The sequence below is a fragment of the Seleniivibrio woodruffii genome (assembly GCF_004339245.1).
GTDB lineage: Bacteria > Chrysiogenota > Deferribacteres > Deferribacterales > Geovibrionaceae > Seleniivibrio > Seleniivibrio woodruffii.
In genome coordinates this window covers 801,845-917,187 of record NZ_SMGG01000003.1, presented here as the reverse complement: position 1 = coordinate 917,187, position 115,343 = coordinate 801,845, and the positions used below count along the sequence as shown (strand labels likewise).

Sequence of the window (115,343 nt, the reverse complement as noted above, 5' to 3'; positions counted from 1 at the left end):
AATGAAAAATTCGATAAGGTGTGCAACCTGGCCGCTCAGGCCGGTGTGCGCTACAGCATCGAAAACCCTTACGCATACATAGACTCAAACATCACAGGGTTCATAAACATCATCGAGGGATGCAGAAACTTTGGCGCAAATCATCTGATTTATGCCAGCAGTTCCTCTGTGTACGGCAAAAATTCGGTTCAGCCCTTCTCAACAGCGCACAACGTCGACCATCCCATGAGCCTCTACGCTGCAACAAAAAAAGCGAACGAGCTCATCGCCCATACATACAGCCATCTTTATAAGATAGGAACCACCGGCCTCAGATTTTTCACGGTATACGGCCCCTGGGGCAGACCTGACATGGCAATGTTCAAATTTGCCGATCTGATGCGTCAGGGCAAACCCATCGACGTATATAACTTCGGTGAGATGGAAAGGGATTTCACATACGTTGACGACATAGTTGAAGGCGTATGCAGAGTGATTTACAAAGACCAGCAGGGCAACCCGCTCTGGGACAGCTCCGCACCCGATCCCGGTTCATCCTCAGACCCTTACAAAGTATACAACATAGGCAATAACAAACCCGTTCAGCTTCTCTACATGATAGAGACACTGGAAAAGGAACTGGGCATTAAAGCCGTTAAAAACCTTATGCCCCTCCAGCCCGGCGATGTACATAAAACTTTTGCCGACGTTGATGATCTGATACGGGATCACGGATATAAACCCTCCACAAGCATCGAGGAGGGAATATCAAAATTTGTGCACTGGTATAAAAATTACTACAATTTATAATTTTCCGGAGTTTCTGATGTCATACAAAATTGCTGTTATCGGACTTGGCTATGTCGGACTGCCCCTCGCAGTTGAATTTGCGAAAAAATACGAAGTGACGGGATTCGATGTCAAGCCCGCCAGAATAGAAGAACTCAAAAACTTTGAAGACAGCACACTGGAGCTCTCCTCCGAGCAGCTTCGTGAGGTTGTGGGCAAAGGACTCTCAATAACAAGCAGTCTTGAAGACTTAAAACAGTGCAATTTCTTCATTGTCACTGTCCCTACACCCATAGATTCCCACAAAAGACCCGACCTGACACCTCTCATCAAAGCCAGCGAAACTGTGGGTAAGGTTCTGAAAAAAGGGGATATTGTCGTTTACGAAAGTACTGTCTACCCGGGTGCAACCGAGGAGGACTGCGTTCCTGTTCTCGAAAAATTCTCCGGTCTGAAATTCAATAAAGACTTTTTCTGCGGATACTCACCCGAGCGCATAAACCCCGGAGACAAGGAACACACTGTCTCCAAAATAATGAAAGTTACCAGCGGAAGCACTCCTGAAGCAGCCGAAGCTGTTGACGGCGTTTACAGAAGCATCATTACCGCCGGAACCTACAAGGCCGACAGCATAAAAGTTGCGGAAGCGGCAAAGGTTATAGAGAACACCCAGAGGGATGTGAACATAGCTTTTGTGAACGAACTCGCAATTATTTTCAATAAAATGGGAATAGACACATCTGCTGTTCTCAGAGCCGCCGCCACCAAGTGGAATTTCCTGCCCTTTAAACCGGGTCTCGTGGGCGGACACTGCATAGGCGTTGACCCCTACTATCTTTCACACAAGGCACAGGAATTGGGCTATAACCCCGAAATAATCCTTGCCGGAAGACGCCTGAACGACAATATGGGAATTTATATAGCAAATCAGGTAATCAAACTTATGATAAAGAACGGCCATCGTATCGATGGCTCAAAGGTTCTTGTTATGGGCATCACCTTTAAAGAGAACTGCCCCGACATAAGAAACAGCAAAGTTATTGACGTTATCAAGGAGCTTCAGGATTTCGGATGCTCTGTGGACGTTGTTGACCCGTGGGCAGACAAAGACGAGGTTATGCACGAATACGGACTGGAGTGTTCAGCTGAAATAACTGACCTCAGCGGCTATTCAGCTGTGGTTCTGGCTGTTGCCCACAAAGAATTTAAAGAGCTTGAACCGGGAATAGTTGATATGAGAAACAGCTCCGATATATCAACAGTCATATATGACGTAAAAAGTGTTATCGAGAACAGCGATGGGAGACTTTAGGTAATTATTAACGCCTAAAAGCATTATCCAGTTTCTCATATTTCTTTCAGCTCTGGTTCAAACCATACTTATCCATGGACTTCAGAGCAATGGAACCACAGTTGTCGCCTTCTTTTTAAAGATATATTGTGCGCCGTATGAAGTCAGATGGCTGTTATCCGCATAGAACGAACGCATTTCGGAATCGGCAAATTCACATTTATTCTCTTTGCACAGAACATCATCAGGGTATATGAAACGGACATTGTCAATATTCTTAATATATTTAAAAATATCCTCAACCGATCTTCTTGTTTCAACGTTATTTTCATATGAAGGTGCAATATCGGGAACTTTATATAATTTCGGATATTGTTCAGCAATATATTGTGATTTTACAATGCTGTCAGGGATATTGACTTTACTTTCAGGCAAATTTCCTATCACAAGCACATTCTTATTTTTTGATCTCAAAAGCTCAACAGTTTTTTTAAGCTCTTCAGCAATAAGCTCCTTTCTGTCCTTTAAGTCGACTGGGCTCATTTTACCGTTGCTATCTGTAGAATATATCTCCCACAGATTAAGATAGCCCTGCCAGCGGGCAGCTATAATAACTGTTTTAATATTCTCATCCCCATTTATAATTTCAAATACACGCCTGAGAAATTTTTCAGGATTAGTAGCTTTATTAATGGCATATACATCCAGAACAGGCAGTGTTGCAGCATTTGAAAAGAGATAACCGGATTTTCCTGATTCAGATGCCAGCATCCCTATTCCGGGAGCAACAGAATGCGCTATTGAATCACCCAGCAAAACGAAAGACGGACGAGTATTTTTATCGCCAAGAATGTAGAATCTGTTTTTATCAAGGTGCTCCAATCCGTTCTTCCTATTGTATTCTTCCATGCTGATCATGTCTTTTCCTGCCGCAGACAAATCTGCAATCCTGTCGGAAAATCTATCCGGAAATCCTTTTTGAGTCCATATAACCAAAGCAACTATCCCGGCGACAGCCATAACCTGAAAAGCACCGGCAAAAACCATTTTTCTATTTTCCCATTTTATATCTCTGAATGGTTTTTCGATTACAAAATAAGAAACGAAAGCTAACACCAGAGACAGAACGATAAGAAAAGGTGTAGATAAAAAGAACATGTCTCTGAGAACGCCATGATAATAATTTTTGAAAGCAAATAATGCCCAGTGCCAGAGATACCATGAATATGAAACAAGTCCTATAATTACAAACAATTTAAAAGAAAGAAGACGATTAATGAAAGGTTTTTGTGAGTCCGAAATGCCGGAATATATTATCAAAGCTGTCCCGCCGCAAGGAAGCAATGCAGCAATACCGGGAAACAGAGTGGACTGGTCATAAGCGAACACTCCGATTAAGACCATCGTAATTCCACACAATGAAGCAATGTTCAGTAATTTGAAGTTGTTCGTCTGCGGCAAAACGTTTAAAGCAAGAAGAGCACCTAACATAAGTTCCCAGGCTCTTGTGGGTAAAAGATAAAAAGATGCTGATGCAGCTTTTGGGGTAGCAAAAATACTCAGCATGAAAGAAAGAATAAAAACAACGATAACAGCACCTGAATAGCGTTTTTTAAAGTATTTAGCCAGAATCAGAAGCATTACCGGGTAAAAAATATAGAACTGCTCTTCCACCGAAAGAGACCAAGTATGCAGAAGCGGTTTCATCTCAGATGACGTATCAAAATATCCGCTCTCTCGCCAGAATACAATATTTGATATGAAGAATACCGAACCGAAGAGGCTTTTTCCGTAGGCTCTAAAATCTTCCGGGAGATAGAAGAAAAAACAAAATAAGGTTGTAACTGTCAGAAAAAAATATAGTGCAGGAAAAATACGCTTGATTCGTCTGAAATAAAACTGCGATATGGAGAACTTATCTTTTTCAATATCATTCAGAATAATAGATGTTATAAGATATCCGGATATAACGAAGAAAACATCAACACCTATAAAGCCGCCAGAAAACATATTCATTCCAGCATGGTAAAGAACAACTGGAATTATAGCTACTGAACGCAATCCGTCAATATCTGCCCTATATCTCATTGAAGTCTCCATAATATCAGTTTAGTCAACACTGCATCATGATTATCCGTATTTTGTTACCAAGTAATACTTCTATGTCTATATATTAACGCCTCAGAAGACGATAAACAAACTTAAGAACACAAGACGGCATTAATCGAACTGGAACTCTTATCAAAGTATTAATAAGGGCTTCTAAATAACTTAAGTAACCTATATCCAAAAATTCTTTTTGTAGTCGATATTCGTTGATTGCATATTTAAGGCCTTTCCTTCTTGAAACCATATTCAATCCAGCCCGGACATTTACAAGCTCCTCAGGAATATTTGCCAATCTGGCTCCACTCATGATCACCCTAACCCATAAGTTATAATCCTCCAAACACATAAAATGCTTATAGTTACCAGCATTTAAAACGGACTGCTTTCTAAAAACAACCGTCATATGGTTAAAAGGATTACGTTTTTTAGCAAAAACAACTAAATCATCATGTTCACATGGAAGCCGCCTCAAAGCATATATATTTTCAGGTTTACCATCAAATTCACTTATCCAGCTACCAACAATATCTATGTCTATGTGTTCACTCAAGAATTTTATCTGTTTTTCAAATCTATCAGAACGACAAATATCATCGGTATCCATTCGTGCAATGATATCATAACTGCACATTTCAACACCTAAACGAAGGGCATTTCCTAAACCACCATTTTTTTCCAATGCAACTACCTTAATAGGTAACTTACCAGAAAAATCATCAACTACGCTATCAAGCTCTGTAGTCAAAACCCCATCTTTAACAATAATAATCTCGTCTGCTTTAGTAGTCTGGTTTACCAAACTTTCAAGAGCTAATCTAAAAAATTCCGGTTGTTCTTTGTAATAAACTGACATTAATACAGAAAATTTCATGTTTATAGCCCCATCATATATAGCTGTCTACGCCCTGTAAAAATAGAATCAAAAAATACTGACCTGTATTCATGATTATATCGAGGGTGAAGATCACAACGTGACTCATTACTATAGCTAACACCGTGGAAAAATTCTCCAAGACATTCATAATCATTGTTATCAAAAGAATAGCGGAGTAGATACTGAATTCGTCCTTTATCTGGATAAGTATCAGTAATAAATCCACTTTTATTACATGAGGGATGGCCATCACCATATTGTCTAATATTTAAGTCTTTAAATTTCATGATGGCACCATCATTAACATTTATACTATAATATCCATTTCCTTCTGGACCTGCCATGTACCCGAAAAGGACATCATTAGTCACCCATGAATAATGACTTACCATCCCATAATCAGCCAACAATCTAGTATTACCTTTCAAATCAGATAAAAAAAGACGATCATATTTTTTGTTATTGCAGAACCATCTGTGCATAAAAACAAACTTATCTCCATCTGGAGAAATCATCACATGGTTTATTTTATGAAGAACACCAGAAAGAGATTCTTCATTCATATCTATGATATCATTAAATTTTATCAAGAGGTTTGATTTGCCCGTACGCATGTCTACATACCATACACCATCATTATCTAGCGACTGCAGTTCCTTTTTGGACATACCTGGTAAATTATAATATCCGTAATCAGGTCGTAGAGTTCTCAGCCTACGGTAATTTAAAGATAAAAAGTAAATATCTTTATAACTATCCTGAACAGGTTTATCGTATTGCATTATTTTTCTATTTTGCTTGATATCAAAAACAATAGCTTGATAAGAGTTTTCAACAAAATCATTATAAATAAATTTATTAGTGTCAATCCAATGTGCTCTACAACCCTGTTGCCAATTATAACTCATTGTTGTCGTAGCAATTCTCGCAGTAGAATCTATTGTGTCATATATACAAATTTTTAATGGAACATTAGGAGAAGGAAGCTCAGATGTTTTAAGTGGAGTACTATAAAATAGTATATTATTATTTTGCTGAGGAAACTTATCATAATAGCCAAAAAAAGACTCTTCATCATTTAATGATATTTTTATAAAATCATGTTGGCTTTTTTGGCGATAGCTTTTACCATATTTTATGTATTTGAGATATAGATAAATAGTCTTAATTTTATCCTTTATCCATGGAAAATGATTGAGGATTTTCTTCATTTTGACTCCTGAATAAACCTAAAAAGAGGTTCAAATCTTTTTTCCCACCTGTTATTTTCAGCCACACCAAGCATATGCTCACGTATTATCTGAAATCCTTGCATATCGAAACTATTTACTTTACACCTAAAGTCATCAAAATTTTCATAAGTAAATACAAAGTCATTAATATCTTTTGCCTTCACCCAAAGCATATCAGGAGCAAATACAGGAAGCCCTAATGAGAAGCATTCATATATTTTTGCTGGCAAAACATGCTGGTTTCTGTCACCAATTAAGTATGGCAGTATTATAGCATCATATTGCATGAATATTTCATACGCATTCTCAAAATCTGTAGGATCGTATCTTTTTGATTCAGGAAGATTACTTGCAAGATTAAAGTCATATTCATAGCCCAAAAAATCAATACGAAAGCCATCAGAAAAGGCTTTATTTATAAAGTCCCAATCAAGATAGTTTGCAATAGTACCGAAATAAATTAACTTTCGTATCTCATTTTTTTCATACTTAGTATCTTTTGATTTCTTTAAAACAGATGTTGGACATGCAGGTGCGAGCGTTATAACACGTTCGGATACAGATTTACCTGAAAGTTTTTCAAAAAGAGAATAGGAATCTGTAGAGAAGAGATCTGCTCTCTTAATAATTGCCTGTTCGGTTTTCATTACTTCTTTACACACGCTGGTCATATTTTCATAATCATGTACAGAAATATAAATAAATTTAGTTGGTTTAAGTCTCTCAACTAGTTCTAGTAGTTCAGGAAAGGGCTGGTATGATATAATGACTATTTCATCTGCAACTAAATTCAAGGCTGCAATTTTTCTAAAAAACTTTTTTTTAAGAAAATGATTAAGTATTTTGAACTGATACGGTATCAATCCATAATTAACAATAGAAATTTTATCATGCTTCTTACGCTCTATGCTAACTTTTCTCGATAGCAACTTACTAAATAACATTTTAATAAAATCACTTATCTTAAGTTTTCGAACTGCCACTTTTGATAAGAAATAAACACATTCAACAGATTCCTGATCAGCCAAATATTCTGCTAAATGGTGTCTTTGATATTTTAAAGGAGAGTCCCAATTATTTGGTGAGAATAGTAGAATTTTTTTCATCGTTACGCCCCCTACATGAAATAGTCATAGTACATAGAAGTATAGCAACAAATACATAGTGATACTTAAAGAAATAGAAACCGCTGCCAAAAAGGCTTTGAATAAAAAATGCAATAAGATAAAACTTAAACCACTTATCTTTTATATTAAAAAAAATAAAAACAATCATACCGAGGACAACTAACGCATTAAACAATCCGAGATCAAGAGATAAGGACAAGAATGAGTTATGCGTCACCGCTTCTCTGTTAATTCTATCTTTCATGATAAATGTCTCAGAACCCAAGCCATAACCCATTTTATTTTCTTGAATAGCACTCAGTGCAGCGATATACTGTGTATCTCTATGAGCCATAAATCTATAAGAGTCTAATCCTTGCAGATAATTAACTACTGAGAAACCAATATATAAACAAATAATGATAAGAGTAGGGTAAAGAATAATTTTTGTTCTTGTATTCCTTGAAATAAAAAATACACTTATTAATGCGAATATAATACCAACAATATCTCTTCTGATAATCAATATGAAAGGTATAAGTAGAAAGAAACATGCTGCGTATCTATACATAGACTTCTTTGTAAGAGAGAATAGATAGTATGAAGCAAAAGAGCCAAAAACCATAAGAGCTCCATAGCTATTTGGGTTAAAACTTGAAATACCCCTTAAAGATTCTTTGAATACATACATATTTCTTATAGTAAAACCTATATTTACAAGATGCATAAGCAAGACAGATAGAATTACTATCGCAGACAATAATGAGCCAGCAAAAGCTCCTTTGCAGAGACTTTTAACCTCTTCTTGCTTCATATAAAATGCAAAGACGAAGAAATACATTGTAATTCCAACAATTCTGGTTAGAGGATAATTCTCATAGTTAAAATCAAAGAAAGGACGCAGAGAAAGGCCATAAACAATAAAAAGAACAAATATGGTAGAGAAAACAAGAATGGATTTTGAAAATAATTTTTTATTATATATAAAAGCAAAAAATAAAAGCAGCAAAACAGCAATATCCTCAAAACGGATATTACTACTACCAATAGGAATATATAAAAATGGAAAACAAAGAAAAAAGCCTATGTAAAAAAAAATGGTTTCAACTTTAATCATTATACTGTAAACCAATTTTATTTAACTCTGAGTCTGTAAAATTAAGCCTAGAAACATATCCTGTATTTTTTAGTAGCTGTAGAGCAATGAAGTCTTTATATTGATGACCCCTATATCCTGATAAATAACTATACCCACCTGTTACCATACCTATACCGCTAACAACAACCTCCGCTATATCTTTCTCTTTTAAAGCATAGAAAATACTAAAAAAACCAGTAGAAAGATGCACCCTTCCCCTCAGATATGACCTTGCTGTATTAATTTTTTCCTTACAGCTAAAGTTTTTATTAAATATATTGATCAAAAAAGTTTTCCAATATTGAACATGTGAGAAAAAAAGAAATTTCTGCTCAAATTCTTCCGGAGAATATAGCGTAATTCTATTGTAAGTATAGTTTAGTTCTAGCAATCTTTTACTTATATCTTCAATACTTTTTTTATCAGGGAAGTAGGTAATAACAACGGCCTCATCAACACTCTTATTGCGAAAACAATCAACCGTTTTTTCTATAAGCAATGACTCACCAAACAATATTGATGAAGACATAATATGGACCACTTGCCGACTGGTTATTTTATCATTTTTTAAGTGAATACTACCGTTTACGAAAACTACAGTATCGTAATCTTTCTTTGGAATAATTGGATCAGGTTTAGAACCCAAAATTAATATTGATTTTTTGTCCATTGTACTCTCATTGATTTGACTTAATTCTAAAAAACCAAGGCATTGGATAAACTTTATTACTAACATACCAAATAGATATGAATGTCAAAAAATAAGATATCAAAGTTGAATAGGCAGCACCTATCGACCCGTAGAGCTTAGTAAATGTATAAGTCATAGCAACATGAAGTAGAGAAGTTGTAAAGGTAACATAAGAGATGAGATTTGTTTTTTTCGCATAAAACATATAGTTAGCAACCATACAATACATTCCTTGAAAGGCAAATGCCATACTGAAATAAACCAGATATTTCATGGAAGACGCAAATCTTTCTCCAAGAAAGAATGGAATAAGATATTTTCCAGATAGAGAAAATAAAAGTGCGATTACAACTATTGCCGCCATGTATATGTAGGTAAAATTAACCAGCTTTAACTTGGTCTCAATTTTAGGTTCTTCTGAAAGCACTCTATACAGATATGGACTCCAAGCCTTGTTAAATGCCGCCACAAGAACACTAATCACTGTACCTATCTGATAACTGACAGAGTAAATGCCTGTTTCTGCGCTTCCTACCAAAGACATCAGGATTACCCTGTCAGAGCCAGTTTTGAGCCACATTGATAGTTGGTGAGGAATAAGAGGAATACCAAATTTTAAAGCGTCAGAAATGTACTCACGGTTCATTTTAAATCTTAGGTAACCTCTTTTTATGATAAAAAGAAAGCTGAAACCCGCAAAAAGGATGGTGCCTATACTTTGTGCAATTAACTGGCCCTTCCAGTCCATTTTCAAAGCAACGATGAACGTCAGCGAAAGAGTAGCGAACAATAGGGTCTGAGAAAGCTGATATATCGTGTATTGTTTAGGCTTTTGTTCTGCTGTCCAGAGCACAAGATTGATTGTTGTAAGAAATTGAGCAAATGCAAGAATAACTGCAATCAAGATCCATTCAGTGGGAAGCTTAAGTTTTTCACCGATTATAGGGCTCACTACAAAAGTAATTGCAAAAATTACCAAAGTTGAAACATTGAGAATAATTATAGTATTCCCTATGTATTCCTTAAGCTCTTCTTTTCCTATCCTGAAAAAATTAACATTAACAGCTCCATGTACGCTGAGACCGGAGCAAACAGCAAAAGCAGAAACAAGTGCTGAAAAAGAGGCAATCGTTCCGTAGTCTTCAGGAGTGAGATATCTAGTAAGCACTGGAAGCATAAAAAATGGTATCGACTTGTTTAAGACATCCCCTAATACATAGATGAATGAGTTTTTAAGTAGTTTATTGAACATGGTTTCCGTTTTTAAAAATCTTGTCAGCAATAATTTTATTACTGTACTCACTCAAGTAAATATTGTGTTCAAGCAGAATATCGCTTCCGTATTGACAAATATCTATGCATATAGCTTTATTTGGAGTTTCGTCGTAGATATTTCCATTATATTCTCTGATATAATCCTCTTCAGAGTTAACTAACTTATCTTTTTTGGTCTCAGAAATATCTGTAGTGCTTTGGCTGAATGCCAAAGCCTGAAGATGCCTGCTCCCAAGCTGGCCAGCACCAATCAATGCAACTTTAATACTATCCATTATGCACCTGCAAGCTCATAAAGCATACTATATACTGAAACCATCATCAACGATAATATTCTGTCCGTTAATATACTGACTCATTTCGCTAAGCAAAAATACAAGTGCCCCGCTGATATCGGTTTTGTCAAGCATCCCTTTATTAAGGCATACATTCTTATAAGCACTCAAAAAAGACTCTGGCTGTCCATCCTGTATTCCGCCAGGACTGAGGGCGTTGACACGAATATTCATTCCTCTGAAATATTTTGCCATATACTGGGTCAGCATTAGAAGACCAGATTTTATCGCTGCATACTCAACAGGCATTGTCATTGGTGTGTTATCGTAAATCTCAAATTTTGGAGCAATAACTCCATAGATTGACGATATGTTAACAATATTACCATATCCCTGCTTTTTAAAGTATTGCGAAAATTTCTGGCAGGCAAGAAAATATCCACCAAGATTCATGGAAACATTCTCACAGAAATCACTGTATTCAACATCAAAAAAATGCCTGCCGTAATTCTTATTTCTTGGATAGGCACTGTTAACAAGTCCATCTATGCGTTTAAACTTGCTATCAACACTGTCTATCAATTTTTCAAGAGATTCGACAGAACTTATATCGAGGTTTACGAAAAAGATACGATCGATATTATATTTCTCTGCAATTGAAGATACAGCCGCATTTCCAACCTCATCGTTCACGTCCGCAATAACTGCATATCCTCCGTTTTCAATAACGGCTGAAGCGAATTCTATGCCTAGTCTGCCTGCACCGCCAGTTATAACAATTACCTTATCTTTAAGCATTTTTCTTCCTCAGCAAAAATTCGACAAACTCAAAATCTAAGTGAGTATCAATATCTATGGATCTTTCCTCAGGCATAACATACAGTCCGGTATTACCCAGAAACAAAGTAGTGCTGTTCAGCAACACATCTCTTTTCCATATATAGATGGATGCGTTCATATCAAAGCACTCAGGAGCATCCTGCCTCCTGACAACATGAGAATCTGTTCTGTTTACAAGTACCGCACTGCCATTTTCATCAAGTTTCACCATGTTGAAATATGGGGACCTACGGGCTGGCATTGCAGTTATAAGATTCAAATTACCATTGCTGGCAAAACTATCGAATGCATTCTTAATGTCTTCAACATCTCTAAGGGGGGAAGTGCAATCCAAATCTACAACAATGTCATAAACCGTGTTGTGCCGATTTTCCATTTCATTTACGGTATATATTATGGCAGGCAGCTTCGCACTGGTATCAGTTGCCAACTCAGATGGCCTAATCACGGTGTCTATTCCATTTATCTCTGAAGCAACATTAAGAATTTCTTCTGAATCACTATTGACCACAATATGGGTAAACAACCCTGAAGCAATCGCCTGTTCTATCGTATAGTGAATAAGAGGTTTGCCGAGAATAGATTTAATATTCTTGTTTTTTACGCCTTTGGAGCCTCCGCGAGCAAGAATAGTACACAATATTTTCATTGCCATACCTGTTTAAGATTATTTTTTCTGACATTATCGAATATCGATGCAATATCTAATCCATCTGCGTAATCCGCACAATGGTTGTCCTTTTTTTCAATTATTGACTCATGCATCGCAGTATAAGTTGTATTTCTATCGATTTCAGGGAAATGCATAATTTCAGTTTCACCGCTTCTTGTAGTCAAGGTTATTGTTTTGCCTATGATGTCCGCCACAATGGTTGCTTCTTCGGTATTAATCTCGATTACTCTGGCTGCTTTTTTTGATATATAATCCATATTCAGTGAAAAAAGCACTCCACCTTCCGTCCTCCCTATCATTGAAAAATAATCGTCCGAAGTAATTTCAAGATCTGATATTTTGTCGTTGTAAGCGTTGAAAGAAACGATACGTCCGAAAAGAAACCTGATAATATCAATATCGTGACTGCAATCCATCATTATGCCGCCACCTTCCTCTTTTTTAGCACTGTAAGAGTCACGGTAGTCGGTTCCCGGACGCCATGAAGGTAAATACTGACCAACATAACTGCGTACAAACAAAACTTTCCCGTATATGCCCAGTAATTCCCTGCACTTCATCACAACCGGATGAAAACGCAGATTATAACCGACATACACGTGATTTTTAAGGCTTACCATACTCCTTGATCTTTCAAACAGTGGTTTCTCGCAGAGAATGATTTTATCTTCAACTGAGTTATTGATATGACAGAGATCTTCAAAATGTTCGCAGGTTTTTGATGCTATAACAAAATAACCGTATTCATTTATATCGGTGACTTCCGCTAAAGATCCGTATGATTTATCAAGGCCAGTTTCCCTTCTGCTGACAACTCCGACATTCCCGCTGCCGATAAGACCGCAAAGGATATCATAATGTCTTTTTCCAATGGAACCGAAACCGATAATAAGCGCTTTCAAAAGTCCTCCCATAAGTTGTATCCGGCTGTTAAAGCTGGATTTTTGAAACTGCCTTGCGATATTCAGCCCATTCGCCGATATCGGTCCATGATTCTTCACTTATGGGATAAATTCCGACCTTAAATCCGCTCTCTTTCACTTTGTCAAGAAACTGAGTTGCATCAAAATATGTATCTTCCGGAATAAGTTCGAGCATCTCTTTATTTATAACATACATACCGGTGTTAACCAGAAAATCATATTCCGGCTTTTCTTTCATACGCACCAGTTCACCATTCTGTATCTCACATACGCCGTAAGGAATTTTATACTGTTTCAGAGATGCAACCATGGTCACATGGTTTCCGAGCTGTCTGTGGCTCGCAAGTATATCGTGATAATCAGCGTCTATCAGTATATCGCAGTTGGTGAGAATGAGTTCCTTTTCAATCTTTCCAGCTAGCTGCCGAACAGCACCTATTGTTCCTAGGGGCTTATTCTCAGTAATATATGTAATGGTATACGGCGGATTGAGCTCTTCAAAATATGCTTTTATTATAACTGCCTTATGGTTTATAGACATATAAAAACTACAAACATTAAAATCCAGAAACTTATCAATGATATGCTCAAGAATCGTCTTATCGTTCACAGGTATCAGAGGTTTAGGAAGCACCTTTGTGAACGGTTCAAGTCTCGTTCCTTTTCCACCGGCCATGATGACAACATCGGCATCAAGTTTATCATTAACATTTCTCTTCATATTAGCGAAGAGCTTATCCCAGATAAGAAACTCTTTGATCTCTTTTGTTTTTGATACAACCGGAACATATAATATTTTTCTTCGGTATATCTCGTCTTTTACGTCTTCAATATTATAAGGCACTGTAGCAAAGAAAGTTTCTTTAAAACAAACCTCGCCGACCGTCGCACTGAGCTGTCCGTCTCGCAGTATCCAGCGACGTATATCGCCGTCACTCAAAGAACCGAGCAACACATTCCCGTTTTCAACGACAAAAAGTATCTTCAAAGATGTTTCATCAAGTTTTCTCATCGCATCTTTTACAGTTGCAGAAGAGTCAATGATCAGTTTTGCAAAATCATTAAGCATAAGTTTTCCTTGAATATCCTCAACTAAATCCTATAACCTTTTTTAAGATAATAACATCTCTCCGATATTGAACTCAAGATCATAAAACTTTTTTGCAAGGATACTACTTAAATCAGTTTTCTTTATTATATTGATTATATTCCGACTCGCGCATTCTTCACCATAAGGATTGGCAACATTCTTCAATTTAAGCTGAAACTCTTCTGAATAAAGAGTATTTATAGCATTCAGTATGTCGTGTTTTTCAGATTTACAGTCTAACACGCTCTCCGCTTTTATGCGTCCTCTCTGCCTGTCGCCTATATTAATTGTACCTATTTTAAATGAAGGAGCTTCGATTAAACCACTTGAACTGTTGCCCACCACAGCATCAACAAACTGCAATGCACTAAGATATCTGAGTTGCCCTAAAGAGTTAAAAGCAACCGATATATCACTGTGCTTAGCTGTGTATTCATCGATCAGCCAGTTAATTATCCTTCCATCGGTATCGCTGTTTGCTTTTGTAAATATGGTATGTGTGTTTTCCAGGCAGCTGATTGCCTCAAGAAGTTCAAGAAATTGGTTTTCAGCCGTGGACTGTTCCAGAGTCACCGGATGGAACGTAACAAGCAAGTTTTTGTCTGTCAGCCTGAAATCTATCGACTTTTCAAACTCTTCTTTTGAAAGCAGTTTAAGTCGCTTGATGTTTTCGATGCCCATTCCGCCGACACAAAACACCCTTTCAGGAGATTCACCAAGTTGAATAACTCTTTTTCTGTAGGCCTCTGTAGCCGTAAAATGCAAGTGACTCATCTTTGTTATGCTGTGTCTGATAGCCTCATCAATGACACCTTCGGTAGATTCGCCTCCATGCAGATGGGCTATAGGGATTCTGGCAGGGACAGCTGCTGCTGCCGCACTGAAAATTTCAAACCTGTCTCCCAATACGATAAGGATATCCGGTCTGAGTTCTTCATATGCCTCACAAAAGGAAACCATTGCCAAGCCCATAGATTTCGAGATCCCAACAGGTGTATCAGAAGACAGAAGAATTTCTATCTTCTTGTTAATTTTAAATTCTTTTTCAACATCCATATATGTGAGACCAAACTCAGGACTCATATGCATGCCTGTCACAATAACCTGAAGCTCAAGTTCAGGGTCTTCCACTATTCCTTTCATGAGCCAGTAGAGAAGACCATATTCAGCTCTTGTGCCTGTGACCACACAGACTTTTTTCCGACTCATATCAGCTCGTCCTGCATATAGTCTTTACCGGCCTCAGAACCGATGACTTCGTCCCATCTCATAGGGCTGATGCCCCCTCCGGGACGCTTAACAGTCACATTATCATACGACAGAGTATCACCTTTTTTTATATTGCATGATGCAACAATACTCTTTCTTGCAACCAATTTATTCTTTATCTCGCTCCGGCTGGGTCTCTTTATTCCATCCCCAATGGCGAGTTCAATATTCCGTATCGCCTTAACCATCGCACAAAGTTCGTCCGGTTCAAGGCTGGCTTTATGGTCAGGTCCTTCCATCATTCTATCCAGAGTAAAGTGCTTTTCTATGACATCTGCTCCAAGTGCTGCGGCAGCAACAGGAATTTCAATCCCTTTCGTGTGATCCGAATAACCAATGCTGACATTGAACGCATTCTTTATCGTCAGCATAGCTCTGAGGTTGACCTCATCAAGAGGGCACGGGTATTCAGTGGTGGCATGTAAAACAGTTATATTATCTTTTTCAGTTCCGGCATCTATAAGAATATTGAGAGCATCCTCTATCTCGCCGAGATCAGCCATTCCTGTGGAGAGAATTACTTTTTTCTTCAGGCTACCTATGTGTCTTAAATAGGGTAAATTTGTGATCTCCCCGCTGGGTACCTTGAATATTTCAAGCCCCATCCCACTGAGCAATTCTATACTGTCATGATCAAAAGGAGTTGAAAGAAACATAATATTTCTGTTAACGCAATGCTCCATAAGCTTAAAATGCGATTCCTTATCAAGTTCCAGTTTTTTGATCATATCATACTGTGATTCATCCGAGCCAGTTGCCGCTTTCTGATAATCAGCTTTATCGGCAGTTCTGCTTACAATCTTTTCAGCTTTAAAAGTCTGAAATTTAACCGCATCAGCCCCGGCTTCCACGGCAGCATCAATAAGTTTTTTTGCTGTCTCAATATCGCCGTTATGGTTTACACCCGCTTCAGCAATTATAAATATGCTCATTTAAAAACACTCCCTGTCTGAACAAAGGCTCCAGAAGGTATTACAAAACTCTTCCGGACTTCACCCGAGCCTCGCACTGCTCGGAATATTGACGACCCTCTCTTCAAGATATTCGGAATTCTTAAGATCGGCGGAAAAACAGTCGGAAAACATGCTGAGTTTATTCATAAGCCGCCATATTGGGCGTGTCATCACACCATTTGAGTTAGAATATTCAAGAAAATTGTCACGCTCTTTTAATCCTGATAAAATCACTGCATTCAGCCAGTAATTAGAATTCGCACAATCAGGTTCTTTAAAAAACTCAATATTTGAAGTCTCAAAGAACCTTCTGTATATATCTGCAAGTTCCCGCTTATTTTTGAGAAAGCCATCAACCTGTTCAAGCTGTGCACACAACAGAGCAGCATTCAAATTAGGCATACGATAGTTAAATCCGACCTCATCGTGAACATATTCCCACTTATGAGGCTGTTTTGCAGTTGTTGTTATATGCTTAGCACGTCTTGCCAGGAGCTCGTCATCAGTAACGATCACCCCGCCCCCGCCGGACGTAATGATTTTATTGCCGTTAAAGCTGAAAACACCTAAGATGCCGAATGTGCCGGTGTGCCTGCCTTTATATGTGCTCCCAAGGCTTTCCGCAGCATCTTCTATGACAGGGATATGCCACTCAGCGCAGATCTCACATATCTTATCTATCCTGCAAGGATGACCAAAAGTATGCATAGGCACACAAGCTTTTATAACTTTGCCTGTCGCACTGTTAACACATTTACCACCGACAAGGCTGCAATTTGCATTAAGAAAATCTGAAAGCGACTCAGGACTCATTCCAAGAGTATCTAAATCCACATCAATAAAAACCGGTGATGCTCCGCAATAGCTTATAGCATTTGCCGTAGCTATGAAAGTTAACGGCTGTGTAAGCACTTCATCTCCGGAGTTTACTCCAACAACTTTTAAAGCAGTATGAAGAGCACATGTCCCGTTAACTGCGGCCACAGAATAGCCGGAACCGGTGTATTCCGCAAAATCCTTTTCAAGCCTGTCGACATATTTCCCGACACTTGAAACAAACGTGGAATCAATGCAGTCATTCAGATATTTTTTCTCATTCCCGCTGAATCTGGGTTCATGCAGAGGAACAAAACTGTCACCAAAAAGATTTTTTATAAAGTTTGTTATCTCAGCAAAATCAGCCATTACATTTTCCCGTCTAAATACTTTTCGGTCTCAATGTGTTTAAATTCGGGAATGGTTTTATTGAATAAATCAACAATCTCTCTTTTTGTCCAGCTTCCACGTGCAAGCATTGAGTTTATTGAATTCCTAAAATTGTCAATGACCGCCTCATCGTAAATACAGTCATTCTTAATAATACCTAGGTTATTAAACCGCTCCATATCAAGAATTTCATTATCTGTATAAAATTCTTCAAAATCTTTTTCTCCGGAGGTGTCGCTGGTGGTAAACAAACACGGCCATTTCTTTTTATCTATCAACTCCAGAACTTTCGATCTGGCCTCCTCCTCGGTTGAGCACAGATATGGTTCGTAACCTATCATTGAAAGGTACTTAACCGCTATTTCAGCAAAAGTTATCAGATGGAGTTTTTCACTAAGTTTAGGAAAGAAGATATCTCTGTTCTCTCCAAGCAGGCAGCTCATAAGGCAAAGTTCGCCCGATTCTTTAGGCGTTACAAAATACCTTTTAATATCATTTGGAGCAGCGATGGGCTGACGCTTCTGAATCCTTTGATTAAAAGCAAACATCAGGGAGCCGTCTGAAAATGCAACATTGGCAAATCTGGCAGTGGAAATGGGAATTTCAGTGCTGAGCCTCATCAGGAACATCTCCATTATCCTTTTGGAAGCACCCATCATATTAACAGGATTAGCAGCCTTATCCGTTGAAACGCAAAAATACTTCTTAGAACCGTTGTTAACTGAATCCATCACGGTCTTCTCCGTATTGGATACGTTAGTGCGTATAAGCCTCATTAGGGTATATGGGTCTTTTTCGCTTCTGACGTGTTTCAGGGCAGATAGGTTAAGAACATAGTCATATTTGCCGTCGCTCCTGATAAAAGCATCATATTCCGCAGCACCTGCGTCTAAAGCAAAAGTGCGAAAATCACCGTTTATATATCCGAAAGAGCTTCTTATATCCCGAACCAGCTCCGCAAGATTATTCTCACTTATATCCACGACATGAAGTTTTAAAGGATTGCGTTTGAATATCTCTTTAACTACAGCCTGACCGATTGAGCCTGCGCCTCCAATTACAAGAAACGTAGAATTAGCGACGATTTCTTGCAACTCATTTTCAAACCGAGATATATCGTCTGTAAAAAGTTCTTCTTTTCTTCCTATCAGTTCAAGTATCTGTTCTGACATCTTTTGAATACTCCACGGAAAGCCTTCTCGCCATCCTTTATGCTTTCGATTTTCTCAGCGTCTCATACCAGACAACGCCGACAATGGACAAAACCATGCTGGCAAAAAATGCTATTATACATATCTGCGCTCTTTTTGGTCCAACCTTATCTAAAGCATCAGGAAGGGACGGCGCAGAAATTATGCTGAAGCCATAGTATTTGTCTGCATTTGCTAATACTTTGCTTTGAATGAGATTTGCAACAAGGTCACTGAGCTTTGATTTTAAAGTTATATCCTTCGTAAGGTCTATTTCTGATTTATAGTTTGCGATCCTTTCGTCAACATTTTCAAGCTGTTTTAACCGGAGAACTTCGCTGGCATCTTTCAGAAGAAGGGAAAGAACATTGTTAGCAATGGCAGGATTTTTATTCTGAAATGAAATAGTAATATACTTTGTTGTCTGATCTTCAAACAAACTCGTATTCTTTTTCATCAGATTTGACAGGTAAAATTTTTCATTTGATTTAAACTCTTCCGTATCCAGAAATGCAGTCTCCTCGATCAGTTTTTTTGTAAGGTTATTCTTTTTAATAAAACCTGCCAAAAAATCTCTGTCGTTAAGCAGAACACTGAGATCTCCGAAGACAGAACCACCGGAGCTGACACTGACGCCGGCAATACTTGCCAAAGTGCCTAAACCGTTTAATGAGGGAGAAGAGGCACTCTCCACAGGCTTTAAAACTGCAGTGGAGGCATACATATTGTCCTGAGTGACGACATATATAACTGTCGCCAGAGAAACGAGAAAAACAAGTCCGGCAATAAGAAATTTACGTTTCCAGATTATGGATACCAATGTTAACATATCTATCTCATTCTCTTCAATTCTGCTATTTTCTGTGTTCATCACTCGCACCGCCAATTCATTGTGATAATAATTCCAATAATATCAGTTGTCAATAAAAGGGACACCGCAATGTTCAATTTACCTTTTATGCATAAATACTTTATGCAACTGCAACAATACAGAAGGCAAGATAGACTTAAAACTGTTATGCCTCAAAAAAGTCCATATCTGCACTTATTCTATCAATATTTAGCTTAATCAGATAACTGAATGACAATTATCCTGTAATTCAAGTAAAAGCTGAGTTATCGGCACATACGGTGTGACTGCTGAAAGATGGGATTTCCTGCACATAATGCGCCTTGCGGAAAATGATTTAACAATATCCCGTACAAACTGAAGTCATGAAAACCCATTTACAAAACTACCTTTGCAGGGGGATCTGTCCATTCCCATTATAATTTGAAATATCAGACTGCTGATTTACCATGGGTAAATTTTGGCTCTGTGCCGGAAAAGTTCCGGGCATCTGTTCTTTATTTTTTTCGTTTTTAAACGAATTAATCCTTGAATATATAATACCCTGCCTGCAACTCTCAAAGAGTTCATCATCGTTACAATAGGTAACTTCCAACTGCCCGACAATAGAGTCACGGTCTCTGTTGTCGCCTGTAACATTTGCAAAATATTTAACACAGCCGTTAGACTGATTACCAGTGAAAACATCCATAATGTAATTCACATTATTAACCTTTTTATATACGCTGATAATTGGAGGACAGGTATTGCTGGACAAACGGAGACTGATATTGTCAAAGATATTATATCTGGATTCCTTAACACTTTCAGAAAAATACAGCAGAACAGATTCTTTTCCTGCGCCTCTCTCTTTAAGTCCAAGAGAAATACAGCCGGAATACGAATCACAGCTCATGGCTGAGCTCGTATTATTTTCAGCTTCGCTGTTCCCATTCTGAGCATATCCAATCCCAAAAAGACCAAAAAATGCTATTGCAACAAATGTTAATATTAAGAATGTATGATTCATTTTCATAAAACACCTTATAGATTCGTCAGAACGCCGGCTGTAACGGCAATCTGCATCATGATCTGCGTTATATCCTTGATATTTCTCATCCATGGAACTCTATTGTAGTTATCGGGAACCATTATGATATCCCCGGGATCAAGGGGGTTGGTTTTGCTGAAGAATGAGAACTCCCACCTGTCGTTCTGAGGCGACCACGCAAGAGTTTCGCTGTTGGCTTTCTGCGCAGTTCCGTCGGACTTCATTATGAAGATATTCTTTTTATCCGCCTGAGAGAGCAGTCCGCCCGTCAGCTTGATATAATCTTCCCAGTCCATTTTAGAGTTATAAACAAATGCGCCGGGGCTGAGCACCGAACCTGAAACAACCACAGTTGAAGGCGCTTTGGGAATATAAAGCTCATCACCGTTCTCAAGATCCAGATCGTTTGAGCTTCCTTTCAGCAGTCTGGGGTGGGAAAGTTTAAGAACAACCCTTCCGTCGGCCTTCAGATTCCTCATTGATTTTATGAACTCATCTTTTGTCTTAAGCATGAGCTCGGAAGAGTCGATGCTTGTGGTTGTGCTGGCAGTCATGGCCTCTACATTGGCATTAACAAGTATCTCTCTTTCAAGATTCCTGATCATTTTATCCAGCATTTTCTGTTTTTCCACCCTGACACGGACTCTACTGAACGCCGCACCCTTCAGATAGGCAAAATCAGTGAATCCGCCCGCTCTCTCTATGATGGATGAAAGCTTCTCGCCCTTTTTGATGGGGTATCTGCCGGGAAATTTGACCTCTCCGCTGAGAGTTACATAGTCCATTTTGTTATATTCCGAGATGTCTCTTACAACCAGTCTGTCACCGGCCATAAGGCTGAATTTGGCTATTTCGTCTTTATTGACGGAGATGAACTCCTGCTCAACTCCGCCATCTGCTATTTCTTTTCTGATCAGTTCAATGGCATCGTAATATGCACTGTCTTTGAGTCCGCCGGCCATAGTAATAAGCTGTCCGGCAGTGAGGTTGTCCGCATACTGATAAGTTCCGGGATCAAAAACTGCACCCTCAATGTTTACATATCTTTTAACCTCTTTAGTCACCTGTTTGACTATAACTTTGTCACCCTGCTTGAGAGTATAAGCAACTTTCGGATCGGAAAGGTTTTTGAGATCGAGGCTGAAGACTTCGCTTCCTGAGGTGTCAGTGTTCTTCCTGTAAATAAGAATTGAGTAGCGGATGTTTTTCTTATCCGGACTTACGGCTTTATCCAGAAGTTCCCTGAGGGACATCCCCTTGTGGAAGAAAAACTCGCCCGGGTTCATAATATCGCCGCTTATTTCGATATAGTTCAGCATAGCCGACTCATATATTCCGTGAACAACTATGAATCCCTGAAGAGGAGCTTTGGCAGACATCGATTTGTTGATGTCCATATATTCGGAAGAGTAACTTCCGTTAAGATAACTTATTATTTCTATAGCACTTTTATCAGAGTTGGCTGTAAGCCCCCCTGCTTTAACAATCATTTCATAGACTGTTGCATTGTTCTTGGCTGCATAGTCTCCGGGAGAAACCACCTCGCCTGAAACATCAATATGAATATTCTCCATTGCGGTATATTTGCCCACAACGACTATTTCATCATAGGCCTGCAGTGCGATGTCGTAGGCCGAATGTTTGCTCTCCATTATTCTGTCCAGACTGAAAGGCACAATGACAGTTTCGCTGGTTTTAACATCTTTTCTGACGATGTATGATGCGGACATTTCAGTATCCGGAAGAAGGTAGCTGACACTCTTAATGATATCTGAAATTCTCATACCTTTCCTGAACTCATAGTTTCCGGGATATACAACATTTCCTGTGAGTTTAACGGAATTAAGATTTTTATCGTTAAGACCGTAGATGGTAATTTTATCGCCGTCCTCAACTCTGAATGAGGCATCACGTCCTTTGCTGATATCAAGGCTTTTAACGGTATATTTCAGATCGGTCTTGTTGACTCTGGTAACAACAACGTTGTTGGAAACCGCATTTGAGGCAAGCCCTCCTGCGAGGCGTATAACGTCGTTTACGGTGTTTTCGTTTCTTATGTCGTAATAGGCTTCATTCTTTATCGCACCTTCAACCAGCACCCTTTTTGTGGTCCTGGGGACGAATATTACGTCATTGGGCATCAGCTTCTGAATTTTCGGCCTGTAGGATCCTTTATTGATAAGTTCGTAGTAGTCTATGGTTTCTACAGTTCTGCCGTTTCTTATGATGGCCACCCTGCGGATGTCGGCAAAATCCTTAACTCCGCCTGCGTTCACAATGGCCTGAGTAACGTTTCCGAATACGTTCATGATGTAGTATCCGGGTTTGTTCACCCCGCCTGAAACGAGAACTTTGACCGTCTTTGTATTGCTTATAACAAGGCTGGCGGAAACTCCCTCCATGCCCTGCACCATTTTTTCAACTATTGTTTTCGCCTGTCCGTATGTTTGGCCGCCGAGAACTATCTTCCCGAGTGTTTCCGAGAAAGCCTCGCCGGAACGGTCGAGAACAAGCTCCTCTGTCTTAGCAGTCCTTCCCCAGAACTGGAGCCTGACAGTATCGCCCGAACCCAGAACATAGTCGTCGGGCACGTTTACATTCTGATCCGCAACAAACTGATTTGAACTGCCGGAAGCAGTATCAGATGTTCCGAACATATCGTGTCCGTATATTAAAACCTCTTTAGGCTGTTTGATAACATTAGGGGTGGTGTTGCCCGTCTGAACATTCTGAAGATTGTTCTGAGGGGTATTTCCTGTCTGACCGGTGTTCTGAAGATTCCTGTCCTGAACGTTCGACTGTCTGTCGGTAATCCCCAGTTTATCTTTCTGCGCATTGATTATCTGGTTGAAAAGAGCTTCGTCTGCTAGTGACGCCGCACTGGCACAAACGGAAACGGCCAGCAAAAGCAAAAGGAATATTTTTTTCATTCTCCACGCCTTTATCAGTTTAGTTGAGCAATACTACCATAAATTGTAACTACAGTAAATTTGAGAATTACATAAAGAGCTTTCTGACCCAGAAAGTCTCTTTCAGACCCAGACGCCACTTGCCGTCTTCTCTGAACATTTTTAAAATGGAAGGAGTTTCGGATTCTTTATATAAAATTACTATCTCGAAATAGTTCTTTTTGGACACACCCAGACTCCACTCTGAATCCCTTAGTACGATGTCGGGATTGAAAGCTTTCACAAAAGTGCTCCAGTATGAAACACATATTGAGCCGCAGGTGTTAAATTCGTTCGTAAGAAAAACTTTGTCACTCTCGGCGGCATAACCGGCCTTTTTAAGTGAATCTGAGACCTCCTGAACAATGTTCTTCTGAGATTCTTTTGTCAGGCCGTCCCATGCTTTAATATATTCTCCGGATTTCAGATTGACAAAAAAAGCCTCACAGCTTTCAAGGGGCTCATATTCGTTGGCAAATGCCATATGAAAAGAAAAAATGATTAGAAAAGAAAAAATGAATATTTTCATGATAAAAAAAGGGAGTCCCGAAAGACTCCCGCATTTTTTTGATCTTAGTTGCCGTGGTGAGCTGTACTTGAAGAGCTTGAAGATGCTGCTACTGCTGCACCCACTGCCGCTGCTGCCGCAACTCCTGCTGCTATCGCACCTGCTGTGATTCCGCCGACTGCTGCTGCACTTGCTGCTGCCGCACCTGCTGCTGCACCGCCTGCACCTGCTGCACCTGCACCTGCCGCTCCGGCTCCTGCGCCCGCTCCGCTTGCTCCAGCTCCTGCACCTGCTCCGCCTGCTGAGCTGCCAGCACCTGCTCCTGATCCGCCTGCTGCCTGAGCAACAACTATTTCAGCAGCAAAAACTGCTGCGGGAAGAGCGATTATCATAACCAATGCTAAAAACTTTTTCATATTGCACCTCTTTAAACTATAGTATTAGCCAATGCCGTTATTTCATATTTATATTATCCAGTTTGGCACAATTACAACGAATGTCAACCCTATTTTTGGTAGTTCCTGTCTATAAAGTTAAACAGGTTGGTGAACTCGCTGACCTGCACCCCTACGTCTCTTGTCCATGGAACGAACTTCTGAGAATAGACAGCGCGCGAATCTTTTCCGGAAAATACTCTTAAAGGTATTGTGAACATTATCCCTTTATCAGTATACCCTCTGTTATACTCACTATCAAAACCGGACGTTTTCGTTTTAGTTGCCCATATTGACAATTCCACGTCATTTATTTTCTTGGTAATTTTCACTCTTGCGCCGACATCTCCGGCGAGGAATCTTCCTGCGTCAACGTCAACGTAAGTTTTTATCTTCTTAAAGTGAACCCTGCCTTTAACGAAAGCGGTGTAATATGGATCATTTTCGTTAAGGCGGATAATATCCTCACTGTCTCTCTTTCTGACATAACTTCCGCTGAGGCCCAGCAGCAGGTTATTGTTAAAGAACGGAACCGCCGTTTCGGCATTCACACCGGTGTACTGTATTTCAAGTATTCCGGCTTCAACGTTCATAAAGATATCTGTATTTCTGATTCTGTCCTTATAGTCCAGCAGAGCCATATCGAGGATCATTCTATTGTCTGTGTAGTCGGCTATATCCGACCTTACTGCATCCTGCCCGATTTCGTTAACGGTTGAAATGCTGTTAACAGGATAGTAAGCAAGACCGCCCACAGCCATCAGGTTGTCGGTCAGTTCATAACCTGTCCACGCCCTGACGCCCATCGCACCTTTGAAAAAACCGGAAGGATCGTTTATATAGAAGTTCAGGTTGGGATAGATACCGTATGAGTGGGGTCTGGCATTATATTTTTTAACCCCTTTAAGAACCTGAAGGTCGAGATAATCCGTGCGGACGTACATGTAATCGTACATCTCGTCAAAAGTTATCTTCTTTGCTGCATAGAGATTCATCAACTCCTTATCCATGCGGAAATGATATATCTGAGTTCCGCTTGAGGAGACCGTGAACACATAATTCTCCACAGAAGGGTTGATGGACGAAACGGAGTCAACAAGCATTTTGAGTGCGTCGTATTCGAAAAAGAATCTGTTGTTCTGGAAGTCTATATAAGCGGTATTTCCTTCGATGACTACACTGTAGTGGTCGAATCCAGCACCGTAAAGCGCCTCTCTTATTTTGAAATAGTCGTCACCGCTCTGCTTCTTTTCATCCGTGAAAAAGGGTTTGGGATTGTATATCGGCACCATTGGTTTGCCTATGTCAAATGGCATGGTCACGCCGAATGCGTAGGTATTTCCCCTCTGGTAGGAACCTGTCAGATACATATTCTTTCCGACAAAATAGCGCACACCGAAGCTGTGCGGCGAATCGGAACTTACCAGCCCTTTTTTGACCGCCGGATCGTTGGTATTCTTTTCATAGTCAACAGGATTATATTCATAAAGCAGGGCAAACTTCTTATTAGGTCTGAAATTTATATTAAAGAAGGGCTTGCCGTTCTCTATGTATTCCTTGGGGTTGATCATGTTCTTTGCGATGTCCGTTTTGCTGTATTCGGTAAACTGTTTCTCACCCAGCCTGCCAAGCCCCATTCCGAAACTGAAATCGAACGGATAAAGCTGTTTGGACATTACAAAATACTGTGCTCCATAGAGCTTTGTTCCGTGCGGATCACTCACTCCCAGAGATATCTCCGGAAGATATTTGCTCTCTTTTCTCAGTCTGAACTTTGCCGCAACGAACTTATCCTTATAGTTTCCGTAACCGGCCCAATACTCGTCATCCCTTTCGGACATGTTATCGCCCATTATCTCGGTGAAACGGCCGCTCAGTTCCAGCCTTCCGTAAAGAGACACGGCAGCACCGTAGTTTCTGTAAGGCTTTGCCTGACTATAAAAAACTCTGAATGTGTTCTCGTCCATGATTCTGGCGGTGGGGGTTTCGAAAATACCCGTCAGGCCGTTATCGGAAGTTGAACTGAAATAGCCCTCATCTGCAAAAGCAGGGGCACACGCTGTCAGGAATACTATGAGATAGATTAATATTTTTTTCACTTATTACGTCCGCCGTAGTTCTTTTCCACCCATTTGAGATATTCTCCGCTTCTGACACTCTCAACCCATTTACTGTTGGAGAGATACCAGTCAACGGTGAGATTAAGTCCCTCGTCGAACGTTACCGACTGGTTCCAGCCGAGCTCAGACTTTATCTTGTCGCACTTAATGGCATATCGTCTGTCGTGTCCCGGCCTGTCTTTCACATATGTTATAAGTTTCTTGTAATAGTCGGTTTCTTTACCGGTTTTTTCAGCCAGTATCTCACACATCCGGTTCACAAGGCTGATGTTTGTCCACTCGTTCTCGCCGCCTATGTTGTAGGTTTCACCTATTCTTCCTTTGCAGACAACAGCCCACACACCGCTGCAATGGTCTGTCACATACAGCCAGTCACGGATGTTCATTCCGTCGCCGTAGACGGGCAGAGGTTTTTCATCGAGCATGTTAAGAAGCATCACTGGGATCAGTTTCTCAGGGAACTGAAACTGTCCGTAGTTATTTGTGCAGTTGGACATGGTAACATTCAGGCCATATGTGTGGTGATAGGCGTTAACAATATGATCCGAAGAGGCTTTGGATGCTGAATAAGGGCTTCTGGGGTCATAGGGTGTGGTCTCGTAGAAATAACCTGTTTCTCCGAGAGAACCGAACACCTCGTCTGTGCTGACATGGTGGAAAAGAACGTCCTTTCTGTCCCCCCAGACCTGACGGCAAACCTCAAGGAGAGTGAAAGTGCCGTTGATGTTGGTTCGGATAAAGTCCGCAGGACCATGTATGGATCTGTCCACATGGGACTCAGCCGCAAAATGGATTATGCAGTCTGCCCCGTACCTCTCCATGCAGTCCTTCACCGAATCGAAATCGCATATATCTATGTGCTCAAAGAAATATCTTTCAGGATACTCACTGCGCACGTCTTCCAGACTCTCCGCATTTCCGGCGTAGGTCAGTTTGTCCAGATTTATGATCCGGCCTTCGAAATCTGTATTTTTAAAAACGTAGCGGATAAAATTTGAGCCTATAAATCCGGCTCCACCGGTTACGATGATATTCTTAAAGGTTCTCATTGGCAATTCTCTCCAGATACTCGTGCAGGTTAGTTTTCCAGTCTTTTATGCAGAAGCCCAGAACACGGACGACCTTATCTCTGTTGAAAACAGACATAGCGGGTCGTACGGCCGCTGTCTGATACTGATCTGAGGTTATAGGGCTTATGACAGTGTTTTTTCTTATCAGCCCGGCTTTTTTCCCGTATTCATAGATTTCCGATGCAAAATCATACCATGAAATATCCCCATCATCACTGTAATGATATATTCCGTAGTCCGATTTATCAGATTTTATGAGCATCGCAATGTTATCAGCCAGTGCGGCTGCATATGTCGGCGCACCCCTCTGGTCGCAGACGACACCGAGGGAATCTCTTTCGTTCATAAGCCTGAGCATGGTGCGGACAAAGTTGCCGCCGTATAAACCATACAGCCAGCTTATCCTGAATATGAAATATTTTGAACAGGCGCTTACCAGTTCCTGCTCTCCGGCCAGCTTGGTGCGGCCATATGCAGAGACCGGACCGGTCTCATCTGTCTCTCTGTATGGATTACCCGAATCTCCACGAAAAACGTAGTCGGTTGAAAAATGTATCATTTTTGCATTGAGCTTTTCGGCAGCCAGAGCAAGGTTCCGAACTCCGAGCCTGTTTATGCTCTCCGCTTTTTCGCTCTCCTGCTCGGCCTTGTCCACAGCCGTGTAGGCACTGCAGTTCACAATCCACGATATCCGCCTGCTCTCAATAAACTGCCGGACAGCTTCGGGATCGGTGATATCTGTTTCAGAGCCTGTTCCTGTGAAATCAAGCCCTTCACGCTCAAAAACCAGAGCCAGCTCACGCCCCAGCATCCCTCTGCATCCAGTCAGCCATATCATCAAAAAACCTCGGCATCCCTGAAAAGAGGATGCTTCGTATCTTTATCCGAAACTATGACATCAGCAACACCCCAGTCAATTGCCAGCTCCGGATCATTCCACATGATGCCTCTGTCGTATTGCGGTGCATATTCGCCGCCGTGCACTTTATACACTATCTCTGCGGTATCGCTTAAAACCAGAAATCCGTGAGCAAAGCCAACCGGAATATATAGCATTCTCTTATTGTCCGCACTCAGCTTCTCAGCACTCCATTTTCCGAATGTTGGAGAATCCTTTCGTATATCCACCGCCACATCCAGAATCTCACCCTGAATACAGCGCACCAGTTTGCCCTGCGCAAACGGCGACAGCTGATAATGGAGTCCCCTCAGAACACCTTTGACCGATTTTGAGTGGTTGTCCTGAATGAACTCAAAGTCCAGCCCGGCGGCGGCAAAATCCGAGCGTTTGTAGGTCTCGGTGAAAAAACCCCTCTCATCGCTGAAAACCTTCGGCTCTATCAGCACAACGCCTTCAATGTCGAGTCTGTTAAAAATAAAGGGCATAAATCAGCCTTTTCTATTGTTATTTACTATCTGCATAAGATATTTACCGTAATCATTCTTAATCATGGGCTTTGCCAGTTCCTCCAGCTGATTGTCATCTATCCAGCCGTTGAGTCGGGCAATCTCTTCAACGCAGGCGATCTTAATCCCCTGACGTTTTTCGATGATGTGTATGAACTCCGATGCATCGAGAAGGCTTTCGTGGGTTCCGGTGTCAAGCCACGCAAACCCTCTGCCCAGAAGTTCAATACGCAAACTGCCCTCTTTCAGATATTCGTTGTTAACAGTGGTTATCTCAAGCTCGCCTCTGGCAGACGGTTTGATGCTTTTTGAGATATCAACCACCTTATTGTCATAAAAGTAAAGACCCGTGACGGCATAGTTGGATTTTGGATTCTGAGGCTTCTCCTCAATGGAGGTAACGTTCCCTTCGCTGTCGAAAGAGGCTACTCCGTATCTCTCCGGATCGTTCACATAGTACCCGAAAACCGAAGCACCGCCTGAGTTTTCAACATCGCTGACAGCTTTTTTAAGCATCAGTGAGAGTCCCCTGCCATAGAAAAGATTGTCGCCGAGCACCATGCAGACGTTATCGTTCCCGATGAAATCCGCACCTATTATAAAAGCTTCCGCAAGACCGTTGGGATGCTCCTGCACAGCATATTCAATCTTCATTCCCAGTTCGCTTCCGTCTCCGAAGAGTGACTCGAAACGGCTGATGTCAACGGGAGTGCTTATTATGAGTATCTCCCTGATCCCCGCCAGCATAAGGGTTGAAAAGGGATAATAGATCATCGGTTTGTCGTAAATAGGTATCAGCTGCTTACATATCGTTTTTGTTGACGGATAGAGTCTTGTGCCGCTTCCGCCTGCAAGAATAATTCCCTTCATAGCATCACCTCAGCTTTTTTTCCCAATCCAAAGCCGTTCTGCATATATATTCCAGATCGTCATAGCGGGGAACCCAGCCTGTTTTCTCTCTCATTTTTGTGCTGTCTGAGATAAGCAGAGCAGGATCTCCGGCTCTTCTGGAAGCCTCATCCGCCCTGAAATCAACACCGCTGACCTTCCGCATGACATCTATCACCTCACGGACAGAGTACCCGTGGCCGTAACCGCAGTTGAATATGTCGCTGCCATTGGCATCAATATATTCCAGAGCCCTCAGATGAGCCGATGCCAGATCCTCTACATGTATATAGTCTCTGACACAGGTTCCGTCGGGAGTTTTATAATCCGTACCGAAAATGCTCATTTTCTGACGCTTGCCAAGAGCCGTTTCCGCCGCAACCTTAACAAGGTGTGTGGCATTCAGGGTCGACTGACCGATAAGCCCGTCGGAAGATGCTCCGGCAACGTTGAAATATCTGAGTATCGCAAATTTAAAATCAGGATGTGCAGACGCAGTATCCCGAAGGACATGCTCGCTGAACATTTTGCTTCTGCCGTATGGGTTTATAGGGTTAAGAAGGCTCAATTCATTTATTCCTGTCTGCGGAACATGCTCCGGTTCGCCGTAAACTGCCGCTGTTGAGCTGAAAACGAACCTGTTCGTTCCGGACTCCACACAGCATTTGATAAGATTAGCAGTGTTGGCGGTGTTATTCAGATAATATTTAAGGGGTTCAGTGACAGATTCGGGAACTATAAGCGAAGCCGCAAAGTGAACCACAGCGTCAAATTTATTATTCCTCATAAAATCGGCTATGAAATCCCACTGAAAAAGATCTGCCTGAACGAATTCAATATTGCTGTATTTGCTTCTGAGAGTTTCTATTGTGGAGGCAAAGCCTGTGGAAAGGTTATCAAGGACAGTCACAGAGCAGTTTCCGTTTTCGGCAAACTGCCTGACAACATGGCTGCCGATGTAGCCTGCTCCGCCTGTTACAAGAATCTTTTTCATATATTACCCGTTCTTAAGAATTTTTATCATTATATCAAGCACTCTTGAAGAATATGATCGACCTTTTGCATTATCAGGGGAATGATACTTTCCTATCGCTTTCAGATTCAGCCCGTGGTTTTCAATTTCATAAGCAAGTATCCATGTACCGAAATTTATGTTGAAACACTCACGAAAGCCGTATGTCTGGGGCACGTTCAGCTTTTTAAACCAGAAACTGTTGATCTGCATAAGCCCCACGTCGGTACTTCTACCCTTGTTCTGTTCGAGAATTTTCTGGGCTTCCAGATCAGATTCCGGAAAATAGGGCTTACCTTCAATGTTCATTGCAAGCCTCTTTCCGCCGCTTTCCATATCGATTATGGCTCTGATGACTATCTCAGGCACGCCATACCGCAGCGAGGCTCTCTGCAGACACTCCTCGTCATATGCAAAGGCCTGCAGGAATGGACTTACTGAAAGAATAACAAAAAAAAGCATTTTTGACAGACAAATAGTCAGCAGTTTAAAACGCATGTAATTTTATACACAAACAGGGCTTATTTGTGAAGTTTATTTATAAATGCAGGCACTGCATATTTCACAATTATATTTTTGTTGACACGCACTCCGTTATCATTGTATGTACAAGCATGGTGATAGCATGTATGATGTAAAAGAGCAGGGCTGCCTGTATTTCTCTTCTGTTTTTCTGGCAAGAGAACTCGGCAGGATGGCGGATAAAAGATTTGCCAAGACCGGACTGTGCCCTTCTGCGGCCTTTCTGCTTCTCTATGTGATAGAGGAGCCGGGACTGAACCCCACTGCGGTGGCGGAGGCTCTGGAGCTTGCACCATCCACTATAACCAGATTTGCGGACACCCTTGTCAAAGAGGGATACATTACCCGTGACAGATCAGGAAAAAACTCGTCCATGCTCCCCACAGAAGCCGGAACGGCCATGAAAGAGACCATTCAGGCATGCTGGAACGGACTTTACGAGGACTATGCATCCAAACTGGGCAAAGAAAGCGCAGACAGACTGGCCTGTGAAATGTTTTCAGCTTTCAAAAAGCTGACTTGATTTTTTATACAATATAATTGCTTGTACAAGCATTATGAGGAGAAGGCATGAAGAAGACACTTTTTGTAATGGGACACCCTCATCCGGAAAATTCACTGTCAAACAGACTGATAACCGATGAGATGAGGAAGGTTGAAGGGGTAAGCGTCAGAGTTTTGGCGGAAACTCTTATGAAGGGCGAGTTTGACGTTGCGGAGGAACAAAAGGCAATAATCGAATCGGATGTCATTGTGCTTCAGTTCCCCTTCTATTGGTTCAGCACACCCTCGACACTCCAGAAATGGTTCGAGGACGTTCTGCTCTACGGGTTCGCATACGGTACAGGCGGCGACAGGCTGAGGGGTAAAAAACTTCTGGTATCAGTTACTGTCGGCGGCTCAGAAAAGGACTATGAGTCCGAAGGTCAAAACTATCTTACAGTTTTGCTCCAGCCGCTGAGAGCCCTTGCGGAATTCACCGGACTTGAAACCATGGAAGATGTCATATCATGGGGAATGACCTATATCCCCGGAGTTTCAGGCGACAAGGACGAGATAACCGCAAAAGCCCTTGCTCAGGCGGCGACCTTAAAGGAAAGACTTGCGGCACTGTAATTTTTATTGCATAATATGTGCTACTTAATATAGTAACATTAACAAGGCTCCCCTAGCGGGAGCTTTTGTATCTTCTCACGGGGGCGCACGGTTTCGACGGGGAAACGTAGGCCACGGGAGCATGCCGGGGGGGTTACCCCGTTAGTAAAGCCAAAGCATATAATTGCTAACGACGAATACGCACTCGCTGCCGCTTAAGGCACGATGTCCTCAGTTAAGACTCGCCCATGGTCTGACTGAGGGCACAAACAACTAGTGGGATTGCTCCTTTGATTGTCTCGGCTCAGGGGTGAAATTTAGGGACTGCTTCCGCCTGTAGAATTGTCTGTGTTTCAGCAGGCGGGAAAAGACAAATACATAGACTAAGCATGTAGGGCCTTTGGTTGAAAGTTCTTCGGACGTGGGTTCGATTCCCACCGCCTCCATTTTTACTATCAATAGTTTACGGAAATTTGCCGATTATTTGCCGATAAACTTTTAATAGGAAAAGAGTAGTCTATGACATCAGAAGAAGTAACTGAATTACTTTGGCAACATGCGGCTTCAATTACACATGATAAAGAAAAAGTAAAATACAATAGGCTTCTCTATCATTACACAGACATGGTTGCTTTATTAAACATAATAAGCACTAAGAAGTTATGGGCAACAAATGTCAAATTCCTTAATGACAGTCATGAAACTCAATATGGACATAAAATAGTAAAACAAATTATAACAAAACTATTAGAAAATGAAAAATCTGAAGAAATAATAAAAGTCTTAAAATTGACCCAACACCTTCTAACTATAGATGATGGAATAACAAACACCTACATTGTTTGTTTTTCTGAAAAAGGAGACCTTTTAAGCCAATGGAAAGGATATGCAAATCAAGGAGAAGGCGTTTCAATTGGTTTTGACCCTTCAATTTTACTGAATGATTTAAGTCAAAAAGAATGGATTTTTGTTAATTTAAAAAAAGTAATCTATGATAGAAAATTGCAAGAAGAATTAGTCATTGAAGTAATTATTAAATATTTAAAATTAATCAAATCCGCATTATATCTAATAACAAAAAACGAGGAAAAAGACACTATAATAGTACATTCAAGTAGCTATCTTTTTTATTGTTTAAAACACATTTCACATACAATTAAAAACCCAGTTTTCTCAGAAGAAAAAGAGTGGAGGATAATTCTGTCTATTTTTTCACATGAGCCTGATAAGCAAGATATATTATTCAGAGTAAGAAATAATATGATAACGCCGTATATTGAGTTAGATACAAGTGCGAAGACACTCAGTCAAAACGAACAAATGCCAATAAAAGAAATAATAGTTGGTTCTCTTGTAAATCATAATAAACTTAAATATAGCATAAGCTTATTAGACAAAGAAAAAGATAGAATACCAACGAGAATTATAAAATCAAAAATTCCGCTACAAAAATAATTCAGATATTGCAACGCCCCTTCTGCCTTTAGATTTACCAACCCAATTCACCTACCTTTCAACCAACTCTGTTTCAAATCAGTATGTCCCAACATATCACGAATCCAAGCCAGTTCATCTCCTGCTTTGAGCATCATGACAGCGAACGTATAACGTGTCTGGTAAAGTTTCCTTTCTTTCAGCACGAGAGCCTTTAATGCTCTGAAATAGTGAAACTCTTTAATATTATTATACTTCATGGACGGATCACCAAATTTATTAATTTGGCACCTTCACTGAACATCTATTGATTGTTAATAAAATTAAAGTTTCCGACAATCGGGCATTATTTCGCATTATATGGTCTTGAGCTCCGTAAACACTTTTATCGCAACTGTATCACATTCGCCTGGTGTTCAGCACCACGATGTTCTCACCTCTGCTGGCGTTAATCAGCTTTTCCGCAAGCCCGACATCGCCCAGAACACGCTTCCAGTAGGGCAGTTTTCTGCCGGGTGAACCTATCACAATATGCCCCACACGGTGTTCTTCGGCAAATTTCAGAATAGTACCCACAATATCGTCGCTCCGGTAGGTATAGACAGTTGCGCCCAGTTCCTGCGCCAGTTCAAGAGTGTCTCCCAGAAGTCTTTGGGTGTGGGCATCTATCTTTTCCGGCTTCTCTTTGGATGTTTCAACATAAAGGGCGTACCAGTTGCGGTTCAGTTTTCCCGCAAGCCTTGATGCATAACGCAGAAGCATCCCGCTGTTTGGCCCTTTGGAGCTGAGACAAACCATCACCTGATCGGGGTTGGCTGTCATCTCCTCTTTCTCCGCCGCCCTCTGCCTGAAATCAATATGCGCCGCAAGCTCACGCAGTGTAAGCTCCCTCAGATGTTCCAGATTATTGATCCTGAAGAAATTTTCCAGAGCCGCCTCAATCTTTTCGGCAATATAGACCTTGCCCTCCGAGAGCCTCTGGCGCAGATCCTCCGCCGTAACGTCCACGTTCACTATCTGGTCGGCTTCGGCTATCACCCTGTCGGGTATCCGCTCCTTAACCTTAACGTTCGTCAGCTTCTCAATGGTGTCATACAGGCTCTCTATGTGCTGAACGTTCAAAGCGGAGATGACATGTATGCCCGCCGAGCGCAGTTCCTCCACATCCTGCCAGCGTTTTGAGTGTCTTGAGCCGGGGACGTTGGTGTGCGCCAGTTCATCGACAATAACCGCTTCCGGGCGGCGGGCGATTATCCCCGCCGTGTCCATTTCATGGATGTCGATACCCCTGTAGCTCATACTTATCTGCGGAAAGGTCTCCAGTCCTTCAAGCAGAGCCTCGGTCTCTTTCCGCCCGTGCGTTTCGGCATAGCCGACCACAACGTCGATACCCTCGCTTTTCAGCTTATGAGCCTCCTGAAGCATCTTATAGGTCTTTCCGACCCCTGCGGCATAGCCAAGATATATCTTCAGCCTGCCCCGCTGAGCCTGCTTTATCATCCGCAGAAAGCTGTCCGCCCGTTCGCCGTTCATATTCTACTCCGCATTGTCCAGAGCCATGTTCAGCTCAAGCACGTTCACAATTTTCAGGCTGCCGTCCGTGTGTCCGTTTATCACGGCAACGACCCTGTTTATGTCCATTTTTCTCGCATCCGCAACCCGTTTCGCCTGAAACATGGCGGAATTAAGGCTGATATGCGGATCAAGCCCGCTGCCCGATGCCGTAACCATATCCGCAGGCAACCCTTTGCCGTTTGAGGCAATTATTTTCTCAGCCCGTTCTCTTATCTCTTTTGAATAGGGCGAAAGGTTGCTTCCGCCTGCGCCTGCCCCGTTATAGTCCACAGCAGACGGTCTCGGATGAAAATATCTGCCGCTTGTGAAACCCTGCGCTATCAGCCTGCTGCCTATGACTTTTCCGCCTTTATAAATCAGCGAGCCTTCCGCCCTGTCCTTTGCCAGAAAACCCACTGCATAGACCGCACCCGTGTAGAGCACGCTACAGACGAACATTGTTATCACAACCGCTTTAACACTCTGAATTATATCACTTTTCATATCAATCACCTAAAATATTCCCGCTGCCGACAGAAGCATATCGATCAGCTTTATCCCTGCGAAAGGCAGAATCACCCCGCCAAGACCATATATCAGCAGGTTGCGCCTCAGAAGCGCATCCGCACCCATAGCTCTGAACCTGACCCCTTTTATGGCGAGTGGGATCAGAGCGGGTATCACCACCGCATTGAATATCAGTGCCGACAGCACCGCACTTTCGGGGGATGCCAGACGCATAATGTTCAGCCCTGCCAGATGGGGCATGGCGAGGATGAACATCGCCGGAATGATGGCGAAATATTTCGCAACGTCGTTGGACACGGAGAAGGTTGTTAGTGCTCCACGGGTCATAAGGAGCTGTTTTCCTACTTCGATGACCTCAATAAGCTTGGTGGGGTTGTTGTCCAGATCCACCATATTGCCCGCTTCTTTTGCCGCCTGAGTGCCGGAGTTCATGGCAACGCCGATATCCGCCTGCGCAAGAGCCGGAGCATCGTTTGTTCCGTCACCTATCATGGCTATGAGCCGCCCGCCCTTCTGCTCTTTTCTTATATAGTTAAGTTTGTCTTCCGGTTTTGCCTCGGCAACGAATCCGTCAACTCCCGCCTCATCGGCAATTGCCTTTGCGGTCAGATGGTTGTCTCCCGTCACCATGATTATCCGCAAGCCCATTGACCTGAGCCTCGCAAACCTCGACTGAATACCCGCTTTCAAAACGTCTGAAAGCGAAACGACACCGAGAATCTCGTTATCCTCCGCAACGACAATGGGTGTGCATCCGGACGAAGCTATCCTGTCGGTTATCTCTTTCAGGTCAGGGGGGATTAGGCCTCCGTTCTGCTGAACAAAAGCGGTCACGGCATCATATGCCCCCTTGCGCAGTTTCCGGCCTTCTCTGTCGACACCGCTGAGGCGGGTATGCGCCGAAAAAATTATAATCTCCGCACCGTCGGGTATATCCGCTTCCAGCCCCGCCAGCTTTTCCGCAAGAACCACAATGGATTTCCCCTCCGGCGTAGTGTCGCCGTATGAAGCGTTCATGGCCGTTTCCGCCAGTTTTCTTCCGGTAACTCCCTCCACAGGAACAAACTCCACCGCCTGCCTGTTGCCCACGGTGATAGTGCCCGTTTTGTCCAGAAGGATGGTGTCGATGTCGCCAGCAAGCTCAACCGCTTTTCCGCTCTTGGCCAGAATGTTTGCCGCCAGCGCTCTGTTCATTCCGGCTATGCCTATGGCGGGGAGCAGTGCGCTGATGGTGGTGGGGATAAGACATACCAGAAGAGCGGTCAGTGTTGGAATTGACAGCTCCGCACCGAAATATCTGCCCATGGGCAGAAGAGCGACAGTGACCATCAGAAATGCCAGAGTAAGCCCCGAAAGGGTGACAGTCAGAGCCAGCTCGTTGGGAGTTTTCTGCCGGACTGCACCTTCAACAAGTGATATCATCCTGTCCAGAAACGACTCTCCCGCTCCCGCCGTAACAATGACCTCAATGCTTCCGGTCAGCACCTTTGTTCCGGCGGTCACACCTGTTCTGTCGCCGCCTGATTCCCTTATTACTGGTGCGGATTCTCCGGTCACTGCGGATTCGTCAACGGAGGCAATGCCCTTGTCCACTTCGCCGTCACAGGGTATTATACCGCCGTCTGCAACCAATACTCTGTCGCCGACCTTAAGCTCCGAAGAGACGATCTGCTCCGACCCGCCGTCAACAAACCTTGTGCACACTGTTTCCCTGCGCACCTGTTTAAGGCTGTCCGCCCCCGCTTTTCCTTTCGCTTCGGCCAGAGCCTCGGCAAAGTTTGCAAAAATAACCGTGAACCACAGCACCACAGTAACAGAAACCGCATAGGCATCCGCCGACACGGCGAACAGCGATATTGTTGAGAGCACGGCACCCATCTCGGTGACAAACATCACCGGGTTCTTTATCATCACTTTCGGCGACAGCATCTTGATGGATTGAACAGCCGCATAGGCCGCCGCCTGTTTATTGAATATTGCGGAGGAACGAGCCTCACGCCTCTCTGTTTTTGTCATTTTAAAGCTCCTGCCATGTATTCAGACACAGGCCCCAGAACAGCAACGGGCATGAAAAGCAGTGCGCCGATGAAGATTATGCTGCCCAGTATCACTGCGCCGAAAAGCAATGTGTCGGTGTGGAGGGTTCCGTTCGTGTCGGGAGATATTTTCTTGGCCGAAAGAGAGCCAACAGCCATCAGCGGCAGAACTATTGGCACATAGCGGGAGATAAGCATGACCAATCCGGTTGCTATATTCCACGCAGGGGTGTTGTCTCCAAGCCCCTCAAAACCAGACCCGTTGTTGGCGGAAGCGGACGTAAACTCGTAAAGAATCTCTGTGAACCCGTGCGCTCCGGCATTATGAACGGTTTCCGCACCCCAGGGCATTATTGTGAACAGAGCCGTGCCGCCGAGGATGCAGAACGGATGCACCAGAAGAGCCAGAAGCACCAGTTTCATCTCCTGCGTTTCGACCTTGCGCCCCAGATATTCAGGAGTTCTGCCCACCATCATCCCGCAGATGAACACACCTGTCAGGATATAGATGAACATGTTTATCATCCCCACACCGACACCGCCGAACGTCTCGTTCAGCCACATTCCCGTCAGAGGCACAAGTCCCGTCAGCGGGTTAAGGCTGTCGTGCATACTGTTCACCGAACCGTTGCTGGTGGAAGTGGTGACGGCTGTCCAAAGGGGTGCGGCAGAGGTTCCGAACCGCAGTTCCTTGCCCTCAAGGTTGGACGATGTCTGAACATCAAGCCCAGCCAGAGCACCTGTCGGTGCTGATTCAAAATATGAAGCGAACGACACCTTCATCACCAGAAGCAGAAGCATCACGCTGAAAATGACTGCGGCATGGCGCATTTTTCCTGTGAGCCTTCCGAACATCCAGACGCAGGACATGGGGATTATGATTATGCTCATGGTCTCTATTATGTTTGAAAGGAAACTGGGGTTCTCAAAGGGATGGGCTGAGTTTGGCCCGAAGAATCCTCCGCCGTTTGAGCCGAGCTGTTTAATTGCGATGAACGCCGCCGCCGGCCCCCTTGCGATGTTCTGTATCGCCCCTTCCAGAGTATGGGCTTCCACAGTGCCGCCGAAGGTCATTGGTACGCCTGTGAATATCAGAAGCACAGCAACAACGAAAGCAGCAGGCAGAAGGATAAAGAGGGTTGTACGGGTCATATCCTTATAAAAGCTGCCGAATCCCTTTCCGCTGAGACCTCTGGACAGAGCCGCAAGAGCCGCAATGCCCGTTGCCGCCGAAACGAACTGGAGCCACATCAGGGCAAAAAGCTGTGAAAAATAGCTCATGGATACTTCGCCCGAATAGTGCTGAAGGTTAGTATTCGTCACGAATGAAGCTGTCGTGTTGAAAATAAGGTCTGGCGTCAAGGCTCCCCTGCCGTCCGGATTCAGCGGCAGATACTGCTGAAATGACAGCACTGTGAAACAGACAGCGAACATTAAGGCATTGAACACGGCAAACTGTTTAAGATAGGTACGCCATGTTCCCTCCGCTTCGGTATCCAGAATATAGGCCATGTATTTTCCGAGATACCACGACAGAACCGCAGAAATCCCTATTACCATCGTTACGAGTATCATAAAAAATCTCCTCAGAGTTTTTCGGGAAAAAGCAGGGCATATATCAGATATGCGCCGCATCCCACGGCAAAAATCGATGCAAGCCAGATCATTTGTATTCCTCCTTATGAACAGGCAGACTGAACCTGAACTCCGAGCCGGAGCTTTCACGGCTCAGCACCGAAACCTGACCGCCGTGTGTCTGAACAATCTCTTTCACAATGGCAAGCCCAAGGCCTGTTCCGGTGCTTCCTTCCTGCCCCGGAACCCTGTAAAAACGGTCGAAAATATGCTCAAGATGCTCCTGCGGTATCCCTCTGCCTGTGTCGGTCACGGAAAACGTCACGAAATCGCCGTTTACCGCCGCATCCAGAATTATCTCGCCTCCGGCGGCAGTGAAACGGAACGCATTGTTGATAAGGTTTGAAAAAACATGGGCAATGGCCTCTCTGTCCGCCAGAACCTCCGGAAGACCGGATGATTCCCTGCAAATCAGGCGCAGGCCTCTGTCCAGTGCGTCGGCCTCAAAAACATCCTTAGCGTCCGCCATCAGAAGCCCTGCTGAATATACAGCCGCACTGTTTTTCTTACCCTCCGCAGCGTCGATGGCTATCAGGCTGTCAATTATGGACGAAAGCCTGTCGCTGCCGTCACGGGCTTCCAGCAGAAGCTCGGTCTGCTTTTCGTTCAGACCGCCCACCCTCTCCTCAAGCAGAAGATGAACAGCCATACGGACTGATGTAAGAGGTGTTTTAAGCTGATGGGAGACCGTTGCGGCCACGCTCTTTTTAAGTTCCTGCTGTTCGTTCACCTGTGTAACGTCTTTCAGGATAAGTGCGGCGGAAGTCATCTTCCTGTCCGCTCTGCCGAGTGGGATTGGAATTACCGTGGGCTGAAAAAAGTACTCATTTCCGCCTATGAAATGCTGAATATATCCGTCATAGGTCTGCTGCTTATGCTCTATCAGGCATTTTTCAAAAAGCTTTTCCGCCCAGCCTATCCCCAGATTCCCTATATCTTCTCCGGGCTTTATCCCGAAATTCTTCTCTGCCGTTTCGCTGGCGGATTTTATTGTTCCGTCGGTGCTGATAACGGCGATAGCCTCCGGCAGAGCTTTCAGCATGTCCGATGCGGAACGCTCCGCAGTTGCAAGTTTCGCCATATCATGTTTTTTAGCCGTGCGCAGGGCATGCGCCATCTCGTTGAAAGACTTTGACAGCTGACCTATCTCGTCCTTTGAGCCGACCTCAAGCACCAGATTAAGGTTGCCGTCTTTGATATGCCTTGCCGATTCTGTCAGCCGCCTGATGGGGTTCAGTATCCATTTGTGGGTGAGAAATGAAAACATGGCGGCGATTATCACCGAGGCTATGATTGCCGCCGCAGTTCTGTCGAACACCGTTGCCGACAGCTCCGAGGCGTCCCTGCCCGCCTGAACCATATGTGCCTGATTCATATCAAGAATTTTCTGTGCGTTGTTTTTTATCTCATAAAAGAGCGGATAGAGATTTTTATAATAGAAAGCCCGCTTACCGTCATCGGTCATGCCGTCGTCCAGCATAGGGCGCAGGCCGGAATTGTACTCTGCAAAAAGCCTTTCAATGCTGTCCGCCGCCTCCTTCTCTCCGGCTATGGTTATGTTCCCCTGCTCCGTTTTAAGCGCAACGAGAAACTTTTCCACATGCTCTTCAACGAGCTTCCCGCCCTCTTTTCCGTTTCCCGTCAGGATGAAAAGCAGTCCGCTGTCGATTCGCTCCAGCGATTCTTTCATCTGCTGGCTTGCGGTTACGCTTCTGTAGTTCTCTTTCAGTATGGTATCCACCGCTCCGCCCAGTCTGCCGATGTTGAAAAGCGTGAATGCACCCGACAAAAGAATGATAAGCAAAAGCCCGCCGAAGCCGAGCATCAGTTTTTGTCTGATTCCGATCATGGCATCCTCCGTCTATTTTTAAAGCATAACGGATGCCAGACTGTATGTTATTGATAAATCAGAATTTAGACGTAAGAGACATTGCATAATGCAATATCGGGGACTTTCTATGCATTGCAGATTGCAAGGTTTTCAGATGCCGTACTGTTTCCTTTTCCGCCAGAGGGTGGCCTGATCGATTCCCAGTATCTCTGCGGCCTCCTGCAAAGAGGATGCGGAAGCCACAACACCTCTGATGTGTTTCTCTTCCACCGTTGCCAGAGAGACCCTGTCGCCGAGAGCTATTTCATGATTCTGCTTTCGGCCGCCGAAAGGAAAATATTCAGCTCCCACGGTGTCCGAAGGACACATAATGGCCGCCCGTTCGATCACGTTGCGCATTTCACGCAGGTTCCCCCTCCATTTGCATGACTTCAGCTGTGCTTCCGCTTCGGGAGTAAAACCTTTGAAAATTCTGTGATTCTGCGCTCCGAAAAACCTGAGCATGTCGAGGGCAAGGGGTACAATATCCTCCGTGCGTCCGGCAAGGGAGGGCATATCCAGCTGAATTACGTTCAGGCGGTAGTAAAGATCCTCACGGAATCTGCCCTGACGGATGGCCTCCTCAAGGTCGGCGTTGGTTGCGGAGATTATGCGGACGTCGGCGTGTCTGGTCTTCTGGTCGCCTATGCGTTCGTACTCTCTGTCCTGTATGAACCGCAGTAGTTTCGGCTGGATGGACATGGGCAGTTCGCCTATCTCGTCCAGAAACAGGGTTCCGCCCTCACATGCGGCTATCCTGCCTGCGTTGTCACGCACAGCCCCCGTAAAAGCTCCTTTCACATGCCCGAAAAGCTCGCTTTCCAGCAGTTCTGCAGACAGCGAAGGGCAGGAAACAACAGCCAGAGGCTTGCCTGAGCGTTTGCTCCAAGAATGGATGGCCTTTGCCAGAACTGTTTTTCCCGTGCCGTTCTCACCCCTTATCAGGATGGTGGCATCGGTGGGCGCAACCTGTTTAGCCGTATCAAGAACCTGCTTCATGGCAGGGTTTTCGGTGGTGAACGATGTTTCGGGGCGGAGTTTCGACAGATCGTCCTTCAGGCGGGAGATGTCCTCTTCCATCCTGCGGACTGATGAAATTCTCTCGGTTACTATATCCACCTGCTCCGGAGTGAAAGGCTTCGGCAGATAATCAGCCGCACCCAGCCGCATGGCCTGAACCGCCGTATCCACAGTGGCGTATGCGGTTATAACGACTATCTTCATCCAGGGGCAGGTCTTTAAAAATGCGGGGATCAGTTCCATTCCGTTGTCGGTTCCAAGCCGCAGATCGATGAACGCAGTGTCATAGACCTGCCTGTCGGCCTCCGCCAGAGCATCCTTTATGTTGGAAACACCCTTTACGGTGTGCCCTCTGGATTCCAGACACACGGACAGCATCTTTCTGATTCCGGCTTCGTCATCCACAACAAGAACTTTTAACATTGAATACCTTCGCAGGTCATACTGGTTTCCACATCATACCGCCGCTTCAGCTCAAACCGCAACAGTCTTTGCCGCATCCATATACCATGCGGCATTTTCTTTTAACACACCCTTGAGCTTATCAGCAAAACCCTGTTCATCTTCCGAAAGTTCAAGACCGGCATCAACTGTATCAAGTTCGGCAGAAACAGCCTTTGCCATTTTTTCCAGCGTCCTCGCCACAAAACGGGGCTGAAGCCCGCATTGTTCGCACATATCTGCTATATCAGAGGCTCTGACCTTTGAATCAAAACAGTCTCCGACAGCCATTGCGAGGTTTTCATTGTATCTGCCTTCATAAACAGTTATTGAAAGCATATCGTAAAAAGGAGCAATCCGTATTCCATCCGCAGAATAGTGCCACGATATATTTTTGCCGTGCGCATCACAGTTGCCTATCAGCAGGTTAAACAGCACCCAGTTGAGCATATCTCTGGCTGCCGCCGCCGGAACACTGCATGATTTCGCCGTTTCAAACAATTTCTTCAGAGATGCTCCCTCCCGGATATTTTTAACATCCCTGCCGTCGCCGTAAATCCTTTCGTATTTATACAAAGGAGGCACATCCAGCATCTGACAGCCGTCTATAACGTGCATTCTGTCGACTCTGCCGCCGTTAAAAACCCTGTCGAAACGCTTGACTTTCAAAACAGGTTCGCCTAAGCGCATAAACCCTACATCGGCAGATGAAAGTTTCAGTCTCTCAGCCAGTGTCATACACAGAAACTCATTCAACACCATATGCTCATCTGCATTTTTGGCGAATTTCAGGATATGGGTGGAGGCATAATCGCCGTCTCCAAAACCTATTCTGCCGTCAGGCATAACCATAACGGGCAGTTTTTCCTGAACACCTGCAACGGAAAGTCTGGGTCTGTTGTCCCAGACGGTCATAGGGACGTCTGCCCTCTCTCCTATTCTGCCCGTCAGTTCCTGAACACCGATTTCCCTGAAAAATGTCCCCTCTTCGTCATTCTGACCGGAATGAAACGACAAAGCCCCCGTGGTTTCTGCGCCGATGGCTTTTATAAGCCCAAAAATATTTCCCTTTGATATGTGCAGCATACCCGACAGTTCCTCCAGTCCGCCGCCTTCCGGCAGCAGATTCATGAGAAAACGCTTTACCGCTCCTAACTGAGCACCTGAAAAAACATGAGGAGACAGATGCAGGTTTTTGTCATCAAGCTCTATCCCAAAAATGTCCTCATAAGGCTCATAACTGATAAAACCGACCGGTTTTCTGTTCAGTTTTAAATACAGCCTGTTCGTCATGCTTCAATCCGCAGTGTTACGCCGAGAGCTTCGCACACCTTAAGCACGGTGCTGAACTTTATGTCGGCTTTGGCATTTTCCAGATTGGTCATTGTTTTGATTGAGACTCTGCACAAAGCGGCGGCATCCTCCAGCGTCATATCGCTGTTTGTCCTTGCCGCACGGATAAAATCACCAAGTATTTTCTGATCTTTAAGCTTTTGCGGTTCGGGTACATTATGCTTAACTATTTTTTTCGCCATTCCAGCACACCATAAATTCTACTTTAATATAATTAAAGCACCGCAAACAGACGAAAGCAATATAAATTCTACTAAAGTACAATTAAATGGATTGATATGGCAAAAGGCAGAATAAATTATACTGAAGTATAATTATAAATAAGAAACGCACCCTCTTCGGGTGCGTTCCTTGAGTTTACTTGCAGGTGGGAGCAAGCGAAAACACTTCCTTATCTTGTCTATGGAGCAGTTCCCGCAACCAATGATTGCAGGATAATCTTTATCTATGAGTCACTGCCGCTGACCTTTGCGGTAATATCGACCACAGAGCCGTCTTTGCCGTAGCTGTAGACTGCCGAACTGTTCGTTTCGCCTGTCGTTATGACAACAAACGAACGGGGCGTTTCAGGATGATCTACATTGTGGTCTATCCATGTTCCGGAGTTGAGATAGCATTTGCCGCCTCCGATGTTCCGGTATGAAGGGACGTGGGTATGCCCGAAAACTACGATATCAACATTCTCCGCAGGATTTTCCAGATAATTCGCCTTTGCTCTGGTGAAGAATGACTCATACTTAACAGCTCCCAATACCGATTCGCTGAAACTGTTGGGAACTTTTACGTTGTTAAGCACCTGACGCTCTGCCCATGTGCGCTGGATATGTCTGAACAGGACAGGAGCAGTGATTGTTCCGTCCGCCTCCTGTGCGGGATAGAAATCCAGATATGTATATGAATCGTTGAATCCTGAAATGCGCATATCAAATATCTTCTGGCTGAGCCCCTCAAAGGGGGTAATTCTTGTGGATATATCTTTAAGCACCGAATAATACAGAAAAGCTCCGTACTGGTCTGTGTCGCTGGAATCAGGTACATTTGTTACCACGGGCAGGGTTTTAATCACCTTCGGGCGGCCTTCCAGAACCCAGGTTGCGGCATAGCGTGCATAGAAATAGCCTGCGGGCATAATGGTTTCATCGTTGCCGCAAAGCTCAGCGTTGGTAAGAGTGTCGGGTGCTGAAAATACATCATAGCGGTGGCCGTGTTCGATTACGATCTCGTTCCTGTCTCCGGTATAATATGCTCCGAGCCCTCTGCCGTCTCTGGCCTGAACCAGTCCGGGAATGGCTTTCTGAAGAATTTCCTCTTCCAGTGTCAGGTCGTGGTTTCCGGGGACATAAACAACCTTTATTCCGCTGTCTATAACGTTTTTCAGTTCAGTTAAAACACTTTTGTTGTTATCGATCACATCTTTGTAGAACTGATCCTGATCCGTGTACGAAGGATAGTATACAGGCAGGAACCATTCATCCAGAAAGTCCCCTGCGATTACAAGTTCACGAACATCCGTGGTGCGCTGAAGCCTCTGAAGGAATTTTATGAGTATAGGACGGTTTTCCAGTGTTTCAGTGTATCTGTCATCGATACCGAGGTGGATATCGCTTATCACCACTATTTTGCTTCTTTTAGTTTCGGGTTCCCAAAGCGGTTCAGCACCAGAACCTGACGGAAAGATATCTGACGAGCATCCGGCAGTGTTCATCGCAATGAAACATGCACCTGCTCCGGCACTAAGTGTTTTGATAAAATGTCTTCTGGAAAAACTCATTCCGGGCCTCCGCAAAATAATAAGTAGGAACCCGGATATTAACCTTAAAAATGGAAAAAATGTGCACCTGCACTTAAAAGACCCTTTTTTGCGCTTAAAAATTTATGCAGGTTCACACCAGAAGGCGGACACGGAAAACGCCGTTTTCTATCCTGTACACAACTTCGCCGTCATACTTCTTTGCAAAGGCGGCAACGCTTTTGGTTCCGATGCCGTGCCCTTCCCTGCCTGCTATCGGATATCCTTCCTCATCAAGAGCAATATCACCTGTGCATGGGTTTTCAATCTCCAGCAGAAGACGGCCGGCACTGCGGCAGATAAAGCGGATATAAGGCTCTCTGCCTATTGGCAGGCTTTCGCAGGAATGGATGGCGTTCTCCATAAGGTTTGAAACCACCATGGAAAGCTCCAGCCCATCAACACTGAGCGCAGCCGGGATATCCAGAGTGACCTCCGCCGGAATGCCCCTCTGTTCCGCAATGGCCGTATAGTGGCATACTGCGGCATTAACTGCGGGGTTTTCGCAGAAGACCCTGCCGATCTTCGGTACAGACTGATTCTGACTTTGCAGAAGTGTGGCGGCCTCCGAGGTCTGCCCCTGTTCCAGAAGTTCAAGAAGAACGTTGTTGAAATGCCTTCTGTCATGGGCGGTGCGGCTGTTCTGCGCTGCAACCTCTTCCATCAGCTTAAGCCTTTCCGACATTCCGTCTGCCGCCAGCTGAAGATATTCTCTCTCCGTCTGAATGGACTGATTCTCCTCACGCATTTCATACTGCTTCGTGATGGTTTTCAGCGAATGAATGATGGTTACATAAACCGACAACCCCAGAAGGATTAGAAGAAGCAGCTGAACGTAATTGTTCATCAGTGTGTCTTTGATATCGCCGCCGAAAAAATAACTGAGAAAACATGCGAAAAGAGCAACGATGGGAAACATATATATGTGCCAGTAATCCAGCACTTTCCGGTACAGTTTTGAAACCCATTTATGGAAAACAAAAATGGTAATCGAAAACAGTATCAGCCGCAAAACTATATGGCCGTATTTGGGATAAGGAAACGCACGACTGAGAGTGAAGCTTAAAAATACAATTGCGGCGTGTATATTAAGCATTGTGATGTAGCTGAAACACCACTGCATTATCTTATCGGTAAAAAGCGGCTTCATGACAATCCCGATGAACAGCAGCATCGCAAGATTTACATAAAATACCGAAGTGTAATCCTCTGACAGATAAAAGTAGTAGTTTGCACTAAGGTTCACCGCAATTATCAATGCCGTGGCGACAATATACACGGCTCTGCTTTTATATTTCGGCATAGCCATGGTCCAGAGCAGAAACACCAGCATTATGTCGGTGGTCACAGACCGTAGTATGTCAGGAAAATACTGCATCATCTGATTTTTCCCCTTGCCGCAAGATAGTCCATATAGGCATCTCTGACGGCCGGATATCTCTTTGCGGCAATGGGCACATTCCTGCCGCCGCAAAGCGTGAAGCTGTCTTTGGCAAAACGCTCAACCCTGCGCATATTTATCACAAAAGAGGTGTGGCATTGCAGAAAACACCTGTTGCTGAGCACAGGCGAACAGTATTCTGAAAAATTCTCTCTGAATGTCCGGCTGAATATCTGTTCCCCGTTTGTCAGGGTAAAAATGGCGGCGTGGCTGCTGTATTCACAGCAAACTATGTCAGACATTCTGATAACACGCAGACTGCCGGAGGTTTTCACTGTAAAGGTCTGATCACAGGAAAGGTCAGCTTTTGAGACAGCCAGCTTAAGAGTGTCGAAAAGCTGCTGTCTGTACACTGGTTTGAGAAGATAGTTGATGGGGCTTGCGGCATATGCCTGCAGGGCAAACTGGGGTTCTGTTGTGGCATAAATGATCTGAGCCTCGCTGTCGAGGCGGCGGATCTCTTTGCCCAGTTCCAGCCCGCTGACCATAGGCATAACGATGTCCAGTATGTAAAGATGGAAGCTGTCACGCTCAATGGCGGTCAGCAGGGCATCCGGATGGGAAAACTCCGTCAGTTCGGCATCAAGACCGTTTTCGGCCAGAAACTGATCGGTCAGTGAAGTCATATTTTGCAGATCGTCCGGCATATCATCACAGATCGCAATACGAATCATCAGTTCGCTCCGTCCTGAATAACACAATCAAGCTATCGTATTTGTATTATTGCAGTAACTGATGCAAAATAGCAACGCCTAAACTGCTGTCTGAAATTTATCAGTAATTTTTAAGATGCATACAGGAATCCGCCACTATAGCTATTAACAATTCTTAACTTTAAACTAACTAACAGACAGTCTAGGCATACTCCACCGATTCGTCGTAGCAGCTTTCGGCTCTCTGTTTGCACTGATCCACAATTGTTTCGATCTCAGCCTTATATCTGTCTATTATCTTGATCATATCAGGATCGATGTTCTCTGCGGCATATCGGTCGATGATATCGAACGCCGTGTCGATGCTCATTCGTTTTCGGTAGGGTCTGTCTTCCATCAGGGCTGAGATCATATCCGAAAAAGCGATTATCTTTGTTCCGGTGTCTATCTCCTCTCCCTTAATGGCAAAGGGATATCCGTTACCTGTCAGTCTTTCGTGGTGGTGTTGAGACCATTTAACAACGTCTCTGAACCACTCCGACGAATTAAGCTCGCTCAGTATCTGGCCGGAATAGTAGCAGTGGAGCTTCACCATGTTATATTCCTCGTCGGTGAGCTGCCCGCATTTTTCTATATACGCTGTGTCGATGCCTATCTTGCCTATGTCGTGGAAATAGCCCGCTATGAGCAGTTTTTCGCACATATCATCATCCAGTCCCAGAACCTGCCCTATGAACTGCGCCAGCCGCCCCACAGTGTACGCATGTCCGGCGGTGAATCTGCTTCTGAAGTCGATTATCCTTGAGATTGTCAGTGCAAACTGATCGATCTGTTCCCTGTTAAGCTCTATGGAGCTAAGGAAATTCATCCGGGAAAACAGCTGTTCCATGGTCAGGTTATTTATCTCGATCCAGAAGATATCAGCTCTGGAGACCCTCTCGAAAGCATCGCAAACGTCCGGATGAAACACTGTCCCCTTCTTTTCCAGTATAGATGCCGTAACCCTAGCCTTCTGGTTCAGAATGAACTGATCCGGTGACAGATAAATGTCCACTCTGTCGGCAAGGTGGATTATATGGCTCTGGAAGCGTATCTCCTCGTTATATTTGCCCGCATCTTCATAGCGGATGTGGTGGTGTCGGATTATTTTTGCTATTCCGGAGAATATGTCGAACATGGACAGCATCTTATAGCCCATCAGGCAATGTGGCGACGGATTCTCCACATCCTCTTTGATGAGAGTGTCCCGCTCCTGAACGGACAGAGCGCCGATGTCGTGCATTGCCGCCGCAACAACCAGCTCGGCTATGTCGCCGCAGGGAAGCCCAAGCTCTTTGCCTATGTGATATGAAATTACGGCTGTCCTTCTCTGGTGGGATTTCAGAAGATAATTAAAACTGTCGATGGCTTTTATGATGGGAAATGCGAGCTCTTTAAGGGATATTTTATCCATATTGTGCTCCTGAATAAACCTGAAAATTTTGAATATGTAAAATTATAGCACAAATGGGATACGCCGCTCAAATAAATCGGCGTTAATAATAGATGTGATAAGCCAGCCTGAAACTGTCCTCCCCTCTGATCTGTTTTGAATAGGTGGCCGATACTGCGCTGTCCTTGCCTGTGTATCTGATAAGCTGAGATGAAAGTTCGCCGTCACGGTTCAGCTCTCCCGAAAGGGTGTCGTAGTGGTCGGCTTTCAGCAGCAGCTTTGTCCGGCCCTTCTGAACCATATATCCGGCCTCAATCTCAAATGCGGCGGAATGATCATCCTCAAAATCAGGATTATACTGCAGTTTCAGCCCGGCCAGCCCATAAACAAGTCCGCCTAAAACCCTGTATGCCTTGCCTGAAGAAGGTCTGAAAAATGCGGACATGCTGTCCGTTTCGTCAGAATATTCCAGCCCGAAGTTAACCCGCCACGAAACGGGATTGAAAAGCTCGTTAACGGGCGCAAGGGAATAGATGTCAACCAAGCTCAGCCTGCTGAGAACCGTTTTATTTTTATAGTGTCTGGCAGTGAAATCGAAGAATGCAAGGGTCGAACCCTGCAGGTAGCCCTCGTCGCTGTCTTCGGGCATGTGTATGGCCGGATGCCAGTTTATCTCCTGAAACACCCCGTCGTCAGTTGACCCGACGCCCAGCTTAAGCCTTGCCGTTTTGTGCCCCAGCAAAGGCTCAACAGGCACGGGAACAACATTGTCATATTTCTCTTTTATTGCCGCACGCTTTTTAAGAACGGAAATCAGTTTTGCGGAATAGAGTTTCCTATCCTCAAGATTCCTGTTGGTGAAAATGGTGTATTCCGTCCAGAAATCCAGCAGCTTTGCCTTGTCACTGTCGTTCAATCCGCTGTAGTCAACAAGCTCGCCCTTTTTCAGCGACTCAACTGCCGCCGCATACACAGGGCTTTCTTTATCTTTCAGAATATTAAGCATTCTGGCCGACTGCGAAGGTCTGAACGTCATATCGCCCAGCAGTCCGTTCTCTTTCAGAAGCAGTATGGTGTCGATGGGGATGACCCAGAGAAACTGATCTGTCAGGTGCACATCAGGCCTTGCGGCCTCTATTATAAACAGGAGGTTGTAGGAGCAGTTCTCATCGAAAAAGTAATAGCGTGACCATATTCCCTTTATCTCGTATACGTGCAGAACAGCTTTTCTCGTCTCCTGAGGTGTCAGATTCAGCTGATATTCCCAGATGTCCCTCTGATTCTTGTTGTCATATTCCTTTATCTTCTCGTGATATGCCAGAATCTGCGTCCGGCCGGCATAAAGCCCCGTAAGCCCCTTCACGGCATATTCTATTCCGTTGTCGTTTTTGTTGTAGTCTGCGGCATAGGTTACAGCGGACGAAACCAGACTGGTGTCCTCTGCGGAATCGAACCTGAGAAGGGTATGGCCGAACATGGATGCGGGACCGTTCATCTGGTAGAAAGGAAATATTATGCTGACTTTGTCGGTTCCCACCTGCTGAAGAAATTCGTTCAGCTCAGAACATTCGTCAAGCCGCAGTTCGTCCGCAGGCCTGCCAAGCTGTTCCGACAGAAAAAGTGCCCTTGCCGGAAAGCGGCAGGCGACGTTTTCGCCGTCTTTGTTTTCATAAAGCTGTCTGTAAAGCTCTTTAAGTTCCGCATAGCGGTCGTGTTTGCCCTCAGGCGAAAGAAAAAAGGTCTCATCGTCAACAAGACTTCTGTCAGAAAGCCAGCCGGAGTTATAGTGCAGAAGCACCGACCACTCCCTGAGTTCTGAGATTCTTTTCAGATCGTCCTGTGCATGTGAACTGAAAAAGGGAAGAAAAAAAACAGATAGAAACAAAAGGGTACGCATTGCTGCGCACCCGAATGTTACAGTCTTAGATTTCAGCATAGATGGCATCGACAACATCTGCATACTCAACGTCAGCTGAGGAGTAGATGGAATCGAATTTTGCCTGGAGTTTCTGACCGAAAGCTGTTGTGTCTTCAACACCCATAAGGCTTGCCAGTGTGTCGAGGGTTTCGCCCTGACCTTTAGCGATGTCAAAAGCGAGGCTGTCCATGTTTGACTGGACGAAAATGTTTACTTTTTCGCTGGAAGCGAATTTAGCGGGCTTTTTGCAGCCCAGTGTTCCGGATGTGATACCGAAAGTCTGGTTACCGGATGTGCCGTTGGTCGTAACAGCGAACACCTGCATAAGGACAGTGTCCTTTTCAGTGATGATCTGAGTTCCAAGACCACAGCCAACGTTGTCTGCATAAGCGAAGTTAGCGACAAAAAGAGCCGCAGCAGTAAGGGTTAATATTTTTTTCATTATTACCTCCTGCTGCAGTATTACACATTGAAAATACTTGTCAAGGAAACTAATAAAAAAAATTAATAAAAACTTTTTATTATCATATATCCAGGAATATTATATCACCTGCAGTTCCCCGTGAAGTGCTCCTGCGGCCTTGATAGCCTGAAGTATGGAGATCATGTCTCTGGGGGTGACTCCCACAGAGTTGAGCGCCTTCACCAGATCGCTGATGCTGAGGGCTTCGGGAATTATCATAAGCTGTGCATTCTCCTCTTTAACCCCGATTGCGGTCTGTTCGGTCTTCTTCTCCTGTTCCGTTTCAATTGTGGATTTTATTGTGATGGTGAGGCCGCCGTGGGATACCGCAACCGTGTTTATGCGCACGTCCGCACCCATTACTATGGTTCCCGTCCTTTCGTCTATGATTACTCGTGCAAGGTCGGCAGGCTCAATCTCTGTATTCAACACCTTGTCCATAAAGGCAAAATAGTTGGCTTTCTGAGCTTCGGGAACGGTTATGGTTATTGTCGAGGGGGATGATATGTCTGCAACGGCCGTTCCTGCGGCGGTGTTAATGGCGTTTCTGGCCTTCACCAGATTCGCCAGATTGTTCTCTTTAAAGTTGAGCACAATGTTCTTTCTGTCCATTTCGAACTGAACCTCCTGCTCAATTATGGCTCCGTTGGGTATTGTGCCCACAGTGGGATGGTTTTTGACCGCACCTGCACCCGAAGAGGAAACGTTCATTCCGCCGACGGATATAGCCCCCTGAGCCACTGCGTATACCGTGCCGTTTGATGCGCTGAGGGGGGTCATCAGCAGTGTGCCGCCCTCAAGGCTTTTGGAATCGCCAACGGAGGATACTATCACATCCATCCTTGAACCCGTCCTTGCGAAGGGCATCAGTCTGGCGGTGACCATCACCGCCGCAACGTTCTTAACCTTCATCGAGTCTTTGGACACGGAAACACCCATGCGCTCCATCATGTTAGCAAGTGACTGGATCGTAAATGAACTGCCGCTCTTGTCGCCCGTTCCGTTCAGCCCCACCACGAGACCGTAGCCTATGAGCTGGTTGTCCCTTATGCCCTCAACGTTGGTTATATCCCGCACTTTCACCAGCGAGTGTGCATTCTGCGCAAACAGAACCGCAAGAAGCACCAGTATAAATCTTTTCATATCAGCCTCCTCATTGCTTTTCCAGCAGAACCCGCCTGTTCTGCATGTAGGTTCCCGTGAGTATCATTCCGCTCTGAATGTTCAGCACCTTCACTTTTTTGTTAAGGTATGCATCCTCAAGGAGCGTTCCTGTCATATTCTTCGGTTCGTCCTTCTCATCGTTCATCAGAAACACCGGAGAGCCTTTCGCCGCATCCGGCCTTCTGTCCGCCAGATTCTCCGTTACAATCCTTCCGGCGGCTATTGTAACTCTGGCAAAATAGCCGTCGATGCCGTGGAGAAGCCCGCCTCTGGCTCTGGAAAGATCCACTTTTTTCAGTTTCACATTCTCATCCGTCAACGGTTCGCCCCTCTCTATCTGCTTAACGGCCACATATGACATGGCATATGCCGTTATGGATACGCTGTAGGTATATTTGCGCACGCCATTGTCCAGCGTAACGGAGATATCGCCGAATCTGTTTCCGGGTATATCTATGCTATACTGCATGTTTTCCGGCAGATAATACGCTCTGCCCATCCTTATGGCGTCTATCTCAATCTCCATCTCCGGATACATTATGGTCAGCAGGTTCTTCATGTCGGCCTTAAGCCTTTCGGCTGTGAGAAGCACACCCTTGCGCTTGAATATCATCTCACGGGGCTGTTCGCCCTTGAGACCGTATTTCGAGATAAGGGTCTGGCTCATGAGCCTGTTGATTATCTTCACCTGCCCGTAGTCCAGCCCGCAGACCACATCCTCCTCTATGTCCGTGCCTTCAAACACGTCCGAAACGGCGATGCAGTCCTTCTCTATGACTATCTCGTTGCCGATGTATGTGAATCCGCTGAAAATGACCATTGCGGAGAAAAGAAACAGAAGCCTTACCATTGCCTTACCTTTTTAAGTTATTAAGTATCTGGAGCATCTCGTCCGAGGTCTGGATTGCCTTGGAGTTTATCTCATAAGCCCGCTGTGCGGTTATCATGTTCACCATGTCCTCGACAACGCTGACGTTGGACATCTCAAGGGTTCCCTGCTCCACAGTGCCCAGATTCCCTTCGCCGGGGGTTCCCGTGACCGCCTCGCCGCTGGCCCCTGTGGGCGTATAGAAGTTCTTGCCGATGGACTTAAGCCCCGACGGGTTGATGAACGTTGCCAGTTCTATCTGGCCGACCTCCTGCGGCTGATTCTCACCGTTGATGGTGACGCTTATTGTGCCGTCCTCGCCTATGGCTATTGAGGATGTGTTGTCAGGAATTGTCACCGCCGGTTCCAGCAGGTAGCCGTTCTCGTTGGTCAGGTTGCCGTTGGCATCTATCTTTAAGGAGCCGGAGCGGGTATAGCCTATGTCGCCGTTTGGCAGGGTGAACTGAAAATATCCTGCACCCTGAATCGCAAGATCTGTCTGAACCTCCGTTGTCTGGAGGCTGCCCTGAGTATGCACCTTTTCCACTGCGGCAATCTTTGTACCCAGACCCACCTGAATGCCGGTGGGATGAGAAAGTCCGGCGGCCGAATAGCTTCCGGCGGCTTTCAACTCCTGATACATAAGGTCTTCAAAGAATGCTCTGGATTTTTTGAACCCCATGGTGTTCACGTTTGACAGGTTGTTCGAGAGCACATCTATGTTCATCTGCTGTGCCGTCATGCCCGAAGCGGCCGACCATAATGATCTCTGCATGTCTTCTCCTTGTCTTCTGCCGCAGGACACACCTTCACTGTGCCCCGCTTTAGGGAATTGAATCAGGGTTTCCGCCGCCGGATGCACGGATATTCTCCGGTTATCCGGCGGTCTGTTTCCCTTTTACTCTGCCGCAGAAAAGCGTCGGCATTTTGTTCCGATTATGCTTTTATGCGTCTTTTTCCGTTAAGATCTAAGACGTCTTCTGAGAGGCGGCCATAAGAGCCTTTGCACTGTCGGACAGTGTCACCTTGTCATAGCTCTGCTGGGGTTCCGCCTGAGCAGGTGCTGTTTTCACACTGGGTTTATTCTGAACCGAATTGACCTGTGTTGGCTGTAACGAATTTGCTACCTTCATGTTTTCCTCCGTCTGGGGTGGTCTTTTTTATATGCACATCTCTTGCTCAAAGAGAATACATTCTTTCTACACAATCACTTATCACATGCCTTACGCATATATAAAGAGCAACATCCGTGCCATTTTCATATTTTCCGACCGATGTCAGGCGGCAGTTTTTTCAGGAAAAATTTACCTTCGTGCGGAAAAAATGACCTCCGCAATTTCATCATATTTTCTACATACATGAGTAGTTTACATCATTTCTACACATTTGGATTATTTCAAGAGCTTCGGTAAGCTGAGATTCTTCGCTACACTCAGAATGACGGAATGCTCACCGCCCAAGCCCCCATGTCACCCTGAACGTAAGTGAAGGGTCTCATCAAATGAGATTCTTCGTTGCACTCAGAATGACGAAGTGCTCGCCACCAAAGCCCACACGTCACCCTGTAACAAAAAAAAGCCCGACAGGCAGAACGCCTGTCAGGCTCATGAGTATCCGCCGGACGGGTGGCGAAATATATTATAAAGGCGATATCCAGCCCAGAATGGACAGGAGCCATCCCGGTATGCTGGCAAGGGTCAGCTGGCCTTTTCCGTTGTAGGATATCTTAGTATCGGCCAGATCAGTTGAGTTGATGGTATTCTCCAGATTTATATCACGCAGGCGGGCTATGCCGCTGAGGGTTATCACCTGCTTTTCGTTGTCCACCAGAATCTCCTTGTGCCCTTCCAGAACAACGTTGCCCGACGGCATGACCTCAACCACCCTTGCGGACATGGTTCCTGTCACAGTGTCCCTTTTGCTCCTTTTTCCGCCGCCCTTAAAGTTGCTGGAGGATTTGGCGTTCGTGTTGTATTTGCTCAGGGGTATTCCGAAGATGGAGTTTGCAACGCTGTTGGAGGAGCTCTCCTTGGTGGTGTCAGTGTTAACCGAGTTGGTGGAGAATGAGGATTCCATAATATTAATGGTGACTATCTCGCCTATGCTTCTGTTCTTATAGTCCAGAAAGAGACTGCTGTTCGAGCCGCCACCTGTCCAGAGCGAGGGTGTGGAGTTCAGCTTTTTCGCCTCCGAATCCTTCCTGTATTCCTCAACCTCTTTTTTGTAGCTTTTGTTGATTGCATCGTTGTTGAGTGTCGGACCTGTTGCGCATCCTGCCATTGCCAGAACCGCAGACATCATCACAATTAATCCATGTTTTTTCATTGCCCAGCTCCGTATCGTTTCTGAATACGGAGAGTATCAATAATCGTGCCTAAACGGCCTTTTGAAATGTGTTTTGTTTGTGTACTCAGGCGCTGAAGTCTATGGTGGAGCCTGTGGAAGCACCCTCCACGGCGTTGTTCACCCCTTCGGGGGTAAGACCGGCAAGAACGGAAGGGGCAGGCTGATATTCCTGAACTTCCTGCGGTTCATCGTCGGATAACAGATCGGCCACTTTTGAGCCGACCTCATAAAGAATCTTTCCGGCCGAAACCACCGTTCCCGCCATTGCAAGTGTAGTCAGGTCCATAGAGTGCCTCCATGAACTATATATCGGTTCCGGAAATGATTACTCAACAGCACCTTAAGAAAAACACTGTGTAATTATTGTGTTGATAAACATAATAAATCCATCATCCCTGCTCGGCTTCCGCATCCTCTTCCCTGTGTTTGACCGTGGCGAACAGTTTGTAGGCAAGAGGGACTATCAGCAGGGTCAGAACGGTTCCGAAAAGCATCCCGCCAACGATCACCCAGCCTATCTGGTGGCGGCTCTCCGCTCCTGCGCCTGTGGCAAGCGCCAGAGGCACGGAACCCAGAACCATTGCCGAAGTAGTCATAAGAATAGGCCTGAGCCTCAGTGTGGCCGCTTCAACAACAGCCTCCGCCTTGCTCAGTCCCGTCAGCTGGAGCTGATTGGCAAACTCAACGATAAGTATCCCGTGTTTGGTTATAAGCCCTATCAGGGTTATTAGCCCTATCTGGCTGTAAATGTTCAGAGTGTTTCCCGTCAGCTTCAGTGCCAGAAGCGCACCCGCCATTGACAGGGGAACAGTGAACATGATGATAAGCGGATCAACAAAACTTTCGAACTGTGCCGAAAGCATCAGGTATATAAAAAGTATGGCAAGGATGAATGTCAGCACCAGACCGCCGCTGGACTCCCTGAACTCCCTCGATTCGCCGTCATAGTCCACAGAATAGTTATCGGGGAACATCTTTGCCGCAGTTGCATCCAGATAGTCCAGAGCCTCGCCCAGAGTGTAGCCGGGGTTAAGACTTCCGCTGATTATGGCCGAGCGTGCCCGGTCGAAGTGGTTCAGCGACTGCGCAGTCACCCCTTCATTTATGGTTATGAGGTTTGAAAGCGGGATCATAGCACCGGAACCCGAACGGACGTAGAGCCTGTCCAGATCCTGCGGAACTGTGCGCATGCTGTCCTCGGTCTTAACGATAACGTCATACTGTTCGCTGTCCATTTTGAACTTTGTTGTGGTGCTTCCGCCGAACATGGTCTCAATGGCGCGGTTAACGTCCTCAACGCTTACCCCCATGTCTGCGGCCTTGTCCCTGTCCACAGCCACCTTAAGCTCAGGTGTGCTCAGGCGCAGGTCGGAACGGACGGATGAGAGCATGGGGCTTTGCCCTACTTCCTGAATGAACCTGTTTGCCATGTCGTTCAGTTCCCCATAGGATGCGGTGGTCTTTATTACGAACCGCACAGGCTGACGGGAGGCCGAAAGCCCAAGGGAGGGCGGGTTTACGGGAAACGCACGGACATCGGGTATCGCCGCCATTTTTGGGGCAAGTTCCGCCGCTATCTCCTGCTGTGTTCTCTCCCTCTCATCCCAGAGCTTAAGCCTGAGAACCGATATGCCGTCGGGCACAACGGGTGTTCCCACACGGGTCTGAACGGCTGTTCTTTCGGGAATGGTCTGATATATCGCTTCAAGCTTTTTCGCCGCCTCCATAGAATACGCAGGAGTTGCACCATCGGGGCCTGAATATATGCCGAATATTACGCTTCTGTCCTCAAGTGGAGCCAGTTCCTTAGGCAGTCCTTTCAGAAGATACCAGCCGCCCGCCAGAACGGCCATCATTACCAGTGCGCCGGGGATCCATGAGCGGATGGATGCAGAAAGAACCTTTCTGTACATGGCGTCAACCCAGTCGAAAAAGCCGTCCATCATCCGGTTGAACCGGTTCTTATGATGTTCCTCTTTCAGCATTTTCGAACACATCATGGGTGTCAGCGTCAGGGCAACAAAACCCGAAACCACAACCGCACCCGCAAGGGTTATTGCGAACTCAGTGAACAGTTTCCCCGTTCTGCCCTGTGTGAGGGCAACGGGAATATACACTGCCGCAAGGGTCATTGTCATGGCTATGATGGGGAGAGATATCTCCTTCATGCCTGTCAGGGCGGCGTTCAGAGGCTTTTTGCCGTTCTCTATGTGCCTGTGGATGTTCTCAAGAACAACGATTGCATCGTCCACCACCAGACCCACCGCAAGCACGAACGCAAGCAGTGTCAGGGTGTTGATTGAGAATCCCAGCGCCCACATTATTGCGAACGCACCCACCAGCGACACAGGGATGGTCACCAGCGGAATTATCGTTGAGCGCAGGTTGCGCAGGAAAAGGAATATGATTATCACAACCAGAAGCACAGCCTCTGTGATTGCGCTGTAAACGTTTGATATAGAATGGTCAATGAAAACCGAAGAGTCGTAGGTTATAAGAAACTTCATGCCGTCGGGCAGATTTGTGTTTATCTCCTCTGAAACCTTTTTCAGGTCTCTGGAGATATCCAGAGGGTTTGCGGTGCTCTGCTTCACAAGCCCCATGCCTATTGCGTTCTCTCCGTTCAGTCTGTATGTGCTCCGCTGATCTGTCGTGCCCAGTTCGACCCTGCCAACGTCTTTAACCCGCAGAAGATATCCGTTCCGCTGTGCAATAATGACGTTTGCGAACTGCTCCGGACTGCTCAGCCCCGTCTCCGCCAGAACGGAGAACTCACGCTCTTTGCCCTCCACCCGTCCGCCTGGAACCTCAAGGTTCTGAGCGGAAACCGCATTTCTCACATCCTGAACAGTCACGGCGTTTGCCGCCAGCTTATCGGGATCCAGCCATATCCGCATGGTGTAGCGGCGTTCACCGAAAATGTTCACCATGGCCACACCGGAGATAAGCTCTATACGCTTAACAAGGTTTCTGCTGATATAGTCCGATATCTCTGCGGGAGTATGCTTTGTGCTGGTCACCGTCATGAATATGATGGGGGATGCGTCCGATTCCACCTTGGTGATGACGGGTTCGTCGGCCTCGTCCGGCAGAGATCCCCTGACACGCCCCACCCTGTCACGAATGTCCGCAGCGGCATCACCCGGGTCAACGTTCATGTTGAACGTAACGGTGATGTTGCTCCGCTCCTGCCTGCTCTGTGAGGTTATGCTCTTTATGCCGTCGATGCCCGATATACGATCCTCTATTACCTTAGTAACACGGCTCTCTATAATATCGGGGCTTGCCCCTGTGTAGTCGGTGGATATTGATACGGTCGGCTCGTCTATGTTCGGATATTCCCTGATGGGCAGTTCATAGTAGGCTACAAGGCCTATCAGGATGATAAGAAGACTCATCACCGTTGCGAGAACGGGTTTTCTGACTGATATTTCGGATAATTTCATGTAGATGCCGCCTAGTTGGATTTATCGGCGGCTTTAATTTCCGCATCGGGTCTCAGCCTGTCCTGACCTTTTACAACCACCTTCTCGTTCCCTTTAAGGCCTGAAACAATCTCGACCCATCCGGCGGTACGCCTTCCGGTGGTGACGGCGGCAGGTCTGGCCTTCCCGTCAACATCAAGCATTACGCTCTTGCCGGATGCGGAGGTCATTATGGCCGATTCGGGGATAACCATCGCCTTTTCGGGAGCACCCGAAGCTATCGTAAGCTGTACGAACTGACCGGGGCGGAGAAATCTGCCGGAGTTGTCCACCAGCCCTCTGACCGTAAGGCTCCGGCTTGCCGTATCTATGGCGGGATCTATGGCATATATTCTTCCGGAGAACTCTCTGTCGGGATATGCGTCTGTTTTAAGGGTGAATCTCTGTGAAGGCTTTATCTTCGGTGCTTCCGTCTGGGGTATGTTGAACTGAATTTTCAGCTTTGATATGTCCTCAAGGTTGACAATGGCTCCGCCCGGCTGAATGTAATGTCCGGCGCTCACCTGTCTCAGTCCCGCCGTTCCGCTGAAAGGGGCTTTTATGGCTGTTTTGTCAAGCTCAGCCTTTGCCAGCCTGACAGCCGCCTCACTGCGCTGCCAGTCGGCATATGCAGAATCCCTGTCCTGTTTTGAAACGGCATCGACACGGCTCAGTTCGTCAGCCCTGCGGAAATTTGCCTCGTTAAGGGCTCTGTCGGTCTCGGCCTTGTCCAGCTCGGCTTTCAGGGTTGAATCATCCAGCCGCACAAGCACCTGTCCGGCCTTCACATCCTGTCCCTCGCCGAAAAATATTCCGGTTATCTTGCCTGCTCTTTCAGAGGTTATCACCACGGATTCGTTTGAAAGCAGTGTGCCCACCGCAGTCAGGGTATCCCTTATCTCACGGTATGACGGAGAGGCTGTTTCAACTGCTGCCGGCTGTTTCTTTTCGGCTGATTTCTGTGCGTCTTTCTGCTCTCCCTGCACCTTTGCGCCGGGAAAAAAGAAAGCAGCGCAGGCAGCCGCAACAGCAACAGCCCCAAGAATGGTTTTAACGAGTCCGGGGTTCTTCCAGCCGGAAGAAATTCTCTTATCTCCGCTCATAACAATAACCTCTGATCAGTAGTAATAATTATGATAGCCAAAGGGCAAGAAAATTCATAGCTTAATCATAAATTGAACGGATTACATAATTTTATGTACAAAAATGACTTTGAAAAATATTCCCCGTTTTTAAGATTTATGTAATAATGAGATATGAAATTTAACATGCAACCTAAAACACGTCAGATGGTGTCCTATGCCATTATGACTATTGTGCTTATTCTCGCAGGCATATTCATTCACAAGTTCCTGCACAAATACAGCCTGCACGAGATCATAGAAGATCTGGACAACATCCCCCTTAAAAATAAAATTCTGGCTCTGGTTTTCATGGCCGCCAACTATCTCTTCATGACCACCTACGATTTTCTGGGACTGCGCTATCTCGGGAAAAAGCTTGCGGCAAAAAAGGTCGTTCTGGCATCTTTTCTCAGCTACGCATTCAGCAACTCGGTGGGGCTGTCCATTCTGGCTTCAGGTTCACTGCGCTACAGATATTACGCATCGTGGGGCTTAAGTTTCAGCGAGATAACAAAGATGGTCATCTTCACCTCGGCAACACTCTGGCTGGGTGTTCTGGCAGCGGCGGGCGGTGCACTTGTTCTGGCTCCCATGATAGACATGCCGGATCAGCTGCACATGTATTTCAGCCTCCATGCCCTTGGTGTCCTGCTTCTGATGATTGCGGCCGCATATTACTTTATGCTGGTTTTCGTTCAGAAACCCTTTAACCTGCTCGGACAGACCATCACACTTCCCTCGCCCATGCTCGGCCTGACCCAGATAGCCGCAGGTGCCATCGAATGGGTGCTGGCGGCGGCGGTTCTTTATGTGCTTATACCCGCACAGGTGCAGATAGGCTTTGTGCAGTTCGTGGGCATATTCATGCTGGCGCAGACCATCGGCCTTGTGAGCAACCTGCCCGGCGGCGTTGTTGTCTTCGAAACGGTTCTGCTGGCATTTTTCCCTCCGGCGGCCATTCCCGCCATGATAGGCTCAATTCTCGTATACAGGGTAACATATTACGTTCTGCCTCTGCTTGTTGCGGCATGCATTCTGGGTATATCCGAAGGCTACCGCCAGCGGCAGAAGTTCGTCTCATATTTAAGCTATCTGAACAGAATATACATCGCCGTTATCCCCAACCTTCTGTCTGTCATAGTCTTTATAATCGGCGCATATATGCTTCTGGGCGGAGCGACACCCATCAATCCCGCCAGATTCGGATTCGTTGAAAACGTTCTCCCTCTGGCCGTGGTGGAGACATCGCACTTTTTCGGAAGCCTGACAGGGGTGGGACTTCTCATAATATCAAGAGGGCTGAAGCTGAGGATAGACCTTGCATATCAGCTTACTCTGGCTCTTTTGGCGGCGGGCACGGTGTTCGGCCTGCTGAAAGGTGCGGAGGTGGAGACGGCACTGTTCGCCATAGCCATCGCAATTGCAATGATACCCGCAAAAGGCCTTTTCGACAGACGCAGTCCTTTCTTTGACGAGGTTCTGACAAAGGAATGGCTTGCCGCCGTCTTCGCAATAATAGCCATATTCGTGTGGCTCGGCTTCTTCTCCTACAAACATGTGGAATACAGAAACGACCTCTGGTGGACGTTCACCGTCAACGATGAGGCTCCCAGATTCCTGCGGACAATGGTGGGCATTTTCACCTTTTCGCTGGCATTGCTCCTCTATAAGTTCATGCTCCCTTCAAAAAGGGTTCAGGACGACACAAACCTTTCGCAGGATGAGATTCTGGGGATAGTAAAAAAGAGCAGGGACGCATCGTCATATCTGGCTCTTCTGCCTGACAAAAAATTTCTCACCGGAAACAAAAGCTCCGCATTTATCATGTACGGAGTGGAGGGGCGCAACTTCATCAGCATGGGCGATCCGGTCAGCGCAACTGAGGACGACGACGAGATCGAAGAGCTGATACTGAATTTCCGCAAACTCAGCCGCCACCACGGATGCGGTGCGGTGTTCTATGAGGTGGGCACAGAGAACATCCCACACTATATCGACGCCGGATTCAGAATTTACAAGATTGGCGAGGAGGCACGGGTTCTTCTGGATACGTTCAGCGTTGAAGGAAAGCACTGGGCGACCACACGCAACAACATAAACAAGCTGGAAAAGGACGGCTGTGTCATGGAGATAGTCCCCGCAGAAAGGGTTGAAGAGATTCTGCCTCGACTGAAAGAGATATCCGACGACTGGCTGGAAAACAAAAATACCCGTGAAAAACGGTTCTCTCTGGGCTGTTTCGACGAAAACTATATAAAACTGATGCCTGTGGCTGTGGTTCGCAGGGGCGAAGAGATTCTGGCGTTTGCAAACCTCTGGCTCAGTTCGGGAAAAAATGAAATATCAATCGACCTCATGCGCTATGCGGAAGCTGCGCCCAAAGGGGTTATGGAATTTCTTTTCGTAAGGCTGATGCTTTATGCGAAAGAGACGGGATACGAATACTTTAATCTCGGCATGGCTCCCCTTTCGGGCATGGACACCCACTCGTTCTCGCCATTCTGGAACAGGATAGCCGGAGCATTGTTCAACCACGGGGAAAGGTTCTACAACTTCAAAGGCCTGCGGAGCTATAAGGACAAGTTCAACCCGCAGTGGAAACCTAAATATATCGCAGTGGAGAGCTTTTTCGCTCTTCCGTCCGCCCTCAGAGGTGTTGCGGCACTCATAAGCGGAGGAACAGGCGGGATATTCGGGAAGTGAGGACTAGCGGTCTTCCGCCGAGAAAGCCGCTCCCGAAGCTTATCTGAACCTCGGAAGCGGCGCAAAAACTCTTATTCCAGTCCGGTGACCCTTGAGTCCTTCGGATATTCAACTTTATGCTTAACAGTAAGAATCCTCTTTTCGCCGGGTTTCAGCCTGAGGCTCCATTTTATTATTCCGTCCTCGCCCATCTCCGAAGATTCTCTGGTGTAGTCAGTTTCGATCTTCAGTTTTTCGTTTCTGGAGACCGGAGCGGGTTCTTTAACATCCAGAGTGATTTCCCGTTTCTTCGCATTGCGCAGGATTATTTCATATTCGTATGCGATCTGAGTGTTGCCGCCGAAAACACCGGAGCCGGATGTTTTTTTGTTCTTAAGCTTTCTCTCCACAGTCACCGAATCATCCGCACCCAGAGAAAGGCTTATGTTCTCATCCGACGCAAGACTGCCGCTTCTGTCTGTTGAGGTTACGAGCCTGTCGTCAAGGTATATGTTCATTTTGCCTGCGAACATGGGAAATGCAAACGGATTTTTTGCATCCGCCGTCAGGAAAACCTTTTCCACGGCTTTGGGAACTGCATAATATGCAAATACTGCCGATGCGGTTTCGCTTTGCAGAAATACACGGCGGGGCTGACCGTCGGAGTTGATGCTGACCTTTTTATCAACTGCAAAGGTGAAGGATGACATCTCTTCGGTGCTCACCACTTCCCTCTCAGGAGCGGCTGCATCCATCTCCATCATCGGGGCGGCCATGACGGCCTTCGGCATCATGAACGACGATACCGAACGCTCATAGTCTGCCTTATAGATGTCCATGTACCACGGCTTGACAACTGGAGCTGTCTCAAACACAGGAGAAATTGTTGATATCTCAATACTGACGTTTTTCCAGTCTTCGCCCGTATTTTGTCTTATGTTTGCATATGCGCTGAACTCTGCTGAGTTTCCGGCAGAATTGGCTCTGATTTCATAAAGAGGCGACCAGCCTGCACCCGAAACCATATAGCTGATCTCAAAATCGGCCTCTGTTTCGGCGGAGGAAAGCACGGACAGACGGAAATTTTTTGTCTCTCCGCTTTCTGAGCCGAGTTTTTCCATCTCTTTTGAAATACTCTCTTTCTGCTTTTCAAGTGCGGCGAGAGTCACGTCTATGGCGGCGATACGCTCGCTCTTTGCGGCCAGTGTCTTCTCGGTGTATTTCAGATATTCCTCGATTTCAGCCATTGTGGCCTTCTGGTTCCGTGAAAACGGGGATATCTCTTTTAAAAGGATTCTGGAGGCAACGAGAACCTCCCTTTCGTCCTTGTTCTTTCTTATCTGCTGTACAACCTTATCGAGCCTGCCTTCCAGTTCTGCCAGCTTGTCTGTGGCAGTCTTATTCAGATATGTCGTTTCGGTCTCAATATCTGTAACACGTACTGCCCCGACGGCTTTCGGATTTGCCCGGAAGGTGTTTGAATACACCGAAGCAGGAAGCCCTTTTACGATAACAGTGTTTTCACCCTTTTTAAGCTGAGCCCTGAATTCACGTTTAACAATGGCTCCGGTGCGGTAAACCGATACAGACCTGATATCCCCTCCGTCCGTTTCATAGGCAAAGGAGACCGAAAAAAATAACAATGAGATAAGCGACAGTATGATTCTGGTCATACGCACCTCCGAAATAGTTAATCGACTATACCATATAAATGGATAATAAACTCCGCTTGCGATGTGAAAAGTCACCCTGCGGCCGGTTTTGCGGCATGGGCAAGAATCATGACGTTCATGCCCAGCAGGTATACGCTGTTTTCATTCTCCTGAATATCAGGCTCTCCTGTTTTCAGTTCATCACAAAGCCTTTCGCTCAGCCCCAGCACAACACGGCACATCTTTTCATAGTTGTCCATGTCCTCTTTTCCTTCAACGTCACCGGTTAAAGGGATATCAGAAAAATGTGTGCCGTATTTTTCCAGCAAAAAAGCAAGAAGTTCTGCGGATTCCTCAACAAAGCGCAAAAGTCCCCTGACGCCCTTTCTGCGGCTGATACTGCTCACCATATATGATATTGTTTTTACGCAATTCTCTATATAATCATCATAATTTTCCGAATCCAGAAACTCGCTCATGCCCCTCATGCAGCCTGTTACAAATTCATCCAACTCATATCTGGCGGTTTCATCCTTACAGCGGAATTTTTTCGCAAGCCTGTTAACTATCTCTGCCGGATCTGCATTGCCGCCCAGAGAATAGACCAGAGAAGGAATGAACAATTCCTCCTGCTTCATAAGCCATGTGTTATATTCAGGGTAATAGTGCGGAAGAATGACCAAAGACATAAACACCTCGGGTATATTTCAAAACTCACCGCAGAGCGGGTTTATTTATGCTATGCTCAATATAAAAAAGGATGAGCTGATGGTTCTTGCCTACCTTTTTCTGATAATCGGCATAATTATGTGGGCGGTTTTCTTTATTCTGCTCTTTCCTTTTGCCATACGCTACCTTACCATTCCTCTGGCAGGCTTTAAAACTGAATACATAATGGCTTTCAGGGCAACACTGGTTCCTTCTCTCACCGCCGCCACCATAGGACTTACTTTCATGTTTGCATCCGATTTCAACTTAAAAGCCGCCGCTGCGGCGTATCTTATAGTCTCCATCTCACTTAAGACCTACAGCTATTCGAACAAAATATGCAGTCCTGATAAGGGTATCGGAATCGGTTACGGAAAGGGCTTCTTTCTGGCCTTTTTATCGGAACTCTATTTTATTCTTTCCGCTTTGCCAAACACACTTTTCGGACTCTGAAGCATTCTCATTACTCAGAATGATCCCGCACACAAATAACGTTCATCTCACTGCCCGCACCGGTTACCAAATCCTGCCCGTTCTTAAAGTCTACAAAGAAGAAAAAGCCCTGTCTTTCGGAAGTTGATGTCCAGTATTCCTTCGGTATAATATTGACGAACTCATGCTTCACCGCCGGATTGAATCTACTGTCGATTATCGTTTTCAGCTCATCGCTGCTTGGCAGACGCCAGTCGTTTAACCCTGCCAGCGAAAGGTTTCCGCAGTATTTTTTTGCCCCGGCATTATCAAGTTTCAGAGTCCTGACATCAGAATTGTCCTGCCAGAGCAGTTTTGTTTCAGTATTATAAACAAGATTATTTTTATCATCCCTTAATGTCCGGTGAAGGCTCCGTATACACCTTACATATGCACCGCTTGATGCATCGCCCATAAATGCTCTTCCGTCATAAAATGAAACTGCGGCTGCCTGTGCATTTTCAATGTCCATGTATGATGTCCAGTATGCTTCCGGCAGAGCGTATTTGAACTCTTTTTTAACTGTTGGACGATTTCCGGCGTTGACGATGGACCCCAACTCATCGGGCGAAGGGAGTCTCCAGTACCATTTTGGTCCCAAGTTATCACAATATTTTTTTGCATCGTACCAGTTCAACGGCATTGTCGTTACAGATTCTGTATCCAGCCAGACAAGGTCGTTCTCCCTGTCGATCACAACACTTTCACTATTGAGCCTCTCCAGCTCAACATACATATCCGATGCATATCTTCTGCGGACACAACGAACACTGCCCTCAGAGGTTTTGGAGTCGGTTTCAGAACCGCCCGACTCAAAACCGACAACCCATGCAAGAGATGAACTTACCGAATAATAAGGAGAAGATGACCAGTAACCTGACCGTGAGGTATTTTTAAAAGATTTATAAATCGAAGGTTTTCTGCCTTTATCAACAATGGATTCCAACTCGTCCTTTGTCGGGAGCCGCCAGTCGCTGAACCCTTTATAGTTAAGCTCCTCGCAATATCTGATTGCACCCCGCCAGTCTCTTTTAACGGTCTTTGCGGCATCGTTGTCCTGCCACATAAGCGTGCCGAAAACAACAACATCCTTTTTCGCCGCCTTTGCCTCCAAAGGAAAAAAGGTTATAAAAACAAAACATAAAGCAAAAACCATAAAGATTGTCAGACATTTATATTCGTTGATCTTACCAGCCGCGGCCGTCATTTTGCGCACCTCCGGAGAATCCAGCGTCACCGATGCATTCACTCTGATAATAAATTATTTAAATTTCACAATCAACGAAACCACAGAATTAAAGATAGTTAAACAGAATAATGAAATTTTCGATGACGTCCTCCCTTTAAATCAGACACAAGATAGCTGGAAATGATTCTGAAAAGATATTAAAGGCAAATATCCAGAATACGCTGATAGACTATATCAGATCTTCCGGCTGGTTCGCCGACTAGATTTCCTGCGATATAGTCACTTTTGAATCCTCTCAACATCGCCCGTCACCCTTGTGGATGTGACAGCAGAATCGTCTATCAGGTAGTCCACTGCACAGCCGCCAACAAACACAAATCTATCAAGCATCGGCTTTAATGCCTTTGCCATGCCTATCATAAGTTGTTTATTATTCATCGTTCAAAAGCTCTTTCAGGCGTTTCTTTGCCGCTTCAATCTCTCTGCGCTGTCCGACACGCAGAACATCCAGAAGAGCTAGCATCTCATAAACCTTCTGTTCCAGCCTGTTTTGAGCAATCATTTCCGGAATAGCTTTGTGGAGCGGTGGCACAGAAAAGCCTTTTACATTGCCTTCAGGATGCGCCCAGACAATAGGGTATTCATTGTCCACGAAGTCTCCTTTGAGCGTTGTCGCATCTATACCACTAATAAAACCTCTGGTAACTCTGCCCTTTTCTATCGGAAACACATAAGGAAAACCGTGAACCAAAAATTCTTCGATATTGCGATAAACAGGCTCATCGTCAGCAACAAGTTTTGCAGTCTTTAGAAACTTCATACTTCTGCCAAGCACAGCTTTGCTTAGCCCGCTTCTCTCCTGCCAGTCTCTGATAGTCTCTTTATTACTGTTCTTTTTTACAAGAAAGCTTAAAAGAACATATATATCTGCTTCTTTCATATATCACCAAATATTTTTCCAATATTAAATCACATAAACTATTGATTGTAAAGAGCGTCCCATATCCCGGGACATGGGACACATATTAAAGATGCTTAATATCAAATGATCAGCTTATTTCTTGATTCTCTAACAAAAACTTCATATTGGTTTGCAAGATTATCAGCAAGACTATTTAACTCATCGGCTTGCTCTCTCAAGCTATTTACTCTTGTTTCTGAGAGAATGACATTATGTATTGAATCTGGGAATACAGATGCAAAATCACCATCCCCTATAGGAGCAGTATATGTTGAATATTTCGCCATAAATGTATCTATTGCTGAGTAAATCTTTTTCTTGCCAGTCTCTATCTTCTTATCGAAAAACTCCTTATCAACACTGCTCCAGCATGCTCTAAATTGCCTTAAACCATCAAGCTCACTACGCAAAACACTCTCATGAAAATCTGTATGCTTGAAAAATGAAATTGTTTTCTCTGGCGGCAAGACTTCTACTAATTCTTTAAATAGTTCTGCATCTTTTTTCATTTTACTAGTATCTCTGATTGCTTTCTTAAAATAGGCAAGAGAACCATAAAGAGGAACAAAAGAAGCAATAAAAGCCGATAACGCAATCCATGGAAATTCTGAATCACAATTATAAGAATTGATTAACACCAATTCAGAAATTAATAAAATGCTTAACATCACTGTAAAAACAATATAACCCTTTAACATAGCACACTCTAATTTACTAATTTAAAGACATTATTAAATATATCATAAGTCATTTAATCATACATGATTTATAAAATACAAATTAGTTATATTTGCAACTAAAACTCAAAAGTGTGCCAAATTAAGAAAGCCAACCGCTAAACTATTGTTTTTTAAGACTAAGCTGAATAAAAACGAGAAGTTGGGGCGAACTTGTTTCGGCCTCATCTTATCATTCTGTAAATGCATCGGTCATAAGCTGATAATATATCCTGCGGATTGGGGTGAGTGCGATTGATGGCGAAACAAGTTCGCCAAATCTTCTCATCACCCTATTAAAAAAGGGCATCGGTCTAAAGACCAATGCCCTTTTTTTCAAATCGGGATGAGAAGATTTGAACTTCCGACCCCTGGAACCCGAAACCAGTGCGCTACCAAGCTGCGCTACATCCCGTATAACCACAGAATATCGGAGAGATTGCCACAGCCCTGCGGGCTTCGCAATGACGCCAATAACCCAAATCCGCAGTTCGGATTTATCTGCGGAAGAGTAAAAAAGAATACTCCATCCTGTTTATTTTGCAAGTATTATTTAAAATGAGGGATGTAAATCCACCCTACCGCCTTTGATAAAGGAGAAAGAAAGATAAAAAAAGGGTCTCCGTTTCCGAAGACCCTCAAAAAAATAGTAACCTATTTCAGGTTTTTCAGCATCTCGGCCGCATAGGCCACGTTATGGGGCAGAACAGCCTTTATCTTCTTAAGCTGTTCCAGCTTCACTTTGTCCTTTTCAGAGCTGATCCTGTTGTGCAGTTCCGCATACAGGTTCTGATACTGACCGAATCCGGCGGCATATTTCTTGTCGTCGAACTTCATTTCAAAGTCGATTCCCTTAACGTTCCATGCCTCGGGGTTCTTAAGGAAGGGAGCGAAATCCTCGGAATCCACACCCTCAGCCGTAAGTATTTCGGTGTTCGTCATGTTCTCAAATCTGATGCCTTTTTTGCCAGCTGTCATGGTGTATGAGCCGTTGAAAGGCTTTTTGACCACGCCGGGGATGTCGAACGTATACCATGAGGTCGCTTTCTGCTCGTGTGATGAGTGGCAGCTTGCGCAGTCTCTGGCCTCGCCTATGGAGTGTGACATCTTGTCCATCTGAATCCATGCAAGCATCTTATCGTTGGTTTTATAGCCGCCGTAAAGCCCTGTGATGATGTACATATCGTTCACTTCGTCAGCCTTTCTCTCAACCTCGAAGCTCTCGGGCTGACCTATTGCGGTGTTGCCCTTAACGGTAGTCTTCTGAATGTCACGAAGCATCAGTTTGCCGACGCTTTTCGGCTTTTTGTTGATGTTCATTGTGCCCATGGGATAGGGTTTCAGCGGAATCCAAAGACCTGTTGCGGGCTGTTTTACGATTGTGGGCAGGTCTCTTGTGCCGTAGTATTCCTTATATTTCGTATAGAGGTTGGGCATGCCTTCAGATTTACCGGGTCCCCAGAAGGTAAACTGGTATGCGCCAACAGCCTTAACGTGGCATGACGAGCAGTCGACGTTGCCGTGTTCGCTCTTCTGAGCGGCATCATAAACCTCTGTATGACATTTCTGGCATGATTTTCTGGCATCTGCCGAGCCGATGTGACCGTATGAGTGGTTCTTTGACTCGTGGCAGTCCGTACACTGAACACCTTTCGCAAAATGCACGTCGTCATGAAGCTCGTTCACGGGGAACGCAAATTCCTGACGCATGTAGCCTGCGCCTCTTCTTCTGTCCATGGGGCCTGCATGGCATATTGTGCCTCTGCCGCCGCCGTAGCAGGTGAGTGTTTCAGGTTTTTTGGTGAAAGTGTGGCGTGCCTTGGAGGCTTTATGGCCTTCATAGTGGCAGTCGTTGCAGCTGGCGTGGCATTTGTTGCAGCCTCTGTCCAGTCCTGCGGACATAGCCTTTGTAAAACCCTCGCCCCTTGCGCATTCGCCTTTCAGCTCTTCATAGTTGTCGCCGAACCAAGGGCCGCAGTTCTGGGGGCCGGGTTTGTCGGCTGACCATGTTTTAAAGCCTCTCTGGGTCTTGTTAAGCCCCATTCCGGCCTTATTGTAGTCTTTAACCTCGTTTTCGTGGCACTGACCGCAGGTTTTCATTGCGATTTCGGGGCTGTATGCCATTGTTTTGGGGTCGTGATCGTGATAGTTCAGCTGAACAAGGTTCTTTATGCCCATTTCCTCAGCCTTTTTGGGGTCTGCGGGTTTGGCGTTCAGCAGTTTTGTTCTGTCTTTGCCTTTGGGCTGGATGGATTCGAAGTTGGTAATCTCCCTTCCCACAGCCTGATATTTATATTTCGGACCGACAGCCGCATAAAAAGGTCTGGGCATGCCTTTGTGCGCCTCTTCCCTGTCCATTGATGCGGGGTTGCCAAGGTGGCAGGCTTCGCAGGCCGCTCCGCCCATGTTCACCTCTTTGTCCACCTCTGCGGGGTCGAGATACATCTGGGGATAGCCGAGTTTTGTGAGTGTCTCTTTGTCGCCGTGGCATTTGACGCAGGATGAGTTCGCATCAAAGGCGAAAGTGGGCACAGCAAAGAGAGCCGCTAAAATAAAGATAAATGCAAAACGCATTTCACACCTCCATAGTTGAAGATTTAAATGCAACATATGTGCCCGAAAACAAGCGATGAAAGCCGCAGTTTACGTCACACTTTTTGCAAAATGCGAAAATATGAATTATCAGATGTGCAGAATGCGAATTGACGAAGAAGGGATTCTTCGCTGGTGCTCAGGATGACCGTAATTTATATCAGCCGATGCCGTATTCCTTCAGTTTGCGGTAGACTGTGGATGCGTCCACGCCCAGAATCTCGGCGGCTTTCTGGCGGTTGCCTCCGGCTATGTCCAGAACCTTCAGAATGTGCCGTTTCATCACGGAATCCAGACTCAGGGTGTCCGCCTCAACGGGGCACCCCAGATTCAGAGACTCACAGCCCAGAGTATCGCCCTGTTCAAGGATCATGGCTCTTTCGATTATATTGGAAAGCTCCCTGATGTTGCCGGGGTAGTCGTAGCTTTGCAGACACAGCAGCGCAGACTGGTGGATTCCTTTCACCTGTGTATTGATATGCTTGAATTTTTCCATGAAGTGATGCGCCAGCGGAAGAATATCCTCCCTGCGCTCCCTCAGCGGCGGAAGCTCTATATTGATAACGTTCAGCCTGTAGAAAAGATCCTGACGGAAGCCTCCTTTGTCCGAAAGCACGCTCAGGTCACGGTTTGTTGCGGCGATTATGCGCACGTCCGCCTGCTCCTGAACGGGACAGCCAACCGGATAGAAACTTTTTGTCTCCAGAAATCTGAGGAATTTCGGCTGGAGGTCGAGGGGCATTTCGCCTATCTCGTCCAGAAACAGCGAGCCGCCGTATGCGGACTGTATTATGCCCTTTCTGTCGCTGTCCGCCCCTGTGAAAGCACCCTTTTTGTGACCGAAAAGCTCACTTTCGAAAAGATGCTGCTGGAGGTTACAGCAGTTTATAGCGGCGAATGGCCGCCTGCTCCGTTCGCTGTTCTCGTGGATATATCTGGCCAGAACCTCTTTGCCCGTGCCTGTTTCGCCCGTGATGAGCACGTTCGAACCAGTCTTCGCCACCCTTGAGGCGGTGTTCAGTATTGCTTCCATCTTTGCCGAAACCGCCACCACTCCGCTCTTGCCTGCGGCAGTATCTGCCAGAGCCTTAAGCGCAAGTTTCTCGTTCACCACGTCCAGTTTATATATCAGCAGCTCAGTTTCGACGGGCTTCGGAATATAGTCGAATGCGCCGGACTTGATCGCCCTCACAGATTCGTCAATGCTCCCCTGCCCTGTCATCAGTATCACTGCCGTATCGGGTGAAAGGGTTTTCAACCGTTCCAGAACGTCGAAACCGCTCATATCCGGCATGCGGATATCGGACACGACAACGTCAGCACCGCTCTGGGCTATATATTCGACGGCGGACACGGGGGACGTGAACGCCATTACATTGTAGTGCTTCTCTATAACTCTTTTCAGTGTGCGGTTAAGCACCGCATCGTCTTCAATCAGAACTGCTTTCATCAGCCGGCTCCAGTAAAATTATAAACTCCGTTCCCCCGCCATCACGGCTGTTCACCTCGATACGGCCGCCGTGACGCTTCACGATCTTGTGCACCAGCGACAGCCCCAGCCCCATTCCTTTTCCGGGGCCTTTTGTGGTGTGGAACGGGTCGAATATACGGTCTATCTCGTCCTCCGGTATCCCGCATCCGTTGTCGGCAATCTTCAGCAGAACACTGCTTCCGGACTTGGTCAGGGTTATCCGTATCACACCGTTCTCGCCCAGTGCGTCCTGAGCGTTCTGCACAAGATTCAGAATCATCTGCTGAAGAAGGGTCGGATAGCCGGACACGGAAACGTCCGCAAGATCGGTCTCAATTTTTGCATCGGAGTTGATATATTTCAGCGTTTTTTCAATGACTTCTTTAAGGCGAACAGACTGCGGCTCGCCGTCGCCCTCTTTGTCGGGGGCGAGTTTACGCAGGTTCTCGATGATATCCACGCAACGCTTGGCCTCATGCTCGATGGTGTTCAGGTCTTCACTCTCCCCTGTCTCCTGTTTCAGCAGTTTCGTAAGAATTATTATGGAGTTAAGCGGCGTATTCAGCTCGTGGGCAATTCCGCCCGCCATGACCCCGAGAGCTGATATGCGGTTCATCAGTTCCAGACGCATCTGGGTGTTCTTTATGTTCTCGATATACACTTTCAGGCTGTCCGCCATCGACCTGATGCTCTTGGCTATTTCGTCTATCTCACCTGTGTATTTCCCGTCAAGCGGATAGTCGAAATCGCCTCTGCTGTAGGCGGTCACGGCCTTTTTTATATCGGCGAACGGCTTCATGAAATATCTACTGAAAACCGCCGCAGTCAGTATGCTGAGAATTATGCAGAAGAGCATCACCGCCAGAAACTCATGGCGCAGAGCTGTCAGCGACTGGAAAAAGAAGTCTTTATAAAGAACGGTGCATATCTTCCATGCCTGCTTTTTGTCACCGTACGGGTAGTAGGTTGAGTAGAACATGAATCCCTCTTTCATGGGTATCATGCCCTGTTCGTTGTTTTTTAGAGTTGAGAAATCCTTTGCGCCATAGACAGTATCAAAGAAATATGACGTGCCGAACTGATTTGCAAACTCGTATTTGTGGTCGGGGTGGAACAGGAAAATGCCGTCACGCTCCGGCGCACGCTCGTTCACCTCGGCGATGAACGAATACCCCCTTTTCGCATCAAGCTGACTGGCAGTCTCGCCCAGTCTTCTGCCCCAGAAATTCACTATCAGGTAGCCAGCAACCCTTTCGCCTTCATAAACAGGGAGCATTGTGCGTATCATTGAAGGGCAGAAAGAAACAGCATCGGGCAGATGTCCCCTCTCGAAGTCCGAAAAAGCAGGCTCCCTTGTGGGATTTTGGCTGACTCGATGAAAAAACTCTTTGTCGCCGACATTTATAGGTTTGTAGTCAGGCTTTGCCGAAACCAGTTCTCCCTCACGGAAAAACACCAGAATATTTCCGTTCAGGTCAATCAGCCTCATGGCCTGAATATCGGGCATACGGGATGCATAGCCGCTGAACAGCTTTTCTATCGTCTGCCTGTCGGTTCTGCCGGAGAAATAGTCCTTGAAAGCGGTGTTCTCCGCCAGCGCAAGCATGACATAGCGCATACGGACGAGGAAATCGTCGATTCCGTTCTTTTTCAGGCGCAGAATGATATCCGCCTGAGCGTTCATGTCCTCTGTTATGAGTTTTTTAGACTGTGAGAAGTATATGCCCGTGGTGATGAGCAGAACGAGAGCAACAAGAATGCTGATGAAAAGAGCCAGACGTTTTATCATATGCGGATATTACAATTTAAATATTGTTTCCGCAAGTGATCAGTATTCGGCGGTCTTTTTGGGATTTGTTCCGTATCTGTTGTCCGTGCGGCTTTCCTGCGCCAGAAAAACTATCAGCACTATCAGACCTATGAAAGGAACCAGCAGGATAAATATCCAGAAGCCGGAACGGTCTGTGTCGTGGAGTCTGCGCACTGTCACCGCCAGAAGGGGAATAAGCACAGCAAGAGAATAGAGCGCATCAAGAAGAGAGAGTCCGGCGAAAAAATCCAGAAATCCCAGAACTGCGTATGCCGCAAAGTTGAACAGGGTGAACATCCAGTATTCAGTGCGGGTTGCTCTGCCTTTAAAATCCGACCAGTTTTTCCATGCTTTCAGATACCACTGCATTTCAAAACTCCCCTACAGGTGAAGCCCGCCGGCACGGATAACAAACTTGCCCAGACCGAGCATGCTGACAAACAGAACGACATATATTGTGAGATATGTCCCCTTGTTGTCCCTGCTGAACTCGAAAAGAGCCTTGTCCATGCTCGCAATGGAAGGCACAGGGCTTATCTCAGGCTCATCACCTCTGTTGATTATGACCAGAAAGATAAGGATACAGACGTAGATTGCCATGGCGATGTTGTAGGCAAGCCAGATTCCCGGTTCACCGAAAAAAACTATATCGCCCAACAAAAGAAAAGCCAGCACATGAACAAACTCAAACACTGCAACAGTAGTAAAAGATATCATAATCCCTCCCTCTATCAGACAGATCATCCTGCCTAAAATTCAAAAAACGGGTTATGACCATTCATCCGCAAAAGCCCTAAATAAGCAGACAGCAGACCGATAAGATCTGCAACAGATCCAGCTCTCCCCGTAAAATAAAAAACAAATAATATCAATTCAGTAGTAATTTTAACAGACAAAAATAGTCTTGTCAAAGAAATCAACAAAAAATTAAAAGAATTAAACGGCGAATTTTTCAGGCACCTGACCGCAGAGAAAGACCACGAAAAAAAGCCCGCAGATTGCAGGCTTTTATTTTCATTTCATTAAGTAAAGAACTTTAAACGAGGCAGATACAGAAACTTACGCTTTCTGAACTTTGCCCGCTTTCATGCATTTAGTGCATACAGTTTTACGCACTACTTCACCGTCCACAACAACTCTGATTTTATGTACATTGGGATAGAACACCCTTCTTGATACATTATGAGCGTGGCTGATCTGGTGACCGAACATGGGGCCTTTACCGCAGATTTCACATCTTCTGGCCATCTTACCTACCTCCTTGATTTCAAGAGCTTAAAATGCTAGCATAACTTCCGCATTCAAACAAGCACTTTTTTGCATATGTTATAACAAAGGAAGAACACAATGACAGAAGACCGAATTAAAATCCAGCTAAATTTTCAGAACGACTTATTTCTCTATTCCGAAGCACTCTATCCGCAGATAGAAAAGATACAGAAGTTCAGCCACGGCGGCGAATACTCTGCATATGAGCGTCTCACACCTAAAGACTTTTTCGACACGGACAGACCCTTTAACGTTGAGATAGGTATAGGCAACGGCGAGTTTCTCTCGGAATATGCCAAGGCGAACCCCGACCAGAACTATCTGGGGTTTGAGGTTATGAAACGGATCTTCAACCGTGCGATAACCAAGTCCAGACAGATAAAGAATAACAACATCCGCCTGATGCATTTCGACGCAACATTTATAGTTTCCATCCTTGAGGACGGCTGTGTGGACAACTTTTATGTGAACTTCCCCGACCCCTGGCCCAAGAAAAAACACCTGAAACGCAGACTGCTGAAAACCGAGTTTATTCAGCTGATGGCAAGAAAACTCAAGCCCGGCGGCACTCTGTGCATGGCCACCGACCAGATAGACTATGCTCTTGAGATAGCCGAAAACCTGAAACCTGTTGAAGATTTGAAAAGTGTGTACAATACTGTATACATAGACAGGCTGGACGACTATCTGCCTACTAAATATTACAGAAAGTTCGTGCCCGAACTGGGTGTAAGTTTCTTCCGCCTGAAAAAAACCGACGGGAAATAAAATGAAAAAACTGCTTTTGTCCCTGCTTCTGCTGACAGTTTTCGCCTCCGCACAGGCAAAAGAGATACTTGTTGTGGATGTGAAGGGCATAATCAGCGGGTATACCCACAACTATCTGAAAGAGGCTCTGCAAAAGGCCACGGATGAGGATGCCGCACTTCTGGTGCGTATAGATACCCCCGGCGGGCTTCTGGATTCCACCAGAAAGATAGTCCAGATGTTTCTGGAGACGAAGACACCGGTCATAGTCTTTGTTGCGCCTCAGGGAGCGAGGGCAGGTTCGGCGGGAACTTTTATAACGCTGTCGGCTAACTACGCCGCAATGGCGGAAGGCTCGAACATCGGAGCGGCGCACCCTGTGGACATATCCGGAAAGGATATTCAGGGTGAGATGGCGCAGAAGATAGAGAACGACACTGTGGCGTTCATAAAATCCATTGCAGAGAAGCGGGGCAGAAATGCCGAGGCCGCAGTGGCCACAGTGACCGATTCCGTGAGCTACACGGCAAAAGAAGCTCTGGAAAATGGGCTGATAGACGCAGTGGCGAACACCAACCCCGAAGTGGTCAAACTGGCCGCCGCAAAACTGGGATTCGAAGCGGGCGGAATAACCACGCTGAAACCCACGCCGATGCAGAAGACGGCATTTTTCCTCAGCGACCCCAACATACTTATCCTCTTGCTGTTCATAGGGGTTGCGGCTATATTCCTTGAATTCAAGATGCCCGGAACCTTCGTTTTCGCAGGAATAGGCATAGTGGCTCTGGTGCTGTTCATGGCGGGAATAAACATCATCCCCGTGAACACCCTTGCTCTGCTGCTCATCCTTGCAGGCCTGGGGCTGCTGGTGGCCGAGGTTTTCATACCCAGTTTCGGACTTCTGACTCTGGCCGCAGTTGCGTGTATGGGATTCGGCATGTATCTTATGTTTTCAAGAGAGGGCAACATGGGTATAGGTGTGTCATTCTGGCTTATTTTCGGAGTAATCGGAACCATTGCCGCACTGGTGATACTGCTGGGCAGACTGCTTATGAAAGACCATAAAAAGCAGACCGTAACGGGTTCGGAAGGCATGGTGGGCAAGGTCGGAACCATATCGGACTGGGCTGACGGACATGGGCATATTTTTATTCATGGTGAACTTTGGAAAGCAAAAAGCCCGATTAGTTTTAATAAAAACGATTCCGCAAAGGTCAAAGAGGTCAGCGGAATGATACTTATTCTGGAGGAGGAGAAAAATGACTAATTCCATGAAAGAACTGATAGAATTCCCCACTATATTCACATTTAAGGCCATGGGGGACAACACTGACGATTTCAGAAATAACATAAAAGAAGTGTTCAGCGTGCACTCTGTCGAAGCCATAACGGAAAACGTAAGCACAAAAGGAACTTACACGGCTATATCCGTTACGGTGTCCGTAAATGATTTTGATGAAATGCAACATATATATACTAAGATAAAGCAGACCAAAGGGCTTAAATATCATTTATAACAACAATTTACACTCATAAAACATTTTTATAACATAGGCTTTTTCTGGTTGCAAAAGTTAACTAATGTGCTAAATTAGACAGTGGTTTTTATAACCTATTGCAAACGGAGCAATGTGATGTTTATGAAAATATACAAAGCCCTAGAAAAAGAAGTTTTTAATTCTCTTGCCAAGAAGCTGCTCGGAAACATCCTGTTTGTCACAACCATTCAGGTGATTGCAATCATTTCGTTCATGTCCTACAAGAACAACATTATCGAAAAAGTATCTGCCCTTAACATCGATCCGGCACTTAAGCAGCAGATAATCGAGGTCTGCTCACACGGATACGGTCTGGCCCTGTCCGCCATGTTCCTGACCATCCTCGCACTGTTTTTCATCCTCGGTTTCTTCTACATTCTTATAGTACACCCCATCAGAAGGATGGCTCTGCTCTTTAAGGAAATAGGCACAGGCGGCAACGACCTTTCAACGGACATGCCACTGCTCACATACGATGAAATGCGTGATCTAGCAGAGGGGTATAACCTCTTTATGCTTAAACTGCGTAAACTGATACTTAAGATAAGAATGATAAGCATCAGCATCGGAGTTGAATCCGCACAGGTGGTGCACAACACCAACAGAACCTTTGTCGAGGTGAACAACCAGACAGAGCTTTCCGAAAGGATATTCGAGGTCAGCTCCCGCTCAACTGCGGCTGTGGAATCCGTCAGAGGACACTCCACCAGCATAAGCATGGCGGCTGAGGACAACATCGCCAAGGCGGTGAACTCCAAGAACGAAATGGAGGCACTCACCTGCAACATGGATGCCATCAGCGGGATGCTTGGCGAGTTCCAGAACACCGTGGGCAACCTTACAAAAAACTCCGAAACCATCAGAGACATAGTTTCACTCATAGAAGACATATCAGACCAGACAAACCTACTCGCACTTAACGCCGCAATAGAAGCCGCCAGAGCCGGAGAGGCCGGACGGGGATTCGCTGTTGTTGCCGACGAGGTGCGCAAGCTGGCCGAAAGGGTCAAGTCTGCCACAGAAGAGATATCTTCAAACATAAACCAGATGATCGGCGACGTCCGCCACACATCCGAGCAGACGGAAAAGATCAACCAGTACATAACGGACACCAAACACGTTGTGGACAAGACATCCTCCAACTTTTCCAACATGGTGCACGATTTCGAACAGACCGGACACGGAATTCAGGAGATCACCGCATCGCTGGACGGATTCACCGACAACAACGTCGAAATACACTCCAACATCACAGCCATCAAGGATGCTGCATATCTTGTTGACCACATGATGCAGGAATCACAGAAGAACACCATAACCCTGAACGCACACATAGAAGATATTCAGGACAACGTTGCCAAGTTTAAAATAGGCATGGGCGAGATGGAGAAAATTCTCGGCATTGCTGAAAACTACAAGGCAAAATTTGAAGAGATACTGGCAGACCTTGCCTCCAAGAACGTTGATGTTTTCGACAAACAGTACAGACAGATACCGAACTCTTTCCCCGCAAAATACAACACCAAATACGATTCGAAAGTTGAATCACTGTTCCAGCCCCTTTATGACAAGGCTCTCTCCGAGCAGGCGGGCATAATCTTCGCTCTCTGCGTGGACACAAACGGCTATGCGCCCACCCACAACAGAAGGTTCAGCGCAAAACCCACAGGCAACAGGGAACAGGATACCATCCACAGCAGAGACAAACGCATATTCAACGACCACACGGGTCTCCGTGCGGCGAAGAACACCCAGACGTTCCTCATTCAGACCTATTCCAGAGACACCGGAGAGGTGGTGAACGACATCAGCATGCCTATCATTGTCAACGGCAAGCACTGGGGTGCATTCAGAATCGGTTTTGACCCCAGAACCATCATTGAATCCGCCAAAAAGGTTCTTGATTATTAAGAATTGCTTAAAGCATGACTATATGAGATCCCCCTCAGCCGAGGGGGATTTTTTTTGTGCTGTGACCGCCGGAAAACTATATGAAGAAGAACATGATGAGCAGCAGAACCAGCGCTATGATAACGTTGGTAAGAAATTTTATAGCCTGATCCTTCTCGAATTTGTTCATGAAAGTGTTGTTCTTTTTATATTCGGCTTTGATCCTTCCAAGCTCCTGCCTGAACTCGTCCCTCTCTCTGAATATTGTGCGGATGAAGGGCGCAAGCTCGATCTCCACACACTTGTCCTTTCTGACGCTTATGCGGAAATCCTCCGCTTTTGTCATGTTCAGCAGGCCTTTATTGTTGTTCTCATCGTCAAAGCTGAAGGTGAAGCCGAACTTCTCCATAAATGAGAAGAAAGAGCCTCTGTCGTCATCCTCACGCTTGGAATCGAAATAGAAATATACCGATTCCACTGCGAAATCCGGAAAACTGCCTTTGAGCTGTGAAGCCAGCTCGTTCATGGCATAAGTTCCCAGACCGTAGCCCCTGTATGCGGGGGAGAGTTTGAAACGGTTGATATGGGGAAAACGGATGGTGCGGGTCAGAAGATCCGCAATTGCCGTAAGGCGGTTGTCCTTTTTAAACTCGTTTTCCAGTCCGCTGCTGACCTCGGAGATCTCGGGCATCTGCTCCGCTTCCCCTTCGGGGCCTGTTCTTGCTATGGGCTGAAATGTGATGTTATATGTCACTTCGGTATTCGTGCGAATCACTTCGGACTGATAGAGCATATACCCCATCGTGATCTTTCTGGTATCACCGACCTTGTTTATCAGTTTGAGCAGCCTGATATCGCTGTTTTTTTCTTTGGACATCATCCACCTATTGGCAGTTTAAAAAGACTCTTCAGACTTCCGAAAAAGCTGTTGTGAAACTCTATACGGATGAGCAGTTTCCTTCCTTTTTCATTTTTCATGATGCTGGGGATGATTGAGGAAAAAGAGTTGAGCTGCTGCATATAGATCATCTGCGGCAGTCTGTTTGTGCTGACTCCGGCCTCTATGAGGTCTGAAACGAATCTTTTCAGCACGGCTTTGAATATATCCACTGTCTCCTTCTGTTCCTCCGCCAGCAGGATAAGATACTTTTTATCAATAAACTTCTTCCTGATATCCTGATGGATAGTCAGGCGTTTTGTGTGTGAGACAAAGCCCCATCTGGATCTGTCGGTGGCCAGGCAGAGCATATAGTTATAAAAACATGCATAGTACTGAACAAAATAATTTTCGACAGCGTCCGGCTCGTTTCCTGCGCCCTCTGGCGCCTGCTGCGATTCGGCCACTTCCGCACTGACCATCTTGAACATCTTATTGGTGAACTCCGTAAGGCTGAATGTCAGCTCACCATCGTTAATCTGGTCTGCAGTAATATCCCATTCCATTCATAAACTCCCGCTTGTTCGATATGTAGTTATATCGGTACAAGGCAATATAACTCAAACTGTGATTTTAGAAAAGCATTTTAACAATTTTAAATTTCCCGCTAATAATCGGCGTAATCTGAACGATTTATACTTTTATACAGGTAATTTAGGGACAGGAGTAAAATATGTTTAGCCTTGTGCGGAGCAAAATGTCGGACTATATAAATATGTATAAAGCATCCGAGGATGAATCGCTATATATTGTTTTTGCGGAGAATGACGTAATGCAAAAAGAAGCTGTTAAAAACATAGAGGAATACCTGTCGGTGAACACCCGCGTCACAGTGGCAATTAAAAACGCCAGATATCAGGGCGTTTATGATTCCCGTGTTGAGGATTTCGGCGGAAACAGCATATACATCTCCCAGCCCTCGGCTGACGGTGTACCTGTTCCGATGGTTCCGGGAACAGCGGCAGAAATAGAATTTGTGAGCAACAACGGTCGTTACCGTTTTGCAACCACAGTGACCGGAAGACAGTCCCAGGGCAACGTTACCCTTGTGGAACTGGAAAAGCCGAAAGTCATCACCAGAAATCAGCTGCGTGAGTTTTATCGGGTTGACACCAACATAAAGGGCAAGGCAAAGCTGTTTTATGCAGCAGTGCCCGATAAGAACATGAAGATACCCCACAAGAGCGTTGACTGCGTTGTGCTGGATCTCTCAGGCGGCGGCGGAAAGTTTATAACCTCGCAATGGTTCGAGCAGAACCAGCCGTTTCTGCTGGATCTTTCAGAAGCCATAGGCGAGCTGGACAGCGCACCCTGCACTGCGGTTCGTGTCCGCAGGATTCAGGAGCGCACAGAGGTCAGCTTCCGTTTCGATTTTACAAAGGAATCCGACAGGAACTTCATAATAAAGTATGTTTTCAAGAGGCAGATCGAGCTTAAACAGACCCTCGGATAAGAGTTTTCGCCCTGATGCCGTAAGGATTTACACTGTGCCGGAAATCTATTTCTTGCAAACAGTGCAATAGCAGGGTATTTTATGACCATACCAAATACATGAGGTGAAAAGGTTGATAGCTAAAGAGGGTTTCCCCTTTGTACTCGGATCGCTTGCTGTTTTTCTTGTGCTGGTGATCTTTCCGGTCAAACTTATTATTGTCGTGGTAGCCGTTTTCTGTGCATTCTGCATGTGGTTTTTCCGCGACCCCGAGCGCAGCATCCCGCCGTTTAAGGATGTGATAGTCTCCCCTGCCGACGGCAAGGTAATCGAAGTGTTCCCCATTGAACACAATGGCGAGACCGTAACAAAAATCAGTATATTCATGAACGTTTTCAACGTACACGTAAACCGTATGCCCATCACGGGAAAAATACTCTCCGTCAGACATATGGACGGAAAATTCCTTCCCGCCGACAAACCCGAGGCATCGTATGAAAACGAACAGAACATAATAGAGATCGAAAGCGAATACGGTAATATTACCGTTAAACAGATAGCAGGTCTCATCGCCCGCAGAACCGTCTGCTATGCCAAAGAGGGCGAACTGCTGCCCATCGGCGACAGACTGGGGATAATCAAATTCTCCTCCAGACTGGAAGTGTTCGTCCCGAAAGGGTTTGACATTTCGCTTAAAAACGGTGATATTGTTAAAGCAGGCGAATCAATTATCGCCAAATATGCAGGTGCTTAACAAATGAACGCTGTTCAGAACAAAAATTATGTTCTGCCGAACCTCGTGACCATCATGAGTCTCTTTTGCGGTTTCTATTCCATCATAGCCTCACTCAACGGACAATATACCCTTGCCGCCAGTGCGACACTGGTTGCCTTCGTTTTCGACGGGCTTGACGGAAAGATAGCACGCCTCATGAACGCCACAAGCGACTTCGGAATTCAGCTGGACTCATTGAGCGACCTTGTGTCTTTCGGTGTGGCTCCCGCAATCCTTGTCTACAGATGGGCTCTGGAGCCCTACGGCAGACTGGGCTGGATGGCCGCTTTCCTTTTTGTTGCGTGCGGTGCTCTGCGCCTTGCCCGCTTCAACGTCATGACCAAAAAAATCGATCCCAGATACTTCATCGGACTGCCCATTCCCGCTGCCGCAGGAGTGATAGCATCCAGCGTGCTCTTCGTGAAGGAATATATAGGCAACCCTGCCGACATAACCCTTCCCGTCTGGTTCACTTTCACAATATACATCCTTGCTTTCCTCATGGTCAGCAATGTCAAATATTTCAGCGGAAAGACAATGTCTCAGCACAAGTCCTATAACGTACTGGTAATGTTCGTACTTGCCATTTTCGTAATAGGTCTCATCCCCGAACTTGCGCTATTTGTTCTATCCGTCGGCTACGCTCTCAGCGGCCTGCTGCTATTTGCGTACAAACGTCTAAGACACCCTGCGGGGCAAACTGAGGAACCTTTCGGAACAGAAGTGTGAGAACACATGCATGTTAAACCAAAGCCTCAGCCCTTACGGGTTGGGGCTTTTTTTTTGAATCTGTATCAGGAGGAACGACAATGCTATCAGGACTAGGAACATAAAAAGAACCGCACAGGTAAACCCGAAATGCGGGTTGGGTATTTTTTCCGTGCTCAGCCACGGAGAAGTTTGACAAAAACAGATATAAACTGAAAAAACTGATAAAATAAGAAGGAGAAGGAACAATGTCAAAAAGAAAGATCATGATTTTCGACACAACACTCAGAGACGGCGAGCAGGCACCCGGATTTTCCATGAACACCGAAGAGAAAATCCAGCTGGCACTCCAGATTGAAAAAATGGGCGTTGACGTTATGGAAGCAGGCTTCCCCATCTCATCCCCCGGCGACTTTGAGGCTGTGAGCCGTGTTGCCGCCGTAATCAAAAACTGCGGCGTGGCAGGTCTCTGCCGTGCCAACAAAAAAGATATAGAAGTGGGCTGGGAAGCTCTGAAAGGTGCTGTTCGTCCCCGCATCCACACTTTCATAGCCACCAGCGACATACACCTTCAGTACAAACTGAAAAAGACCAGAGAGGAGACACTCCAGATAGCCATTGACGCTGTAAAATTCGCCAGAAACCTCTGCGATGACGTTGAGTTCAGCGCAGAAGACGCAACCAGAAGCGACGTTGACTACCTGTGCCGTGTTGTTGAAGCTGTAATCGCCGCAGGCGCAAAAACAGTGAACATCCCCGACACAGTGGGCTACACAGTGCCGATGGAATATGAAAAGATAATCAGTGCGATCATGAACAGAGTGCCCAACGTTGACAAGGCAAGAATAAGCGTTCACTGCCACAACGACCTCGGCCTCGCCTCCGCAAACTCTCTGGCCGCCGTCAAAGCAGGCGCAAGTCAGGTGGAGTGCACAATAAACGGAATCGGCGAAAGAGCGGGCAACACATCTCTGGAAGAGGTAATAATGGCCATGACAGTCAGAAAAGACCTGTTCGATGAGATAGAGTTCGGCGTTAACACCAAAGAGATCTACCGCTCAAGCAAAATGCTGACAGCCATAACAGGCGTAAACGTTCAGCCCAACAAGGCCATCGTCGGCAAGAACGCATTCGCACACGAAGCCGGGATCCATCAGGACGGCGTGCTGAAAAACAGAATAACCTATGAGATCATGACTCCCGAAAGCGTCGGCTACCCCGCAAACAGCCTTGTGCTGGGCAAACACTCCGGCCGCCACGCATTTGTTCAGAGACTTAAAGCTCTGGGCTTCGAGATTTCCGACGAAGCTATGCAGGCCGCATTTGATGCTTTCAAAATTTTGGCCGATAAGAAGAAGGAAGTGTTCGACGAGGACATTGAGAATATTGTTCTGAACCAGACAGCGCAGACCACAAAGCACTTTGATCTGGACAGAATAAACATGTTCAGCGGCAACACTGCGATACCCACTGCCACTGTAAGGCTTAAAAACGCAGATAACGAGTTCATCACCGATGCTTCAATCGGCGACGGCCCCGTGGATGCGGCTCTTAAAGCCATTGAGAGGATAGCGGGTATTCAGGGCAGACTGAAAAGCTACGACATCAAAGCCCTTACCGAGGGCAAGGATGCTCAGGGCGAAGTGACCCTCTCCGCAGAGTTTGAAAAATGCGGCTACGTCGTTAAGGGCAGAGGAGCCGACACCGACGTTGTGGTTGCCAGCGCAAAGGCTTATCTTGACGCTCTGAATAAGTACATTACGAGAAGAGAGTCGAAACTTGCTCCGAAGGTGGAAGGCGGAATTTAATCGCCTGTTTATACCGCTAAAGATTAGATGGTGCTTGTATAACCGGATAATAGGTATATAATAATTCCACATCGGTGAAAGTATTTTTATATACGGTGGTACAATGAAACTAAAGGTCAGGATTCTGCTTTATGTAGCAGTAACGGTTTTGATTGGCATGGGAGTGCTGTTTACCGTCAACTTCTTTACGCTGAAGAAAAACATGTTCAGCGCGGAAGTTGCGAAGGCAAGAAGCTTTGTTCTTGCGGCAGAAGGTGTCCGGGAGTTTATGGGTCTGGCGTCGGCAGCGGACGTTTACAAAACAGACGAGCTGGTTCACGACATCAACAGGCTTCTGCTCACAGTGCCCATCGTTGGCGCTATGAAAACCATGGAGCTGAAATCGGAAGAAGCGGGACTTAAGTTCAAGGTTCCCAAGATTTCACCCAGAAACCCGATCAACGAACCGGATGAAACAGACCTCATGGCTCTCAAGGAGCTTGACAAGCTGGATCAGGGCGCACAGGCCAAAACCAGCCCCGAGTTTGTGTATCACGATAAAGAGAATGAACAGTTAAGATATTATAAAGCCATCAGGCTTTCGGAAGTTTGTGAGAAATGCCACGGAGATCCTGCCACTTCGCAGGCTCTCTGGGGCAACTCCGAAGGCAAAGATCCCACAGGGGTCAAAATGGAGAACTGGAGAGCGGGAGAACTGCACGGTGCTTTCGAGGTATATCTGCCCACAGCACCAGTCTACGCCGCAATCTATAAAAACCTGATGGTATCGTTCCTCGTGTTCCTGCCCGTCACCATAGTGATTCTGATAATCCTGTATCTCATTAACAGCAGATACATATTCAACAGAGTCCAGGAGGTCGGAGATGCGCTGAGCAAAATTGCCGCAGGCGATTTCACCGTGCGCATGCAGGTGACCCATGACGATGAGATTGGTGACCTCGTAAAAGCCACCAACAAAATGACCGCAGACGTCAACGATGCCCTTATGGTTGTGACCGACTCCATATCGTCCATAGCCTCCACAGCGGCGGAACTCTCCAGCAATGCTGAGACAATAGCCCACGGAGCAATGGAACAGTCCGGACAGGTGGCGGCAACGGCTTCCGCTGTTGAAGAGGTCAACTCAACAGTTATTGAGGTTGCGCAGAACGCCTCCAACGTTTCGAAGAGTGCCGAGGACGCAAGCAACTCAGTTGCACAGGGACACAGACTGGTTGAGGAGACCAGAAACATGATGGAGCAGATAGCTACGTCGGTTTCAGATTCCGCAGTCACCGTGCGCAAACTGGGCGAAAGCAGCGAACAGATCGGTCAGATAATTCAGGTTATCGACGACATCGCCGACCAGACGAACCTGCTGGCTCTCAACGCCGCAATAGAAGCCGCAAGAGCCGGAGAACACGGCAGAGGTTTCGCAGTCGTTGCAGACGAGGTTCGCAAACTGGCCGAAAAGACCGTCAAGGCAACTCAGGAGATCGCCGACATGATCCAGTCCATTCAGGCCGATACAGGCGGCGCAGTGGCCGGAATGCACGAAGGCGTTATGCAGGTTGAAAACGGAAAGACCAAGGCCGAAGAAGCCAAAGAGGCGCTGGACGTGATAAAAATGAACGTTCAGAACGTTTCCAACGAGGTGGGCATGATAGCCCGTGCAACAGAGGAACAGGCTTCCGCCACAGAAATGATGGCGCAGAGCATTGAGAACATTTCACATGTCACCAGCGAAAACTCTGTAGCATCGCAGGAGACGGCGAAGGCTGTCGAACAGCTCAGCCATCTGGCCAACGACCTTCAGGGGCTCATCCACAGATTCAAAACAGGCAAATAGCCATAACGGGCGGAGAGAAATCTCCGCCTTTTTTCTGACATAGTACAGACTGTCTCTGCAAGGGCTGATGCCCGAAGCAGTCTTCCATGTAATGCTTATTTCGGATACATCTGTGCGTGGAAGGTCGCCGCGCCTCCGGCTCGCGAAGACGGATTACAGGTCTCAGTGGCGAAAAATCTCCGCCTTTTTTATTTTTACGCTCAATTTTAAAATTTACTTATCCCCTTTTTTTTGGTTATAATTCGTTTCCCAAAAATTAATATAATAATTGTATATAAAGACTCGGAGGTTTCAATGGCCGGACATAGCAAATGGGCAAACATTAAGCACCGCAAAGCGGCGCAGGACGCAAAGAAGGGAAAGGCTTTCACAAAGGTGGCAAAAGAGATAGCCGTCGCCGCTAAAGAGGGCGGAGCCGACCCCGTGATGAACTCACGTCTGCGTCTGGCTCTAGATAAGGCGAAAGAGTGCAACCTGCCCAAAGACAACATCGAAAGAGCTATCAAAAAAGGAAGCGGCGAAGGCAACGAAAACGCTTACGAAGAAATAACATACGAAGGCTACGGCCCCGGCGGCGTGGCTATCCTTATAAAAGCCCTGACAGACAACAGAAACAGAACTGTTGCGGAAGTTCGCAGCACAATGAACAAAAAGGGCGGAAACATGGGCGAAGCAGGATGCGTCGCATGGATATTTGAAACCAAAGGCATCATAGAAATTTCAAAAGAGAAGGCAGACGAGGAGACACTTTTCGAACTCGCCCTTGAGCTTGGCGCAGAGGACGTTAAGGACGAAGGCGACGTTTTTCAGGTTGTAACCGAAGTCAGCAGCTATTTCTCAGTTAAAACTGCTCTGGAAGAAAAGAAATACGACATAAATTATTCCGAGGTCACCATGAAACCCAAGAACACCATCTCTCTGGGTGTTGAAGACCTTAAAAAACTGTTCACCATCACTGATGCACTGGAGGACCTTGACGACGTTCAGGAGGTTTTCTCCAACTTTGACGCAGACGAAGCCACAATGGCGGCGATGGACGAATAATGCCTGCAATTGTAATGGGGGTTGACCCCGGGCTTAACTGCACGGGAATAGGTATTGTGCAGGTATGGCCCGGCAAGGTCGAATACGTTGCCCACAAAGTCGTTCGCACCGACTCAAAAGAGACCCTGCCCCAGAGGCTGGCTGTCATTTGTCAGGGAGTGCGTGAGGCTGTGGACGAGTTCAAACCCTCATATTCGGCTGTCGAGGATGTTTTCTATTCGGTGAACGTTAAAAGTGCCATGCTTCTGGGACAAACCAGGGGTGCGATAATAGCCACCCTGCTCTCCAGCGGCCTTGAGGTGCGGGAGTTCACCGCTTTGCAGATAAAAAAGGCGGTTGTGGGCTACGGAAAGGCCGACAAGGCGCAGGTAAAGCATATGGTTGAGATACTTCTGGGGCGCAAAATAGGCAACGTGCCCATGGATGCAACGGATGCACTGGCCTGCGGGATCTGTCTTGGACTCAATCTTACGGGGAGGTTCGTATCATGATATACAGCGTAAAAGGTATTCTGGCTGAAAAGCTCCCCGCAACGGCGGTGATCGACACAGGTTCTGTGGCATATGAAATATCAATTTCAGCCGCAACCTACCGCACACTGCCGAGCATAGGCGAAAAGGCCGGACTCTTCACACACTTCGTAATGCGTGAGGATGCGGTGGCTCTTTACGGGTTCGCCACCATTGAGGAGAAAAAACTCTTCCTTCTGCTGAACACCATTTCAAAGATAGGTCCGAAGATAGCACTGGCAATCCTTTCGGCAATGGAAGCTAAAAAGTTCATGAACGCTGTTGTTCAGAACGACATAACGCTGATAGCCACAATCCCCGGCATAGGCCGCAAGTCCGCTGAACGTATAATCGTTGAGCTGAAAGACAAATTCGGTCAGCTTGCAGTTCAGTCCGAAGGCTCGCAGGCCGCAGGGGGAACGGAAGACCTCGTCAGTGCGCTTTCAAACCTCGGCTATTCCGCAAACGACTGCCGCAAGGCCGTTACCAAGATTTATAAACCCGGAACACCTTTCGAGGAACTGTTCAGGCTGGCACTCAAGGAACTTTCACAGTAGTTTTTTATAGGTCATTCTATTCGGCTATTAGCCCGTCATTCTGAGGCTTCAACCGAAGAATCTCTCTTCTGCTGAGACTCTTCACTCCGTTCACTAGCCGAAGGCTGTATGAGTCCATATTAATTAATTGTCGAATAGAGTGACGGAGATTTTGCGTCATTGCGAGGAATGTAATAACGAAGCAATCTTCCAAATACAGATGCGATTAAGCGGCGGTCTGCCCGAATATGGAAGACTGCCACGGGCTAAAGCCCTCACAGAGAAGGATATTTTACATCATCACTCAAAACTTCCCCAGCAGAACCTCATCGTGCCTGTGTTTCGGCACATAGTGGTTGCCGTCCGCATCTCTGTAGTATGAAAGATCGCCCGTATTATCAACCAGCACTACATTCTCAACAGGATATCCCAGAGCAATCACCCACAAAAGGCTGTAACGTTCATCCGTGACACCCAGAATCCGGTTAATTTCATTCTTTATGATACTGCCGAACATACAGCTGCCCACCCCTTTGCTCATGGCTGTCAGGCAGATGTTCTGCATGGCAATTCCCGAATCCACCTGTGCGAAGGACGATGGCTTGGCCTCGCTGTCGCCGTACACTGCAATATAGGCCACCGGGCGTTCCGACTCGACTGGACCGTCCCAGTCTTTCAGCTTGCCCGCCCAGCGCAGGTGCGGAAATATCTTATCAACATACTCAGGGCTGTTCACGGTGACATATCTGAGGGGCTGTGCATTGGCCGCACTCTGCGCCAGTCTGGCCGCATCCACAAGTTCCGCCAGAAAAGCGTCATCCAGCTTTCTGGAATGGTCAAACCTTCTGTATGAACGGGTCTTTTTTATAAGTTCAAGCATTCTGTCCCTCTTATGAAATTGTTAAATTTTATTCTAATCCTGCTGAATCTCAAAATAAATAGAAAAAACCTGTTGACTTTTACTCTTATTGATATTAAGAATCAATATCATTATTCAGCACATAGGAGGCTAAATTTATGAAAGTATGCATAATAGGCGGCCTGCAGAGAAGAGAAAACGAATATCTTTCAGCATGCAAACAGATGGGATATAAAGCGAAAGTGTTCAACGAAATGAACAGCTCTTTCGAAAACAGCATAAAATGCACAAACTGCGTGGTTTTCCTGACAACACTGTCCAGCCACAACATGATAAATAAAGCAAAAAATATCTGCCGCAGACACGACATCCCGTTCATCTGCACAGACAAAACAAGCCCCGAATCCGTAAGCGGAATGATCAGAGAAGCTATGGAGTGCAAAGAGAACTGCAAAGGCTGCCTGCTTCACGCTGAAGGCAGAAAGGCCAACTGATGGGACAGGCTGACAACAGACTCTTTTCCCATCTGCTTTATGAATATAAGAAGGGTATCCGCCGTCTGGTTCTCTACACAGCGAGAGAATCGGATGCGGAGGCCTGCCGCGGGAAACTTAGACGCGGAAATATAACATGGCACGAAACGCCTGCTAAAGAGGGTCGTATAAACTTTTTCTTCGGCGACTGCCCCTGCATCAGCATTGTAAAAAGCTTCGGTGACAAGCCGCTGAACGGTTTTGACGAAAAAGAGGATTTCATTCTCGGCGTTCTGCTCGGTTATGACATAACCAAACAGTGCGAAAGATATCTCGGAAATATAGAAAAACAGTTCTGTGCAGCCTGCTGCGGATAATTGACTACCCCGTAACGTCACCAATGATGATGGTGGCAGGATGGTCATAGTCCCCTGTGGCCAGAACGTCACCAAGCGAAGCAAGTGTGGTCACGCAGAGTCTCTCCTCCGGTGATTCCAGCTTACTGCCTATAAGCACCTGAGTGTTTCCGCTCATCCCGTGCTTAATCAGCTCCGAGGCGATATATCCGCCGTTCCTGACACCCATGTAAACTACGATGGTCAGTCCCAGTTCCGCCAGAGCCTTAAAGCTGTACGGACAGTCGCCGTTCTTTGAGTGTCCTGTGATGAACACACAGCCGGAAACGGTTCTTCTGTCGGTGAGCGCCTGAGACATCTTCGCCGCAAGGGTTGATGCCGATGTCACACCCGGAATTATCTTTGATGAAGCCCCGCACTTTTCCGCAGTTTCAGTCTCCTCAAGGGAACGGGCAAACAGTGTGCTGTCGCCGCCTTTGAGCCTGACCACCCGTCTGTGCCTTTTAAGATGCTCCTCAATGGCGGAGTTTATCTCCTCCTGACGGATGCAGTTTTTCGCATAGGGATTCTTGCCCACGCTGACAGCCTCGGCCGTATCGGGGATCATATCTATCACATCCGGATGCACCAGTCTGTCGTAAAGCACACTGTCAGCACTTTTCAGAGCTTCGACACCTTCCAGTGTGATGGATTTTGCGCCCAGCCCGGCTCCGATTATTATCAGTTCACTCTTCATCTTTATCTCTTAAAAAACGTGCCGGAGTGTGAGGTCACTCCGACACAGTTAGTTGTTATTTAAGCTCTATATCCGCTTCTTTGGCCGCTTTCAGCAGGTTGTCAACGATTATCCCGCGAACTTCGGAATTGTCGCCAAGCCCTTCCAGAACCGGATTGACCTTTATTCCTGCCTTGGTGAGAACAACTTTCCATGAATCATCCTCATCACCCGCCATATCGTTGTTGGCGTGGTCGCCCGCAACTATCATCAACGGCTTAAGCAGAACTTTTTTAACTTTATCCCTTTTCAGTTTCTCAACCACTTCGTCAAGCTCCGGATGCCCCTCCACAACCCCTATGTAGCTTTTTACGCTGGGGTAGGTCTGGTTGAGCAGTCTTTCAAGCTCGTAATAGACCCCTGTGGAAAGGTGTTCGTTCCCATGCCCCATGTAAACAAGGGCGGAAGACGAGGCCGCTGCCGCATCTATATCCTTTTTCAGAGCCTTTGCCAGCGATTCCAGATTCCCCCTGTAGTCGTAGCTGCCCATAATGGGATCGCCCACCGCAAGGTGATTGAAGGGTTTCCATCTGTCCTTCATGGTCTTTATTCCGCCGAGACCTTCAACATAGGCCACCAGATCGGCATATTCCTCTCCGGCGGTCAGATATGTCGGCTGAACCACAATATTGCGGTAGCCTTCGTTCTGAAGATCGGCCATTGTTCCCAGAACGTTTTTGACATCATAAAGATAGTCGGGCACTTTGCCTTTGTGCGACGCCTTATATCCGGCATCGTCCTGTCTTTTGTGCCATACCTTTCTGATGATGTTCGATGTGAACGCCATGCGGACGGGCACATTTTCGCCCACCGCCGCCTTAACGTCCTTTTCGATCTTAAGCAGTGAATCCAGTGAGGATTCATAAGTGGTGCCGAATGCGGCTATGACCACTGCCGTTTTGTCCTTTTCCATCTCCACCTCCGATGCAAAAACACCTGTAGCGGCGAAGAGGAGCATAAGTACGGACGTAAACAAAGTACGCATACACGCCTCCCGTTAAAAATATTATGCTTTTCAGGGTGTTCTTGAACGTGGAACGGGGTTCCTCTATCCTCGTAAAGTTCATGGGCAGATAAGGTATTCTGGCTTGCCTTCGTCCTAGTTCCCCTGCCTTCCCGATCATCCTGATCAGTGACAATTTTCGGGGTTTCGTCCGGCTTACAGCTGCGGGACAGCACCGGATTTGAACCGGTTTCCCTTATTCCGCCTGCACCCTTGTCAGGCTTTGATGGGATTTTGAACGATAAATCGGAATCTGTCAAGAAAGTTTAGGGCAATGAAAAACCCCTCCGAAGGGGTGGTACGGAGGGGTTTTAAAAAAATGGAAACAAGATAGGAGTTGAATTCAGGGATAATAGACCAAATAGGTCAATGCCGGAATACCTGCAATTACTCCGGTTATTATCTTGTCGTAACCTTAACACAGACATCTTAAATTTATCTTAAAAGAACGGTTGCGCCGGTGAACTTCTTTTGTTATTAATTATTCATGGAATCACAAATTCAGTCCGGTCATTATTTCCACCCCAGAGAAGCCAAAATTTCCGCACTCGTTCCGAGGGTTCAGTCTAAGAACATTTTCATACTGACAGGCCCGCCCGGATGCGGAAAAACATGGTTTGCAGGTGAGTTCGGCCGTGTCTGCTTCGACAGGGTTATAACATACCGAATCACCGCCGCAGACAAAAATCCTGCGGACTTCTGCCGCAATTTCTACGGCGAACTGAAACGCTCCTCACCGAAGTTCACATCCGAATCCGCTGAAAAAGCACTTTCAGGGGGAATCGATCCTCTGGAAACGGAAACCCTGCTGAACGACATGCTGAGGGAATATAAAAAGGCCATCAGATACCGCAAGCTGATAATTCTGGATGATATACATATTCTGCCCTCAATAGGCGTGACCGCTCTGGGCATAACATCGATGCTGTCCGCCGCAGGCGGCCTGCTCTCCTTTGCGCTGTGCAGCACCAGAAACAGTGGCTTCCAGCCCGTTAAAGGAAAACTCCTGAAAAGCTCCCACGTTATTGATGAGGACTATCTGAAACTATCCGGAGAGGAATTCCGTGCACTTTCGGCACAGATGCTTGAAGACAGGGATGTTTTTATGGGTCTTGAGAGACTCCGCACCGCCGCAGAAGGACACATCGGCTGTATTGTCGCCGTGCTGAACGCAATGAGAACTTCGGACAGCAGGAGCACCTACTCTGACACATTTGCCGCAGGCGCATGCGACGCCCTCTTCTCGTCAGCCATAAACCATCACATAAACAAAGATTTCCACAACGTTCTTGCTCTCTCCCTGATACCCTCCTTCAGCCCTCAGCTGACGGCTAAAACCGACCCCACAGGGAGAACGGACAAGGTAATTCAGCAGATGCTTTCGGAGAATCTTTTCCTTTATAAAAGCAGGGAAAACCAGTTCAGGTTCCACGGACTTTTTCGTGAATGGCTGAAAGCCGAGGCCTCGGCAAGACTTTCCGAAGCCGAACGGAAAAAGTTTTATGAAACGGCGGCGGACCTGGAGGCTGAAAAGAAGAACCTCTCCGCAGTTGCGGAATACCTTATTCAGGCGGAAAACTATGACCGTCTGGAGGACTACATTCAGAAGAATTTTCAGGATGTAATACTGGCCGAATCAAAATCCGGCATTTCTGACATACTCGCCGGCGTTCCTGCGGACGTATACAGAAACAAGGCATGGCTCCCTCTGGCCTTCGGGCACGTCCTGCTGTCGGTCAGCCCCGACAAAACAAGGGACATTTTTCTTCAGACGCTGGATACCTTTACGGCATACGGCAGCAGGGTCGGCAGTATAATCTCCGCATGCGGCCTGCTGAGCTTCTACTGCGGAATCGACGGCAACCTGAAAGAGGCCGAGCGTTATTTCGGCTCGGTGCGCACCATGATGAGCGATGCATGCGACGAGCTGAGCGAACCCGTTAAAATGACCGTCTGCGCAACATACGCACAGGGATGCGTATATTTTGCAGACGGTAACACCGCAATAGAATACCTGAACCGTGCACTGAGCATCGCCGAAAAATATCACATCGAACCTTACAGAACTTTCATATACACCCTGTACGTCTCCGCATACCTGACCCTTTGCGACAGGAAAATGGCCGAAAAATACTGCAACATGATAATTCTGAAACTGGGAAGCGACAGGGACGGAGCTTTTTTCAAGCTGTGGCTGGTGAGCGCAATGCTCTATTTCTTCGCTCTGACAGGCCAGTTCGCCGCCCTGCACACCATCATGAGCATAATCCGGAAGAAATTCCGCCTCCATCTGGAAAACAGCCCCCGCCTGCTGGCGTTTGCCGACGTATGCGAACTGGAATATGCTTTGGGGTGCGGAAAAATGGACTACGCAAAGCGCATTCTGAAAAAATACAGCGAAAGCATTCTGGATAACCTTCCCGAGCATGCCTCGTCCGTTATTCTGAGCATGAAAGCCATCACTCTGGCCTACGAATGTGACGACTCTGCGGCCGCCGCCGCCGAAATGTCCATAAAGATACGTCAGACTTCGGAAATAAACAGCTTCTTCCCCGCCTTCTCCGAGCTGGCTGCCGGAGGAGCCTACACACTGCTGGGCAACTATAAAAAGGCCATGCAGCATCTCATAAAGGCCGCAAATCAGGAGCGACATCCCATAAACGACAACGCCGCCGCAGGTGCGCACGCATACCTCTCCTATCTCCACAACAACATAGGGGACAGGGTCAAAGCCAGGGAACACGCAGTTTTCGCCGTGCGGCTGATGAAAAAGACCGGATATCTGCACCTCAGCTCGGTTCTGCCGGAGGTGATGCACAACGTTTTTTCCTACACGGTCTCCGAACCTCTTCTGACAGGGTTTGTCACCGAAACGGCGTTCAGCAGACTGGACATAGCGTTCGACAAACACCTGCGCCCCATACCCGTTATGCACGTCAAAACGCTGGATAACATATCCATTTCCGTAGGCTCGTTCTCTCTGGACTGCACCGACATAAGCGGCCATTTCCGCATAATGCTGGCGGTCATCCTTTCAAGTCCGGGGTTCACCATAGATCAGGAGCAGATTCAGGCCTATCTGTGGCCGGAGAGCAGCAGGGAAAACGCACGCAGAAGTTTTGACAACCTGCTGTCCAGATTCAGAAAAATGATATCCGACACCTTCGGCGGACTTGATGCAAAAAACTACATAACCCTCCAGAACGGAATGCTGAGACTGTCGAACATAAGCTGCGATGCAGAGCGGTTCTGCACAGTAATGAAATCCGCATCCGACTGCTACGGCAGGGGAGAATACGTCCTCTGCGCATCATACATATCCGAAGCGGAGCTTCTCTTTACAGGCAGATTCTTCCCCGGGCTTAACTCGGTGTCCGTTGTGGAGCACAAAAGGCGTGAGGTCGACGTGGCGTTCATCTCAATGCTCCGAATAATGACGGGGCTGGGGTCTTTCATGCCCGATGCGTTCAATCCGGAGATATTTTTCGCCCGCTGTCTGGACATGTACATGCATGAGAACGACATGGTGATACTTGCTTACAGATATTACGCCAGAAAGGGAAAAACACAGAAATGCAGAGAGCTGATAAACACATACAGCAGCTATCTGGCAAAAGAGGGCTACAGCGGCCAGGAGGCCGCCGAGCTTATTTATCTCATAAAATCAGCAGATTCTTTTTAAATAGGAATGGTGTCGGTATCGAACACCTGCTTCAGAAATGCCGTCACGGCGGCTTTGCCGTATTCGGTCATCTGCACCTCAAAGGTAGTGTTGCCTGTTGAGCGCTCTTTGCGGATGCGTCTTTCGATGGCCTCCCGCACTGTCTCCTGAACGTCTTCTGCGGAACGTTTCGACATGTTGTTCAGAATCTCGTGCCCCATGCGCAGATCGCCCATATACCAGATCACAAATGCGATGTCCTCTTTCTTCATCCGGCGCAGAACCTCCTGCACCTTCGGCTTGTGGGAAACAAGGGTATCGGCCATCACTTTTTTCAGCGCATCCCTGCCCATCTTGGGGTTGTCCTGAAGCTGCGCCCCGATGAGAGCGTGCATCAGTCTCATTTCAGATTTTGAAAGCCTGACGGTCACCCTTGAATCTATACACATAACAAAACTGTCGGAAGTTCCCTCCCGCTCAATGGTGATATTGTTGCTCTCTTCCAGATTAACCTGCATAACATTGACCTCTGTCTCAGATATTGCATTATATCTCAATCCCTGCAAAAATACAGACCTTAAATAGTACGTAAAACAAATTATTTTTAAATTAGTTTAAATACACTCTTGCATGTGGGGCTTCGTTGCGATAATCTTATAATGCTTGGAAATACGGCAGCGCATCACTGCTGCTTAACATATGAGGCAAGGATGAAAGAGTACAGAATTTTACAGGGCGGTATGGGCGCAGGAGTTTCCGATTGGCGTCTTGCTCGCGCTGTCGGGGAAAGCGGAGAGATCGGAGTTGTGTCCGGAACCGCTATGGACGTTATTTTGGCACGCAGACTTCAGAACGGCGACAAGGACGGACAGATGCGCAAAGCACTGGCTGCCTTCCCCGCCAGAGAGATCGCTGAAAGGATCATTAAAACATACTTCATCGAAGGCGGAAAAGCGGAAAACGCTCCCTACAAACAGATTGAAATGTATACCATGACACCTTCCAAAGAGCTTCAGGAGCTTACTGTTGCGGCTAACTTCTGCGAGGTTTTCCTTGCGAAGGAGGGTCACAGCAACCCCATCGGCATAAACCTGATGGAAAAGGTCATTCTCCCCAACCTCGCATCAATCTACGGAGCGATGCTGGCCGGAGTGGACTACATCGTCATGGGAGCAGGAATCCCCAGAGAAATACCCGCAGTTCTGGACAGCTATGCGACAGGTGAGGATGCGTCACTGCGTCTTTCCGTTGCCGGAGCCGAAAAGGACGAAGAATATAAGATAACATTCAGCCCCAGAGAGATCATGGGCGAATATCTGACCGAACTTAAAAGACCGAAATTCTACGCCATCGTTTCGTCAAACATTCTGGCCACAACAATGGTCAAAAAGACGAAACCCGCCGTTGACGGACTGGTTATCGAACATAGCTCCGCAGGCGGTCACAACGCTCCCCCCAGAGGCGGAATGGAGCTGGACGCAAAAGGCGAACCCATATACACAGATAAGGACGAGGTTGAACTGGACAAGGTAAAATCCCTCGGCGTTCCTTTCTGGCTGGGCGGTTCATGGGGCGAACCCGGCAAACTGAAAGCGGCCATAGCCGCAGGTGCGCAGGGTATTCAGGTGGGCACGATATTCGCATTCTGCAAGGAATCCGGATTTGTGGACAGCATAAAAAAAGCCATCATCGAACGCATTCCCGAGGTATTCACAGACCCCAAGGCATCCCCCACAGGATTCCCCTTCAAGGTTGTCAGCCTTCATGACACCCTTTCAGAGCTTGAAACATATCTGAAAAGACCCAGAATCTGCAACCTCGGCTACCTGCGTTCGCTCTATAAAAAAGCTGACGGAACCATAGGCTACCGCTGTGCGGCAGAGCCGGAGGACGCATATGTCAGCAAAGGCGGCCTGAGAGAGGAGACTGAGGGCAGAAAATGCCTCTGCAACGCTCTGGTGGCAAACATAGGCCTCCCCACTGTATACAAGAACGGCTATATCGAGCAGTATCTTGTTACGGCAGGCGAGACCCTCAAAAAAGTGCGTGAGTTCATCAAAGACGGCAAGGAGAGCATCTCTGCTGCCGAAATTATCGAGATACTTCTGCACGACACTGCGCCCGGCAAGGCGTAATCAATCCAAACATTAAGGGCGGTCAGTTCGACCGCCCTTTTTTTATCTTCAGAATATCAGCGAAGAGGCAGTGGAAAGGATGAAATCCGTTATCCCTGTGGGTTTGTCCTGCGGAGAGACCGTCTTGTGGACGTTGGTCACCGCCTTGACGTTCGCATCCCGTCCGTAAATATACGACTGCTCCTTCACAATGACCCGATAAGCCTTGTTCAGCATAAGCGCCCTTGATGAAGAGGGAAACAGCAGAACCGAGATATCCGACCGCATGGCGTTGACCGCATCCGTTTTCAGACTGCCGTCGGCATTGAAAAACTTCGCTTTAAGCTCTTCGTTCTCCCTGAACTCATCCCCTGCCAGATTCTGTTTCAGATACATCTCATATTCATACTGAACACCCTTGCCGTCATAGGCAGCCTGATGCTCCGGAGTGCCTTTTATGCTCTTCTGAGTCCAGTGATACCATCCCTTCTTCGATGCATCCTCATATTTTCTGCCGTAGGTGAAGAGGCTGTCCGACGTTGCGCCCAGCCTTGTGTGGCAGCCCATGCAGAACACAGTCTCCTCGTATGTCTGAGGCCGCAGGTCGCCCGCCGCATCCTCTATGAAGCCCTGATATATCCATCCGGTTGTGTTGCTGAGACCGGACTCGATATCGCCGTAATATACAGAGAGCCTTGTGGGGAAGTCATATTCCTCTTTCAGCTCGGCATATGCGGCGTTCTCCAGATCGCTGTAGGTATACCAGCCCATCTTTTTTGCGTATCTCAGTTCCTTCATTCTGGCGGACATGGATATCTCTCCGCCGTTCACATCTATGTATCTGACCGAGTGCAGAAACTCTGTCCCTTCGGGAAAAAGTCCTCCCGCCAGATGCACCCTGCCTGCCGCCAGCTCCGCCTTCGCCCTGCCTACGTAGCTCATGTACTTCCCTGCGGAGGGCAGCCAGTCATATTTTATAATTGCCGCCGTGCCGAGACTTCCGTTCTTGTCAAGATCCACCCCGTAGAGGGTTTCGTTTACGGCATCGATGGCTATATCTTTCTTTTTTATGAGTGATTCAACAATTGCCAGATTTATTTTATAGACCGCCGCACTGAAATTTCCGTTCTCATCCTGACGGAAGATCTCAGCCAGTCTTATGAGAACGTCGTCAGTGGAGCCGTTCGTCGGCCAGAAGGTTCCCAGAAAGGGCGCATAGCCATAGGCTCTCCAGCCGGTGTAGCCGTTTGAGGACGTGCGGTCGAACCCTTCGCTGTCAAAGCTGAAGTTACAGTCCGGAGTATACCCGTCCCATTTTTTATCCCCGTCAAAGTCCCATTCCGCAGGGACGCTTTTCAGTTTTTCCGCAAGAATTATTCTGCCGTCTGTGCTTTTGTAGTTATCCTGCCTGATATAGGCCAGAATATCGCTGTCGCTCTGTGCGGCAACGGCCGCTGTCCGGTCTTTGAACAGGTTTGTCCAGCGGTTGGTGTTGGCATATTCCGCAAAGGTGTATGCCTCCTGCAGGTCGTCGTCGTTGTTGTAGTTAGGCTCCGCCGAGTTTTTGTGGCAGCTGTAGCAGGGGTTGAACTTCTGCCCCGCCTCCCCTTCGGTGATGGTGTAGCACTGGGAGGGAATATAGGCCGCCCTGTTCTGCATCGCCTTTGTAAGCAGAGGGTACTTGCTTGCCGTTTCATTTTCGGCAGAGGAGGAACCGCCCCCGCCGCAGGCCACCGCAAAAGCCATGACCGCCGCACCTATCATCACCATAACACCGGGTCTTTTCATCGTCATATTCTCCTTATGTTAAAATAAAAAACTCCCCGCCGGATAACGGGGAGCTTTCCTGAGAAGAGCTTATTTGCTCATTGCGGGGAAGGGGCCTACGAAGCCTGTATAGGCTCTGCGGTCTGCCGCACTGTTGGCAGCGGGCATTCCTGCCGTTGCTTCACCGTAGGGGTGCTGGATAACGCTCATCAGGTATGCGAAACCATGGTAGTTGGGATAGAAGTAGGGAGAGGTGGTTTCGGAACCGAAGGGCGTGGTCTGTATGCGTGTAAGAGCTTTTGTCTCAATGTTGTACGACCAGATCATGTCGTTCTCGTGGCCTTCGCCCGTGTCCTCACCGATGATGAGTGTTTTATATCCGGGCATAAAGGTCAGGTTGTCGGGGTTTGCAATGCCGTCCAGATTACATTTGTTGTTCACGAATGCACTTGTTGAAGGGTATGCCTGTGAGTTGTCGGCTGCGCCGTAGTCTGTTGTCAGAGGTTTGCCCGCTATGACGGGGTACATGTTCTTGGCAACATAGCTAGCATCAAGGTCGAGGGCGTAAACAGCACCGCAGGTGTTTTTTGCCACTTTTATGTGGTTGGGGCCGCCCGCATCGTTGGAACCGTTGTCGAGCATTCCGTTGCCTATCTCAGACAGTGCGAGATACATCACGTTCTTAGCGGGGTCGTGAGTGATGCCCTCCATCTTGCGGAACTCTGTGGTTGCGCCGAGCATTGCGGCATAGCGGCGTGTTTCAAGTCTTGAAGCGGCCTTTTCCATGCCTGTTTTAACCATCAGACACTGACGTCCGTATGTGGTGTTTATCTCTTTGTGGGTTGTGGGGCAGGTTGCGCCGCTCACCGTAAGGTCAACCTCGTCAAAGATGTCCGTGTATTTCACTTTTGCGTTCAGCATAGCTTTCACCTCGGCATTTGTGGCATGTCCGAGGCTTATCCATGTCAGATCGGCCGAGCCTGCGCCAGCCGCTGAGGTCTGGTTCCATTTTGCGGCGTAGAGAGTGCCGGAAGAGAGGTCTGCCGCCGTGTCGGCAACAAATCTGAACAGACCGACGTTGGTGCCGTCGTCAGATATGTAGGCCGTCTTTTTGTCGGGCATAACGTATGCAAGCTCGTGTGCAACCCTGCCCATGGTGTAGTGCTTGGTCACTGTCACGTTGCTGTAGTTCTGCACGGCAAGCTCTGTCTGCCAGCCGTAGTCGTAGATATTCATTGAGGCGTATGCGCCTGCCGTTGTCAGGTTTGTGGCCAGCCCGAAATACAGAGCCATTCTGTTTCCGTATGTGTCGTTGAACTTGCCTGTTGTTGCGTCAACAAGCTTTGCGTTGGGCTCGTATTCCTCTGAACCCAGATGCGTTCCCCAGGGGGTGACACTGCCCGCACAATGAACCCAGCCGCCTTTTACGCCTGAGAAGTCGATGTGGCGGGTCTTTTCGGCAGTAAGCACGCCGCTTGTGTTCTGGTTAAGTTTTGTCAGATACATCCCTGCGGGTACTGATTCGAAATGGGAGATCATATACATGTTCCCGTCCATACCTGTCAGAAGCGAGGAGAAGTCGTTGTCGGATGAGACATACTCGGAGCTGTCGGTGGGGTTGAGCACCTTATTTCCGTTCATGTCATAGAGCTGACCGAAAACCTCGGAATCACTGCTGGGCTTGTCGCCGCTTCTGAGTATCGTGTGGTAGCCGATGGAGTACTCTTTTCCGTTGATGGTGGCCTTGTCGGAAACGAGGATGCTCCTTTTCTCAGTTTCAGTTTCGGGAGCTTTTACCCCTTTAAAAGATATCGTGGGGGTGTCGGAATCGCTGTCGCTGTCTGAGCAGGCGACCATTGAGACTGCCATTACGGCGGAGAGTGCCGCCGCAGCCGCTAACTGTTTGAACTTTCTCATTCGATAAACCTCCGGAATTTTAACAGAGTGTAATATCCGGCTGTCCGAGTAATATGCAGAAAATGTGATATTTAATTTAGAAAAATTATCAATTAATGTTTGATAAACTTTCCAACAATGCCTTTGCTGTTTTCCGCACGTTGGTATATAAAGGATTTACAATGTTTAAAGGAACTTTCAGGTCACTGAGCATCTACAACTACAGAATGTGGGCATCGGGCGCAATAGTATCCAACATAGGCACATGGATGCAGCGGACGGCGCAGGACTGGCTGGTGCTGACCCACCTGACAAACAACAATGCCACTGCGCTGGGAATAGTCATGGCTTTGCAGTTCGGCCCCCAGTTCTTTCTGCTTCCGGTGAACGGCTTCGCCGCAGACTATTTCGACCGCAGAAAACTGCTGATAGCCACTCAGGCCTCCATGGGGCTTCTGGCTCTGGGGCTTGGGCTTCTGGTTCTGTTCGATGCCGCAAAGCTGTGGCATGTTTATGTGTTCGCTCTGCTTTTCGGCTGTGTCACAGCCTTTGACACACCCGCAAGACAGACCTTCGTTTCGGAACTGGTCAGCGAAAAAGATATTTCAAACGCAGTCGCCCTGAACTCAACATCTTTCAACACCGCACGGATGATAGGCCCCGCCGTGTCCGGAGTGCTCATAGGAACCATAGGCACGGGATGGGTTTTCATGATAAACGCTGTGTCTTTCGGGGCTGTGCTTCTGTCGCTGATGATGATAAAAAAGGGTCAGCTGCATCTCAGAGACAAGGTAAAATTCTCCAGAAGCGGTCTGGCGGATGGTTTCCGCTATATCGCAGGCAGACCCGACCTCAAAACAATTCTGCTGATGTTCTTTCTGATAGGAACCTTCGGCCTGAACTTCCCCATATTCATCTCAACAATGGCAGTGTCCGTCTTCCATGCCAATGCTCACCAATACGGAATCCTGACCTCCATGATGGCAATAGGCTCTGTCACCGGCGCTCTGCTCTCCGCAGGGCGGGACGTACCCCGTGCTGGATTTCTTTTTCTCGGCACGTTCGTTTTCGGTGCGGGTTTCATTCTGGCGGCTTTCATGCCCCATTATCTGCTCTTCGGCCTTGCCCTTGCCATCATAGGCATATCCGCCCAGACCTTCACAACAACGGCACTCAGCGCAGTTCAGCTGCTCACAGAGGCAAATATGCGCGGACGAGTCCTTGCCATCCTGTTTGCAATCTCATGGGGCGGAACGGTCATAGGCGCACCCATAGTCGGACGGGTGGCTGATATCTTCGGCGCACGCTGGAGCCTCAGCGTCGGTGCGGCATCGGGTCTTCTTGCCGCCGCCGCAGGTCTGTATTACATTATCCGTTACAAAAACTTCAAAATCAGTTAGTATCCTCACCACCTTTTCTGCTATAATCAGGGCAGAGGTTACGTCATGGCACACCATACCGCAAAACACGGATACAGCAGTCTCGCAGAGAGGCTGAACAGGTTCCCCCTCGGCGCACCGCCATCAGAATCACTCTATAAGATACTGTCAATACTCATGTCGGAGAAGGAGGCGGGGCTTATCGCACAGCTTCCCATCAAGCCTTTCCGAGCGGAGACTGCGGCGGATATCTGGAAGGTGAGCGTCACCGAGGCCAGAAATCAGCTGGATGCACTTTGCGACAGGGCACTTCTGCTGGATATCATCGAAAACGGACAGATGACCTACGTTCTGCCGCCACCTATGGCGGGCTTTTTCGAATTTTCAATGATGCGCACCAGAGGCGATATCGATCAGGCATTGCTGGGACAGCTTTATTATCAATACCTTAACGTTGAAGAGGACTTTATAAAGAACCTCTTTGTGAACGGCGAAACCCAGCTCGGACGTGTTTTTGTGAACGAATCCATGCTGTCCGAGGATAATAACCTCTATGTTCTGGACTACGAACGTGCCACCGAGGTAATAAAGACCGCAAGCCACATAGGCGTAAGCATGTGCTACTGCCGTCATAAGATGGAGCACGCAGGAACGGCCTGCGATGCGCCCATGGATATCTGCATGACGTTCAACAACGTCGGCAGTTCACTCATACGACACGGCTACGCAAGGCAGATAGACGTTTCCGAATGCATGGATCTGCTGGATCAGGCCTATGACCACAATCTGGTGCAGTTCGGCGAAAACTCAAAGACCGAGGTCAGCTTCATCTGCAACTGCTGCGGATGCTGCTGTGAGGCAATGATAGCCGCCCGCAAATTCGGCATAATGAACCCCGTACACACATCCTATTTCCTGCCGGAGATAGATGCGGATAAATGCACAGGATGCGGAAAATGTGCTGAACTCTGCCCGGTTGAGGCCATGATGATGGTCTCCGCCAACGACCCGCAAAAACCTAAGAAAAAACTGGCGAAGCTGGACGAAAGGATCTGTCTGGGATGCGCCGTGTGCCTGAGAGGGTGCAAAGTGGATGCGCTGAAACTCAATACCCGTGAAAAAAGGGTTATAACCCCAGAAACAGGGGTGCATAAGGTGGTCATGATGGCTGTTGAACGGGGCGGGCTGGAGCATCTGATATTCGATAACAGAGCTTTGTTCTCCCACAGAGCCATGGCCGCCATTATCGGGGCTATTCTGAAAATGCCGCCGATTAAACGCTGGATGGCCGGCGAACAGGTGAAATCACGATATCTTTACAGACTGATACAGGAGAAAAAATAAGGCGGAGGTTTTTCCTCCGCCCCTGGTTGTTGACAAAATTTGCTTTTTACTCTTAAGCCTCCCTTTATCAAAGGGAGGTTTGGAGGGATTTTCTTTTATTAACAGGGAAATCCACCCTGCCCTCCTTTCCCAAAGGAGGGTTAAATAAAGCAAAACTATAGTTTGTTATTAACAACTTGAAGCGGAGGTTTTTCCTCCGCCCTTTTTATTTTTACATATCGAACTTGTATCCGACCCCGTATACCGTCTGGATCAGTTCCTTGCCGTCAACAGCACCTGCCAGCTTCTTCCGCAGGTTTTTAACATGGCTGTCGATGGTTCTTTCGTATCCCTCAAACTCATATCCGTGTACGTTGGCTATCAGGTCTGTTCTGGAAAAGACCCTGCCGGGGTTCTTCGCCATTATGTAGAGCAGTTCGAACTCGCTTCTGGTCAGCGTAAGGTCGTTTCCGTTCACATTCACCTGATATTTTGACGGCTGAATGGTGACCGGACCCGCCGTAAGCACATCCTCCGCCGTCTCCGGAGACAGCCTGCGAAGCACAGCTTTGACCCTTGCCACAACCTCTCTGGGGCTGAACGGCTTGCATATGTAATCATCCGCTCCCAGCTCAAGGCCAATGAGCCTGTCAATCTCCTCAACCTTTGCCGTGGCTATGAGAATGGGCACGTTTGAAAACTTGCGAACCTGTCTGCATATCTCAAGCCCGTCGGTGTCGGGAAGCATAAGGTCGAGGATCACCGCATCGGGAACCATTTTTCTGATGGTCTCAACTGCCCCTGCACCAGTGTCGAGGGTGAACACCTCGAAACCTGACTGCTGGAGATAATCCTTAAGTATTGATGATATTTGTGTTTCGTCTTCGATTACAAGTATTTTCCTATTCATTTTCTCCCTCTGCCGGAAGTTCTATCTCGATTCTCAGTCCGCCCATGCTTCCGCATACGGCACGGATAGTTCCGTTATGTTTTTCAACTATATATTTGCAGATGGCAAGGCCGAGGCCGCTGCCGCCTGTCTCTCTGCTTCTGGAGATGTCCGCACGATAGAGCCTGTCAAAAAGCATTCCCAGACTCTTCTCCGGAACTCCCGGTCCGGTGTCTTCCACTGTCACCAGCACCGACCCGTTCTGCTCCGAGCATGATATGAATATCACGCCGGGGCTTTTGCTGTGGCGCAGTGCATTCTCTATAAGGTTTATAAACACCTGCCTCAGCCTGTAAACGTCGCCTCTGACCTTCGTCTCGCCGTTGTGTATCATTGTGCGTATCTGGAACCCGAACTCCTCCGCCCGGCTTCTGTAAAGCTCGACGGCATCCTCCGCTATTCTGCATATCTGAACCGAGCCGAAGCTGAACCGCATGTTATCCGAATCGACCATTGTCATCTCATGGAGTTCGTTGACCAGCTTTATAAGTCGGGAAACCTCAACGTGGAGAATGTTCAGCGAGTCGGAGTTTATGTTTCTCACACCATCCTGCATGGCCTCAATATTGCCCAGAAGAACCGAAAGCGGCGTGCGCAGTTCATGGGATATGTCCGATATCCACCTGTTCTGCTTCTGTTCGTACATGCTGAGATCATAAGCCATCTTGCGGAAGTTTGCCGCAAGGTCGCCCAGTTCGTCGTTCGACATATCCCGTATCTCAACGCTGAAATCTCTGGATGCCAGCTTTCTGGTTGCAATTATCAGCGGCGGAACCGGAGCCAGCAGGCGTTTAGTGAAAAACCATGTCAAAAGTCCGGTGATGGCTATTATTATCACTGCGCTGACAAGGGTTATCTCCACCTGTTCCCTGACAAACTCAGCCGCCATGGGCTGTGTCATTTTCGGCGGTTTCCTTATGCCCAGATAGCCAACAGTTGCTCCGTCGGAAATGATCGATATGAAATGGAATTCGTTCACATTTCCCACACCGATCACAATTTTCTTATCGGCATCCTGAAGCATTATAAAATGTCTGAAGTGTACAAAAGCCATTACATTCAGCTTACCGTCAGCTGTCAGCATATCTTCTTTCAGCCTTCCGAACGGTTCATAATCTTTTTCCTTGAGCGGGCGTATCCTGCCGTCTGCAACGCCGCCGGGAAACATATCAGGCCTGCGGTTTCCGCCATCGCCCTTTCCAAAGGGCTTCATCCCTAAAGGTTCGGAAAAAGGCATACGCTCCTCTGCCGACAGTCTTATGGCTTCAAAACTGCCGTTTTCCTTATAATACTCACCGAGTTTATCCGTCAGCCACGAAAGTTCGTGTATCTTGCTTTTAACCAGATAGTCCTGAAAGTTGAAATATCCGAAATAGCCCACCGTGAGGAGCATTACGGAAATACTCACCACCACGGAGAACAGAGCAAGCGCAAAGATTTTGTAAAACAGTCTGACTCTCATTTTGCCTCTGAACCTCAGAATAAGACCCTAAGGCATATTATTCCACAGGTTTTGTTTAAGCATGCGTTTAAAAACATAATTCAACCATATTATCTACACAATCATACGTTAGGATACTTATAAGAGAAAGGTTAAAAACCTGACAACCTCTTTAAAAGTACTCCTTGCACGCCTTTGAAAAAGCGGCTTTTCAGCCGCTTTTTCTATTGCTGAAACTATTCGGCACCAACCCGCTCATTCTGCTGAACTGACTGTTACGCCTCAGCCGAATACTGTGAATACAGACCCTGCATGAGCCTGTCTATGGAACTCTGAAAATAGGCCGAAGCATTATCGGATGATTTTGTCCTGGCCGTCTGAAGCTGGCTCACATAATCTGTCTGGTCTGAACCGTCATCGCCGGATGTTTCCGACGAACTGCTGCCGCTCTGCGCCAGCAGACTGTTCAGGCTGTCCTGAATCGATGTGAGCAGGCTTATTATCTGCTCGGACGAATTATATTCCGAATCGCTCCCCTCCTCCCCTTTCGAGGGCGGGGGTCCTCCCGGACCGCCTTTTGGGCGTATGTCGTTTGACTGCATGAAACTGCGAAGCTCATCATCGCTGTAAGTGCCGTTTCCGTCTGTATCGAACTCGGCAAAGAGAGATTCCGTGTCAACCGACTGCCCTGTCTGAGACGTAATTTCGTCAACCAGCGCAAGGAGTTCACTCTTGTCTACTGTCCCGTCCTGACTTGTGTCGACCTTGCTGAAAAACGCATCCGCACCGCCCTGCTGTTTCGAGCCTGAAACTTTGTTCTGACCGTACTGATACAGGTACTGGGATGCGCTGTTAACACCGCTGATACTCATGTTTGTTCCCTCCATTCTTCAGATAGGAATTGATCGGCGGGTTTGTGCTGTAGAATGGTACTCCACATCTGTGTGAAAGATTTGCTCCGATTGTGTTTAATTCGTGGAGCAACTGTTATTCTGCACACATGACAGCAAAAAGTGCATTGATTTAGAAGCGAAAATAAAATATATTTATAGAAATTATTGATAACGGGAAGCTGTATCCCGTTTCAGGGGATACACTAAACAAACATGAACAGGTACCCATTTGTCCTGATCACCCTTTCTTTTTTCGTTCTGCTCTCACTCTATGAGCTGTATCAGGGATATTCACATTTCACAAACACAATGCTTAATAAATCCAGAGATATAGCCGGAATCAGCAAGGCTTTCGGCAAATGGAGCTCCGAACTGGGAAGGATTTACGTTCCCTCGGAACTGGTCAGACCGGACGAAACCGCACCGGACGCTGAAAAGGCTCAGGACGAAAGCGGAAACAGCCTGTCCAGAGTTAACCCCGTTTACATGATGAACCTCGCCGCAAAGGGCATGAACAGCGACATACACATCCATCTGATAAGCAGGAAACCCGTAAACGGAAACAACCTGCCGAAAGGATGGGAGGTCAAGGGACTTCACAGGATATACGACGGACAGCAGGAATATCACAGGCTGGACTTTAAGAGCAAGGACGCCATTTACTTCCAGTATATGAGCCCGTTCATTGTGGACGAGACCTGCAAACGTTGCCATCAGTACGCCGATTACAAGATAGGTGACGTAAGAGGCGCAATCAGCATCACTTTCCCCGTTACGGCGGAACATAACAAACATTTCATATTCACGATACTCACCATTCTGGCATATATGATGGCAACGGCTATGGTGATAAGGCTTATCACCCTTTCACGCCGGGAGGTCTATGCCTCGTGGAGAGAGAAGCTGAAGACCATAAAAGAGCTTGAGACCGAGATGAACCGAAGGGTGATGAGCGAGGCGGCGCTTATCCACAAAACACGCAGTTCATCCATCAACGAGATCCTCCGCATGGTTGCCCACCACTGGCGGCAGCCGCTGAACAACATCGGGCTTCTCATCCAGACCATCCCTCTGGCAAACACAAAGCAGGAGGAGGAGGAGGCCGCAAAACAGGCTCTTAAGGTTGTCAGAGACATGAGCGACACCATCGACCTGTTCACCTCTGCGGCAAAAGTTGAAAACAAGGTCAGGCTGGAGATAAAATCCATGACCTTCGATGCCCTGAAACTGCTCAGACCTGAATTTGAGTCGGTTGGGATAGAGGTTTATGTTAACTGCCATATGGGCGGCGCATTCGAAGAGATCCAGATGACCGGCGAGGACAACGTGTTCTTCTCCTGCGGTAAGGGAACCTTCACCTGCGATAATCTCTGCGGGTTCAGCCACGTTTATGTGGACGGCGAAGAGTCGATGTTCAAGTAGATACTTCTCATAGTGCTTAAAAATTCCTACGACAGCCTTGTCGAAAAGCCGGAAGGCGAAGACAGGCTTATAACCATACGGTTCATCAGAAAGGGTGAATATGCCCAGATAGAGATATGCGACAACGGCGCACCCATCACCCCCGAGGTCAGAGAGAGGCTTTTCGAGCCTTATTTTTCAACGAAAGGATGCGGAGCGGGAACAGGAATAGGCCTTTTCACTGCGCAGAACCTTGCGGCAAACTTTGACGGCGGCGATCTTTTCTACGACGATTCCGACGGAAAATGCTTCATTTTTCGCATCAAACCCTGCCAGCACGATTAAAAATCTTTGTCATTCTGAGCCATCTCATACTTGATGAGACTCTTCGCATTCGCTCAGAGTGACGGATATTTGAAATTCTCTCCCCTTTAACTAAGCAGGAAGCAGAGAATTGCCATAGCCTCAGAGCATTGCGTCATTCTGAGTGAAACGAAGAATCTCATTCGGACCTGCCAATGTGAACGCAAAAAGCCCCGCCGAAGCGGGGCTTTATCTGTTTCAATTAAGTCGGAAAATGTAAATCTACCCTAGCCCTCCTTTATTAAAGAAGGGAACAAAACACTTATTGGTGGTTAGAACCAAGCAGTTCAAGGCGGAGGGCGGAAAATCGGCTGAGTGTACGTTTAGGTACATGATGGCGATTTTTCAACCGACAACGAAGAAATGAGCAGGTTATAACCGCCAATTATATTACTTGCCGAGTGCTTTGCCTCTGGCCGTATGTCTCTCCTGCTGTGAAAGTATCTTCTTGCGCAGTCTGATGGACTTGGGAGTAACCTCAACCATCTCGTCGTCCGCAATGAAGTGTATCGCTTTTTCCAGCGTCATGGGCATAACGGGGGTAAGGATGATGGCTTCGTCCTTTCCGGATGCTCTCATGTTGGTAAGTTTCTTCTCTTTACAGGGGTTGGCGTTCAGGTCGTTGTCCTTGTTGTATGCGCCGATGATCATACCTTCGTAGACCACGTCGCCGGGGAGGATGAACAGCGAGCCTCTGGGTTCAAGGTGGAAAAGACCGTATGCAACGCCTTTGCCCGCACGGTCGGCCACTATGGAACCTGTGAATCTGCTGGGTATATCGCCTCTGTGAGGCTCATATCCGTGAAGCAGTGAGTTCATTATGCCCGTACCTTTTGTGTCGGACAGGAACTCGTCTCTGTAGCCGATAAGTCCGCGGCTGGGTATGGAGAACTCAATTCTGGCCCTGCCGGTTCCGTTGTTTATAAGGTTGGTCATTCTTCCTTTACGTATGGAAAGTTTCTCTGTAACGACACCTACGAAGGTCTCGTCGCAGTCGATGAACAGGTGCTCTATGGGTTCGCACAGCTCACCGTCAATTGTTTTGCAGATAACTTCGGGTCTGCCCACGCAAACCTCAAAACCTTCACGGCGCATTGTCTCCAGAAGGATAGCCATCTGAAATTCGCCTCTTCCCTTAACGATATAGCTCTCTTTGTCGGGGCTTTCCTCAACTTTGATAGCCACGTTTTTAAGGGATTCTTTCTGAAGTCTCTCCTTGATCCTGTTGGACTGAACCAGCTTGCCCTCACGTCCGGCCAGAGGGCCTGTGTTGGGGCTGAACTTCATAGAGACCGTGGGTTCGTCAACTGTTATTCTGGGGAGTGCTTTGGGGTTTTCCTTGGTGCAGATGGTATCGCCGATGGTGATGTCCTCAAGACCTGAGAGAACGATAATTTCGCCCGGCTCTGCCGCCTCAACCTCTTTTGTGCCGAGGCCTTCATATATCTGGAGTTTGCTTACACGCAGGGAAACAGTGTTCTCTGCGCCTATGCGCACGAGGGATTCGTTTGAGCGGGCGGTTCCGTTGATAACCTTGCCCACAGCCAGTCTGCCGAGGTAGTCGGAATAACCGAGGTCGCTCACCAGCATCTGAAAGGGTTCTTCATCATCATATTGGGGTGCGGGGATCTCGCTGACAATTGCCTCGAAAAGGGGCTTCATGTCCGTTCCGCGCTCTTCAAGAGTCTTCTGGCAGATACCTTCACGGCCGATGGCGTAGTAAACGGGAAATTCTATCTGGTCGTCGTCTGCGCCGAGGTCTATGAAAAGGTCATAAACTTCGTTCAGAACCTCCTGAGGTCTTGCGTCTGCACGGTCGATCTTGTTAACAACAACGATTATCTTGAGTCCGGCTTCAAAAGCCTTTCCAAGCACGAACCTTGTCTGGGGCAGAGGGCCTTCGGATGCGTCAACAAGGAGGATTGCACCGTCAACCATAGACAAAGCACGTTCTACCTCTCCGCCGAAATCGGCGTGACCGGGTGTATCGAGGATGTTGATCTTAACATCTCCCCATCTGACAGCGCAGTTTTTGGCAGAGATGGTAATTCCCCTTTCTCTTTCCAGATCCATGCTGTCCATAAGTCTGTCTTCTACCTGCTGTTCTTCTCTGAACATTCCGCTCTGTTTGAAGAGCGTATCCACGAGCGTTGTCTTGCCGTGGTCAACGTGTGCGATGATAGCTATATTTCTAAGCTTCTCATTTCTCTGTTTAGCCATGTTTTTCACCTGTGATAATTAAGCCTGACAGTATTCATCAGTTTTTCAAATAAGAAAAGGTTTTTTTGCGGATTTTGCTGAAAAATTACATACAGGGGCTGTTTTTGGGTAAAACTATCTCCATGGTGACCCCACGTCCGTTATTTTTTGCCGTGAGACTGCCGCACATGTATTTCTCAATTACGGTCTTCGCCATGTAAAGCCCGATGCCGGTTCCCTTGCCCGCTTCCTTGGTTGTGTAGAAGGGGTTAAATACCTTGTCCATTATTTCGTCAGAAATGCCCGTTCCGTTGTCGGCAACGGATATCCTGATGGTGTTGTCGTCTGCGATCATGGTCACGGCTATCAGCCCGTCATGTTCACAGTCCTGTGCCGCATAACGGGCACGAATCGCATCCACCGAGTTGTAAAGCAGGTTCAGAAGGGTCTGCTTGAACTCGTTAAGAAAGCCGTTTATATGTCCGTAGCCGTTTTCGCAGGCCGGAGACTTTTCCGAAAGCATGCAGTCGAAGTCGCTGTCGCCGCATCTGCATGTCATTGTCAGCTTTACATCCTGAGAGGAAAGGGTCGCCCTGAGGATCTCCCCCGTCTCTTTGAGTATCTCGACAACGTCGAACCTCTCCTTCTCAACACTGGGTTCGAAGAAGGTTCGGTATTTGTCGATGGATTCGGAGAGCTTGTTCAAAAGCTGCATGTTGTTCTTCTCAAACTCGTCAATATACTGCATGTTCAGATCGCCGTTGCGGTAGGCGTCGGCCAGATCCTGAACATAAAGCCCGACTGCGTTTATGGGCTGCCGCCAGTGGTGAGCCAGTGCGGAGAGCATAAGCCCCATGTCCGCAACCTTTTGCTGCTGATTGATTATCTGATCTTTAATACGGCAGTTCTCAACCTCTCTGCGAATCTTCTCCTCAAGGTTGTGGTTGGTAAGCCGAAGCTCGTTCAGAACCGCTTCGTGGCTCTTTTCAAGCTCCGCAACGGAATCTATTATGCCCTTTCTGGCCACAAATATCATAAGCAGTGCGCCAAGGCCGCCTATTATGAACACATGGAGCAGGTGACTGCGCATCCAGCCTTCCATGCTTCCCGCCTTGACCAGAAAAACGAACTGTCCCAGATCGCTTCCGGAATAGTCATGCAGGCTGAAATCTCCGAGTATGTCGTATCTGTCGCCGCCGTAGTTTATGCTCTTTTTCAGGACATCTTTTCTGCCGGATTCGAAAAGCACATCAGAGGGTATCACGCTGTCGTTGTAATAAACCGCACGTCCGTTGTCTCCGGTTTTAAGTTTCAGCCTTGAAGCCACAAACTGGTTGACCATTACGGCGGATTTTATGCTCGAAACCGCCTGAAGTCTTGATGCCATGAAGCTGATGTCAGTTCCCACCTCAAGAACGCCTATGAGCTTTCCGTCACGCACTACGGGGGTCATGTGTCTGAAACCCATTATTTTCGTGCAGACCTCAAGCCCCGATGCGGGCTGGCCGGTTTTAAGAACGTCCCTCAGCATGGGACGGTAGTTTGCGCTGATGTCGCCGTATATCTCGGGAACGAGCGTGCGCAGAAACACCTTGCCCTCGGCGGAATGGAATGTGAGAACAGAGGTTGACTTGGGAAAAGATTCATTCAGAAGCTTAACATAGGGCTGAAGAAGCGTGTTCAGCTCCTTCCGGTCGCCCTTCTCAAAAGAGGTGATGACATCCTTATCCGTTACGATCAGGTGGGTATATGCCCTCAGAACCTTATCGGCTCTGTCGGGAAGCATTTTAAAAAGTTTAGAAACAGCAATGACATTGTCTTTTCTGAGAAGTTCCAGATGTTTGTTGAAACGATACCACTCATCAAGAAGATAAACACAGGTCACAACCGCCAGAATG

The 115,343-nt window shown here is 46.7% G+C and carries 103 protein-coding genes, 1 tRNA gene, 1 other RNA gene and 1 riboswitch (2 of these 106 running past the window's edge); of the genes, 28 read left to right on the top strand and 77 right to left on the bottom strand.

The genetic code is table 11. The annotated features are described in order from the left end of the window. On the top strand, positions 1-789 hold the 3' portion of the coding sequence (locus C8D98_RS04375; RefSeq protein WP_132872361.1) for an NAD-dependent epimerase. The gene continues 264 nt to the left of window position 1, outside the view; only the last 789 of its 1,053 coding nucleotides appear in the window; the start codon falls outside the window, past its left edge; the stop codon is at positions 787-789. A gap of 16 nt (positions 790-805) precedes the next feature. Then, the gene (gene tviB / locus C8D98_RS04370; protein WP_132872360.1) at positions 806-2,080 is read left to right on the top strand and encodes a Vi polysaccharide biosynthesis UDP-N-acetylglucosamine C-6 dehydrogenase TviB; all 1,275 of its coding nucleotides are present in this window, start codon (positions 806-808) and stop codon (positions 2,078-2,080) included. 81 nt (positions 2,081-2,161) lie between these two features. Here the strand turns inward: tviB and C8D98_RS04365 are convergent, their stop codons facing one another. From C8D98_RS04365 to C8D98_RS04230, 28 genes are all read right to left on the bottom strand, one after another. After that, positions 2,162-4,147: an acyltransferase family protein gene (locus C8D98_RS04365; protein WP_165871184.1), complete on the bottom strand. Its 1,986-nt coding sequence runs from the start codon at positions 4,145-4,147 to the stop codon at positions 2,162-2,164. Positions 4,148-4,232: 85 nt separating this feature from the next. Continuing rightward, positions 4,233-5,039 carry a glycosyltransferase gene (locus C8D98_RS04360; RefSeq protein ID WP_132872357.1) on the bottom strand — a complete coding sequence of 269 codons (807 nt, stop codon included), beginning with the start codon at positions 5,037-5,039 and terminating at the stop codon, positions 4,233-4,235. A 2-nt stretch (positions 5,040-5,041) separates the two neighbouring features. Further along, a complete protein-coding gene (locus C8D98_RS04355) occupies positions 5,042-6,253 on the bottom strand; it encodes a glycosyl transferase (protein WP_132872355.1) in 1,212 nt (403 codons plus the stop codon). Further along, positions 6,250-7,380 (bottom strand): glycosyltransferase family protein, encoded by a 1,131-nt coding sequence (locus tag C8D98_RS04350; RefSeq protein WP_132872354.1) that lies wholly within the window; start codon positions 7,378-7,380, stop codon positions 6,250-6,252. Before C8D98_RS04350 ends, C8D98_RS04355 begins: the two co-directional genes overlap by 4 nt. Further along, positions 7,349-8,497: a hypothetical protein gene (locus C8D98_RS04345; protein WP_132872352.1), complete on the bottom strand. Its 1,149-nt coding sequence runs from the start codon at positions 8,495-8,497 to the stop codon at positions 7,349-7,351. The genes C8D98_RS04350 and C8D98_RS04345 overlap by 32 nt, the downstream gene beginning before the upstream one ends. After that, positions 8,490-9,188: a hypothetical protein gene (locus C8D98_RS04340; protein WP_132872351.1), complete on the bottom strand. Its 699-nt coding sequence runs from the start codon at positions 9,186-9,188 to the stop codon at positions 8,490-8,492. The genes C8D98_RS04345 and C8D98_RS04340 overlap by 8 nt, the downstream gene beginning before the upstream one ends. Positions 9,189-9,195: 7 nt before the next feature. Further along, positions 9,196-10,461: a lipopolysaccharide biosynthesis protein gene (locus tag C8D98_RS04335; protein WP_132872349.1), complete on the bottom strand. Its 1,266-nt coding sequence runs from the start codon at positions 10,459-10,461 to the stop codon at positions 9,196-9,198. Beyond that, entirely contained in the window at positions 10,451-10,759 is a 309-nt protein-coding gene (locus tag C8D98_RS04330) for a hypothetical protein (protein ID WP_132872348.1), read from the bottom strand. The genes C8D98_RS04335 and C8D98_RS04330 overlap by 11 nt, the downstream gene beginning before the upstream one ends. Before the next feature lie 27 nt (positions 10,760-10,786). Beyond that, entirely contained in the window at positions 10,787-11,557 is a 771-nt protein-coding gene (locus tag C8D98_RS04325) for an oxidoreductase (RefSeq protein WP_132872346.1), read from the bottom strand. After that, positions 11,550-12,254 carry an acylneuraminate cytidylyltransferase family protein gene (locus C8D98_RS04320; protein WP_243640906.1) on the bottom strand — a complete coding sequence of 235 codons (705 nt, stop codon included), beginning with the start codon at positions 12,252-12,254 and terminating at the stop codon, positions 11,550-11,552. Before C8D98_RS04320 ends, C8D98_RS04325 begins: the two co-directional genes overlap by 8 nt. Then, positions 12,245-13,174: a Gfo/Idh/MocA family protein gene (locus C8D98_RS04315; protein WP_132872344.1), complete on the bottom strand. Its 930-nt coding sequence runs from the start codon at positions 13,172-13,174 to the stop codon at positions 12,245-12,247. The genes C8D98_RS04320 and C8D98_RS04315 overlap by 10 nt, the downstream gene beginning before the upstream one ends. Positions 13,175-13,202: 28 nt before the next feature. Then, on the bottom strand, positions 13,203-14,264 hold the full coding sequence (locus C8D98_RS04310) for a sugar phosphate nucleotidyltransferase (protein WP_132872343.1): 1,062 nt from the start codon (positions 14,262-14,264) through the stop codon (positions 13,203-13,205). A gap of 42 nt (positions 14,265-14,306) precedes the next feature. Beyond that, entirely contained in the window at positions 14,307-15,494 is a 1,188-nt protein-coding gene (neuC, locus tag C8D98_RS04305; RefSeq protein WP_132872342.1) for a UDP-N-acetylglucosamine 2-epimerase, read from the bottom strand. Next, entirely contained in the window at positions 15,491-16,486 is a 996-nt protein-coding gene (neuB, locus tag C8D98_RS04300) for an N-acetylneuraminate synthase (protein ID WP_132872340.1), read from the bottom strand. Before neuB ends, neuC begins: the two co-directional genes overlap by 4 nt. Positions 16,487-16,546: 60 nt before the next feature. Further along, the gene (locus C8D98_RS04295) at positions 16,547-17,692 is read right to left on the bottom strand and encodes a LegC family aminotransferase (protein WP_132872338.1); all 1,146 of its coding nucleotides are present in this window, start codon (positions 17,690-17,692) and stop codon (positions 16,547-16,549) included. Then, positions 17,692-18,885 (bottom strand): UDP-N-acetylglucosamine 4,6-dehydratase, encoded by a 1,194-nt coding sequence (locus tag C8D98_RS04290; RefSeq protein WP_132872337.1) that lies wholly within the window; start codon positions 18,883-18,885, stop codon positions 17,692-17,694. Before C8D98_RS04290 ends, C8D98_RS04295 begins: the two co-directional genes overlap by 1 nt. 37 nt (positions 18,886-18,922) lie before the next feature. Then, entirely contained in the window at positions 18,923-19,774 is an 852-nt protein-coding gene (locus C8D98_RS04285) for a Wzz/FepE/Etk N-terminal domain-containing protein (protein WP_132872335.1), read from the bottom strand. A gap of 364 nt (positions 19,775-20,138) precedes the next feature. Further along, positions 20,139-20,762: a hypothetical protein gene (locus C8D98_RS04280; RefSeq protein WP_132872333.1), complete on the bottom strand. Its 624-nt coding sequence runs from the start codon at positions 20,760-20,762 to the stop codon at positions 20,139-20,141. Positions 20,763-20,776: 14 nt separating this feature from the next. Continuing rightward, positions 20,777-23,713: an SLBB domain-containing protein gene (locus C8D98_RS04275; protein WP_132872332.1), complete on the bottom strand. Its 2,937-nt coding sequence runs from the start codon at positions 23,711-23,713 to the stop codon at positions 20,777-20,779. A 67-nt stretch (positions 23,714-23,780) separates the two neighbouring features. Further along, complete coding sequence (locus tag C8D98_RS04270; protein ID WP_132872331.1) at positions 23,781-24,215, bottom strand: hypothetical protein; 435 nt, start codon at positions 24,213-24,215, stop codon at positions 23,781-23,783. An 89-nt stretch (positions 24,216-24,304) separates the two neighbouring features. Next, positions 24,305-24,655: a hypothetical protein gene (locus C8D98_RS13790; RefSeq protein WP_186434586.1), complete on the bottom strand. Its 351-nt coding sequence runs from the start codon at positions 24,653-24,655 to the stop codon at positions 24,305-24,307. Positions 24,656-24,744: 89 nt separating this feature from the next. Then, positions 24,745-26,772, bottom strand: a complete 2,028-nt coding sequence (locus C8D98_RS04260; protein ID WP_132872330.1) for a YjbH domain-containing protein — start codon at positions 26,770-26,772, stop codon at positions 24,745-24,747. Next, entirely contained in the window at positions 26,769-27,842 is a 1,074-nt protein-coding gene (gene rfbB, locus C8D98_RS04255) for a dTDP-glucose 4,6-dehydratase (protein WP_132872329.1), read from the bottom strand. The genes C8D98_RS04260 and rfbB overlap by 4 nt, the downstream gene beginning before the upstream one ends. Next, entirely contained in the window at positions 27,829-28,701 is an 873-nt protein-coding gene (gene rfbD, locus C8D98_RS04250) for a dTDP-4-dehydrorhamnose reductase (protein WP_132872327.1), read from the bottom strand. The genes rfbB and rfbD overlap by 14 nt, the downstream gene beginning before the upstream one ends. Beyond that, positions 28,701-29,249 (bottom strand): dTDP-4-dehydrorhamnose 3,5-epimerase, encoded by a 549-nt coding sequence (gene rfbC / locus C8D98_RS04245; protein WP_132872326.1) that lies wholly within the window; start codon positions 29,247-29,249, stop codon positions 28,701-28,703. The genes rfbD and rfbC overlap by 1 nt, the downstream gene beginning before the upstream one ends. A 3-nt stretch (positions 29,250-29,252) precedes the next feature. Next, on the bottom strand, positions 29,253-30,140 hold the full coding sequence (rfbA, locus tag C8D98_RS04240; protein ID WP_132872324.1) for a glucose-1-phosphate thymidylyltransferase RfbA: 888 nt from the start codon (positions 30,138-30,140) through the stop codon (positions 29,253-29,255). A gap of 4 nt (positions 30,141-30,144) precedes the next feature. Continuing rightward, entirely contained in the window at positions 30,145-31,152 is a 1,008-nt protein-coding gene (galE, locus tag C8D98_RS04235) for a UDP-glucose 4-epimerase GalE (RefSeq protein ID WP_132872323.1), read from the bottom strand. A 3-nt stretch (positions 31,153-31,155) separates the two neighbouring features. After that, entirely contained in the window at positions 31,156-31,632 is a 477-nt protein-coding gene (locus C8D98_RS04230; RefSeq protein WP_186434588.1) for a lytic transglycosylase domain-containing protein, read from the bottom strand. 163 nt (positions 31,633-31,795) lie between these two features. On the opposite strand from C8D98_RS04230, the gene C8D98_RS04225 reads away from it, so the two are divergent. The 4 genes from C8D98_RS04225 to C8D98_RS04210 all read left to right on the top strand — a co-directional run bounded on the left by C8D98_RS04225 (position 31,796) and on the right by C8D98_RS04210 (position 34,242). After that, entirely contained in the window at positions 31,796-32,215 is a 420-nt protein-coding gene (locus tag C8D98_RS04225) for a MarR family winged helix-turn-helix transcriptional regulator (protein ID WP_165871182.1), read from the top strand. Between the two features lie 47 nt (positions 32,216-32,262). Beyond that, positions 32,263-32,808, top strand: a complete 546-nt coding sequence (locus tag C8D98_RS04220) for an NAD(P)H-dependent oxidoreductase (protein WP_132872319.1) — start codon at positions 32,263-32,265, stop codon at positions 32,806-32,808. A 79-nt stretch (positions 32,809-32,887) separates the two neighbouring features. After that, positions 32,888-33,236: a transfer-messenger RNA gene (gene ssrA, locus C8D98_RS04215) on the top strand. 70 nt (positions 33,237-33,306) lie between these two features. Continuing rightward, entirely contained in the window at positions 33,307-34,242 is a 936-nt protein-coding gene (locus C8D98_RS04210; protein WP_132872318.1) for a DUF2971 domain-containing protein, read from the top strand. A gap of 378 nt (positions 34,243-34,620) precedes the next feature. Here the strand turns inward: C8D98_RS04210 and C8D98_RS04205 are convergent, their stop codons facing one another. The 23 genes from C8D98_RS04205 to C8D98_RS04100 form a co-directional block, all read right to left on the bottom strand. Further along, positions 34,621-35,754 (bottom strand): histidine kinase, encoded by a 1,134-nt coding sequence (locus C8D98_RS04205; protein ID WP_132872316.1) that lies wholly within the window; start codon positions 35,752-35,754, stop codon positions 34,621-34,623. Between the two features lie 3 nt (positions 35,755-35,757). After that, entirely contained in the window at positions 35,758-36,279 is a 522-nt protein-coding gene (locus C8D98_RS04200) for a potassium-transporting ATPase subunit C (RefSeq protein ID WP_132872314.1), read from the bottom strand. 9 nt (positions 36,280-36,288) lie between these two features. Beyond that, positions 36,289-38,319, bottom strand: coding sequence for a potassium-transporting ATPase subunit KdpB (gene kdpB, locus C8D98_RS04195; protein WP_132872312.1), 2,031 nt, complete (start codon positions 38,317-38,319; stop codon positions 36,289-36,291). Then, complete coding sequence (gene kdpA, locus C8D98_RS04190) at positions 38,316-39,914, bottom strand: potassium-transporting ATPase subunit KdpA (protein ID WP_132872311.1); 1,599 nt, start codon at positions 39,912-39,914, stop codon at positions 38,316-38,318. Before kdpA ends, kdpB begins: the two co-directional genes overlap by 4 nt. Before the next feature lie 11 nt (positions 39,915-39,925). Next, the gene (locus C8D98_RS14050) at positions 39,926-40,006 is read right to left on the bottom strand and encodes a potassium-transporting ATPase subunit F (RefSeq protein WP_132872998.1); all 81 of its coding nucleotides are present in this window, start codon (positions 40,004-40,006) and stop codon (positions 39,926-39,928) included. Continuing rightward, positions 40,003-41,823 carry a sensor histidine kinase gene (locus C8D98_RS04180; RefSeq protein ID WP_132872309.1) on the bottom strand — a complete coding sequence of 607 codons (1,821 nt, stop codon included), beginning with the start codon at positions 41,821-41,823 and terminating at the stop codon, positions 40,003-40,005. The genes C8D98_RS14050 and C8D98_RS04180 overlap by 4 nt, the downstream gene beginning before the upstream one ends. A gap of 132 nt (positions 41,824-41,955) precedes the next feature. Beyond that, positions 41,956-43,287 (bottom strand): sigma-54-dependent transcriptional regulator, encoded by a 1,332-nt coding sequence (locus C8D98_RS04175; protein WP_132872308.1) that lies wholly within the window; start codon positions 43,285-43,287, stop codon positions 41,956-41,958. A 51-nt stretch (positions 43,288-43,338) separates the two neighbouring features. Further along, positions 43,339-44,598 (bottom strand): HipA domain-containing protein, encoded by a 1,260-nt coding sequence (locus tag C8D98_RS04170; RefSeq protein ID WP_132872306.1) that lies wholly within the window; start codon positions 44,596-44,598, stop codon positions 43,339-43,341. Further along, the gene (locus tag C8D98_RS04165; RefSeq protein ID WP_132872304.1) at positions 44,595-44,840 is read right to left on the bottom strand and encodes a helix-turn-helix domain-containing protein; all 246 of its coding nucleotides are present in this window, start codon (positions 44,838-44,840) and stop codon (positions 44,595-44,597) included. Before C8D98_RS04165 ends, C8D98_RS04170 begins: the two co-directional genes overlap by 4 nt. 263 nt (positions 44,841-45,103) lie before the next feature. Further along, positions 45,104-46,429 (bottom strand): metallophosphoesterase, encoded by a 1,326-nt coding sequence (locus tag C8D98_RS04160; RefSeq protein ID WP_132872302.1) that lies wholly within the window; start codon positions 46,427-46,429, stop codon positions 45,104-45,106. A gap of 112 nt (positions 46,430-46,541) precedes the next feature. Continuing rightward, positions 46,542-47,828: a sensor histidine kinase gene (locus C8D98_RS04155; protein ID WP_132872300.1), complete on the bottom strand. Its 1,287-nt coding sequence runs from the start codon at positions 47,826-47,828 to the stop codon at positions 46,542-46,544. After that, the gene (locus C8D98_RS04150; RefSeq protein WP_132872298.1) at positions 47,825-48,562 is read right to left on the bottom strand and encodes a LytR/AlgR family response regulator transcription factor; all 738 of its coding nucleotides are present in this window, start codon (positions 48,560-48,562) and stop codon (positions 47,825-47,827) included. The genes C8D98_RS04155 and C8D98_RS04150 overlap by 4 nt, the downstream gene beginning before the upstream one ends. A gap of 181 nt (positions 48,563-48,743) precedes the next feature. After that, entirely contained in the window at positions 48,744-49,994 is a 1,251-nt protein-coding gene (locus C8D98_RS04145; protein WP_132872296.1) for an HD domain-containing phosphohydrolase, read from the bottom strand. A gap of 82 nt (positions 49,995-50,076) precedes the next feature. After that, complete coding sequence (locus C8D98_RS04140; protein ID WP_165871180.1) at positions 50,077-51,909, bottom strand: Lnb N-terminal periplasmic domain-containing protein; 1,833 nt, start codon at positions 51,907-51,909, stop codon at positions 50,077-50,079. Further along, complete coding sequence (locus tag C8D98_RS04135) at positions 51,896-52,333, bottom strand: DUF3015 family protein (RefSeq protein ID WP_132872293.1); 438 nt, start codon at positions 52,331-52,333, stop codon at positions 51,896-51,898. Before C8D98_RS04135 ends, C8D98_RS04140 begins: the two co-directional genes overlap by 14 nt. 99 nt (positions 52,334-52,432) lie before the next feature. Further along, positions 52,433-53,497 carry a flagellar basal body P-ring protein FlgI gene (locus C8D98_RS04130; RefSeq protein WP_132872291.1) on the bottom strand — a complete coding sequence of 355 codons (1,065 nt, stop codon included), beginning with the start codon at positions 53,495-53,497 and terminating at the stop codon, positions 52,433-52,435. Positions 53,498-53,507: 10 nt separating this feature from the next. Further along, a complete protein-coding gene (flgA, locus tag C8D98_RS04125; RefSeq protein WP_132872289.1) occupies positions 53,508-54,368 on the bottom strand; it encodes a flagellar basal body P-ring formation chaperone FlgA in 861 nt (286 codons plus the stop codon). 4 nt (positions 54,369-54,372) lie between these two features. Next, entirely contained in the window at positions 54,373-55,161 is a 789-nt protein-coding gene (gene flgG / locus C8D98_RS04120; RefSeq protein WP_132872287.1) for a flagellar basal-body rod protein FlgG, read from the bottom strand. A gap of 193 nt (positions 55,162-55,354) precedes the next feature. Continuing rightward, complete coding sequence (locus C8D98_RS13700; RefSeq protein WP_165871179.1) at positions 55,355-55,519, bottom strand: hypothetical protein; 165 nt, start codon at positions 55,517-55,519, stop codon at positions 55,355-55,357. 505 nt (positions 55,520-56,024) lie between these two features. Then, entirely contained in the window at positions 56,025-56,711 is a 687-nt protein-coding gene (locus C8D98_RS04115) for a flagellar basal body L-ring protein FlgH (RefSeq protein WP_132872286.1), read from the bottom strand. Between the two features lie 85 nt (positions 56,712-56,796). Further along, a complete protein-coding gene (locus C8D98_RS04110; RefSeq protein ID WP_132872284.1) occupies positions 56,797-57,018 on the bottom strand; it encodes a hypothetical protein in 222 nt (73 codons plus the stop codon). A gap of 103 nt (positions 57,019-57,121) precedes the next feature. Then, complete coding sequence (locus tag C8D98_RS04105) at positions 57,122-60,178, bottom strand: efflux RND transporter permease subunit (RefSeq protein WP_132872283.1); 3,057 nt, start codon at positions 60,176-60,178, stop codon at positions 57,122-57,124. Positions 60,179-60,189: 11 nt separating this feature from the next. Next, complete coding sequence (locus tag C8D98_RS04100) at positions 60,190-61,299, bottom strand: efflux RND transporter periplasmic adaptor subunit (protein ID WP_132872281.1); 1,110 nt, start codon at positions 61,297-61,299, stop codon at positions 60,190-60,192. A gap of 153 nt (positions 61,300-61,452) precedes the next feature. Here C8D98_RS04100 and mprF point away from each other — a divergent pair, with 153 nt between their 5' ends. Further along, positions 61,453-64,023, top strand: coding sequence for a bifunctional lysylphosphatidylglycerol flippase/synthetase MprF (gene mprF / locus C8D98_RS04095; protein WP_132872280.1), 2,571 nt, complete (start codon positions 61,453-61,455; stop codon positions 64,021-64,023). 71 nt (positions 64,024-64,094) lie between these two features. Here the strand turns inward: mprF and C8D98_RS04090 are convergent, their stop codons facing one another. Both C8D98_RS04090 and C8D98_RS04085 read right to left on the bottom strand, forming a co-directional pair. After that, positions 64,095-65,675: a DUF4139 domain-containing protein gene (locus C8D98_RS04090; RefSeq protein WP_132872278.1), complete on the bottom strand. Its 1,581-nt coding sequence runs from the start codon at positions 65,673-65,675 to the stop codon at positions 64,095-64,097. 71 nt (positions 65,676-65,746) lie between these two features. Next, entirely contained in the window at positions 65,747-66,343 is a 597-nt protein-coding gene (locus C8D98_RS04085; RefSeq protein WP_132872276.1) for a hypothetical protein, read from the bottom strand. 52 nt (positions 66,344-66,395) lie between these two features. Here C8D98_RS04085 and C8D98_RS04080 point away from each other — a divergent pair, with 52 nt between their 5' ends. Continuing rightward, the gene (locus C8D98_RS04080) at positions 66,396-66,815 is read left to right on the top strand and encodes a hypothetical protein (protein WP_132872274.1); all 420 of its coding nucleotides are present in this window, start codon (positions 66,396-66,398) and stop codon (positions 66,813-66,815) included. Positions 66,816-66,825: 10 nt separating this feature from the next. Here the strand turns inward: C8D98_RS04080 and C8D98_RS04075 are convergent, their stop codons facing one another. The 11 genes from C8D98_RS04075 to rpmB all read right to left on the bottom strand — a co-directional run bounded on the left by C8D98_RS04075 (position 66,826) and on the right by rpmB (position 76,820). Next, positions 66,826-68,040 carry an Lcl C-terminal domain-containing protein gene (locus C8D98_RS04075; protein ID WP_132872272.1) on the bottom strand — a complete coding sequence of 405 codons (1,215 nt, stop codon included), beginning with the start codon at positions 68,038-68,040 and terminating at the stop codon, positions 66,826-66,828. Between the two features lie 261 nt (positions 68,041-68,301). Then, positions 68,302-68,460, bottom strand: coding sequence for a hypothetical protein (locus C8D98_RS13695; RefSeq protein ID WP_165871177.1), 159 nt, complete (start codon positions 68,458-68,460; stop codon positions 68,302-68,304). After that, positions 68,453-68,962, bottom strand: coding sequence for a hypothetical protein (locus C8D98_RS04070; RefSeq protein ID WP_132872270.1), 510 nt, complete (start codon positions 68,960-68,962; stop codon positions 68,453-68,455). Before C8D98_RS04070 ends, C8D98_RS13695 begins: the two co-directional genes overlap by 8 nt. A gap of 101 nt (positions 68,963-69,063) precedes the next feature. Beyond that, on the bottom strand, positions 69,064-69,681 hold the full coding sequence (locus C8D98_RS04065) for a hypothetical protein (RefSeq protein WP_132872268.1): 618 nt from the start codon (positions 69,679-69,681) through the stop codon (positions 69,064-69,066). A 359-nt stretch (positions 69,682-70,040) separates the two neighbouring features. Further along, positions 70,041-70,114: transfer RNA gene (locus tag C8D98_RS04060), tRNA-Pro, on the bottom strand. A 239-nt stretch (positions 70,115-70,353) separates the two neighbouring features. Then, positions 70,354-72,273 carry a cytochrome c3 family protein gene (locus C8D98_RS04055; RefSeq protein ID WP_132872266.1) on the bottom strand — a complete coding sequence of 640 codons (1,920 nt, stop codon included), beginning with the start codon at positions 72,271-72,273 and terminating at the stop codon, positions 70,354-70,356. 178 nt (positions 72,274-72,451) lie between these two features. Further along, on the bottom strand, positions 72,452-73,741 hold the full coding sequence (locus C8D98_RS04050) for a sigma-54-dependent transcriptional regulator (protein WP_132872264.1): 1,290 nt from the start codon (positions 73,739-73,741) through the stop codon (positions 72,452-72,454). Beyond that, entirely contained in the window at positions 73,722-75,551 is a 1,830-nt protein-coding gene (locus tag C8D98_RS04045; RefSeq protein ID WP_132872262.1) for a sensor histidine kinase, read from the bottom strand. Before C8D98_RS04045 ends, C8D98_RS04050 begins: the two co-directional genes overlap by 20 nt. A gap of 39 nt (positions 75,552-75,590) precedes the next feature. Then, entirely contained in the window at positions 75,591-75,941 is a 351-nt protein-coding gene (locus C8D98_RS04040; RefSeq protein ID WP_132872260.1) for a DUF805 domain-containing protein, read from the bottom strand. Positions 75,942-75,953: 12 nt separating this feature from the next. Then, on the bottom strand, positions 75,954-76,289 hold the full coding sequence (locus tag C8D98_RS04035; RefSeq protein WP_132872258.1) for a hypothetical protein: 336 nt from the start codon (positions 76,287-76,289) through the stop codon (positions 75,954-75,956). Positions 76,290-76,631: 342 nt separating this feature from the next. After that, positions 76,632-76,820, bottom strand: a complete 189-nt coding sequence (gene rpmB / locus C8D98_RS04030) for a 50S ribosomal protein L28 (protein WP_132872256.1) — start codon at positions 76,818-76,820, stop codon at positions 76,632-76,634. 99 nt (positions 76,821-76,919) lie between these two features. On the opposite strand from rpmB, the gene trmB reads away from it, so the two are divergent. From trmB to C8D98_RS04010, 4 genes are all read left to right on the top strand, one after another. Continuing rightward, positions 76,920-77,609 (top strand): tRNA (guanosine(46)-N7)-methyltransferase TrmB, encoded by a 690-nt coding sequence (gene trmB, locus C8D98_RS04025; protein WP_132872254.1) that lies wholly within the window; start codon positions 76,920-76,922, stop codon positions 77,607-77,609. Position 77,610: 1 nt separating this feature from the next. Then, positions 77,611-78,855 (top strand): NfeD family protein, encoded by a 1,245-nt coding sequence (locus C8D98_RS04020; RefSeq protein ID WP_132872252.1) that lies wholly within the window; start codon positions 77,611-77,613, stop codon positions 78,853-78,855. Then, positions 78,848-79,105 (top strand): HP0495 family protein, encoded by a 258-nt coding sequence (locus C8D98_RS04015; RefSeq protein WP_132872250.1) that lies wholly within the window; start codon positions 78,848-78,850, stop codon positions 79,103-79,105. Before C8D98_RS04020 ends, C8D98_RS04015 begins: the two co-directional genes overlap by 8 nt. 123 nt (positions 79,106-79,228) lie before the next feature. Next, complete coding sequence (locus tag C8D98_RS04010; RefSeq protein WP_207891237.1) at positions 79,229-81,037, top strand: methyl-accepting chemotaxis protein; 1,809 nt, start codon at positions 79,229-79,231, stop codon at positions 81,035-81,037. A 76-nt stretch (positions 81,038-81,113) separates the two neighbouring features. Here C8D98_RS04010 and C8D98_RS04005 read toward each other — a convergent pair whose 3' ends face one another. Both C8D98_RS04005 and C8D98_RS04000 read right to left on the bottom strand, forming a co-directional pair. Then, positions 81,114-81,893 carry a hypothetical protein gene (locus C8D98_RS04005; protein WP_132872246.1) on the bottom strand — a complete coding sequence of 260 codons (780 nt, stop codon included), beginning with the start codon at positions 81,891-81,893 and terminating at the stop codon, positions 81,114-81,116. After that, positions 81,893-82,459 carry a hypothetical protein gene (locus C8D98_RS04000; RefSeq protein WP_132872244.1) on the bottom strand — a complete coding sequence of 189 codons (567 nt, stop codon included), beginning with the start codon at positions 82,457-82,459 and terminating at the stop codon, positions 81,893-81,895. The genes C8D98_RS04005 and C8D98_RS04000 overlap by 1 nt, the downstream gene beginning before the upstream one ends. A 266-nt stretch (positions 82,460-82,725) precedes the next feature. Here C8D98_RS04000 and C8D98_RS03995 point away from each other — a divergent pair, with 266 nt between their 5' ends. The 8 genes from C8D98_RS03995 (at position 82,726) to ruvA (ending at position 90,614) form a co-directional block, all read left to right on the top strand. Beyond that, on the top strand, positions 82,726-83,406 hold the full coding sequence (locus C8D98_RS03995) for a flagellar brake protein (protein WP_165871176.1): 681 nt from the start codon (positions 82,726-82,728) through the stop codon (positions 83,404-83,406). 112 nt (positions 83,407-83,518) lie between these two features. Beyond that, positions 83,519-84,139 carry a phosphatidylserine decarboxylase family protein gene (locus C8D98_RS03990; RefSeq protein WP_415238568.1) on the top strand — a complete coding sequence of 207 codons (621 nt, stop codon included), beginning with the start codon at positions 83,519-83,521 and terminating at the stop codon, positions 84,137-84,139. Between the two features lie 3 nt (positions 84,140-84,142). Beyond that, a complete protein-coding gene (gene pssA, locus C8D98_RS03985; RefSeq protein ID WP_132872238.1) occupies positions 84,143-84,889 on the top strand; it encodes a CDP-diacylglycerol--serine O-phosphatidyltransferase in 747 nt (248 codons plus the stop codon). A gap of 227 nt (positions 84,890-85,116) precedes the next feature. Then, positions 85,117-86,676: a 2-isopropylmalate synthase gene (locus C8D98_RS03980; RefSeq protein ID WP_132872236.1), complete on the top strand. Its 1,560-nt coding sequence runs from the start codon at positions 85,117-85,119 to the stop codon at positions 86,674-86,676. Positions 86,677-86,779: 103 nt separating this feature from the next. Then, a complete protein-coding gene (locus C8D98_RS03975; protein ID WP_132872234.1) occupies positions 86,780-88,504 on the top strand; it encodes a methyl-accepting chemotaxis protein in 1,725 nt (574 codons plus the stop codon). Positions 88,505-88,798: 294 nt separating this feature from the next. Next, positions 88,799-89,548, top strand: a complete 750-nt coding sequence (locus C8D98_RS03970) for a YebC/PmpR family DNA-binding transcriptional regulator (RefSeq protein ID WP_132872232.1) — start codon at positions 88,799-88,801, stop codon at positions 89,546-89,548. Next, complete coding sequence (gene ruvC, locus C8D98_RS03965) at positions 89,548-90,039, top strand: crossover junction endodeoxyribonuclease RuvC (protein WP_243640904.1); 492 nt, start codon at positions 89,548-89,550, stop codon at positions 90,037-90,039. The genes C8D98_RS03970 and ruvC overlap by 1 nt, the downstream gene beginning before the upstream one ends. Next, on the top strand, positions 90,036-90,614 hold the full coding sequence (gene ruvA / locus C8D98_RS03960; RefSeq protein WP_132872230.1) for a Holliday junction branch migration protein RuvA: 579 nt from the start codon (positions 90,036-90,038) through the stop codon (positions 90,612-90,614). Before ruvC ends, ruvA begins: the two co-directional genes overlap by 4 nt. A gap of 283 nt (positions 90,615-90,897) precedes the next feature. Here the strand turns inward: ruvA and C8D98_RS03955 are convergent, their stop codons facing one another. Then, positions 90,898-91,473 carry a nitroreductase family protein gene (locus C8D98_RS03955; RefSeq protein WP_132872228.1) on the bottom strand — a complete coding sequence of 192 codons (576 nt, stop codon included), beginning with the start codon at positions 91,471-91,473 and terminating at the stop codon, positions 90,898-90,900. Between the two features lie 137 nt (positions 91,474-91,610). Between C8D98_RS03955 and C8D98_RS03950 the strand changes: the two genes are divergently transcribed. Both C8D98_RS03950 and C8D98_RS03945 read left to right on the top strand, forming a co-directional pair. Further along, positions 91,611-91,946, top strand: coding sequence for a DUF2325 domain-containing protein (locus C8D98_RS03950; RefSeq protein WP_132872226.1), 336 nt, complete (start codon positions 91,611-91,613; stop codon positions 91,944-91,946). Further along, positions 91,946-92,302: a DUF2023 family protein gene (locus C8D98_RS03945; RefSeq protein WP_132872225.1), complete on the top strand. Its 357-nt coding sequence runs from the start codon at positions 91,946-91,948 to the stop codon at positions 92,300-92,302. The genes C8D98_RS03950 and C8D98_RS03945 overlap by 1 nt, the downstream gene beginning before the upstream one ends. Before the next feature lie 4 nt (positions 92,303-92,306). Here C8D98_RS03945 and cobA read toward each other — a convergent pair whose 3' ends face one another. Together cobA and C8D98_RS03935 are read right to left on the bottom strand one after the other, a co-directional pair. Continuing rightward, positions 92,307-93,017: a uroporphyrinogen-III C-methyltransferase gene (gene cobA, locus C8D98_RS03940; RefSeq protein ID WP_132872223.1), complete on the bottom strand. Its 711-nt coding sequence runs from the start codon at positions 93,015-93,017 to the stop codon at positions 92,307-92,309. Between the two features lie 55 nt (positions 93,018-93,072). Next, positions 93,073-94,041, bottom strand: a complete 969-nt coding sequence (locus C8D98_RS03935; protein WP_132872221.1) for a sirohydrochlorin cobaltochelatase — start codon at positions 94,039-94,041, stop codon at positions 93,073-93,075. 71 nt (positions 94,042-94,112) lie between these two features. Next, a riboswitch (cobalamin riboswitch) is annotated at positions 94,113-94,294 on the bottom strand. A 252-nt stretch (positions 94,295-94,546) separates the two neighbouring features. Between C8D98_RS03935 and C8D98_RS03930 the strand changes: the two genes are divergently transcribed. After that, positions 94,547-97,741 carry an AAA family ATPase gene (locus C8D98_RS03930; RefSeq protein WP_132872219.1) on the top strand — a complete coding sequence of 1,065 codons (3,195 nt, stop codon included), beginning with the start codon at positions 94,547-94,549 and terminating at the stop codon, positions 97,739-97,741. Here the strand turns inward: C8D98_RS03930 and C8D98_RS03925 are convergent. Continuing rightward, positions 97,738-98,238: a hypothetical protein gene (locus tag C8D98_RS03925; protein WP_132872217.1), complete on the bottom strand. Its 501-nt coding sequence runs from the start codon at positions 98,236-98,238 to the stop codon at positions 97,738-97,740. The genes C8D98_RS03930 and C8D98_RS03925 overlap by 4 nt on opposite strands. Positions 98,239-98,430: 192 nt before the next feature. Between C8D98_RS03925 and C8D98_RS03920 the strand changes: the two genes are divergently transcribed. Continuing rightward, positions 98,431-99,855, top strand: coding sequence for a nitronate monooxygenase (locus tag C8D98_RS03920; RefSeq protein ID WP_132872215.1), 1,425 nt, complete (start codon positions 98,431-98,433; stop codon positions 99,853-99,855). Between the two features lie 48 nt (positions 99,856-99,903). On the opposite strand, the gene C8D98_RS03915 is transcribed toward C8D98_RS03920, so the two are convergent. Then, a complete protein-coding gene (locus tag C8D98_RS03915; RefSeq protein ID WP_207891236.1) occupies positions 99,904-101,622 on the bottom strand; it encodes a hypothetical protein in 1,719 nt (572 codons plus the stop codon). Between the two features lie 69 nt (positions 101,623-101,691). Then, positions 101,692-103,518: a PhoX family protein gene (locus C8D98_RS03910; protein WP_132872211.1), complete on the bottom strand. Its 1,827-nt coding sequence runs from the start codon at positions 103,516-103,518 to the stop codon at positions 101,692-101,694. Positions 103,519-103,679: 161 nt separating this feature from the next. Here C8D98_RS03910 and C8D98_RS03905 point away from each other — a divergent pair, with 161 nt between their 5' ends. Both C8D98_RS03905 and C8D98_RS03900 read left to right on the top strand, forming a co-directional pair. Then, on the top strand, positions 103,680-104,897 hold the full coding sequence (locus C8D98_RS03905) for an MFS transporter (protein WP_132872994.1): 1,218 nt from the start codon (positions 103,680-103,682) through the stop codon (positions 104,895-104,897). A 45-nt stretch (positions 104,898-104,942) separates the two neighbouring features. Beyond that, on the top strand, positions 104,943-106,220 hold the full coding sequence (locus C8D98_RS03900) for a 4Fe-4S dicluster domain-containing protein (protein ID WP_132872210.1): 1,278 nt from the start codon (positions 104,943-104,945) through the stop codon (positions 106,218-106,220). A 211-nt stretch (positions 106,221-106,431) separates the two neighbouring features. Here C8D98_RS03900 and C8D98_RS03895 read toward each other — a convergent pair whose 3' ends face one another. The 3 genes from C8D98_RS03895 to C8D98_RS03885 form a co-directional block, all read right to left on the bottom strand. Then, positions 106,432-107,109 carry a response regulator transcription factor gene (locus C8D98_RS03895; protein ID WP_132872208.1) on the bottom strand — a complete coding sequence of 226 codons (678 nt, stop codon included), beginning with the start codon at positions 107,107-107,109 and terminating at the stop codon, positions 106,432-106,434. Beyond that, positions 107,102-108,610 (bottom strand): ATP-binding protein, encoded by a 1,509-nt coding sequence (locus C8D98_RS03890; protein ID WP_132872206.1) that lies wholly within the window; start codon positions 108,608-108,610, stop codon positions 107,102-107,104. The genes C8D98_RS03895 and C8D98_RS03890 overlap by 8 nt, the downstream gene beginning before the upstream one ends. A 254-nt stretch (positions 108,611-108,864) precedes the next feature. Next, the gene (locus C8D98_RS03885) at positions 108,865-109,461 is read right to left on the bottom strand and encodes an EF-hand domain-containing protein (RefSeq protein ID WP_165871175.1); all 597 of its coding nucleotides are present in this window, start codon (positions 109,459-109,461) and stop codon (positions 108,865-108,867) included. A 234-nt stretch (positions 109,462-109,695) separates the two neighbouring features. Here C8D98_RS03885 and C8D98_RS03880 point away from each other — a divergent pair, with 234 nt between their 5' ends. Together C8D98_RS03880 and C8D98_RS03875 are read left to right on the top strand one after the other, a co-directional pair. Continuing rightward, entirely contained in the window at positions 109,696-110,904 is a 1,209-nt protein-coding gene (locus C8D98_RS03880; RefSeq protein WP_132872202.1) for a c-type heme family protein, read from the top strand. Between the two features lie 12 nt (positions 110,905-110,916). After that, positions 110,917-111,228, top strand: a complete 312-nt coding sequence (locus C8D98_RS03875; RefSeq protein ID WP_165871174.1) for an ATP-binding protein — start codon at positions 110,917-110,919, stop codon at positions 111,226-111,228. Positions 111,229-111,636: 408 nt separating this feature from the next. Here the strand turns inward: C8D98_RS03875 and typA are convergent, their stop codons facing one another. Beyond that, positions 111,637-113,466, bottom strand: coding sequence for a translational GTPase TypA (gene typA, locus C8D98_RS03870; RefSeq protein WP_132872198.1), 1,830 nt, complete (start codon positions 113,464-113,466; stop codon positions 111,637-111,639). Between the two features lie 85 nt (positions 113,467-113,551). Beyond that, positions 113,552-115,343 carry the 3' portion of an ATP-binding protein gene (locus C8D98_RS03865; RefSeq protein ID WP_132872196.1) on the bottom strand. Its footprint extends 38 nt past the window's final position, so the window shows 1,792 of its 1,830 coding nt (coding positions 39-1,830); its start codon lies beyond the right edge, outside the window — the gene reads right to left on this strand; it ends in the stop codon at positions 113,552-113,554.

What these genes read in the sequence shown, in the direction of transcription:
- C8D98_RS04335 (WP_132872349.1), bottom strand. Translation starts at nt 10,461, where the DNA reads ATGTTCAATAAACTACTTAAAAACTCATTCATCTATGTATTAGGGGAT.
- pssA (WP_132872238.1), top strand. Translation starts at nt 84,143, where the DNA reads ATGAACGCTGTTCAGAACAAAAATTATGTTCTGCCGAACCTCGTGACC.
- C8D98_RS04105 (WP_132872283.1), bottom strand. Translation starts at nt 60,178, where the DNA reads ATGAAATTATCCGAAATATCAGTCAGAAAACCCGTTCTCGCAACGGTG.
- C8D98_RS14050 (WP_132872998.1), bottom strand. Translation starts at nt 40,006, where the DNA reads ATGATCTGGCTTGCATCGATTTTTGCCGTGGGATGCGGCGCATATCTG.
- C8D98_RS04330 (WP_132872348.1), bottom strand. Translation starts at nt 10,759, where the DNA reads ATGGATAGTATTAAAGTTGCATTGATTGGTGCTGGCCAGCTTGGGAGC.
- C8D98_RS04175 (WP_132872308.1), bottom strand. Translation starts at nt 43,287, where the DNA reads ATGTTAAAAGTTCTTGTTGTGGATGACGAAGCCGGAATCAGAAAGATG.
- C8D98_RS04015 (WP_132872250.1), top strand. Translation starts at nt 78,848, where the DNA reads ATGACTAATTCCATGAAAGAACTGATAGAATTCCCCACTATATTCACA.
- C8D98_RS04355 (WP_132872355.1), bottom strand. Translation starts at nt 6,253, where the DNA reads ATGAAGAAAATCCTCAATCATTTTCCATGGATAAAGGATAAAATTAAG.
- C8D98_RS03910 (WP_132872211.1), bottom strand. Translation starts at nt 103,518, where the DNA reads ATGAGAAAGTTCAAACAGTTAGCGGCTGCGGCGGCACTCTCCGCCGTA.
- C8D98_RS04155 (WP_132872300.1), bottom strand. Translation starts at nt 47,828, where the DNA reads ATGATGCAGTATTTTCCTGACATACTACGGTCTGTGACCACCGACATA.
- C8D98_RS04140 (WP_165871180.1), bottom strand. Translation starts at nt 51,909, where the DNA reads ATGCTGAAATCTAAGACTGTAACATTCGGGTGCGCAGCAATGCGTACC.
- C8D98_RS03915 (WP_207891236.1), bottom strand. Translation starts at nt 101,622, where the DNA reads ATGAAAAGACCCGGTGTTATGGTGATGATAGGTGCGGCGGTCATGGCT.
- neuB (WP_132872340.1), bottom strand. Translation starts at nt 16,486, where the DNA reads ATGAGCATATTTATAATTGCTGAAGCGGGTGTAAACCATAACGGCGAT.
- C8D98_RS03900 (WP_132872210.1), top strand. Translation starts at nt 104,943, where the DNA reads ATGGCACACCATACCGCAAAACACGGATACAGCAGTCTCGCAGAGAGG.
- C8D98_RS04055 (WP_132872266.1), bottom strand. Translation starts at nt 72,273, where the DNA reads ATGCGTTTTGCATTTATCTTTATTTTAGCGGCTCTCTTTGCTGTGCCC.
- C8D98_RS04130 (WP_132872291.1), bottom strand. Translation starts at nt 53,497, where the DNA reads ATGAAAAGATTTATACTGGTGCTTCTTGCGGTTCTGTTTGCGCAGAAT.
- C8D98_RS04325 (WP_132872346.1), bottom strand. Translation starts at nt 11,557, where the DNA reads ATGCTTAAAGATAAGGTAATTGTTATAACTGGCGGTGCAGGCAGACTA.
- C8D98_RS04045 (WP_132872262.1), bottom strand. Translation starts at nt 75,551, where the DNA reads ATGATAAAACGTCTGGCTCTTTTCATCAGCATTCTTGTTGCTCTCGTT.
- C8D98_RS03955 (WP_132872228.1), bottom strand. Translation starts at nt 91,473, where the DNA reads ATGCTTGAACTTATAAAAAAGACCCGTTCATACAGAAGGTTTGACCAT.
- kdpA (WP_132872311.1), bottom strand. Translation starts at nt 39,914, where the DNA reads ATGATACTCGTAACGATGGTAATAGGGATTTCTGCGGTTCTGTCGTGG.
- C8D98_RS04050 (WP_132872264.1), bottom strand. Translation starts at nt 73,741, where the DNA reads ATGAAAGCAGTTCTGATTGAAGACGATGCGGTGCTTAACCGCACACTG.
- rfbA (WP_132872324.1), bottom strand. Translation starts at nt 30,140, where the DNA reads ATGAAGGGAATTATTCTTGCAGGCGGAAGCGGCACAAGACTCTATCCG.
- C8D98_RS04085 (WP_132872276.1), bottom strand. Translation starts at nt 66,343, where the DNA reads ATGTCTTTGGTCATTCTTCCGCACTATTACCCTGAATATAACACATGG.
- C8D98_RS04000 (WP_132872244.1), bottom strand. Translation starts at nt 82,459, where the DNA reads ATGGAATGGGATATTACTGCAGACCAGATTAACGATGGTGAGCTGACA.
- C8D98_RS04275 (WP_132872332.1), bottom strand. Translation starts at nt 23,713, where the DNA reads ATGAAAAAAATATTCCTTTTGCTTTTGCTGGCCGTTTCCGTTTGTGCC.
- C8D98_RS04145 (WP_132872296.1), bottom strand. Translation starts at nt 49,994, where the DNA reads ATGGATAAAATATCCCTTAAAGAGCTCGCATTTCCCATCATAAAAGCC.
- C8D98_RS04310 (WP_132872343.1), bottom strand. Translation starts at nt 14,264, where the DNA reads ATGCTTAATGATTTTGCAAAACTGATCATTGACTCTTCTGCAACTGTA.
- C8D98_RS04360 (WP_132872357.1), bottom strand. Translation starts at nt 5,039, where the DNA reads ATGAAATTTTCTGTATTAATGTCAGTTTATTACAAAGAACAACCGGAA.
- mprF (WP_132872280.1), top strand. Translation starts at nt 61,453, where the DNA reads ATGAAATTTAACATGCAACCTAAAACACGTCAGATGGTGTCCTATGCC.
- C8D98_RS04280 (WP_132872333.1), bottom strand. Translation starts at nt 20,762, where the DNA reads ATGAATCATACATTCTTAATATTAACATTTGTTGCAATAGCATTTTTT.
- C8D98_RS04180 (WP_132872309.1), bottom strand. Translation starts at nt 41,823, where the DNA reads ATGATCGGAATCAGACAAAAACTGATGCTCGGCTTCGGCGGGCTTTTG.
- C8D98_RS04170 (WP_132872306.1), bottom strand. Translation starts at nt 44,598, where the DNA reads ATGACGAACAGGCTGTATTTAAAACTGAACAGAAAACCGGTCGGTTTT.
- C8D98_RS04040 (WP_132872260.1), bottom strand. Translation starts at nt 75,941, where the DNA reads ATGCAGTGGTATCTGAAAGCATGGAAAAACTGGTCGGATTTTAAAGGC.
- C8D98_RS04070 (WP_132872270.1), bottom strand. Translation starts at nt 68,962, where the DNA reads ATGAAAGAAGCAGATATATATGTTCTTTTAAGCTTTCTTGTAAAAAAG.
- C8D98_RS04065 (WP_132872268.1), bottom strand. Translation starts at nt 69,681, where the DNA reads ATGTTAAAGGGTTATATTGTTTTTACAGTGATGTTAAGCATTTTATTA.
- C8D98_RS04160 (WP_132872302.1), bottom strand. Translation starts at nt 46,429, where the DNA reads ATGAGTTTTTCCAGAAGACATTTTATCAAAACACTTAGTGCCGGAGCA.
- flgA (WP_132872289.1), bottom strand. Translation starts at nt 54,368, where the DNA reads ATGGTAAGGCTTCTGTTTCTTTTCTCCGCAATGGTCATTTTCAGCGGA.
- kdpB (WP_132872312.1), bottom strand. Translation starts at nt 38,319, where the DNA reads ATGACAAAAACAGAGAGGCGTGAGGCTCGTTCCTCCGCAATATTCAAT.
- flgG (WP_132872287.1), bottom strand. Translation starts at nt 55,161, where the DNA reads ATGCAGAGATCATTATGGTCGGCCGCTTCGGGCATGACGGCACAGCAG.
- C8D98_RS04205 (WP_132872316.1), bottom strand. Translation starts at nt 35,754, where the DNA reads ATGAACGGCGAACGGGCGGACAGCTTTCTGCGGATGATAAAGCAGGCT.
- C8D98_RS04135 (WP_132872293.1), bottom strand. Translation starts at nt 52,333, where the DNA reads ATGAAAAAAATATTAACCCTTACTGCTGCGGCTCTTTTTGTCGCTAAC.
- C8D98_RS13700 (WP_165871179.1), bottom strand. Translation starts at nt 55,519, where the DNA reads ATGAAGGTAGCAAATTCGTTACAGCCAACACAGGTCAATTCGGTTCAG.
- C8D98_RS04010 (WP_207891237.1), top strand. Translation starts at nt 79,229, where the DNA reads ATGAAAATATACAAAGCCCTAGAAAAAGAAGTTTTTAATTCTCTTGCC.
- rfbC (WP_132872326.1), bottom strand. Translation starts at nt 29,249, where the DNA reads ATGCCCTTTATTTTTAACAGACTCGACATTGAAGGCGTTGTGCTGATA.
- typA (WP_132872198.1), bottom strand. Translation starts at nt 113,466, where the DNA reads ATGGCTAAACAGAGAAATGAGAAGCTTAGAAATATAGCTATCATCGCA.
- C8D98_RS04115 (WP_132872286.1), bottom strand. Translation starts at nt 56,711, where the DNA reads ATGAAAAAACATGGATTAATTGTGATGATGTCTGCGGTTCTGGCAATG.
- C8D98_RS04285 (WP_132872335.1), bottom strand. Translation starts at nt 19,774, where the DNA reads ATGAACACAGAAAATAGCAGAATTGAAGAGAATGAGATAGATATGTTA.
- tviB (WP_132872360.1), top strand. Translation starts at nt 806, where the DNA reads ATGTCATACAAAATTGCTGTTATCGGACTTGGCTATGTCGGACTGCCC.
- rfbD (WP_132872327.1), bottom strand. Translation starts at nt 28,701, where the DNA reads ATGATATGGCTGACTGGATGCAGAGGGATGCTGGGGCGTGAGCTGGCT.
- C8D98_RS03995 (WP_165871176.1), top strand. Translation starts at nt 82,726, where the DNA reads ATGCAAAAAGAAGCTGTTAAAAACATAGAGGAATACCTGTCGGTGAAC.
- C8D98_RS03970 (WP_132872232.1), top strand. Translation starts at nt 88,799, where the DNA reads ATGGCCGGACATAGCAAATGGGCAAACATTAAGCACCGCAAAGCGGCG.
- C8D98_RS04365 (WP_165871184.1), bottom strand. Translation starts at nt 4,147, where the DNA reads ATGAGATATAGGGCAGATATTGACGGATTGCGTTCAGTAGCTATAATT.
- trmB (WP_132872254.1), top strand. Translation starts at nt 76,920, where the DNA reads ATGACAGAAGACCGAATTAAAATCCAGCTAAATTTTCAGAACGACTTA.
- C8D98_RS03925 (WP_132872217.1), bottom strand. Translation starts at nt 98,238, where the DNA reads ATGCAGGTTAATCTGGAAGAGAGCAACAATATCACCATTGAGCGGGAG.
- C8D98_RS03950 (WP_132872226.1), top strand. Translation starts at nt 91,611, where the DNA reads ATGAAAGTATGCATAATAGGCGGCCTGCAGAGAAGAGAAAACGAATAT.
- rpmB (WP_132872256.1), bottom strand. Translation starts at nt 76,820, where the DNA reads ATGGCCAGAAGATGTGAAATCTGCGGTAAAGGCCCCATGTTCGGTCAC.
- C8D98_RS04320 (WP_243640906.1), bottom strand. Translation starts at nt 12,254, where the DNA reads ATGGCAATGAAAATATTGTGTACTATTCTTGCTCGCGGAGGCTCCAAA.
- C8D98_RS03880 (WP_132872202.1), top strand. Translation starts at nt 109,696, where the DNA reads ATGAACAGGTACCCATTTGTCCTGATCACCCTTTCTTTTTTCGTTCTG.
- C8D98_RS04200 (WP_132872314.1), bottom strand. Translation starts at nt 36,279, where the DNA reads ATGAAAAGTGATATAATTCAGAGTGTTAAAGCGGTTGTGATAACAATG.
- C8D98_RS13790 (WP_186434586.1), bottom strand. Translation starts at nt 24,655, where the DNA reads ATGAAAAAGTTTTTAGCATTGGTTATGATAATCGCTCTTCCCGCAGCA.
- C8D98_RS04340 (WP_132872351.1), bottom strand. Translation starts at nt 9,188, where the DNA reads ATGGACAAAAAATCAATATTAATTTTGGGTTCTAAACCTGATCCAATT.
- cobA (WP_132872223.1), bottom strand. Translation starts at nt 93,017, where the DNA reads ATGAAGAGTGAACTGATAATAATCGGAGCCGGGCTGGGCGCAAAATCC.
- C8D98_RS04345 (WP_132872352.1), bottom strand. Translation starts at nt 8,497, where the DNA reads ATGATTAAAGTTGAAACCATTTTTTTTTACATAGGCTTTTTTCTTTGT.
- C8D98_RS04350 (WP_132872354.1), bottom strand. Translation starts at nt 7,380, where the DNA reads ATGAAAAAAATTCTACTATTCTCACCAAATAATTGGGACTCTCCTTTA.
- C8D98_RS03975 (WP_132872234.1), top strand. Translation starts at nt 86,780, where the DNA reads ATGAAACTAAAGGTCAGGATTCTGCTTTATGTAGCAGTAACGGTTTTG.
- C8D98_RS04005 (WP_132872246.1), bottom strand. Translation starts at nt 81,893, where the DNA reads ATGTCCAAAGAAAAAAACAGCGATATCAGGCTGCTCAAACTGATAAAC.
- C8D98_RS03890 (WP_132872206.1), bottom strand. Translation starts at nt 108,610, where the DNA reads ATGAGAGTCAGACTGTTTTACAAAATCTTTGCGCTTGCTCTGTTCTCC.
- C8D98_RS03930 (WP_132872219.1), top strand. Translation starts at nt 94,547, where the DNA reads ATGGAATCACAAATTCAGTCCGGTCATTATTTCCACCCCAGAGAAGCC.
- C8D98_RS04220 (WP_132872319.1), top strand. Translation starts at nt 32,263, where the DNA reads ATGAAGAAGACACTTTTTGTAATGGGACACCCTCATCCGGAAAATTCA.
- C8D98_RS04100 (WP_132872281.1), bottom strand. Translation starts at nt 61,299, where the DNA reads ATGAGCGGAGATAAGAGAATTTCTTCCGGCTGGAAGAACCCCGGACTC.
- C8D98_RS04225 (WP_165871182.1), top strand. Translation starts at nt 31,796, where the DNA reads ATGTATGATGTAAAAGAGCAGGGCTGCCTGTATTTCTCTTCTGTTTTT.
- C8D98_RS04210 (WP_132872318.1), top strand. Translation starts at nt 33,307, where the DNA reads ATGACATCAGAAGAAGTAACTGAATTACTTTGGCAACATGCGGCTTCA.
- C8D98_RS03905 (WP_132872994.1), top strand. Translation starts at nt 103,680, where the DNA reads ATGTTTAAAGGAACTTTCAGGTCACTGAGCATCTACAACTACAGAATG.
- C8D98_RS03885 (WP_165871175.1), bottom strand. Translation starts at nt 109,461, where the DNA reads ATGAGTATCAGCGGTGTTAACAGCGCATCCCAGTACCTGTATCAGTAC.
- ruvC (WP_243640904.1), top strand. Translation starts at nt 89,548, where the DNA reads ATGCCTGCAATTGTAATGGGGGTTGACCCCGGGCTTAACTGCACGGGA.
- C8D98_RS04080 (WP_132872274.1), top strand. Translation starts at nt 66,396, where the DNA reads ATGCTCAATATAAAAAAGGATGAGCTGATGGTTCTTGCCTACCTTTTT.
- C8D98_RS04290 (WP_132872337.1), bottom strand. Translation starts at nt 18,885, where the DNA reads ATGTCAGAACAGATACTTGAACTGATAGGAAGAAAAGAAGAACTTTTT.
- C8D98_RS03945 (WP_132872225.1), top strand. Translation starts at nt 91,946, where the DNA reads ATGGGACAGGCTGACAACAGACTCTTTTCCCATCTGCTTTATGAATAT.
- C8D98_RS13695 (WP_165871177.1), bottom strand. Translation starts at nt 68,460, where the DNA reads ATGAATAATAAACAACTTATGATAGGCATGGCAAAGGCATTAAAGCCG.
- C8D98_RS04295 (WP_132872338.1), bottom strand. Translation starts at nt 17,692, where the DNA reads ATGGCTGATTTTGCTGAGATAACAAACTTTATAAAAAATCTTTTTGGT.
- ruvA (WP_132872230.1), top strand. Translation starts at nt 90,036, where the DNA reads ATGATATACAGCGTAAAAGGTATTCTGGCTGAAAAGCTCCCCGCAACG.
- C8D98_RS03920 (WP_132872215.1), top strand. Translation starts at nt 98,431, where the DNA reads ATGAAAGAGTACAGAATTTTACAGGGCGGTATGGGCGCAGGAGTTTCC.
- neuC (WP_132872342.1), bottom strand. Translation starts at nt 15,494, where the DNA reads ATGAGTCGGAAAAAAGTCTGTGTGGTCACAGGCACAAGAGCTGAATAT.
- C8D98_RS04075 (WP_132872272.1), bottom strand. Translation starts at nt 68,040, where the DNA reads ATGACGGCCGCGGCTGGTAAGATCAACGAATATAAATGTCTGACAATC.
- C8D98_RS03895 (WP_132872208.1), bottom strand. Translation starts at nt 107,109, where the DNA reads ATGAATAGGAAAATACTTGTAATCGAAGACGAAACACAAATATCATCA.
- C8D98_RS04150 (WP_132872298.1), bottom strand. Translation starts at nt 48,562, where the DNA reads ATGATTCGTATTGCGATCTGTGATGATATGCCGGACGATCTGCAAAAT.
- C8D98_RS04090 (WP_132872278.1), bottom strand. Translation starts at nt 65,675, where the DNA reads ATGACCAGAATCATACTGTCGCTTATCTCATTGTTATTTTTTTCGGTC.
- C8D98_RS04230 (WP_186434588.1), bottom strand. Translation starts at nt 31,632, where the DNA reads ATGCTTTTTTTTGTTATTCTTTCAGTAAGTCCATTCCTGCAGGCCTTT.
- C8D98_RS04035 (WP_132872258.1), bottom strand. Translation starts at nt 76,289, where the DNA reads ATGATATCTTTTACTACTGTTGCAGTGTTTGAGTTTGTTCATGTGCTG.
- C8D98_RS03935 (WP_132872221.1), bottom strand. Translation starts at nt 94,041, where the DNA reads ATGCGTACTTTGTTTACGTCCGTACTTATGCTCCTCTTCGCCGCTACA.
- C8D98_RS04165 (WP_132872304.1), bottom strand. Translation starts at nt 44,840, where the DNA reads ATGGCGAAAAAAATAGTTAAGCATAATGTACCCGAACCGCAAAAGCTT.
- C8D98_RS04110 (WP_132872284.1), bottom strand. Translation starts at nt 57,018, where the DNA reads ATGGACCTGACTACACTTGCAATGGCGGGAACGGTGGTTTCGGCCGGA.
- galE (WP_132872323.1), bottom strand. Translation starts at nt 31,152, where the DNA reads ATGAAAAAGATTCTTGTAACAGGCGGAGCAGGCTACATCGGCAGCCAT.
- C8D98_RS04270 (WP_132872331.1), bottom strand. Translation starts at nt 24,215, where the DNA reads ATGGCATTTGCCAACGAATATGAGCCCCTTGAAAGCTGTGAGGCTTTT.
- rfbB (WP_132872329.1), bottom strand. Translation starts at nt 27,842, where the DNA reads ATGAGAACCTTTAAGAATATCATCGTAACCGGTGGAGCCGGATTTATA.
- C8D98_RS03980 (WP_132872236.1), top strand. Translation starts at nt 85,117, where the DNA reads ATGTCAAAAAGAAAGATCATGATTTTCGACACAACACTCAGAGACGGC.
- C8D98_RS04020 (WP_132872252.1), top strand. Translation starts at nt 77,611, where the DNA reads ATGAAAAAACTGCTTTTGTCCCTGCTTCTGCTGACAGTTTTCGCCTCC.